At 53.9% G+C, this 115,343-nt stretch carries 103 protein-coding genes, 1 pseudogene and 2 riboswitches (2 of these 106 cut by a window edge); of the genes and pseudogenes, 91 read left to right on the forward strand and 13 right to left on the reverse strand.

The window, feature by feature from the left end:
• The 13 genes and pseudogenes from atpE to rsmI all read left to right on the forward strand — a co-directional run.
• Nucleotides 1–157: the 3' portion of an ATP synthase F0 subunit C gene (gene atpE, locus CXIVA_RS05820; protein WP_013977068.1), read on the forward strand. 62 nt of this gene lie to the left of the window's left edge; 157 of the gene's 219 nt are visible here — the last part of the coding sequence; its start codon lies beyond the left edge, outside the window; it ends in the stop codon at nucleotides 155–157.
• 18 nt (nucleotides 158–175) lie between these two features.
• Complete coding sequence (gene atpF / locus CXIVA_RS05825; protein WP_013977069.1) at nucleotides 176–679, forward strand: F0F1 ATP synthase subunit B; 504 nt, start codon at nucleotides 176–178, stop codon at nucleotides 677–679.
• Nucleotides 660–1,163: an ATP synthase F1 subunit delta gene (atpH, locus tag CXIVA_RS05830; RefSeq protein WP_041727663.1), complete on the forward strand. Its 504-nt coding sequence runs from the start codon at nucleotides 660–662 to the stop codon at nucleotides 1,161–1,163. The genes atpF and atpH overlap by 20 nt, the downstream gene beginning before the upstream one ends.
• Nucleotides 1,164–1,168: 5 nt before the next feature.
• Nucleotides 1,169–2,677, forward strand: coding sequence for a F0F1 ATP synthase subunit alpha (gene atpA / locus CXIVA_RS05835; protein WP_013977071.1), 1,509 nt, complete (start codon nucleotides 1,169–1,171; stop codon nucleotides 2,675–2,677).
• A complete protein-coding gene (gene atpG / locus CXIVA_RS05840; protein ID WP_013977072.1) occupies nucleotides 2,677–3,567 on the forward strand; it encodes an ATP synthase F1 subunit gamma in 891 nt (296 codons plus the stop codon). Before atpA ends, atpG begins: the two co-directional genes overlap by 1 nt.
• Before the next feature lie 19 nt (nucleotides 3,568–3,586).
• A complete protein-coding gene (atpD, locus tag CXIVA_RS05845; protein WP_013977073.1) occupies nucleotides 3,587–4,975 on the forward strand; it encodes a F0F1 ATP synthase subunit beta in 1,389 nt (462 codons plus the stop codon).
• 17 nt (nucleotides 4,976–4,992) lie between these two features.
• Complete coding sequence (locus tag CXIVA_RS05850; RefSeq protein WP_013977074.1) at nucleotides 4,993–5,409, forward strand: F0F1 ATP synthase subunit epsilon; 417 nt, start codon at nucleotides 4,993–4,995, stop codon at nucleotides 5,407–5,409.
• Nucleotides 5,410–5,635: 226 nt separating this feature from the next.
• Nucleotides 5,636–7,207 carry an aminotransferase class I/II-fold pyridoxal phosphate-dependent enzyme gene (locus tag CXIVA_RS05855; protein WP_013977075.1) on the forward strand — a complete coding sequence of 524 codons (1,572 nt, stop codon included), beginning with the start codon at nucleotides 5,636–5,638 and terminating at the stop codon, nucleotides 7,205–7,207.
• Nucleotides 7,208–7,818: 611 nt separating this feature from the next.
• Complete coding sequence (locus CXIVA_RS05860) at nucleotides 7,819–8,424, forward strand: guanylate kinase (protein WP_013977077.1); 606 nt, start codon at nucleotides 7,819–7,821, stop codon at nucleotides 8,422–8,424.
• A 2-nt stretch (nucleotides 8,425–8,426) separates the two neighbouring features.
• Nucleotides 8,427–9,422: a DNA polymerase III subunit delta' C-terminal domain-containing protein gene (locus CXIVA_RS05865; protein WP_013977078.1), complete on the forward strand. Its 996-nt coding sequence runs from the start codon at nucleotides 8,427–8,429 to the stop codon at nucleotides 9,420–9,422.
• Nucleotides 9,419–10,216, forward strand: a pseudogene (locus CXIVA_RS14305) (stage 0 sporulation family protein); the annotation flags it as partial. The gene CXIVA_RS05865 and the pseudogene CXIVA_RS14305, both read left to right, overlap by 4 nt.
• Nucleotides 10,217–10,866: 650 nt before the next feature.
• A complete protein-coding gene (locus CXIVA_RS05875) occupies nucleotides 10,867–11,613 on the forward strand; it encodes a tRNA1(Val) (adenine(37)-N6)-methyltransferase (protein WP_013977080.1) in 747 nt (248 codons plus the stop codon).
• Nucleotides 11,614–11,680: 67 nt separating this feature from the next.
• Nucleotides 11,681–12,547, forward strand: a complete 867-nt coding sequence (gene rsmI / locus CXIVA_RS05880; RefSeq protein WP_013977081.1) for a 16S rRNA (cytidine(1402)-2'-O)-methyltransferase — start codon at nucleotides 11,681–11,683, stop codon at nucleotides 12,545–12,547.
• A 180-nt stretch (nucleotides 12,548–12,727) separates the two neighbouring features.
• On the opposite strand, the gene CXIVA_RS05885 is transcribed toward rsmI, so the two are convergent.
• A complete protein-coding gene (locus CXIVA_RS05885) occupies nucleotides 12,728–14,941 on the reverse strand; it encodes an alkaline phosphatase family protein (RefSeq protein WP_013977082.1) in 2,214 nt (737 codons plus the stop codon).
• A gap of 290 nt (nucleotides 14,942–15,231) precedes the next feature.
• On the opposite strand from CXIVA_RS05885, the gene CXIVA_RS05890 reads away from it, so the two are divergent.
• The 11 genes from CXIVA_RS05890 (at nucleotide 15,232) to CXIVA_RS05940 (ending at nucleotide 25,434) form a co-directional block, all read left to right on the forward strand.
• A complete protein-coding gene (locus CXIVA_RS05890; protein WP_013977083.1) occupies nucleotides 15,232–15,987 on the forward strand; it encodes an NAD-dependent protein deacylase in 756 nt (251 codons plus the stop codon).
• A 218-nt stretch (nucleotides 15,988–16,205) separates the two neighbouring features.
• Nucleotides 16,206–16,496 carry a 30S ribosomal protein S6 gene (rpsF, locus tag CXIVA_RS05895; protein WP_013977084.1) on the forward strand — a complete coding sequence of 97 codons (291 nt, stop codon included), beginning with the start codon at nucleotides 16,206–16,208 and terminating at the stop codon, nucleotides 16,494–16,496.
• Nucleotides 16,497–16,518: 22 nt separating this feature from the next.
• Nucleotides 16,519–16,971, forward strand: coding sequence for a single-stranded DNA-binding protein (locus CXIVA_RS05900; protein WP_013977085.1), 453 nt, complete (start codon nucleotides 16,519–16,521; stop codon nucleotides 16,969–16,971).
• A 15-nt stretch (nucleotides 16,972–16,986) separates the two neighbouring features.
• On the forward strand, nucleotides 16,987–17,244 hold the full coding sequence (gene rpsR / locus CXIVA_RS05905; RefSeq protein ID WP_013977086.1) for a 30S ribosomal protein S18: 258 nt from the start codon (nucleotides 16,987–16,989) through the stop codon (nucleotides 17,242–17,244).
• A gap of 124 nt (nucleotides 17,245–17,368) precedes the next feature.
• The gene (locus CXIVA_RS05910) at nucleotides 17,369–18,787 is read left to right on the forward strand and encodes a sodium:alanine symporter family protein (RefSeq protein WP_013977087.1); all 1,419 of its coding nucleotides are present in this window, start codon (nucleotides 17,369–17,371) and stop codon (nucleotides 18,785–18,787) included.
• 50 nt (nucleotides 18,788–18,837) lie between these two features.
• Entirely contained in the window at nucleotides 18,838–20,931 is a 2,094-nt protein-coding gene (locus CXIVA_RS05915) for a DHH family phosphoesterase (protein ID WP_013977088.1), read from the forward strand.
• Nucleotides 20,928–21,374 carry a 50S ribosomal protein L9 gene (rplI, locus tag CXIVA_RS05920; RefSeq protein WP_013977089.1) on the forward strand — a complete coding sequence of 149 codons (447 nt, stop codon included), beginning with the start codon at nucleotides 20,928–20,930 and terminating at the stop codon, nucleotides 21,372–21,374. Before CXIVA_RS05915 ends, rplI begins: the two co-directional genes overlap by 4 nt.
• Nucleotides 21,375–21,394: 20 nt before the next feature.
• Nucleotides 21,395–22,738, forward strand: coding sequence for a replicative DNA helicase (gene dnaB / locus CXIVA_RS05925; RefSeq protein WP_013977090.1), 1,344 nt, complete (start codon nucleotides 21,395–21,397; stop codon nucleotides 22,736–22,738).
• 230 nt (nucleotides 22,739–22,968) lie between these two features.
• The gene (locus tag CXIVA_RS05930) at nucleotides 22,969–23,460 is read left to right on the forward strand and encodes a hypothetical protein (protein ID WP_013977091.1); all 492 of its coding nucleotides are present in this window, start codon (nucleotides 22,969–22,971) and stop codon (nucleotides 23,458–23,460) included.
• Between the two features lie 144 nt (nucleotides 23,461–23,604).
• Nucleotides 23,605–24,939: an NADP-specific glutamate dehydrogenase gene (gdhA, locus tag CXIVA_RS05935; RefSeq protein WP_013977092.1), complete on the forward strand. Its 1,335-nt coding sequence runs from the start codon at nucleotides 23,605–23,607 to the stop codon at nucleotides 24,937–24,939.
• 240 nt (nucleotides 24,940–25,179) lie between these two features.
• Nucleotides 25,180–25,434, forward strand: coding sequence for an HPr family phosphocarrier protein (locus CXIVA_RS05940; protein ID WP_013977093.1), 255 nt, complete (start codon nucleotides 25,180–25,182; stop codon nucleotides 25,432–25,434).
• A 185-nt stretch (nucleotides 25,435–25,619) separates the two neighbouring features.
• On the opposite strand, the gene CXIVA_RS05945 is transcribed toward CXIVA_RS05940, so the two are convergent.
• The 4 genes from CXIVA_RS05945 to murC form a co-directional block, all read right to left on the reverse strand.
• Complete coding sequence (locus tag CXIVA_RS05945; RefSeq protein ID WP_013977094.1) at nucleotides 25,620–26,804, reverse strand: ribose-phosphate pyrophosphokinase; 1,185 nt, start codon at nucleotides 26,802–26,804, stop codon at nucleotides 25,620–25,622.
• 74 nt (nucleotides 26,805–26,878) lie between these two features.
• Complete coding sequence (locus tag CXIVA_RS05950) at nucleotides 26,879–27,865, reverse strand: ATP-binding protein (RefSeq protein WP_013977095.1); 987 nt, start codon at nucleotides 27,863–27,865, stop codon at nucleotides 26,879–26,881.
• A gap of 133 nt (nucleotides 27,866–27,998) precedes the next feature.
• On the reverse strand, nucleotides 27,999–29,066 hold the full coding sequence (locus CXIVA_RS05955) for a DnaD domain protein (protein WP_013977096.1): 1,068 nt from the start codon (nucleotides 29,064–29,066) through the stop codon (nucleotides 27,999–28,001).
• A 197-nt stretch (nucleotides 29,067–29,263) separates the two neighbouring features.
• Nucleotides 29,264–30,643: a UDP-N-acetylmuramate--L-alanine ligase gene (gene murC / locus CXIVA_RS05960; protein ID WP_013977097.1), complete on the reverse strand. Its 1,380-nt coding sequence runs from the start codon at nucleotides 30,641–30,643 to the stop codon at nucleotides 29,264–29,266.
• 312 nt (nucleotides 30,644–30,955) lie between these two features.
• On the opposite strand from murC, the gene CXIVA_RS05965 reads away from it, so the two are divergent.
• The 24 genes from CXIVA_RS05965 (at nucleotide 30,956) to CXIVA_RS13380 (ending at nucleotide 62,671) form a co-directional block, all read left to right on the forward strand.
• Complete coding sequence (locus CXIVA_RS05965; RefSeq protein ID WP_041728548.1) at nucleotides 30,956–32,230, forward strand: glucose-1-phosphate adenylyltransferase; 1,275 nt, start codon at nucleotides 30,956–30,958, stop codon at nucleotides 32,228–32,230.
• On the forward strand, nucleotides 32,227–33,345 hold the full coding sequence (gene glgD, locus CXIVA_RS05970; RefSeq protein ID WP_013977099.1) for a glucose-1-phosphate adenylyltransferase subunit GlgD: 1,119 nt from the start codon (nucleotides 32,227–32,229) through the stop codon (nucleotides 33,343–33,345). Before CXIVA_RS05965 ends, glgD begins: the two co-directional genes overlap by 4 nt.
• 42 nt (nucleotides 33,346–33,387) lie before the next feature.
• Nucleotides 33,388–33,660, forward strand: coding sequence for a septation regulator SpoVG (gene spoVG / locus CXIVA_RS05975; protein ID WP_013977100.1), 273 nt, complete (start codon nucleotides 33,388–33,390; stop codon nucleotides 33,658–33,660).
• A gap of 283 nt (nucleotides 33,661–33,943) precedes the next feature.
• Nucleotides 33,944–34,564 carry an aminoacyl-tRNA hydrolase gene (pth, locus tag CXIVA_RS05980; protein WP_013977101.1) on the forward strand — a complete coding sequence of 207 codons (621 nt, stop codon included), beginning with the start codon at nucleotides 33,944–33,946 and terminating at the stop codon, nucleotides 34,562–34,564.
• Entirely contained in the window at nucleotides 34,561–38,136 is a 3,576-nt protein-coding gene (mfd, locus tag CXIVA_RS05985; RefSeq protein WP_013977102.1) for a transcription-repair coupling factor, read from the forward strand. Before pth ends, mfd begins: the two co-directional genes overlap by 4 nt.
• Complete coding sequence (locus CXIVA_RS05990) at nucleotides 38,133–38,660, forward strand: shikimate kinase (protein WP_013977103.1); 528 nt, start codon at nucleotides 38,133–38,135, stop codon at nucleotides 38,658–38,660. Before mfd ends, CXIVA_RS05990 begins: the two co-directional genes overlap by 4 nt.
• A gap of 256 nt (nucleotides 38,661–38,916) precedes the next feature.
• Nucleotides 38,917–40,209 (forward strand): UDP-N-acetylglucosamine 1-carboxyvinyltransferase, encoded by a 1,293-nt coding sequence (locus CXIVA_RS05995; RefSeq protein WP_013977104.1) that lies wholly within the window; start codon nucleotides 38,917–38,919, stop codon nucleotides 40,207–40,209.
• 233 nt (nucleotides 40,210–40,442) lie between these two features.
• Nucleotides 40,443–41,630, forward strand: a complete 1,188-nt coding sequence (gene metK, locus CXIVA_RS06000; protein WP_013977105.1) for a methionine adenosyltransferase — start codon at nucleotides 40,443–40,445, stop codon at nucleotides 41,628–41,630.
• 123 nt (nucleotides 41,631–41,753) lie between these two features.
• Nucleotides 41,754–43,256: a HAMP domain-containing sensor histidine kinase gene (locus tag CXIVA_RS06005; RefSeq protein ID WP_013977106.1), complete on the forward strand. Its 1,503-nt coding sequence runs from the start codon at nucleotides 41,754–41,756 to the stop codon at nucleotides 43,254–43,256.
• A complete protein-coding gene (locus CXIVA_RS06010; RefSeq protein ID WP_013977107.1) occupies nucleotides 43,249–43,938 on the forward strand; it encodes a response regulator transcription factor in 690 nt (229 codons plus the stop codon). The genes CXIVA_RS06005 and CXIVA_RS06010 overlap by 8 nt, the downstream gene beginning before the upstream one ends.
• A gap of 16 nt (nucleotides 43,939–43,954) precedes the next feature.
• Complete coding sequence (locus CXIVA_RS06015; protein WP_013977108.1) at nucleotides 43,955–44,677, forward strand: RNA pseudouridine synthase; 723 nt, start codon at nucleotides 43,955–43,957, stop codon at nucleotides 44,675–44,677.
• 79 nt (nucleotides 44,678–44,756) lie between these two features.
• Nucleotides 44,757–46,196, forward strand: a complete 1,440-nt coding sequence (gene proS, locus CXIVA_RS06020; protein ID WP_041727665.1) for a proline--tRNA ligase — start codon at nucleotides 44,757–44,759, stop codon at nucleotides 46,194–46,196.
• 128 nt (nucleotides 46,197–46,324) lie between these two features.
• Nucleotides 46,325–47,668, forward strand: a complete 1,344-nt coding sequence (locus tag CXIVA_RS06030) for an HDIG domain-containing metalloprotein (RefSeq protein WP_013977111.1) — start codon at nucleotides 46,325–46,327, stop codon at nucleotides 47,666–47,668.
• Nucleotides 47,669–47,734: 66 nt separating this feature from the next.
• Nucleotides 47,735–49,471 carry a phospho-sugar mutase gene (locus CXIVA_RS06035; RefSeq protein ID WP_013977112.1) on the forward strand — a complete coding sequence of 579 codons (1,737 nt, stop codon included), beginning with the start codon at nucleotides 47,735–47,737 and terminating at the stop codon, nucleotides 49,469–49,471.
• Between the two features lie 261 nt (nucleotides 49,472–49,732).
• Entirely contained in the window at nucleotides 49,733–50,011 is a 279-nt protein-coding gene (locus tag CXIVA_RS06040; RefSeq protein WP_013977113.1) for an HU family DNA-binding protein, read from the forward strand.
• Nucleotides 50,012–50,166: 155 nt separating this feature from the next.
• A complete protein-coding gene (locus CXIVA_RS06045; protein ID WP_013977114.1) occupies nucleotides 50,167–50,406 on the forward strand; it encodes an RNA-binding S4 domain-containing protein in 240 nt (79 codons plus the stop codon).
• 44 nt (nucleotides 50,407–50,450) lie between these two features.
• Complete coding sequence (locus CXIVA_RS06050) at nucleotides 50,451–50,849, forward strand: septum formation initiator family protein (protein ID WP_013977115.1); 399 nt, start codon at nucleotides 50,451–50,453, stop codon at nucleotides 50,847–50,849.
• 131 nt (nucleotides 50,850–50,980) lie between these two features.
• The gene (gene tilS, locus CXIVA_RS06055; protein WP_013977116.1) at nucleotides 50,981–52,366 is read left to right on the forward strand and encodes a tRNA lysidine(34) synthetase TilS; all 1,386 of its coding nucleotides are present in this window, start codon (nucleotides 50,981–50,983) and stop codon (nucleotides 52,364–52,366) included.
• Between the two features lie 14 nt (nucleotides 52,367–52,380).
• Nucleotides 52,381–52,905: a hypoxanthine phosphoribosyltransferase gene (gene hpt / locus CXIVA_RS06060; RefSeq protein ID WP_013977117.1), complete on the forward strand. Its 525-nt coding sequence runs from the start codon at nucleotides 52,381–52,383 to the stop codon at nucleotides 52,903–52,905.
• A gap of 32 nt (nucleotides 52,906–52,937) precedes the next feature.
• On the forward strand, nucleotides 52,938–54,791 hold the full coding sequence (gene ftsH / locus CXIVA_RS06065) for an ATP-dependent zinc metalloprotease FtsH (protein WP_013977118.1): 1,854 nt from the start codon (nucleotides 52,938–52,940) through the stop codon (nucleotides 54,789–54,791).
• 329 nt (nucleotides 54,792–55,120) lie between these two features.
• Nucleotides 55,121–57,166 carry an alpha-glycosidase gene (locus CXIVA_RS06070; RefSeq protein ID WP_013977119.1) on the forward strand — a complete coding sequence of 682 codons (2,046 nt, stop codon included), beginning with the start codon at nucleotides 55,121–55,123 and terminating at the stop codon, nucleotides 57,164–57,166.
• A 14-nt stretch (nucleotides 57,167–57,180) separates the two neighbouring features.
• Entirely contained in the window at nucleotides 57,181–57,768 is a 588-nt protein-coding gene (locus tag CXIVA_RS06075) for a TetR/AcrR family transcriptional regulator C-terminal domain-containing protein (RefSeq protein WP_013977120.1), read from the forward strand.
• A 222-nt stretch (nucleotides 57,769–57,990) separates the two neighbouring features.
• Nucleotides 57,991–60,111 carry an MMPL family transporter gene (locus CXIVA_RS06080; protein ID WP_013977121.1) on the forward strand — a complete coding sequence of 707 codons (2,121 nt, stop codon included), beginning with the start codon at nucleotides 57,991–57,993 and terminating at the stop codon, nucleotides 60,109–60,111.
• A 19-nt stretch (nucleotides 60,112–60,130) separates the two neighbouring features.
• Nucleotides 60,131–62,671, forward strand: coding sequence for a hypothetical protein (locus CXIVA_RS13380; protein ID WP_158309833.1), 2,541 nt, complete (start codon nucleotides 60,131–60,133; stop codon nucleotides 62,669–62,671).
• A gap of 127 nt (nucleotides 62,672–62,798) precedes the next feature.
• On the opposite strand, the gene CXIVA_RS06090 is transcribed toward CXIVA_RS13380, so the two are convergent.
• Together CXIVA_RS06090 and CXIVA_RS06095 are read right to left on the reverse strand one after the other, a co-directional pair.
• Entirely contained in the window at nucleotides 62,799–63,482 is a 684-nt protein-coding gene (locus CXIVA_RS06090; protein ID WP_013977123.1) for a YoaK family protein, read from the reverse strand.
• Nucleotides 63,483–63,505: 23 nt separating this feature from the next.
• Nucleotides 63,506–63,877, reverse strand: coding sequence for a hypothetical protein (locus CXIVA_RS06095; RefSeq protein ID WP_013977124.1), 372 nt, complete (start codon nucleotides 63,875–63,877; stop codon nucleotides 63,506–63,508).
• Between the two features lie 118 nt (nucleotides 63,878–63,995).
• Here CXIVA_RS06095 and CXIVA_RS06100 point away from each other — a divergent pair, with 118 nt between their 5' ends.
• The 10 genes from CXIVA_RS06100 to CXIVA_RS06145 all read left to right on the forward strand — a co-directional run bounded on the left by CXIVA_RS06100 (nucleotide 63,996) and on the right by CXIVA_RS06145 (nucleotide 73,868).
• Nucleotides 63,996–66,008 (forward strand): B12-binding domain-containing radical SAM protein, encoded by a 2,013-nt coding sequence (locus CXIVA_RS06100; protein ID WP_013977125.1) that lies wholly within the window; start codon nucleotides 63,996–63,998, stop codon nucleotides 66,006–66,008.
• A complete protein-coding gene (gene nth, locus CXIVA_RS06105; RefSeq protein WP_041728575.1) occupies nucleotides 65,981–66,619 on the forward strand; it encodes an endonuclease III in 639 nt (212 codons plus the stop codon). Before CXIVA_RS06100 ends, nth begins: the two co-directional genes overlap by 28 nt.
• A gap of 89 nt (nucleotides 66,620–66,708) precedes the next feature.
• Nucleotides 66,709–67,470, forward strand: a complete 762-nt coding sequence (locus tag CXIVA_RS14480) for a DUF6056 family protein (protein WP_013977127.1) — start codon at nucleotides 66,709–66,711, stop codon at nucleotides 67,468–67,470.
• Nucleotides 67,389–68,531: a DUF6056 family protein gene (locus CXIVA_RS06115; protein WP_148267790.1), complete on the forward strand. Its 1,143-nt coding sequence runs from the start codon at nucleotides 67,389–67,391 to the stop codon at nucleotides 68,529–68,531. Before CXIVA_RS14480 ends, CXIVA_RS06115 begins: the two co-directional genes overlap by 82 nt.
• Before the next feature lie 11 nt (nucleotides 68,532–68,542).
• Entirely contained in the window at nucleotides 68,543–69,535 is a 993-nt protein-coding gene (locus CXIVA_RS06120; RefSeq protein ID WP_013977129.1) for a glycosyltransferase family 2 protein, read from the forward strand.
• The gene (locus CXIVA_RS06125) at nucleotides 69,507–69,917 is read left to right on the forward strand and encodes a GtrA family protein (protein WP_013977130.1); all 411 of its coding nucleotides are present in this window, start codon (nucleotides 69,507–69,509) and stop codon (nucleotides 69,915–69,917) included. Before CXIVA_RS06120 ends, CXIVA_RS06125 begins: the two co-directional genes overlap by 29 nt.
• Nucleotides 69,918–70,297: 380 nt before the next feature.
• Nucleotides 70,298–70,609 carry a thioredoxin gene (gene trxA / locus CXIVA_RS06130; protein WP_013977131.1) on the forward strand — a complete coding sequence of 104 codons (312 nt, stop codon included), beginning with the start codon at nucleotides 70,298–70,300 and terminating at the stop codon, nucleotides 70,607–70,609.
• 137 nt (nucleotides 70,610–70,746) lie between these two features.
• Complete coding sequence (trxB, locus tag CXIVA_RS06135) at nucleotides 70,747–71,649, forward strand: thioredoxin-disulfide reductase (RefSeq protein ID WP_013977132.1); 903 nt, start codon at nucleotides 70,747–70,749, stop codon at nucleotides 71,647–71,649.
• 18 nt (nucleotides 71,650–71,667) lie between these two features.
• Nucleotides 71,668–72,114 carry a MarR family transcriptional regulator gene (locus CXIVA_RS06140; protein ID WP_041727668.1) on the forward strand — a complete coding sequence of 149 codons (447 nt, stop codon included), beginning with the start codon at nucleotides 71,668–71,670 and terminating at the stop codon, nucleotides 72,112–72,114.
• A 752-nt stretch (nucleotides 72,115–72,866) separates the two neighbouring features.
• Nucleotides 72,867–73,868, forward strand: a complete 1,002-nt coding sequence (locus tag CXIVA_RS06145) for a calcium/sodium antiporter (protein ID WP_013977134.1) — start codon at nucleotides 72,867–72,869, stop codon at nucleotides 73,866–73,868.
• Nucleotides 73,869–73,980: 112 nt separating this feature from the next.
• Here CXIVA_RS06145 and CXIVA_RS06150 read toward each other — a convergent pair whose 3' ends face one another.
• Nucleotides 73,981–74,889 carry an RluA family pseudouridine synthase gene (locus CXIVA_RS06150; RefSeq protein ID WP_013977135.1) on the reverse strand — a complete coding sequence of 303 codons (909 nt, stop codon included), beginning with the start codon at nucleotides 74,887–74,889 and terminating at the stop codon, nucleotides 73,981–73,983.
• A gap of 234 nt (nucleotides 74,890–75,123) precedes the next feature.
• Between CXIVA_RS06150 and CXIVA_RS06155 the strand changes: the two genes are divergently transcribed.
• From CXIVA_RS06155 to CXIVA_RS06270, 23 genes are all read left to right on the forward strand, one after another.
• Nucleotides 75,124–76,020, forward strand: coding sequence for a leucine-rich repeat protein (locus CXIVA_RS06155; RefSeq protein ID WP_013977136.1), 897 nt, complete (start codon nucleotides 75,124–75,126; stop codon nucleotides 76,018–76,020).
• A 24-nt stretch (nucleotides 76,021–76,044) separates the two neighbouring features.
• The gene (locus CXIVA_RS06160; RefSeq protein ID WP_013977137.1) at nucleotides 76,045–77,679 is read left to right on the forward strand and encodes a VWA-like domain-containing protein; all 1,635 of its coding nucleotides are present in this window, start codon (nucleotides 76,045–76,047) and stop codon (nucleotides 77,677–77,679) included.
• A gap of 27 nt (nucleotides 77,680–77,706) precedes the next feature.
• Entirely contained in the window at nucleotides 77,707–79,206 is a 1,500-nt protein-coding gene (locus CXIVA_RS06165; protein ID WP_013977138.1) for an AAA family ATPase, read from the forward strand.
• A 106-nt stretch (nucleotides 79,207–79,312) separates the two neighbouring features.
• A complete protein-coding gene (gene truA, locus CXIVA_RS06170) occupies nucleotides 79,313–80,083 on the forward strand; it encodes a tRNA pseudouridine(38-40) synthase TruA (RefSeq protein WP_013977139.1) in 771 nt (256 codons plus the stop codon).
• 76 nt (nucleotides 80,084–80,159) lie between these two features.
• The gene (locus tag CXIVA_RS06175; protein ID WP_013977140.1) at nucleotides 80,160–81,074 is read left to right on the forward strand and encodes a LysR family transcriptional regulator; all 915 of its coding nucleotides are present in this window, start codon (nucleotides 80,160–80,162) and stop codon (nucleotides 81,072–81,074) included.
• Nucleotides 81,075–81,184: 110 nt separating this feature from the next.
• Nucleotides 81,185–82,174, forward strand: a complete 990-nt coding sequence (locus CXIVA_RS06180; RefSeq protein ID WP_013977141.1) for a uroporphyrinogen decarboxylase family protein — start codon at nucleotides 81,185–81,187, stop codon at nucleotides 82,172–82,174.
• 70 nt (nucleotides 82,175–82,244) lie between these two features.
• Nucleotides 82,245–82,346: riboswitch (TPP riboswitch) on the forward strand.
• Between the two features lie 112 nt (nucleotides 82,347–82,458).
• The gene (locus tag CXIVA_RS06185; RefSeq protein ID WP_013977142.1) at nucleotides 82,459–82,755 is read left to right on the forward strand and encodes a thiamine-binding protein; all 297 of its coding nucleotides are present in this window, start codon (nucleotides 82,459–82,461) and stop codon (nucleotides 82,753–82,755) included.
• On the forward strand, nucleotides 82,724–83,503 hold the full coding sequence (locus tag CXIVA_RS06190) for an ABC transporter permease (RefSeq protein WP_013977143.1): 780 nt from the start codon (nucleotides 82,724–82,726) through the stop codon (nucleotides 83,501–83,503). The genes CXIVA_RS06185 and CXIVA_RS06190 overlap by 32 nt, the downstream gene beginning before the upstream one ends.
• Nucleotides 83,500–84,567, forward strand: coding sequence for an ABC transporter substrate-binding protein (locus tag CXIVA_RS06195; RefSeq protein WP_013977144.1), 1,068 nt, complete (start codon nucleotides 83,500–83,502; stop codon nucleotides 84,565–84,567). Before CXIVA_RS06190 ends, CXIVA_RS06195 begins: the two co-directional genes overlap by 4 nt.
• Before the next feature lie 137 nt (nucleotides 84,568–84,704).
• The gene (locus tag CXIVA_RS06200) at nucleotides 84,705–85,445 is read left to right on the forward strand and encodes an ABC transporter ATP-binding protein (RefSeq protein ID WP_013977145.1); all 741 of its coding nucleotides are present in this window, start codon (nucleotides 84,705–84,707) and stop codon (nucleotides 85,443–85,445) included.
• A 221-nt stretch (nucleotides 85,446–85,666) separates the two neighbouring features.
• A complete protein-coding gene (locus CXIVA_RS06210; protein ID WP_013977146.1) occupies nucleotides 85,667–86,728 on the forward strand; it encodes a PTS sugar transporter subunit IIC in 1,062 nt (353 codons plus the stop codon).
• Nucleotides 86,729–86,907: 179 nt separating this feature from the next.
• Nucleotides 86,908–87,831, forward strand: coding sequence for a TIGR01212 family radical SAM protein (locus CXIVA_RS06215; protein ID WP_013977147.1), 924 nt, complete (start codon nucleotides 86,908–86,910; stop codon nucleotides 87,829–87,831).
• 210 nt (nucleotides 87,832–88,041) lie between these two features.
• A complete protein-coding gene (gene cbiD, locus CXIVA_RS06220; RefSeq protein WP_013977148.1) occupies nucleotides 88,042–89,229 on the forward strand; it encodes a cobalt-precorrin-5B (C(1))-methyltransferase CbiD in 1,188 nt (395 codons plus the stop codon).
• A 73-nt stretch (nucleotides 89,230–89,302) separates the two neighbouring features.
• Nucleotides 89,303–90,082: a precorrin-4 C(11)-methyltransferase gene (gene cobM / locus CXIVA_RS06225; protein WP_013977149.1), complete on the forward strand. Its 780-nt coding sequence runs from the start codon at nucleotides 89,303–89,305 to the stop codon at nucleotides 90,080–90,082.
• A gap of 24 nt (nucleotides 90,083–90,106) precedes the next feature.
• Nucleotides 90,107–91,207, forward strand: a complete 1,101-nt coding sequence (locus tag CXIVA_RS06230; protein WP_013977150.1) for a cobalamin biosynthesis protein — start codon at nucleotides 90,107–90,109, stop codon at nucleotides 91,205–91,207.
• Nucleotides 91,208–91,286: 79 nt separating this feature from the next.
• Nucleotides 91,287–92,054 carry a precorrin-3B C(17)-methyltransferase gene (gene cobJ / locus CXIVA_RS06235; protein ID WP_013977151.1) on the forward strand — a complete coding sequence of 256 codons (768 nt, stop codon included), beginning with the start codon at nucleotides 91,287–91,289 and terminating at the stop codon, nucleotides 92,052–92,054.
• Complete coding sequence (gene cobK, locus CXIVA_RS06240; RefSeq protein WP_013977152.1) at nucleotides 92,051–92,809, forward strand: precorrin-6A reductase; 759 nt, start codon at nucleotides 92,051–92,053, stop codon at nucleotides 92,807–92,809. Before cobJ ends, cobK begins: the two co-directional genes overlap by 4 nt.
• Nucleotides 92,810–92,917: 108 nt before the next feature.
• A complete protein-coding gene (gene cbiE / locus CXIVA_RS06245; RefSeq protein WP_013977153.1) occupies nucleotides 92,918–94,117 on the forward strand; it encodes a precorrin-6y C5,15-methyltransferase (decarboxylating) subunit CbiE in 1,200 nt (399 codons plus the stop codon).
• Nucleotides 94,114–95,712 (forward strand): cobyrinate a,c-diamide synthase, encoded by a 1,599-nt coding sequence (locus CXIVA_RS13385; RefSeq protein WP_013977154.1) that lies wholly within the window; start codon nucleotides 94,114–94,116, stop codon nucleotides 95,710–95,712. The genes cbiE and CXIVA_RS13385 overlap by 4 nt, the downstream gene beginning before the upstream one ends.
• Nucleotides 95,703–96,683: an adenosylcobinamide-phosphate synthase CbiB gene (gene cbiB, locus CXIVA_RS06255; RefSeq protein ID WP_013977155.1), complete on the forward strand. Its 981-nt coding sequence runs from the start codon at nucleotides 95,703–95,705 to the stop codon at nucleotides 96,681–96,683. Before CXIVA_RS13385 ends, cbiB begins: the two co-directional genes overlap by 10 nt.
• 39 nt (nucleotides 96,684–96,722) lie before the next feature.
• Nucleotides 96,723–97,394 (forward strand): precorrin-8X methylmutase, encoded by a 672-nt coding sequence (locus CXIVA_RS06260; protein WP_013977156.1) that lies wholly within the window; start codon nucleotides 96,723–96,725, stop codon nucleotides 97,392–97,394.
• 84 nt (nucleotides 97,395–97,478) lie between these two features.
• A complete protein-coding gene (locus CXIVA_RS06265) occupies nucleotides 97,479–98,594 on the forward strand; it encodes a threonine-phosphate decarboxylase (RefSeq protein WP_013977157.1) in 1,116 nt (371 codons plus the stop codon).
• Nucleotides 98,591–100,075 (forward strand): cobyric acid synthase, encoded by a 1,485-nt coding sequence (locus CXIVA_RS06270; protein WP_013977158.1) that lies wholly within the window; start codon nucleotides 98,591–98,593, stop codon nucleotides 100,073–100,075. Before CXIVA_RS06265 ends, CXIVA_RS06270 begins: the two co-directional genes overlap by 4 nt.
• 14 nt (nucleotides 100,076–100,089) lie before the next feature.
• Here CXIVA_RS06270 and CXIVA_RS06275 read toward each other — a convergent pair whose 3' ends face one another.
• Nucleotides 100,090–101,337 (reverse strand): PocR ligand-binding domain-containing protein, encoded by a 1,248-nt coding sequence (locus CXIVA_RS06275; protein WP_013977159.1) that lies wholly within the window; start codon nucleotides 101,335–101,337, stop codon nucleotides 100,090–100,092.
• Nucleotides 101,338–101,747: 410 nt separating this feature from the next.
• Here CXIVA_RS06275 and CXIVA_RS06280 point away from each other — a divergent pair, with 410 nt between their 5' ends.
• The 5 genes from CXIVA_RS06280 to CXIVA_RS06300 all read left to right on the forward strand — a co-directional run bounded on the left by CXIVA_RS06280 (nucleotide 101,748) and on the right by CXIVA_RS06300 (nucleotide 107,249).
• On the forward strand, nucleotides 101,748–102,377 hold the full coding sequence (locus CXIVA_RS06280) for a corrinoid protein (protein ID WP_013977160.1): 630 nt from the start codon (nucleotides 101,748–101,750) through the stop codon (nucleotides 102,375–102,377).
• 73 nt (nucleotides 102,378–102,450) lie between these two features.
• The gene (locus CXIVA_RS06285; protein WP_013977161.1) at nucleotides 102,451–103,980 is read left to right on the forward strand and encodes an ASKHA domain-containing protein; all 1,530 of its coding nucleotides are present in this window, start codon (nucleotides 102,451–102,453) and stop codon (nucleotides 103,978–103,980) included.
• 2 nt (nucleotides 103,981–103,982) lie between these two features.
• Nucleotides 103,983–104,513 carry a DUF2284 domain-containing protein gene (locus tag CXIVA_RS06290; RefSeq protein ID WP_013977162.1) on the forward strand — a complete coding sequence of 177 codons (531 nt, stop codon included), beginning with the start codon at nucleotides 103,983–103,985 and terminating at the stop codon, nucleotides 104,511–104,513.
• A 117-nt stretch (nucleotides 104,514–104,630) separates the two neighbouring features.
• Nucleotides 104,631–104,816, forward strand: a riboswitch (cobalamin riboswitch).
• Nucleotides 104,817–105,169: 353 nt separating this feature from the next.
• Nucleotides 105,170–106,225 (forward strand): nicotinate-nucleotide--dimethylbenzimidazole phosphoribosyltransferase, encoded by a 1,056-nt coding sequence (gene cobT, locus CXIVA_RS06295; RefSeq protein ID WP_013977164.1) that lies wholly within the window; start codon nucleotides 105,170–105,172, stop codon nucleotides 106,223–106,225.
• 106 nt (nucleotides 106,226–106,331) lie between these two features.
• Complete coding sequence (locus CXIVA_RS06300; RefSeq protein WP_013977165.1) at nucleotides 106,332–107,249, forward strand: LysR family transcriptional regulator; 918 nt, start codon at nucleotides 106,332–106,334, stop codon at nucleotides 107,247–107,249.
• 123 nt (nucleotides 107,250–107,372) lie between these two features.
• Here CXIVA_RS06300 and CXIVA_RS14105 read toward each other — a convergent pair whose 3' ends face one another.
• Genes CXIVA_RS14105 through CXIVA_RS06305 form a run of 3 tightly spaced genes read right to left on the reverse strand, consistent with a single transcriptional unit; the run spans nucleotide 107,373 to nucleotide 109,139 of the window.
• Nucleotides 107,373–107,528: a hypothetical protein gene (locus CXIVA_RS14105; RefSeq protein WP_013977166.1), complete on the reverse strand. Its 156-nt coding sequence runs from the start codon at nucleotides 107,526–107,528 to the stop codon at nucleotides 107,373–107,375.
• Nucleotide 107,529: 1 nt separating this feature from the next.
• Nucleotides 107,530–107,661, reverse strand: coding sequence for a hypothetical protein (locus tag CXIVA_RS14485; RefSeq protein WP_013977167.1), 132 nt, complete (start codon nucleotides 107,659–107,661; stop codon nucleotides 107,530–107,532).
• A 14-nt stretch (nucleotides 107,662–107,675) separates the two neighbouring features.
• Nucleotides 107,676–109,139, reverse strand: a complete 1,464-nt coding sequence (locus CXIVA_RS06305; protein WP_013977168.1) for a sodium:solute symporter family protein — start codon at nucleotides 109,137–109,139, stop codon at nucleotides 107,676–107,678.
• Nucleotides 109,140–109,418: 279 nt separating this feature from the next.
• Here CXIVA_RS06305 and CXIVA_RS13390 point away from each other — a divergent pair, with 279 nt between their 5' ends.
• Both CXIVA_RS13390 and aroF read left to right on the forward strand, forming a co-directional pair.
• The gene (locus CXIVA_RS13390; protein ID WP_013977169.1) at nucleotides 109,419–110,420 is read left to right on the forward strand and encodes a uroporphyrinogen decarboxylase family protein; all 1,002 of its coding nucleotides are present in this window, start codon (nucleotides 109,419–109,421) and stop codon (nucleotides 110,418–110,420) included.
• A gap of 155 nt (nucleotides 110,421–110,575) precedes the next feature.
• Nucleotides 110,576–111,592 carry a 3-deoxy-7-phosphoheptulonate synthase gene (aroF, locus tag CXIVA_RS06315; RefSeq protein ID WP_013977170.1) on the forward strand — a complete coding sequence of 339 codons (1,017 nt, stop codon included), beginning with the start codon at nucleotides 110,576–110,578 and terminating at the stop codon, nucleotides 111,590–111,592.
• A 149-nt stretch (nucleotides 111,593–111,741) separates the two neighbouring features.
• Here the strand turns inward: aroF and nadA are convergent, their stop codons facing one another.
• Nucleotides 111,742–112,560: a quinolinate synthase NadA gene (gene nadA, locus CXIVA_RS06320; RefSeq protein WP_013977171.1), complete on the reverse strand. Its 819-nt coding sequence runs from the start codon at nucleotides 112,558–112,560 to the stop codon at nucleotides 111,742–111,744.
• A 324-nt stretch (nucleotides 112,561–112,884) separates the two neighbouring features.
• Here nadA and CXIVA_RS06325 point away from each other — a divergent pair, with 324 nt between their 5' ends.
• The 3 genes from CXIVA_RS06325 to CXIVA_RS06335 form a co-directional block, all read left to right on the forward strand.
• The gene (locus CXIVA_RS06325) at nucleotides 112,885–114,303 is read left to right on the forward strand and encodes an L-aspartate oxidase (RefSeq protein ID WP_013977172.1); all 1,419 of its coding nucleotides are present in this window, start codon (nucleotides 112,885–112,887) and stop codon (nucleotides 114,301–114,303) included.
• Nucleotides 114,304–114,418: 115 nt separating this feature from the next.
• Nucleotides 114,419–115,279: a carboxylating nicotinate-nucleotide diphosphorylase gene (gene nadC, locus CXIVA_RS06330; protein ID WP_013977173.1), complete on the forward strand. Its 861-nt coding sequence runs from the start codon at nucleotides 114,419–114,421 to the stop codon at nucleotides 115,277–115,279.
• A 46-nt stretch (nucleotides 115,280–115,325) separates the two neighbouring features.
• Nucleotides 115,326–115,343: the 5' end (the start) of a transcription repressor NadR gene (locus CXIVA_RS06335; RefSeq protein WP_013977174.1), read on the forward strand. The gene runs 537 nt beyond the window's last position; only the first 18 of its 555 coding nucleotides appear in the window; the start codon lies at nucleotides 115,326–115,328; its stop codon lies off the right edge, out of view.

Raw genomic sequence — 115,343 nt, forward strand, 5'->3', positions numbered from 1 at the left:
TATCGGCAACGCAACAGGATCCGCAGTGGATGCCATCGCGAGACAGCCGGAAGTAGCAAGCAAGATTCAGTCCACCCTGATCCTGGGATGCGCGCTGGCAGAGTCCACCGCGATCTACGGTCTGGTTGTAGCGCTTCTGATCCTGTTTACTGCATAATCGAAAGGACGCGATCAAATGTTATCCATTAATGTTGTAAGCATTATCTGGGTTATCGTCAATCTGATCGTCCTGTACGTCTTTTTCCGGAAACTCTTCTACAAACGGGTCAAAGCAGTTATGGACAAACGCAAACAGCTGCTGAACAGCCAGTTTGAAGATGCGAAAAAGAAAAATCTGGAAGCTGACAAACGGAAGGAACAGTATGAAGCCTCCCTGCAGGGTGCCCATGATGAGAGCATGCGGATCATCGAAGACGCCAAGGTACGCGGCGAGAATCTTTACCAGAAAAAGATCCGCGAGGCAGAGGCCGCTTCCGGTGATATCCTGCGCAAGGCAAACGAGACGATTGCGGCGGAACGGGAGAAAGCCAGGAGAGACGCCCAGGCTGAGATTACCGGCCTGGCCATGGCTGCGGCTGCCAAAATTATCAGCAGCGCATCCAATCAGGAGACAGATTCCGATCTGTACAACCAGTTTCTGACAAAGGCAGGAGACACACATGACGCTAACAGCAAGTAAGTACGCCCGCGTCCTGTGGGAGGTTCAGATGCCCATGGAAGCGCTGCGGGAAGCAGCGGAGCTGGTGCATACCGAACCGAAACTGATGCAGGCGCTGGCTGACCCGGAGATATATATTGAAGAAAAATACGCCGTTATTGACCGGCTGTTTCCGGAACAGACGAGAAACTTTATCAAGCTTCTCTGCCGTCAGTCGGAAATCCAGGAGCTGGATGGCATCACGGAGGCGTATCAGCAGTATCTGGATGCACACAGAAGGGTGCTGAAAGCCACGATTTATTATGTGACGCCGCCGGACGAAAAACAGCTGGCAGGAATCGAGGCATTCCTGAAGCGTCAGTATCAGGCGGAACAGGTGGAACTCAGACAGGTGCAGAACCGGGATCTGATCGGCGGATTTGTACTGGAAGCCGAAGGCCAGGAGTATGACTGGAGTCTGCGCGGACGTCTGAACAATCTGACAAACGAATTAAGCAGGAGGTAAACCGGATGGGTGCGATCAGTTCGCAGGATATTATCTCCATCCTGAAAGAAGAGATAGAAAATTTTGACTTCAGCGTGGAAAACCGCGAAGTCGGACGGGTCATTTCCGTCGGCGACGGGATTGCCACAGTCTACGGCATGGATCAGGTGATGTATGGCGAGATTGTAGTGTTCGAAAACGGAGTCAAAGGAATGGTACAGGACATTCGCCGCAATGAAACCGGCGTTATCCTGTTTGACCATGACACAGGTGTACGGGAAGGTACCAAAGTGACCCGTACCAGAAAGAAAGCAGGCATTCCGGTAGGCGAGAAATTTATCGGAAGAGTCATCAATGCGTTAGGCGCGCCGATTGACGGAGCCGGCGCGATCCCGGAGGAGGACTATCGCATGATAGAAAATCCCGCACCGGGAATTATTGAAAGAAAATCCGTCAGTGAACCGCTGGAGACCGGTATCCTGGCAATTGACTCCATGTTCCCCATCGGCCGCGGCCAGAGGGAGCTGATTATCGGAGACCGCCAGACCGGAAAAACATCCATAGCCACAGATACCATCATTAACCAGAAGGGAAAGGACTGTATCTGTATTTATGTGGCTATCGGCCAGAAAGCATCCACGATTGCCAAAGTGGTATCCCTGCTGAAAAAGCACGATGCCATGGATTATACAACGATCGTAGCGGCTACTGCCAGTGATGTGGCGCCGCTGCAGTACATTGCGCCATATGCGGGAACCGCGCTGGCGGAATACTTTATGTATCAGGGCAAAGATGTACTGATTGTATACGATGACCTGTCCAAGCACGCGGTGGCTTACCGTGCCCTGTCCCTGCTGCTGGAGCGTTCCCCGGGCCGTGAGGCATATCCGGGCGACGTCTTCTATCTGCATTCCAGACTGCTGGAGCGGTCCAGCCGTCTGTCTGATGAACTGGGCGGCGGATCCATTACCGCGCTGCCGATTATCGAGACCCAGGCGGGCGATGTATCTGCGTATATCCCCACAAACGTCATCTCCATCACCGACGGACAGATTTTCCTGGAGAGCAATCTGTTTAACGCAGGCCAGCGCCCGGCGGTAAACGTGGGTCTGTCCGTGTCCCGTGTAGGCGGTGACGCGCAGACCAGGGCAATGAAGAAGGCTGCCGGCAGCATCCGTATCGATCTGGCGCAGTACCGGGAGATGGAAGTGTTTACCCAGTTCGCGTCGGATCTGGACGACAGCACCAAAGAGCAGCTGAAATACGGCAAAGGACTGATGGAAATGCTCAAGCAGCCGCTGGGAAGCCCGCTGTCTATGGCAGACCAGGTAATTACCCTGGTAACAGCTACCCATAAGGCATTCCTGGATGTGGAGGAAAAAGATATTAAAAAGACACAGACGGCCATGCTTCAGTATTTTGCAGACGCGCATCCGGAGATCGCGATTGAGCTGTCACAGACAAAAGCGCTGACCAACGAGCTTACCGAGCGGATCCTGGAAGTGGCGAAAGAATTTAAAGCCAGGAGTAAATAATGCCAAACGCAAAAGCAATACAGAACCGGATCAGCAGCATCCAGGACACGATGAAGATCACCAACGCCATGTACATGATCTCTTCGTCCAAAATGCAGAAAGCCAGGAAAACACTGGAGGAAGCCCTGCCGTTTTTTGAAGAGCAGCAGATGGCTGTGGCGAAAATGGTGGAAACCCTGGATGATCTGACCAGCCGGTTTTTCGGCAAGGAAGAAATACCGGAAGAAGAGAAAAAACGGGGATTTTTCGTTGTTACAGCGGATAAAGGCATGGCAGGCGCCTATACCCACAACGTGCTGAAACTGGCAGAAGAAGCCATGGCAGAGTCGGAGAACAACCGGCTGTTTGTCATGGGCGAACTGGGACGGCAGTATTTTACCCAGCGGGGAATCCCGATCGAAGAGAATTTTCACTATACAGTAGACAGTCCGACCCTGCACAGAGCCAGACAGATTCAGGAATACCTGGTGGATCTTTATCTGCAGGACGAACTGGATGAAATCTATATTATCTATACCTATATGAAGAATTCCTTTTCCATGGAACCCAGGAAGTTCTGCCTGCTTCCGCTGGAAAAAGAGAGTTTTCTGGAAAAGAACGTGAACCATGAGACCTATCACGATATTGTGACATTTACCCCGTCGCTGCGGGAGCTGCTGGATCACATGGTTCCGAGCGTTGTGTCCGGCTACATCTACGGCGCGCTGGTGGAGTCTTTTGCCAGTGAACAGAATTCCCGTATGATGTCCATGCAGAACGCGACAGACAATGCCAAGCAGATGATGCATGATCTGGGCATTGAATACAACCGTGTGCGCCAGGCCGCCATCACCCAGGAGATTACCGAGGTGATCGCCGGAGCCAAGGCGCAGAAAGGCAAGAAACGATAGCAAGAAAGGTCGAAATCGAATGAATACAGGAAAAATCGTACAGGTCATGGGACCTGTAGTAGACGTAGAATTTTCCGACCATAACCTGCCTGACATGAAAGACGCCCTTGAAGTGGACAACAACGGAGTCCGCTGCGTTATGGAAGTAGCGGAACACATCGGCAACGATACCGTGCGCTGCATTCTGCTGGCGGCCAGCGAGGGCCTTCACAGAGGCATGGAAGTCCGGGCTACAGGCGCGGGCATTACCGTACCGGTGGGAGAGGCTACCCTGGGACGTTTGTTTAATGTGCTGGGCGAAGCCATTGACAAAAAAGGTCCGGTGGAATCCGAAGAACACTGGGTGATTCACAGAAATCCGCCCACATTTGAAGATCAGAGCCCGGTGGTGGAAGTACTGGAGACTGGAATCAAAGTCATCGATCTGCTGGCGCCTTATGCAAAGGGCGGAAAGATCGGTCTGTTCGGCGGCGCCGGTGTCGGCAAAACGGTACTGATTCAGGAGCTGATCCAGAATATCGCCACAGAGCATGGCGGATATTCCATTTTTACCGGTGTCGGTGAGCGTTCCAGAGAGGGAAATGATCTGTGGAATGAGATGACGGAATCCGGAGTTATTAAAAAGACCGCCCTGGTCTTCGGTCAGATGAATGAGCCGCCGGGAGCGCGTATGCGTGTGGCGGAAACCGGGCTGACCATGGCGGAGTACTTCCGTGACAAGGAGCATCAGGATGTGCTTCTGTTTATCGACAATATTTTCCGATTCGTGCAGGCAGGTTCCGAGGTGTCCGCGCTGCTGGGTCGTATGCCTTCCGCCGTGGGGTATCAGCCTACGCTGGCCAATGAGCTGGGTGAACTGCAGGAGCGGATCGCTTCCACGAAGGAAGGATCGGTTACTTCTGTGCAGGCCATCTATGTGCCTGCCGATGACCTGACAGACCCGGCGCCGGCCACTACATTTGCCCATCTGGACGCGACTACGGTATTATCCCGTAAGATCGTGGAACAGGGTATTTATCCGGCCGTGGATCCGCTGGATTCCAGTTCCCGGATTCTGGAGCCGGATGTGGTCGGAGAAAAACATTACAGCATCGCGCGGAAAGTGCAGGAAATCCTTCAGAGCTATACGGAACTGCAGGATATTATCGCGATCCTGGGTATGGATGAGCTGTCAGAAGAAGATAAGACCACGGTATACCGTGCGCGTAAGATCCAGCGATTCCTGTCCCAGCCGTTCCATGTGGCAGAGCAGTTCACCGGAATCCCCGGTGTCTATGTGCCTCTGTCTGAGACGATCCGCGGATTTGAGATGATCGTAAACGGCGAGATGGATGAGTATCCGGAGCAGGCCTTCTTCAATGTGGGAACGATTGATGATGTCGTAGAGAAAGCAAAAACGATTCGCTAGTGAAGGAGAGCTGAGAGATGAGCACATTTCATTTGCGTGTGGTGGCCTATAATAAAGTGTTTTTTGACGATGAGGCCCAGTCAGTAAATGTGCCGGCATCGGACGGAGGATATCAGATTCTGGCATCCCACGAGGAGTGCCTGGTGGCAGTCTCCCCCGGCAATGTGGAAATCACAGATGCTGCAGGCAAGAAGATCGATGCGGTATGCGGCAACGGGATGATGGCATTTCACCGCGGTGAGAACCGGGGGGAACTGCTGGTGGACACCATTGAGCTGCCGGAAGAGATTGATATCCGACGGGCACAGGAAGCCAAGGAACGGGCACAGGAGCGGATGCGGTTAAAACAGAGCATCATCGAGCATGAGCAGTCCAAGGCGGCGCTGTCACGGGCGATGGCTCGTCTGAAAGAGGCCAGCAAATATAAAAAATAAGATACAGACGGAAGCCGGAGGTTTTGACAGATGACAGAAACAGAACCGTGCGCTTCTGAAAACACAGGTGTCCCGGGACACCTGTGTTTTTTGTGCGCCTGATTTTCCGGGAGTTGAAGTGGAAAGAACTCTTCCTTATAATAATCAGTATACGATCCGCGAAACAAAAAACGACAAACCTGCAGAGGAAGATACGCGCGGAAAAGATAGAAAGACGGGGAACAGTATGACAGATTATCTGGATGAAAAACTGCTGGCTTATGGCAATACGGACATTTATCCGTTCCATATGCCGGGACACAAGCGGCAGCTATTGGGCGACTGGCCGCCGGAAGCAGTGGATATTACGGAAATAGACGGATTTGACGACCTGCATCATGCGGAGGGAGTACTGAAAGAGGCACAGCAGCGCATGGCGGAGCAAATGGGAGCCTTCCGCAGTTATTTTCTGGTAAACGGCAGTACGGCAGGGCTTCTGGCTGCTGTCAGTACGGTCTGTGAAAAGGGCGGACGCCTTCTGATCGGCAGGAACTGCCACAAAGCGGTATATCATGGGGCCTATCTGCGGGAACTGCGGCTGTCCTATCTGTATCCGGAAGTCACGGACTGGGGCATACAGGGAAGCATTGCGCCGGAAGAGCTGGAACGGGCACTGACAGAAGCGGAGCAGAATGATGGGGAGGAGCCCTTTCAGGCAGTACTGATCACGTCGCCGACTTATGACGGTGTGGTGTCGGATATCGCTGCTTTGGCAAAGATCTGCCACAGTCACGGCGTTCCGCTGGTGGTGGATGAAGCCCATGGGGCACATTTCGGCCTGGACGGAGGCAGTGGATTTTTTCCGGAAAAGGCAATTGCACTGGGTGCGGATTATGTGGTGGAAAGTCTGCATAAGACATTGCCGTCTTTGACACAGACCGCCGTGCTGCATACGGCGGACGCGCCTCTGGTAAATGACACAAAGCTCCGGCAGTATCTGGGAATCTATCAGACCAGTTCTCCTTCCTATGTGTTTATGGCGGGAATGGACCGCTGCACGCGGATTCTGCGTAAACAGGGGCAGGAGCGGTTCTGCGTGTATGAGCAGCGGCTGCGTCAGTTTTACCGGAATACCCGGAACCTGCAGAAAGTGGAAGTCTTCTGTCCGGAATATGACCGGATACAGAAATCGAGTGCAGATATCCCAAACCGGGGAAATGCCTCACAGACATCTGCCGGGCGGAAAAGCTCCAACGGGGAGCCTGCGGCGGGACTGGCAGCTGGAATCTTTGACCGGGACCCTTCCAAAATCCTGATTTCAGCCAGAGCGGGCGGCATGGCCGGGCAGGAGCTGCATCAGTGGCTGCTGCGGGAAAAACACCTGCAGATGGAAATGGCCTCCGGCCATTATGTTACGGCTCTGACCAGTCTGATGGATACGGAAGAAGGGTTTTGCCGGCTGGAAGCGGCGCTGCGGGAACTGGACCAGATGCTTTTATCCGGGAAAATGGGCAAAACCAGTGCGGGCAGGGAGGAGCTGCCGATTCTGACAGATCGGGAGATTTACCTGCGGAACCGGAAAGTACGGGAACTGGCGGAGGCCCTGGATGCGCCGCAGACGGAAGCGCCGCTGGAAGAAGCGGCGGGAAAGATATGCGGGGAGTTCGTATATCTGTATCCGCCGGGGATTCCGCTGCTGGTGCCGGGGGAGGAAATCAGTGAGGAAATGGCGCGTGTGATACGGTTTTGCAGGCATGGGGGACTGTCGGTAGAGGTGTTAGGGGGAGAGAAAAAAGTTTTCAAGATACGGGTTTTGTAATATACTGTTTACAGCGTCATGTTATCGGTATGCCACATCATGCTTGCATGAATGCGGCATACCGATGACATGACGCGCCCCTCCAATGAGGAAGGAGCGGGGCAGGGGCCCCGCGGAATCCGAATAGGAGGTCAGATTGCGGGAATGCGAAGCATGGAGCAATCTGAGTAAACAGTATAGGAACGGAGCGAAGACGCGCCCCTCCAATGAGGAAGGAGCGGGGCAGGGGCCCCGCGGAATCCGAATAGGAGGTCAGATTGCGGGAATGCGAAGCATGGAGCAATCTGAGTAAACAGTATAGGAACGGAGCGAAGACGCGCCCCTCCAATGAGGAAGGAGCGGGGCAGGGGCCCCGCGGAATCCGAATAGGAGGTCAGATTGCGGGAATGCGAAGCATGGAGCAATCTGAGTAAACAGTATAGGAACGGAGCGAAGACGCGCCCCTCCAATGAGGAAGGAGCGGGGCAGGGGCCCCGCGGAATCCGAATAGGAGGTCAGATTGCGGGAATGCGAAGCATGGAGCAATCTGAGTAAACAGTATAGGAACGGAACGAAGACGCGCCCCTCCTATGAGGAGGGAGCGAAGAAAAAAACAAGGAAGCGGAGCAGCCATGGGAAAGCTTTTCGTTTTGATGGGCAAAAGTGCCTCAGGAAAAGACACAATTTATGAACAGCTTCTGAAAAGAAACTGTCTGGGACTGCAGGCCGTTGTCCCATATACCACCCGTCCGATCCGCTCCGGCGAAATACCGGGAGAGACATACCATTTCTGCTCCGCGGAGGAAGCGGAAGCCATGCGGCAGGCCGGCCGGATTATTGAACTGCGCACCTACCAGACGGTGCACGGCCCATGGAGTTATTTTACGGCAGATGACGGCCAGATCAATCTGAAGAACAACAGCTACCTGCTGATCGGAACTCTGGAATCCTACCTGCGGTTCCGGGAGTATTTCGGCGCCCGGGCAGTGATTCCGCTGTATATTTTCGTGGAGGACGGGGCGCGCCTGCAGCGGGCCCTGGACCGGGAACGCAGGCAGCGGGAACCGAAGTATGAGGAGATGTGCAGAAGATTTCTGGCGGATCAGGAAGATTTTTCCGAAGAAAAACTGGCAGAGGCCGGAATCCGGAAAACCTTTGAAAATCTTGAGCTGGAACGTACGGCCGCGTCGCTTCAGGAATATATGGAACGTGTGCTGGCACAGACAGAGGAGTCATAGAGATGGCGGGATTTGCTGAAATTACCGGACATGAAAAAATCATCGCCCATTTACAGAAAGCCGTGACCACCGGTCAGGTGTCCCATGCCTATATCTTTGACGGACCGGACCGGTCAGGAAAAAAGATGCTGGCAGAGGCCTTTGCCATGGCGCTTCAGTGCGAAGCAGGCACCGGGGAAGCGTGTATGACATGCCGCTCCTGTCATCAGGCACTGGGACACAACCAGCCGGATATCATCTATGTGACCCACGAAAAGCCGAATACAATTTCCGTCAATGATGTGCGGGAACAGTTAAACGGAGATATTTCCATCCGCCCGTACAGCAGCAGATACAAGATTTATATCGTGGATGAAGCGGAGAAGATGAATGTGCAGGCACAGAATGCCCTCCTGAAAACGCTGGAAGAACCGCCGGCCTATGCGGTGATTCTGCTGCTGACCAACAACAGCGCCGGTTTTCTGCAGACCATCCGTTCCCGCTGTGTGACGCTGAGTTTAAAAGCGGTACCCTCCGAACAGATCCGTCAGCTGCTGATGCGCAGGTATCAGATTCCGGATTATGAAGCGGAGATCTGCGCGGGATTTGCCCAGGGAAATGTGGGAAAAGCCATCGCTCTGGCCGGCTCGGAGCGGTTTCGGGAACTGAAGGACCTGACCCTTCGGCAGGTCCGCCGCCTGGCGGATACACCGGACTATGAACTGGCGGAACTGGTGGAGGAACTGTGCGGACTGACCGAGGAGGTCGGTGAGTACCTGGATCTGCTGCAGATGTGGTATCGGGACGTCCTGTATGATAAGGCGTCGGGGGATACCGAAAATCTGATTTTCCGGGATCAGCAGGCAGAAATCATCCGTCAGTCCGGGCGGGTTTCCTACCGGGGGCTGGAGATCATACTGGAGGCAGTGGACACTGCACGGCGCCGGATCCACGCAAATGTGAAAAAAGAGCTGGTGCTGGAATTAATGTTAATGACGATTAAGGAGAATATAAAATGACGCAAATCGTAGGAGTTCGGTTCCGGATGGCCGGAAAGATTTACTATTTCAGCCCGAAGGATTTGGAGATGTCCCGGGGAACCCATGTGATTGTGGAGACCGCACGGGGCGTGGAATACGGAACGGTAATTATCGGACCGAAGGAAATTCCGGAGGAAGAAGTGGTTCAGCCGCTGAAAGATGTGATCCGGGTAGCCACGCCGGCGGATGAAGACCACGAAAAAGACAATCGGTTCCGGGAGCGGGAGGCTTATCTGATCTGCAAGGAAAAGATCCGGGCCCATAATCTGGAAATGAAACTGATCAAATCAGAGTATACATTCGACAACAATAAGCTGCTGTTTTATTTTACTGCAGACGGCCGAGTGGATTTCCGCAATCTGGTCAAGGATCTGGCCAGTGTATTTCACACCAGAATCGAACTGCGCCAGGTAGGCGTACGGGATGAGACCAAGATTCTCGGCGGTCTGGGAATCTGCGGCAGGGAGCTGTGCTGCCATACGTTCCTGTCGGATTTTGCCCCGGTATCCATTAAAATGGCCAAAGAGCAGAATCTGTCGCTGAATCCGGCCAAAATCAGCGGAGTCTGCGGAAGACTGATGTGCTGCCTGAACAATGAGGCAGACACCTACAAGCACCTGAACAGGGATCTGCCGAAAAATGGATCCAGCGTGCGTACACCGGAAGGGCTGACAGGAACCGTCCACAATGTCAATGTACTGCGTCAGACAGTAAAAGTGCTGATTGAACAGGGCGACGAGCGTGAAATCCGCGAGTACGCGGTGGAAGACCTGCGGAAAGCACAGAATGGAAATACGGAAGAAGACAGCAGATCCGGCGGCAGAGAGCTGATTCATACAGACGGAAAGGCATCCGGCCGGAGCGGCCGGGCAGACAGACAGGAAAACCCGCAGGAAGCAGGAAGATCCAGAAGCCACAGCGGCGGACACGGCCACAGCGGAAAAGGAGCTGCTTACGGCAAAGAATCCGGCAGAGATCGGAAAAACGGATCCGGGGAAGGCAGAGAACAGGGGCACCGGGGAGGCAAAGGGCGCCGGCCGGCTTCCTCCGGCGGAAGAGACCGGAATTATGAAAAAGAGCGGAATACCGCAGGACCCGGCGGAAGAGACCGGAATTATGAAAAAGAGCAAAATGCCGCAGGACCCGGCAGCAAAGACCGAAACCGTGAAAAAGACCGGAATTTCAGGGAAACCCGGGACAGAGACAGAAATAAAGAGCGCAGGGAGCACAGTAGCCGGGGAAATTCCGGTGAAAGAGAACGATCCGGCGGAAAGAACGGAAAGAACGGTTCCGGCGGGCCGCAGCGTCCCAAAAACAGGACACGCAGGCCAGGCAATCGGAGCACCGGCCATACCGGTGGCAGAGAGCAGAATAGAGATGGGGAAAAAACCCAGCAGAAAGAAAGCAATCGGGAATCGGAATAATGGATGAGAAGAAGGTGGCACTCAAGCCCGGAGAACGCATCGATGACCTGCAGAGAAACGGCTATCAGATCATACAGGATCCCAGCCGTTTCTGCTTTGGCATGGATGCCGTACTGCTTTCCGGTTACGCACAGGTAAAAGAAGGGGAGCGGGCCATTGATCTGGGCACCGGTACAGGGATTATTCCCATTCTTCTGGAAGCAAAGACAGAAGGAGAGGATTTTACCGGCCTGGAGATTCAGCCGGAGAGCGCGGATATGGCCCGCCGCAGTGTAGAACTGAATCACCTGCAGGACAGAATCCATATTGTGACAGGAGATATCAGGGATGCTTCGAACCGTTTCGGAGCATCCTCTTTTGACGTGGTTACTTCCAATCCGCCCTATATGATCGCGCAGCACGGACTGCAGAACGCGGAAAGCGCCAAAAGTATCGCCCGGCATGAGGTGCTCTGCACACTGGAGGACCTGATCCGGGAGAGCGCCCGGCTGCTGCGCCCCCAGGGCCGTTTTTATCTGGTGCACCGCCCGTTCCGGCTGGTCGATATCTTTGCGCTGATGCGGCAGTATGGCATAGAACCGAAGCGTATGAAGATGGTGCATCCCTTTGCGGACAAGGAGCCCAATATGGTACTGCTGGAGGGGTTCCGGGGCGGACGGCCCCGGCTGACGGTGGAAAAACCGCTGGTGATTTACCGGGAACCGGGAAAATATACGGAAGAACTGCTGACCGTCTATGGCTATTAGGCATTCGCCGGAATCCGCCGGATCTCCGGCACAGGAACACGCGGCAGACGCAAAAAGGAGCGGAATTATGGCAGAAAATAAAAATAAAGGAAAACTGTATCTTTGCGCGACGCCCATCGGCAATCTGGAGGACATTACGCTGCGCGTGCTGCGCACGCTGAAGGAAGTGGATCTGATCGCGGCGGAAGATACCCGCAATTCCATCCATCTGCTGAATCATTTTGACATTCATACGCCGATGACCAGCTATCATGAATACAACCGGATCGAAAAGGCCTATGATCTGGCCCGGCGTATGGAAAACGGGCAGAATGTGGCATTGATCACAGACGCGGGAACGCCTGGAATTTCCGATCCCGGAGAAGATCTGGTGCGGATCTGCATGGAACGGGGCATAGAAGTAACCTCCCTGCCGGGAGCCGCCGCCTGTGTGACCGCACTCTCCGAATCGGGTCTGCCGACCCGAAGATTTGCCTTTGAGGCTTTTCTGCCCTCTGACAAAAGGCAGCGGGCCAGAATCCTGGAAGAACTGAAGACAGAGACCCGGACGACGATTCTCTATGAGGCGCCTCATCATCTGAAAAAAACGCTGGCCCTGCTGCGGGATACGCTGGGAGACCGGCGTCTGACCATCTGCCGGGAACTGACGAAGCGCTATGAGACCATTCTGCCCATGACACTGGAAGCTGCCTGCCGGTACTATGAACAGGAAGAACCCCGGGGAGAATATGTCCTGGTGCTGGAGGGGCGCAGCCGGGAGGAGCTGGACCGGGAACAGCAGGCCTCCTGGGAGCAGATGTCCCTGACGGAACATATGGCCCGCTATACGGCCCGGGGGATCGACCGGAAAGAAGCCATGAAGCAGGTCGCCCGGGACCGGGGGATCGGCAAGCGGGACGTGTACCGCATGCTTCTGGAAGAAGAAAAGGATTAAGGGAAAAAAGAGGAACCGCCGGTTCCGGCAGATGCCGGAGTCGGCGGTTCCTCTTTTGGCAGGCGATGGGTTCTGCGGCCGGCGGGTTATGTCAGGGAATGCTTTTCATTCGGCCTCTGGGAGGTGCCCGGCGACGCTTTCACCCGGTCGCCGGGGCAATGGCCGGTGATGTTTACCCGGTCAGTTTCCGGAAGTGCCCGCGGTGCTGTCCGTCAGCGTAAACAGGGAAGTCTGCCGGTTCTTGCGGTCGATCAGGTGGTTGTATTCCAGACAGCGGTAATCGGCAATAAGGCCGGAGTAATTCGTTTTGTCGTTGTAGCTGTAATACCGGCCGCTGCGGTCCATATAGCCTACGGAATCCAGGACCGGAAGCTCCTGATACATGGCCGCCAGGAATTTCTGATAAGGGGTCTGGGGCAGACCGGCCAGTTGGGAAACCAGCGTGGAAAGATAGTTGGCGCTGATTTTGTCCAGGGTTTCCTCCGGAATGTCATAATTGGCCCAGATGACAAAGGGCGTGGTGTAGCGCTGCTGGGTCTGTTCCGTGCTTAAGGAATCCAGATCCGTACCGTACAGCGATTCATAGAAACTGTCTTCCACCGCGGGCTGATGATCACCGAACATGCAGATGATGGTGGGTTCTTTCACTTTCTGGAAGTACTGCACCAGCTGCTTGAAGGCACTGTCTGAATATTTGATCAGTGACAGATAGCGGGTGGCTTTTTCATAATTTCCGGCAGGCCTGCGGATAGAGATGCCTTTCTTGAAATTGTCGTAATCCATCGCGTATCCGCCGTGATTCTGCATGGTTACGTTGAACAGGAAAAAGGGTTTGGAAGTGTCCCGCTTGCGGTACATGCTCTCCACCATCCGGAAATCATAGGAATCGCTGACAAAGCGGCGCAGCAGCATGTTCCGGTTTGGATAGCGTTCCTTTAACAGCTGTTCGTATTCGTAGGAATCGTTATTTTTCTTATAGGTATTCAGAATATCCGCGTCTACGAAATCTTCGATGCTGACATAGCGGGGGAATCCGAAATTCTTGTATACATTAATCCGGTTCCAGCCGGAAGCGTAGTAGGGGTGGAAGGCCGTGGCGGAGTATCCCAGCTGTTTCATATTTGATACCAGGGTGGGCATGTGGTCGTCTTCTTTTATATAAGACTGGTATACATTGCTTCCGGCCGGCAGATAGGAGATGGAATCTCCGCTCAGGAATTCATATTCCGTATTGCTGGTGCCGGCGCCGAAGACGGGAACCTGCAGGGTGCCTTTGATGGTATTCCTGGTCAGGCTGTGGATAAACGGCATGTAGTCTTTGTTGGTTTTCAGATCCCCCAGGGTGCCCAGGTCTGCCAGGGATTCGTTCATGATGCAGATCACATTGGGCGTGGCCGTTCCGGCTTTATAAGTATCCTTTCCCGTCAGCAGACTGACGGAGGTGGAGGAATCGCCGTCGGTTTCGTATTTGGAGACTTCCCGGTCGATGAGGTCGGAAAGCTTGGTGACATCATATCCTTCCGGCTTGCTGATATGCAGGTATTTTAAATTCAGGCAGAAATTAAACAGGGTGCCGGTGTTGTGGTAGCCGCGGCTCTGATCCCAGAAATCCGGCTTGTAGCCCCGATTGGCCAGAAAACTGGTGCAGAACAGGATGAAAAGGACCACAAGGACATAAATGGCGGAAAGAACCCGGGCCAGGACCCGGGAAGCCCGGAAAAAGGGACGGACATTTTTCATTTCCTTATTCAGCAGATAGATCAGAAACATGAGAATGGAGGCGGTGATCAGCTGCCAGGTCAGTTCGTAGGTATAGCCGTCCGCCACTTCCATGCCGGTGCCGAAGGTGGAGATGTCCGTGGGAAGAAAGGGGGTGCCCCGGAACAGATCAACCCAGTAGTTCAGCATGGCCAGTACATACAGGGCAATATTCACCACCAGACCGCTTAAGTGATATCTGCCGGAAAACAGATAGACCAGCAGATAAAAGAACAGATAGACCGCATAGTTCAGCAGAAAGGTGGGTACGGAGAAATTGTAGATAAATTTCCCGTTGAAGGTCTCCACCATCTGCATGGAGGCGATGGGCATCAGGAAGAAAATGACAGTATAATAAGGTAAGGTCATTTTGTCACTGGTTGTGACACGCACGCCGATGAAAAAGCCGGCCAGAGGCGCGGCCAGCAGGGAAAAAGCCAGCACTGCGGCTCCGTAGGCGTTTCCCTCCTGCAAATAGAGATTCCGGTACCGAAGCACGAAAAGCAGCATAAATACAGTAACTGCCAGCGCCAGCAGGCGGATCCATTTGCGGGGGGCCAGCCGGAAGGAGATGTTTTCCTTGAAAAAAGCGCGTGGGGAGCGGCGGTTGGGGGAGTTGTTGGTCTGATTCATCATATGTCCATCCTGAATAAAAAAACGTCAGATGGAGGGTCCATGTGACGTACAGTAGCTGCTGAAGTCATAAAATGACAGGGGCAGTAAGCCGCCCCTCTGTGCCGGATCTTCCGGCACTGTAATCATTAAATAGCAGAACCGCGGTTCTGTCAATATCTGCGGCTTGCGGAAATTCTGAAATTTCTGTGAGGGAATCTTAAGAAATAAAGGGAAATGTGGTAAAATCAAGTAGAATACCGCGGGCGGCAGGATCCGCGGGAACAGGAAGCAGACAGGGAGGAGAGCAGCCTATGGATGAGATCAGACAGTTAAAGGAATGGATAGACGCATCTGAAGATATTGTATTTTTCGGCGGAGCAGGCGTGTCGACAGAGAGCGGCGTCCCGGATTTCCGCAGCAAGGACGGTCTGTACAACCAGCACGACGTCCGGTTCGATCAGTACCGGCCGGAATATCTGCTCAGCCACAGCTGTCTGATGAATGAACCGAAGGTGTATTTTGAATACCACCGGCAGAAGATGGACACCCGGAAGATCGAGCCCAACAATGCCCACCGGTATCTGGCGGCGCTGGAGCGCACCGGCAAATTAGACGCCATTGTGACTCAGAATATTGACGGACTGCATCAGAAGGCAGGCAGCAGAAACGTCTGTGAAATCCACGGCAGCGCCCTGCGCAACTACTGCGTACGCTGCGGAAAGACCTATCCGGCGGATTATATATTTGAATCCGAAGAACCGGTGCCCCACTGCGCCTGCGGCGGAATGATCCGGCCGGATATCACACTGTATGAAGAAGGACTTCCGGAAAAAGCGGTGCGCCATGCGGTGGAAGCCATTGCCGGCGCGGACATGCTGATCATCGGAGGCACCTCCCTGACCGTGTATCCGGCAGCGTCCTATATTGATTATTTCCGGGGAAAATATCTGGTGATTATTAACCGGGATGAACTGAATATCCGGAAAAACGCGGATACGCTGGTGATCCATGAAAAGATCGGCGAGGTATTCACCCGGGTGGCGGCGCTGCAGGGGATTCAGCTGTAAAATTTCCGGGAATCAGGAAGAATTCCGCAGAGAATTCGGTAATTTTGCCGGAAAAGAAAATGGAAAAAATACTTGCTGCAGATATGCGTTTCTGATATAATATCACTCTGTGATATATTTTTTACGTTAATTAAGTAAGCAGCACCGCTGTTTGTCGTTAGCGTTCCTTGCTCCGGACGAAGATCCGGGGCCACAAGACCAGAAGGAGGTAAGAAAGCATGAGCAAATATGAATTAGCACTGATTGTGAATGCCAGAATCGAAGACGACGCCAGAGCTGCAGTTGTCGACAAAGCGAAAGGTTACATCGAGCGTTTCGGTGGAACTGTGACAGAAGTTGAGGACTGGGGAAAGAAGAAACTGGCTTATGAGATTCAGAAGATGAGCGAAGGATATTATTACTTCATCCAGTTCGATGCTGACGAGACTGTTCCGGCTCAGTTAGAACAGAATGTTCGTATTATGGACAACGTGCTCAGATTTTTATGCGTTAAGAAAGACGAGGCATAAAAGCTAGTTAAGGAGTGATCCTATGAACAAAGTCATTTTAATGGGACGTTTGACCAGAGACCCTGAAGTGAGATATTCACAGGGTGAGAACGCCACACAGATTGCAAGATATACACTGGCTGTAGACCGCAGATTCAAGCGTCAGGGAGATTCCCAGACCGCGGATTTCATCGGCTGCGTGGCTTTCGGCCGCCAGGCGGAGTTTGCGGAGAAGTATCTGCGCAAAGGGATCAAGATCGCCATTACAGGCAGAATCCAGACCGGCAGTTATACCAACCGTGACGGCAATAAAGTGTATACCACAGATGTGATCGTGGAAGAACAGGAATTTGCTGAGAGCAAGGCAGCAAGTGCGGAACACGCGGCATCCTATCGGCAGAATGCAGGCGCGGAAGCACCGGCTCCGGGCGAGGCAGTAGGAGACGGCTTCATGAATATTCCGGACGGAATCGATGAGGAGCTGCCGTTTAATTAAGGAGGAAGTACAATCATGGCTTACAATAAAGAAGGCAAAAGCGGCTCTTACAGAAGAGGCGGCAATCGCAGAAGAAGAAAAGTATGTGTATTCTGCGGCAAAGATAATGTAATCGATTACAAGGATACAGCCAAGCTGAAGAGATACATCTCTGAGCGTGGCAAGATCCTGCCGAGAAGAGTAACCGGCAACTGTGCAAAACATCAGCGTGCTATCACGGTAGCAATTAAACGTGCCCGTCACATCGCCCTGATGCCATACGTACAGGACTAATTTACACGGTATTTTAGCAGTATGCGTGAGGTCGCCGCTGATGGTTCAGCGGCGGCCTTTTCTGTTTTTCGGAGATTGGAAATGGCGGCTGTGGGGGCCGCTGGCGTAAGGAAAGAGAAAAGTTATGTGGAAAATGATTAATGATGTGATCACTGCCGTGGACGGATACGTGTGGGGAGTCCCCCTGATGGTCCTGATTCTGGCGGGCGGTGTGCTTTTGACCGTGCGCATGGGTGTGATGCAGTTTCGGCGCCTGCCGCTGGCGCTGAAATGGATGGTGCGGAATGAAGAGGGCGGAAGCGGAGAAATCAGCAGCTTTGCGGCATTGTGTACTGCCCTGTCGGCGACCATCGGAACCGGCAACATTGTCGGCGTGGCTACCGCCGTATGTACCGGCGGCCCGGGGGCACTGTTCTGGATGCTGGTGGCGGCCTGTTTTGGTATGGCCACAAAATACGCAGAGGGCCTTCTGGCCGTCAAATACCGTACCGTTGATGAAAACGGGCACAGCCTTGGCGGACCGTTTTATTATATTGAACGGGGTATGGGGCCCCGGTGGAAATGGCTGGCAAAGATCTTTGCCTTCTTTGGCTGCTGTGTCGGTCTGTTTGGTATCGGTACCTTCAGCCAGGTAAACGGAATCTCCAGCGCGATTAAGAATTTCTTCGATCCGAAGGCACTGCACACGGTACAGATCCCGGCTCTGGGAACCTACTCCTGGGCGGTGGTGATCTCCTCCCTGGTGCTTACCTTTTTTGTTGCCCTGGTGCTGATCGGAGGCATCAAGCGGATCTCCAATGTCAGCCAGATTGTGGTACCGTTTATGGCGATTATCTATGTGGTATTTGCGGTGACCCTGATTATTCTGAATATTCAGCATATTCCAACAGCCGTGGCAGTAGTGGTCAAAGGAGCTTTCAGCCCGCGGGCGGTGACCGGCGGCGTGGTCGGTTCGATGTTTGTTGCCATGCAGAAAGGTATTGCCCGCGGTATCTTCTCTAACGAGGCAGGCCTGGGCAGCGCGCCGATCGCGGCGGCTGCGGCACAGACCAAGGAGCCGGTGCGTCAGGGTCTGGTCAGCATGACCGGTACCTTTATTGATACGATTGTCATCTGTACCATGACCGGACTTTCCATTGTTATGACCGGTGCATGGCAGGTCAAAGGCATCGAGGGCGTGGAGGTGACCACCTATGCCTTCCAGCACGGGCTTCCGTTCCCGTCCCGGGTATCCGCCTTTATTCTGATGCTGTGTCTGGTGTTTTTCGCCTTTACCACCATCTTAGGCTGGGATTATTACAGCGAACGCTGTTTGGAGTATATCACCGGCGGGAAGACAAAGGCCATCCGGATCTTTCGCTGGTTCTACATTCTGGCCGTGTTTATCGGACCCTACATGACGGTCAGCGCAGTCTGGACCATCGCGGATATTTTCAACGGACTGATGGCGATCCCGAATATGATCGCGATCCTGACCTTAAGCGGAGTTGTGGTGAAGGAGACCAGGGACTTCTTCCGGGCCGGCAAGCATAAATCCAAGTAGGAAAGCCTGAGCGGATATGTTATAATCATATACACTCGGAGGTTTATACCATGCCAGATGATATCAAAATCTATGACAATCTTAAGAAATACTCCAAAGTTCCGCTGCTTCTGACGATTGCCTTCGCGGTGCTGAATGTACTGATATATCTGATTGATATCCGCGCGGGAGCGCTGGGTACAGTGATTATCGCGCTGTATCTGGCTGTGCTTGGGATTTTCCTGAAGTCCGGCGAACCGCGGATCCTGGATGAGATGGTGGATTTTGCCGCGCAGTATAATTCGATTCTGAAGCAGATGATGGAGCATTTTTCCATCCCCATTGCGCTGACAGACGGCGCAGGCAAGCTTCTGTGGGTGAATGAGCAGTTTACGGCACTGACCGATGTGGGCAAAGACTACCGCAAATCCATCACCTCCGTGTTCAGCGGGATTACCATCGAACGCCTGAAAAAAGAAGAAGAACAGGACCTTATTGTGGATTATGAGGAGCGCAGCCTGCGGGCCCATATCCACAGGATCCGTCTGGAAATCGGGGATCCGGACGCGGAGAATGCAGCCGGCAGTGCGCCGGAGCAGTCCAGGAAAGAAAAGAAAAAGTCCTGCGCGGCGGATGGCGGAAACGCCATTTATATGATCCAGCTCTTTGATGAAACCCGTCTGATGCGGGCCGAACGGGAAAATGAAGACCTGAAGATGATCCCGGGGCTGATCTATATTGACAACTACGAAGAGATCGCCGATACCGTGGAAGAGGTCAAGCAGTCCCTGCTGCTGGCGCTGGCAGACCGCAAGGTGAACCGTTACTTTGCCTCGGTGGACGGCTTAGTGAAAAAAATCGAAAAAGACAAATATTTCGTCGTCTTCCGGAAGCAGTATCTGGAAGAACTGGAAGAAAATAAGTTCAGCCTGCTGGAAGATATCAAGACCATCCGTCTGGGAAATGAAAGCTCCATGACCTTGAGTATGGGACTGGGATTTGCGGGTGGAAGCTACGCGAAAAACTATGAGTACGCCAGAGCCGCCATCGAACTGGCCATCGGCCGTGGCGGGGATCAGGCGGTATTAAAGACCGGAGACCGGGTGGCCTATTTCGGCGGCAACAGCGAACCGGTAGCCAAATCCACCCGTGTCAAGGCCCGTGTCAAGGCGCTGGCTCTGCGGGAGATCATTATCGAGCGGGATAATTTCTACATCATGGGACACTCCATTGCGGATGTGGACTCTTTTGGCGCGGCCATCGGCGTTTACTGCGCGGCCAGACAGCTGGGCAAACATGCCCAGATTGTCCTGGATGAAGTGAATACTTCTCTGCGGCCGATCTGTGACTGCTTTTCGCCGGAGCACGGATATCCGGAGGATCTGCTGATTACTTCGGAAAAAGCGCTGGAACAGCTGCAGCCCCAGACGGCGCTCATTGTGGTGGATACCAACCGGCCCAGCTATACGGAGAGTCCGCAGCTTCTGGCCAGGGCAAAGATGGTGGTTGTCTTCGACCACCACAGAATCGGGGAGGAGACTATCCGGGGAGCGGTGCTTTCCTATATTGAGCCATATGCTTCTTCCACCTGCGAGATGATCGCGGAGGTGCTGCAGTATTTTGATGATGACATCCAGTTAAACGACGCGGAAGCGGATGCGCTGTACGCAGGAATACTGATTGACACCAACAACTTCATGACCAAGACAGGGGTCCGCACGTTTGAGGCGGCGGCCTATCTGCGGCGCTGCGGCGCGGAGACCACCAGGGTCCGGAAGCTGCTGCGGAATGATATGGGCGCCTACAAGGCCCGGGCAGAAGCCATCCGCCACGCGGAGGTATACCGCAATTCCTTTGCCATCAGCGTATGTCCGGCGGATGAGATCGAAAGTCCGACGGTGGCCAGCGCGCAGGCGGCGAATGAACTGCTGAATATTGTGGGAATCCGCGCCAGCTTTGTGCTGACAGACTATCACGGAAAGATCTACATCAGCTCACGTTCCATCGATGAGATCAACGTGCAGCGGATTATGGAGCGTCTGGGCGGCGGCGGACATATGAGCACCGCGGGAGCCCAGCTGGCAAACTGCTCCATCGAGGAAGCTGTCAGCATCATCAAGAACACCATAGATGAAATGATCAAAGAAGGAGATATCAGGGAATGAAAGTAATTTTACTTGAAGACGTAAAGTCTCTCGGCAAAAAAGGTGAAATCGTATCCGTCAGCGACGGCTACGCAAAAAATATGCTTTTTCCGAAAAAACTGGCGCAGGAAGCCAACGGAAAGAATTTAAACGACCTGAAACTGCAGAAAAAGCACAATGATAAAGTGGCGGCAGAGCACCTGGCAGCGGCGAAACAGCTGGCAGCAGATCTGGAAGGGAAAAAAGTCGTGATTCCGATCCGTTCCGGTGAGGGCGGCAGGATTTTCGGCTCCGTATCCACGAAGGAGATCGCAGAAGCGGCCAAAGAGCAGCTTTCTCTGACGCTTGACAAGAAAAAAATGGTTCTGTCTGATCCGATTAAGGCTCTGGGAACTTATGAAGTACCTATCAAACTGCATCCGCAGGTAACGGGAACCCTGCGGGTACAGGTGGTTGAGGCGTAGATTCCGGTCGGAGAGAGATTATGGCGATAGAAGACGGAGCTCCGATGAAGCGGACTATGCCCTTCAGCCTGGAGGCGGAGCAGTCTGTGATCGGCGCGATGCTGATGGACCGCGACGCGATCATGGAAGCATCCGAATTACTTACAAAAGAAGACTTTTATTACGCGCAGTACGGGCTGGTGTTTGAAGCCATTGTGGAGCTGTTTAACGAAGGCAAACCGGCCGATCTGGTTACCCTGCAGGAACGTCTCCGCGAAAAAAACGCGCCGCCGGAGATCAGCAGTCTGGAATACGCGGGCGAATTGCTGGCCGGTGTGCCTACTTCGGCAAACATCCGTTACTACGCGGAAATTGTCCAGGAGAAATCCATGCTCCGGGCGCTGATCCGCACCAACGAGTCCCTGGCAGAAGAATGCTATCAGGGGAAAAAACCCCTGGACGAGATTCTGGAAGATACGGAACGCAGTATTTTTTCCCTGCTGCAGGACCGGAATACCGGAGACTATGTGCCGATCAAACAGGTGGTCTTGAACAGCCTGAACAATATCGAAAAGGCGTCCATGACCCAGGGGACGGTAACGGGGATTGCCACCGGATTCATTGATCTTGACTATAAGCTGTCCGGCCTGCAGCCCTCGGACCTGGTGCTGGTAGCCGCCCGCCCTTCCATGGGAAAAACCGCGTTTGTCTTAAATATCGCGCATCATGTAACGGTGATCGATCACCTGGCGGCCGCGATTTTCAGCCTGGAGATGTCCAAGGAACAGCTGGTAAACCGTATGCTGGCGCTGGAAGGCAAGATTGACGCCCAGCTGCTGCGCAACGGCAACCTGTCCGATTCGGACTGGGAGAAGCTGATCGAAAGCGCCAGCACCATCGGCAAGTCCAAGCTGATTATTGATGATACGCCGGGAATCTCCATGAGCGAACTGCGCAGCAAGTGCAGAAAATACAAGCTGGAGCATGATATCCAGATCGTTATTATCGACTACCTTCAGCTGATGGTGGGATCCGGAGAATCCAGACAGCAGGAGATCTCGAATATTTCCCGTTCCCTGAAGGCGCTGGCCCGGGAGCTGAATGTTCCGGTGGTGGCGCTGTCCCAGCTGAGCCGCGCGGTGGAAAAAAGGGACAACAAGCGCCCGATTCTGTCGGATCTGCGGGAATCCGGCGCCATCGAGCAGGATGCCGATGTGGTCATGTTCATTTACCGGGATGACTACTATAATAAAGATTCCGAAAAAAAGGGCATTGCCGAGATCAATATCGCCAAGCAGCGAAACGGTCCCATTGGTACCGTAGATCTGGTGTGGATGCCGGAGTATACCAGATTCGGCAATCTGGAGATGGATCGGAAGTCCTGACAGATACAAGATCTGGATTTCGCGGCAGAAGGGGAAAACGTCGGCAGAATACTATATTTTGTGGTGCTGGCGTCCCGTATCGCCGACAGGTGGTATTTTCACAAAAAAACTGAAGTTTCAGCTGTACAGGGGTTCTGTTCTGCGCTATACTAAATCTGGTATCGGTCGGATTTGTCCGGGACAGGATGACAGCAGTTTGATGGAAAGCAACGGGGATCAGGAGGAGATCTGTGAGCGCAGAACCAAAGGGTGATTACGAACCAAAAGGGCACTATTACGAGATTGCGACGACTTTCGGCGGCAACCTGACGGTAAAGCCGGTGGCGGTTCCTTCCCATGTCCGCGAGCAGCGCCGCAGGGAAGCCAGACGCCGACAGATTGAGCACTGTGTGGCCAGGAACAGAGAGCGGGAATCCCGCATGAGCGTCCGGTCCATTCTGTTTTACTCCATGATTCTGGTAGCCGTCTGTCTGGTATGTTATCTGTATCTTACCCTGCAGAGCCGGGTAACCGCCCATGCGGCGGAAGTCAGCAAACTGCAGAGCCAGGTCAGCGCGAAGATCAGCGCCAATGACATTCTGCAGAAGCGGATCGAAACCAGGTCCGATCTGTTCAAGATCAAAACGGCAGCCGCGAAGGATCTGGGCATGAAACAGATTACGAAAAAACAGATTGTTTACTATTCGGTGCAGAATCAGGATTATGTGCTGAGTTATAAGTAGATTTTTCAGGGAATGCCATGGCATACCGGTATACCGGTATGCCTGTTTTTTTTAATACAAATCCCTGAATATTCTTGTGTGTCCTTCGGAATTGTAATAAAATACCACTGTTAGAGACAAACAGCAGTAAAGGAGAACACACAAATGGGATATGTAGATGAAGTGCTCGAAAGAGTAAAAACCAAAAACGCTTCCGAACCCGAATTTCTGCAGGCAGTCGAGGAATTCATGGAGTCGGTGCGCCCGGTAATTGACGCCAATGAAGAGCTTTACCGGAAAGAGGCTATTTTAGAGCGTATTACCGAGCCGGACAGACAGTTCAAGTTCCGTGTGGCATGGGTGGATGACCAGGGACAGACACAGGTTAATACCGGCTATCGTGTACAGTTCAACAATGCCATCGGACCGTACAAAGGCGGCCTTCGCCTTCACCCGTCTGTATATATCGGAATCATCAAATTCCTGGGATTTGAGCAGATTTTCAAAAACTCCCTCACCGGCCTTCCCATCGGCGGCGGCAAGGGCGGTTCTGATTTTGACCCGAAGGGAAAATCTGACCGTGAAGTGATGGCATTCTGCCAGGCTTTCATGACGGAACTGTGCAAGTACATCGGCGCGGACGTGGATGTACCGGCAGGCGATATCGGAACCGGCGCCAGAGAGATCGGTTATATGTTCGGCCAGTACAAACGGATCAAAAATCTGTATGAAGGTGTTCTGACCGGCAAGGGACTGTCATACGGCGGTTCTCTGGCACGTACCGAAGCAACCGGCTACGGGGTATTATACCTGACCGAAGAGCTGTTAAAGAACCATAACAACGACATCAAAGGCAAGACCATCTGCGTATCCGGTGCCGGCAATGTAGCTATTTACGCGATCCAGAAGGCACAGCAGCTGGGCGCGAAACCGGTGACCTGCTCAGATTCCACAGGCTGGATCTACGATCCGGATGGAATTGATGTGGAGCTGTTAAAAGAGATCAAAGAAGTGAAACGTGCCCGTCTGACAGAGTATGCGGCAGCAAGACCGCAGGCGGAGTATCATGAAGGCCGCGGCGTATGGAGCGTGAAATGTGATATTGCACTGCCCTGCGCGACACAGAACGAGCTGCTGATCGACGACGCCAAAGCACTGGTTGCCAATGGTGTCACTGCAGTTGTGGAAGGCGCGAATATGCCGACTTCCCTGGACGCAACCAAATATCTGCAGGAGAACGGCGTTCTCTTTGTTCCGGGCAAGGCTTCCAATGCAGGCGGTGTAGCTACTTCCGCTCTGGAGATGTCCCAGAACAGCGAGCGTCTCAGCTGGACTTTCGAAGAAGTAGATGCCAGACTGAAGGATATTATGGTAAATATCTACCACAATATCGACCAGGCAGCAAAACGCTATGGCAAAGAAGGCGACTATGTAGCCGGCGCCAATATCGCGGGCTTTGAGAAAGTCGCAGACGCTATGCTGGCACAGGGTGTGCTGTAAGAAGCAGCTTTCTGCGCACAGGCAATAAATGGCTGAAAAACTGGAAAACCGGCCGATTTCCGACTGTTTCAGTGGGGAATCGGCCGGAAATCAGGCATGTTTTCATCGGAAACATGCCTAAATTTTTTACCTGTTTTTGCAAGTTATCGTTCATATTGCCCTTTCGTCCGGAAGAGGCTTGTCAAACAAAATCATTCGGCTTATATTTATAAACAAGCAGATATTTATGGAGGTAAGGGTATGAGTAACAAGGAAATTGTAATTGCTGACGTTGCTGATAAGTATGAGAATCCAATTGCAGAACTGGTACAGGTAGCCTGTCAGTTCTCCAGTAATCTTTTTCTTGTAGACAAAGGACATCGCATCAACGCTAAGAGCATCATGGGTATCATGGCCTTCAACCCATCCAAGGGAATGAAGATTCAGGTGGAAGCGGACGGTGCGGATGAAGCCAACGCGATCCATGCTATGGAACAGTTCCTGCTCTGCCAGTAAAAGGCGCGGATCTGCGTCAGCCCGTAAGAAGGCACAGATCAGAACACACAGGTGACAAATGAAACAGTAAAAACAAGCCGCAGACCGCCGACGGGAATTCCCACCGGCGGTCTGCGGCTTTTCTGTCCGTTCCGGAACCCGCGCAGCGCCGGGAGTTCCGGCGCATACACGAGGGTCAGCAACGGTTAGTCCTGATTGTGTTCTGCCTTATATTTCGCAACGAATTTTTTGATGCGGTTGTACGGGTTTAACAGATCGCTGATGGAAGCGTCATGGTTGACGGTGTCGATGATATAAGCGATATATTTGGCCATACGGCAGTTGATGTAATACGGACGGCTCAGAAGTTCTTCGGTCTGATAGGTCAGGTCGGTGGTCACGACACGGTAGATCAGGCCTTCCTCTACGGCCTTGTCAAATTTCTCCAGGCCATTGGTGAAAAGACCGAAGGTGGCAATGACGAAGATTCTGCCTGCGTTCCGTTTTTTCAGTTCTCTTGCGACATCAATCATGCTTCCGCCGGAGGAGATCATGTCATCGACGATCCACACATCTTTGCCCTTGCAGTCGGATCCCAGGAATTCATGGGCGACGATGGGATTGGTGCCGTCTACGATGCGGCTGTAATCCCGGCGTTTGTAGAACATACCCATATCTACGCCCAGGACATTGGCCAGGAATACGGCACGGTCGGTGCCGCCCTCGTCCGGACTGATGATCATCAGATGGTCAGAGTCAATGATGATGTCTTTTTCCACGCTCAGGATGCCTTTGACAAACTGGTAAGCCGGGCGGACGGTTTCGAAGCCGTGCAGCGGGATCGCGTTCTGGATCCGCGGATCATGGGCGTCGAAGGTGATGATATTGTCGACTCCCATAGCCACCAGTTCCTGCAGGGCCAGCGCGGAATCCAGGGATTCTCTGGCAGTACGTCTGTGCTGGCGTCCTTCGTAGAGAAACGGCATAATGACGCTGATGCGGCGGGCTTTGCCGGCTGCGGCAGCGATGATGCGCTTCAGATCCTGATAGTGGTCATCCGGAGACATGTGGTTGGTCTGCCCGCACAGTTTGTAGGTCAGGCTGTGGTTGGTGATGTCTACCAGGATAAACAGATCATAGCCGCGGATGGACTGGTTGATCATACCCTTGCCTTCGCCGCTGCCAAAACGCGCGCATTCCGCGTCTACGATATAGCTTTTGCTGGTATAGCCTTTGAAGGCGATATCGTTTTCGTGCTCATGCTGGCGGTCAACTCTCCATTTTACAAGGTATTTGTCGACTTCCGCGCCGATTTTGGAACAGCTCTTGAGCGGAATGATCCCCAGGGCGCCCTTGGGAATTGTCTCAAGATTTCTTTCGTCTGATGACATGTGAGAATCCTCCATAAAACATAGATTTAGATGGTGTTGTATAAATATTACAGCGTGAACTGTAAAAAGCAAAGTCAGCGGCCGCGCAGCTTCTTCAGGATACGGATATCTCTGCCGTGAAGGTTGAGCAGCCGGAAGTTGTCTGTGATCCGCGAAGAGATGCGCTCGGAGTAGATCTGGTCAATCTCTTTTAAGGTGAGATTGGTGGAGATCATGGTGGAGCGCCGGTGCATGATCCGGTCATTGAGGCACGCAAAGAACTGGGATACCGTGAGCGCGTTGGGCAGCTCGGTCCCCAGGTCGTCAATGATCAGCAGATCGCAGTCGAAGATATTGTCATAATCTGTCATATTCCCGGAATCGTGGTGAAATGCGTGATCAGCCAGTATGTCGAAAAACTGCTGCGCACTGAAGTATATCACAGAATGCCCGTGGTCGAGAAGTTCTTTTGCGATACAATGAGAAAGAAATGTCTTTCCCAGGCCGGTGTTCCCGAATAAAAGCAGGTTTCCGCCCTGCTCCTCGAAAGAATCGGCAAACTGCCGGCAGGCCTGTTCGGCTTTTCGGGCGCAGTCCCGGGCGCTGAGGCCGGAGATGGGGTCAATATCCTCTTCGGAATAGTACTCCAGGGAGAATTTGCTGAAATTCTCCTCCGGAAGGATCTCTTTTAAGTTGGACTGGGTATAGATCAGATCAATGGCCGCCTGCCGGAAACAGTGGCAGCGGGTGCGGCCGATGTAGCCCGTGTCTTTGCAGTCCGGACATTCGTAGGGCGGCTCCAGATAATCCGGCGGATATCCGGCGGCCTGAACGGCGCTGTCCCGCCGGCTGCGGAGTTCTGCCGCCCGGAGCCTGAGGGAATCGGTCTCTGCCGTGTCATCATTCAGCAGATGCCGTGCCAGGGAGACGTTGGTATGCGCCAGCTCCCGGTCGATGGCAGCCAGTTCCGGAATGGCCCGGTTCAGCTCTTCTTTCCGGCGGATCCGTTCGTGCTGCCGGCGGATCTGTTTTTCGTCATACGCGCGCATCAGAGTATCGTATTGTGTGTTGGTCAGAGACATACGGTTAAGAATTCCTTCCTGATATTCCTTGTCCTGTGATTTCCCGTATCGGTTCGGCCTGTAATTTCCCGTATCGGTTCGGATAGATTTATTGTAGCAGAAAAAAGGAGTTCTGTGCAGAAAATCCGCAGGATCAGTTTTTCAGCAGCTGTTTCTGCAGGTCGTCGTAGTCGTTTTCCCGCTGTTTGAAGTTGGAAAAGTGGGTGCTTTTGATCTTCGCAGACTCCCTGGGCGCGGCGGCATCCTTTTTCTGCCGGCGGCTCCGGTACTCCGCATCCGCTTTTTCCACATCCGCCAGTGTGCGCAGCTGCCGGGATTCCCAGTTGGACAGGATACGGTCGGCATATTCGAAGCTGGGTTCGTGGATGGCCTGAATCGTGCGCCGGCATGCTTCGGCGATCATTTCGCTGCTGAAGTTCATCTGCCGGTTCCAGCGGTTAATATAATCCACCTCCGAGGGGATCAGGTTGCGTCCCCGGACACCGAAGGATTTCATTACCGTGCGGTAGGCTTCGGAAGAACGGTCAAAGAGCCGGCGGGCCTGTTCCACGGTCTGTATCTGGTTGGCAGCCAGGTCTTCCGCGATTTTTTCCATATAGCGGACACTGGTGTGGCCCTTTGAGACACAGATTTCGATCAGAAACTCGATCAGCTCCGCGGAAAAGTGCATCTGATCGTACCAGGAAAAGATAACGTTCAGGTCTGAGGCGCTCAGGCTGCGGCCGATGTAGCGCTCCGCCACAAAAACCATTTCCGCCACATCCTCCTGCTCGCAGAAGCGGGACAGTTCTTCCGGGGAATAGACGACCGGTTTCGGAACGGAAGCCTGAATGAAGGCGTTGGTCACAGAGCCGGAAGTGGTCTGGCCATGGGGCGCCGGCGGGGTCTGTTCCTCGGAATTGAGGGCTTCGCTCCGCAGGCAGATCCCGGAAAGGCTGCCGTCAGCGGTGTATTCCAGGCGGAGCAGATGGCTGCGCTCCCAGTATTTCAGCGCCCGCATGACATCGCTTTCCGTCAGGTCAAAGTGGTCCGCGATCTGCGGAATGGTGCAGTCGCAGCCCGGCTGGCTGAGACAGTACAGAAGGTGAAGAAAAATCTTCACATAGTCACCGTTGGCATGCACCATGTAATGGCTGATAAAACTGTTCGGCACAGAAGTGGAATTGTTCTTCTGTTCGTGATAGACATTGATGATTTCCATAGCAGACTCACTCTCTTTCCGCCTGGTATTATAACACAGGCAATCCGGACTGAAAAGGGCGCAAACCCGGTCTGTAAGCGGGTTTGCGCTTCTGTGGACAATGTGGATAAGGCCCTGAAAACCGCAGAATCAGGCAGAAAAATATCCACAGTGCCGGAACAGAAAACAGCTGGGACACTGTGGACAGTGTGGATAACTTATTTTGCCAGCAGGTCTTCGCCGATCTGGCAGACGTTTCCGGCTCCCATAGTTATCAACAGGTCATTGTTCATACAATTTTCGGATAAATATTTCTCGATTTCCGCGAAGGAAGGGAAATACAGGCTCTCCGTACCGCGCTTCCGGACTTCGGCAGCCAGGTCTTCGCTGCGGATGCCCAGGGTGTCGGTCTCCCGGGCGGCATAGACGTCCGCGAGAATGACAAGGTCAGCCATGGTCAGAGCGTCGGCAAAGTCGTTCCAGAAAGCCTTGGTCCTGGTGTAGGTGTGCGGCTGGAAGACACAGATGATCCGGTTGTGGGGATAGTTCTGCGCAGCCGTCAGGGTAGCCCGGATCTCAGTGGGATGATGGGCGTAATCATCAATGACAGCAGCGCCCCGGAACTGCCCTTTGTATTCAAAGCGGCGTTCCGTACCGCCGAAAGCGGACAGTCCCCGGAGAATGGTGTCAACGGCAATCCCCGCGTAGGAGGTGCAGGCGATGGCTGCCAGTGCGTTCACCACATTATGGGCGCCGGGAACCTTCAGCTGCAGACGGCCGGCTTCTTCTCCGTAGGCGATGACCGTGAAGGCCGCACAGCCCCGGTCATCATAGGAAATGTCTGCGGCAGTGAAGTCTTCACTGCCGGTGACGCCGAAGGTGGTCACCGCGCAGGACAGATCCGCGGTGATTTCTTCCGGGTGGGGGATGGCGCTGTTTAGGAACAGGCAGCCTTCCGGATCGGTGTTGGCCGCAAACAGATGGAAGGAATGGCGGATATCGTCAATATCCTTAAAGAAATCCAGATGGTCCTCTTCAATATTAAGGATGATCGTGTAGGTGGGACGGAAGTGAAGGAAGCTGTTGGTGTATTCACAGGCTTCGGTCAGGAAAACTTCCGGTCCGCCGACGCGGATATTGCCGCCGATAGCATCCAGAATGCCGCCGACGGAAATGGTGGGATCTGTATCGGCAGCCAGCAGGATATGGGAAATCATGGAAGTGGTTGTGGTTTTTCCATGGGTGCCGCTGACACCGATGGATTTTCTGTAGTTGTCCATGATCTGTCCCAGTAGTTCGGCCCGGGACAGCATGGGGATGCCGGCTTTTTTCGCGGCGGCGTATTCCGGGTTGTCTTCGTGGATGGCTGCGGTATAGACCACCAGATCAATATCAGGGGTGATATTTTCGGCGCGCTGTCCGATGGCAATGCGGGCGCCGTCTTTTTCCAGATGGTCCGTCAGTTCGGAGCGGCGGCTGTCCGATCCGCTGATGGTAAAATGTTCCTTTAAAAGAATCTCCGCGAGGCCGCTCATGCTGATGCCTCCGATTCCGATAAAATGAATGTGAACGGGGTGCTGATAACTGATTTTATACATTTTGTTCTCCATAGGGCCCGAAAGGGCAGATGCTTTCTATTAATTAAGTCATTTGACGTGTTTACCGGATTTCCAAGGATTAAGTATATCAAATCCTGTTTATTTGTAAAGCGTACAGAACCGGGTGTATTTTCAGAAAAAAGTTTAATTTCAGGATGGAAAGCATTGTGTGAAGTATTATGCGTATGATATAGTATATATGTATCATCAGCAGCAGGATTTCTGCTCCTTTTTCGTCATTTTAGACAAATGACAGAAGCGGAAATTAGTCGGTTTTTCATTAGCAAAATATTTGAGACTGGGGTGAAGAAAATGATTCACAAAGAGATGATAGCAATGCTGCTCGCCGGAGGACAGGGCAGCCGTCTGGGGGTTCTGACATCGCGGGTGGCGAAGCCGGCGGTGGCATTTGGCGGAAAGTACCGCATCATTGATTTCCCACTGAGCAACTGCATCAATTCCGGCGTTGACACCGTCGGTGTGCTGACACAGTATCAGCCGCTGCAGCTGAACGCCCATATCGGAATCGGCATTCCGTGGGACCTGGACCGGGCCAACGGAGGAGTCACCATACTCCCGCCGTATGAGAAGAGCGGGGGCAGCGAGTGGTACAGCGGCACAGCCAATGCGATTTACCAGAATATCCGCTATATTGACAATTATAATCCGGAATATGTGCTGATTCTGTCCGGGGATCATATTTATAAAATGGATTATGAGGTGATGCTGGATTTCCACAAGCAGAACAACGCGGACGTCAGCATTGCCGTGATGCCGGTTCCTATGGAAGAGGCCAGCCGCTTCGGCATCGTCGTGGCGGACGAGACACACAGAATCAATGAATTTCAGGAAAAGCCCCCGGAGCCCAAGAGCAACCTGGCATCCATGGGTATCTATATCTTTACTTGGAAGGTGCTGCGGGAAGCGCTGCTTGCCAATAAAGACGTGGAAAACTGCGACTTCGGCATGCATGTGATTCCGTACTGTTTCGACCGGGGAGACCGGATTTTTGCCTATGAGTACAACGGCTACTGGAAAGATGTGGGTACACTGAAGTCCTACTGGGAAGCCAATATGGAGCTGATTGAGCTGATCCCGGAGTTTAATCTGTATGAAGATTACTGGAAGATTTATACCCAGAGCGACGTGATCGCGCCCCAGTATATTTCTCCGGAGGCCGATATCCAACGGGCCATTGTGGGAGACGGATGCGAGATTGCAGGCACTGTCTGCGGCTCTGTGATCGGATCCGGTGTGCGGATCGGCAGGGGGGCGGTAATCCGGGATTCCATCATTATGCAGGATGTGATCATCGGAGATAACGTCCGCATCGAAAAGGGAATCATCGCCGAGGGTACCGTCATTGGAGAGAACGCGCAGCTGGGCATCGGCGAGGAAGTGCCGAATAAATTAAACGAAAAAATATACAATTTCGGTCTGGTGACCGTGGGTGAGCATACCATTATTCCGCCGGATGTACAGATCGGAAAGAATACTGCCGTCTATGGCGCGACAACCAAAGGGGACTATCCGGACGGAGTCCTCGCATCAGGGGAATACATCGTGAAGGCAGGTGGAAGAGAATGAAAGCAATAGGAATTATTTTAGCCGGAGGAAACAATTTCCGCATGCGGGAACTGTCCGCAAAGCGCGCCATTGCGGCGATGCCTGTGGGAGGCAGCTACCGCTGCGTGGATTTCGCGCTGAGCAACATGACGAATTCCCACATCCAGAGAGTGGCTGTGCTGACACAGTACAATGCCCGGTCTCTGAATGAGCATCTGAGTTCTTCCAAATGGTGGAATTTCGGACGGAAACAGGGCGGTCTGTATGTATTTACGCCTACCATCACCAGGGAGAACAGCCTCTGGTATCAGGGCACGGCGGACGCGATCGCGCAGAATATCGATTTCCTGAAAAACAGTCATGAGCCGTATGTGGTAATCACCGGCGGAGACTGCGTATACAAGATGGATTACAACAAAGTCCTGAATTACCATATTGACAAGCATGCCGATATTACGGTGGTCTGCAAGACGCTGCCGGAAGGTTCGGATGTCAGCCGGTTTGGTGTCGTGAAGATGGATGAGGACGCCCGGATCGTTGATTTTGAAGAAAAACCGATGATGACGGATTCTCATACGATTTCCACCGGAATCTATGTCATCCGCAGACGTCTGCTGATTTCTCTGCTGGAACGCTGCATGGAAGAGAACCGGTATGATTTTGTCAGCGATATCCTGATCCGCTACAAAAGCATCAAGAAGATCTACGGATATAAGATGGAAGACTACTGGAGCAATATCGCTTCTGTGGATTCTTATTATCAGACAAATATGGATTTCCTGAAACCGGAGATCCGTCAGTACTTCCTGCGCCAGGATCCCATGATCTATTCCAAGGTATACGATCTGGCACCGGCAAAATATAACGAAGGCGCCGCAGTGCGCAATTCGCTGATTGCCAGCGGATGCATCATCAATGGCAGCGTGGAGAATTCCGTGATCTACAAGCGCGTGTTTATCGGCAAGAACTGTGTGATCAAGAATTCCATCGTATTGAATGATGTATATATCGGAGACAACACACACATAGAGAACTGCATCGTGGAGAGCCGGGATACCATACGGGCCAATTCTTATCTTTGCGGGGAAGATCAGATTAAAATCGTAATGGAACACAACGAAAGATATGTAATGTAGGTGTAACTGCCGCAGGCGAATCATTTGGAGAGTGGGGGAAAAATGAATATCACAGACATTAGAATTCGTAAAATCGACAAAGAAGGCAAAATGAAAGCAGTCGTTTCGATTACCATTGATGACGTGTTTGTCGTGCACGACATCAAGGTAATTGAAGGCGAAAAAGGGCTTTTTATCGCGATGCCCAGCCGGAGGAACGCCGAAGGCGAATATCGCGACGTAGCGCATCCGATCAATTCTGAGACAAGAAAGTACATCCAGGATCTGGTTATGGACAAATATGAGGAAATGCTGACAGCGGGAGCAGGCGCATAACAGATCTGCAGACTGGTGGGAACCGGCATTTCCGGGAAACCGTCTTTCACTTGTGTTTCACTATATTATTTCCAGAAGACAGCCGTTTTTGAGACCGGCTGTCTTTCTTTCTGCTGTCTTTCTCTGTGATACTTGACACAGCCGGCGGTTTCGGTGTAAATTTTACAGAATCATGAGCGTGAGGAGACGGCTGTCTTTTCGCGCCTGAAGCTGTGTCCGCAGGTTCTGCGGACCGAAGAAGAAAAAGAGCCTGTTTGGCAGACGAAAGCAAGGGAGCGAGCATATGTATCTGATTGCGGGACTGGGCAATCCTACTGCACAATATGAGAAAACGAGACACAATATAGGCTTTGATGCCGTCGATGTGCTGGCGCGCAAATGCGGCATTACGATGAACCGCCGGCAGTGCCAGGCGCTCACCGGCACCGGCTACTGCGAAGGACAGAAAGTCCTGCTGGCGAAACCGCTGACCTATATGAACTTAAGCGGGCACAGCATCCGGGACCTGATGCGCTACTACCGGCTGGACCCGGAGCAGGACCTGATTGTGCTGTATGATGATATCAGTCTGGATCCCGGCAGCATCCGGGTCCGCAAAAAGGGAAGCGCCGGCGGACACAACGGAATCAAAGATATTATTGCCATGACGGGAACCAGCGATTTTTCCCGGGTCAGAATCGGCGTGGGAGCCAAGCCCAGGGACTGGGACCTGGCGGACTATGTCCTGGGCAGAATGCAGGGAGAAGACAGGAAACAGGCAGATCAGGCGCTGGAAGAGGCCGCCCAGGCGGTGGGCCTGATGATTACCGGGCGGACCGATGAGGCGATGAACCGGTTTAACCGGAAAAAGAAGCCTGCCCCGAAAGAAACGGAATCGGCAGATAAAGAGAGCAGATCATCATGAAGACATTTACGGAACCACTGACACACCTGCAGGTGTATGAGGAGATTACAGACCGATATAAAACCGCAAAGAAACCGCTGGCCATATCCGGGTGCACGGATCCCCAGAAGTGCCATTTCATGTACGGCATCGGCGGGGATGCCGTCAGAAAACTGATCATCACAAGCACGGAGCAGCGTGCCCGGCAGATCGCGGAAGCCTACGGATTCTATTCGGATACGGACGCAGTGTATTTTCCGGCCAAGGATCTGCTGTTTTACCAGTCGGATATCCGGGGAAACGCGCTGACCAAGGAGCGGATGGCCGCCTATGAGGCTTTGCTGACGTCGGACCATGGAGTCATCGTGACCACATTTGATGCCCTGCTGGGCAAAATCACCGCGCCCCGGATTATGCGGGATGCGGTGCTGCGCCTGGAAGAAGGCGGAATCGCGGAACTGGCGGCTGTGCGGATCCGGCTGACGCAGATGGGGTATGAAAGCTGCTATCAGGTGGAACAGCCGGGGCAGTTCGCGGTCCGGGGCGGAATCCTGGATATTTTCCCGCTGACCGCGGAGCAGCCGGTGCGTATTGAATTCTGGGATGATGAATTGGATACCATACGGAATTTTCAGGTGGATACGCAGCGGTCCTATGAGGAACGGCTGCCCCGGGTGACTGTTTTTCCGGCCGGAGAAGTGATTCTGCCGGATCGGATCCGCAAAGCAGGCACAGAGGCGATTCGCAGAGACGGGGAACAGGGGGTCCGCCGGCTCCGGGAGGAAAGAAAAACAGAAGAGGCCTTTCATCTGAAAGAACTGACGGAACTGACGGTGACACAGCTGCAGGATCTGGACAACCCGGACAGCGCGGAAAGCATGCTTCCCTATTTTGAAGACGCAGGCTTTGAAACGGCGGGACTGCTGGATTTTTTTGCGGATGGGGACAGCCGGATCTTTGTGGATGAACCGGCCCGGTGTCTGGAGGCCGCCCGGCAGGTGGAGCAGGAGTTCTTCACCGGCATGCAGGCCCGGCTGGAGCAGGGGCTGGTGCTGCCGGGACAGATGCGTCTGCTGCAGAGCGTGGAGGAAACCGTCCGGCAGCTGAGAGAGAAAAAACCGCTGCTTCTGACTGTGATTGACGGGCATACGCCGGGGCTGGAGCCGGAGGCGGTATTTCATGTGCCGGTAAAGCCGGTGAACTCCTACAACAGCAATTTTGAACTGCTGGTCAGCGACCTGAAGCGTTACGCAAAGGAAAAATACAGCGTGGTATTCCTGTGCGCCTCTTCCACCAGGGGAAGGCATATGGCAGGGGAACTGCTGGACCGCGGCCTGACGGCCTTTTATACAGAGGACCGGGACCGGGTTGTGCAAAACGGCGAAATCCTGGTGACCCGGGGCAGCCTCACAGGAGGCTATGAGTATCCGGACATTCGGTTTGTGCTGCTGACGGAGCGGGATATCTTCGGCGCCCGCCGGAAGAAGCGCCGCCACAGAAAAATCTATGACGGACAGAATATCCAGAGTTTTTCCGAACTGCATCCCGGAGATTATGTGGTGCATGTCAACCATGGCCTGGGTCTTTACCGGGGAATTGAAAAAGTAGAAGTCGATCATACCATCAAGGATTATATGAAGATTGAATATGCCGACGGGGGCTTTCTGTACGTGGCGGCATCGCAGATGGATATGATTCAGAAATACGCCGGCGCGGACGCCCGGCGGCCGAAACTGAACCGCCTGGGCAGCACGGAGTGGCACAGAACCAGAAGCCGGGTACAGAAGGCGGTGGAAGAAGTTGCCGAAGAACTGGTGGAACTGTATGCCGTCCGGCAGGAAAAGAACGGTTACTGCTATCCGGAGGATACGATCTGGCAGCGGGAATTTGAAGAACAGTTTCCTTATGAAGAGACGGAGGATCAGCTGACGGCCATCGCAGAAACCAAGGCAGATATGGAAAGCAGCAAGATTATGGACCGTCTGATCTGCGGGGACGTGGGATTCGGCAAGACGGAAGTGGCGATCCGGGCCGCGTTCAAGGCGGTGCAGGAGGAAAAACAGGTGGTGGTGCTGGTGCCGACGACGATTCTGGCCCAGCAGCACTACAATACCTTCCTGCAGCGGATGAAGGACTATCCGGTGACCATCGGCATGCTGAGCAGATTCCGCACACCGGCGCAGATCCGGGAGACCATTGCGGGCCTGAAAAAAGGGACGGTGGACATCGTCGTGGGAACCCACCGGGTACTGTCTAAAGATGTGGAGTTTAAAGACCTGGGGCTCCTGGTGATCGATGAAGAGCAGCGGTTTGGCGTAACGCACAAAGAGCGGATCAAACAGCTGAAAAAGAATGTGGATGTACTGACCCTGTCCGCCACGCCGATTCCGCGGACGCTTCACATGAGCCTGGCCGGGATCCGGGATATGAGCGTGCTCACGGAGCCGCCCCAGGACCGCTGCCCGGTGCAGACCTATATTATGGAGTATAATGAGGAAATGATCCGGGAGGCGGTCAACCGGGAGCTGGCCAGGGACGGACAGGTTTATTATGTATACAACCGTGTCAAGGACATTGCGGAGATGGCGGCCAGAATTCAGCAGCTGGTGCCGGACGCGGAAGTGGAGTACGCCCACGGGCAGATGCCGGAACGAAAACTGGAAGAGATCATGTATCAGTATATCAATCATGAGATTGACGTGCTGGTGTCCACCACGATCATTGAGACCGGCCTGGATATCGCCAACGTAAACACCATGATTATCCATGACGCGGATACCATGGGACTGTCCCAGCTGTATCAGCTGCGGGGCAGGATCGGCCGCTCCAACCGGACCGCCTATGCTTTTCTGATGTACCGCCGCAACAAGATCCTCCGGGAGACAGCGGAAAAACGGCTGTCGGCCATCCGGGATTTCTCGGAACTGGGCAGCGGTTTCCGGATCGCCATGAAAGACCTGGAAATCCGGGGAGCCGGCAATGTGCTGGGAGAGGCCCAGTCCGGCCATATGGAGGCGGTGGGCTACGACCTGTACTGCAAGATGCTGAACGAGGCCGTGCGGGAGATCAAAGGCGAGCAGCCCCGGGAGAAGTTTGAGACATCCATTGACATTGACCTGGATGCCTACATTCCGCCTTCCTATATCCCGGATGAAGTGCAGAAACTGGAGATTTACCGCAGGATTTCCATGCTGACCGGTGAGGAAGACAGAGACGAGATGCTGGACGAACTGATCGACCGGTTCGGCGATCCGCCCCGGGTGGTGCAGGATCTGCTGACCATCGCGCAGCTCAGGGTGGAGGCGCACAGCTGTTATTTCACGGAAATCGCAGAGAAAGGCAGCGAAATCCGGTTTGTCTTTTATGAAAAGGCGGCGATTGATCCGGCGAAATTCCAGACCTTTGTGGATTCCCACAGGCATCATTTTACGTTTCAGGCCGGAGGGACACCGAGTTTTCACTATCACAAGCAGAAGAACAGTCCGGATTCCGTGACGCTGATCCGCCAGTTTCTGGCAGACTGCAGAGCGGGGCTCCTGCTGCAGGAACTGACGGCGGCATCTGCCGGCGCAGATAAAGGAAAGAAGAAATGACAGAGAAAAAGAATAATATTATACTGATCGGAATGCCCGGTGTAGGTAAGAGTACCGTAGGGGTCATTCTGGCGAAGATCCTGGGCTACCAGTTTGTGGACAGCGACCTGGTGATCCAGCAGGAGACCGGGAAAAAACTCCGGGAAATCATTGCGGAGCAGGGAACGGACGGCTTTATCCAGACGGAAAACCGGATCAATGCCGCGCTTCGGGCGGAGCGGTCTGTGATTGCCACCGGAGGCAGCGTGGTCTATGGAAAAGAAGCCATGGAACATTTGAAGGACATCGGCGTGGTGGTATACATCAAGCAGAACCTCTGGCACCTGAAAAAGCGTCTGCGGAATATCAAAGGCAGGGGAGTTGTGCTGAAAAAGGGACAGACGCTGGACAGCCTGTACGAGGAGCGCGCCGTATTGTATGAAAAGTATGCGGACGTGATCGTGGATGAGCACGGACTGGATGTGGAGCAGACCATCGAAGCGGTGCAGCAGGCGGTGCAGCCGTACCTGCAGGCAGAGAAATAGCTTCCGGGCCTGCCGGCAGGGCAGATCCGGACAGAGATTTTGTGCGTGTTTGATGGGAAACCGGCAGGGAAAGAGGCAAAATTCAGCATCTTTCATAGAATCCGGGAAATGGTGTTTTTCGGCCTGCGGTTTTGTGCTACAATGGATACTACTCGTATACTGTGCAAAACTTGACAAACACAGGAAGCAGTTTTTATAATATTGGGATATTGGATATTCATGTGGGATGGATCCCACTTCAGGACAGAGGACAGAAATGGATCAGTACGTAATCAAAGGCGGGAATCCCCTGAGAGGCGAGGTTGAGATCGGCGGAGCGAAGAATGCGGCTCTGGCGATTCTTGCTGCGGCTGTCATGGCGGACGAGACCGTAACAATAGAGAATATACCGAATGTGCGGGACATTAACGTGATGCTGGAGGCAATTGCGGGAATCGGTGCCCATGTGGACCGGGTGGATGTGCATACCGTCCGCATCAACGGGAGCTATATCAGCAATGTGAACGTAGATGACGAGGCAATCAAGCGTATCCGTGCCTCCTATTATCTGCTGGGCGCGCTGCTGGGCAAATATAAGGAAGCCCGTGTGGCGCTGCCGGGCGGATGCGCCATCGGAAGCAGGCCCATTGACCTGCATCTGAAGGGGTTCCGTGCCCTGGGGTGTCAGGTGGACATCCAGCAGGGGCAGGTGGTGGCCCGGGCAGACAGCCTGACCGGGACCCATATCTACCTGGATAAGGTGTCTGTAGGCGCCACGATTAATATTATGATGGCGGCCTCCATGGCAGAAGGCAAGACAATTATCGAAAATGCCGCCAAAGAGCCCCATGTGGTGGACGTGGCCAATTTCCTCAACTGTATGGGTGCCAGCATCCGCGGCGCCGGCACGGATGTGATCCGTATTTCCGGTGTGGAGAAGTTCCACAGCACCGAATACGCGTGCATTTCGGATCAGATTGAAGCGGGCACATTCATGATGGCAGCGGCCGCCACCGGCGGAGACGTTACCGTACGCAACGTCATTCCCAAGCATCTGGAAGCCACTTCCGCCAAACTGATCGAAGTGGGCTGCCGCATCGAGGAGTTTGACGACGCTGTCCGGGTTACCGCGCCGGAGACCCTGCATCATACCCAGGTGACGACACTGGCATATCCGGGATTCCCCACAGATATGCAGCCGCAGATGGGCGTGGTCCTTGCGCTGTCGGAAGGCACCAGCACGATTACGGAGAGTATTTTCGAGAATCGCTTTAAATATGTGGACGAACTGGTCTGTATGGGAGCCAGGATTAAAGTAGAGGGCAACATCGCCATTATCAACGGCGTGGAGGGCTTTACCGGCGCCCGGGTCAGCGCGCCGGATCTTCGGGCCGGAGCGGCTTTGGTCATCGCCGGCCTGGCAGCGGAAGGCATTACCACCGTAGATGATATCTACTATATTGAACGGGGGTACGAAACCTTTGACGCGAAGCTCCGTTCCCTGGGCGGACAGATCGAGAAGGTCAGCTCAGAAAAAGAAATCCAGAAATTCAAATTAAAGATCTCATGAGTACAGCCGTCTGCAGAAGAAATTTTCTACTGCAGGCGGTTTTTCCGACAGATAAAACAACATGTGTTGGAAAACCGTCAAAAAGTACACAAATCAACCGGCTGTTGCCATTGACTTTTCCAGGGGCAGGGTGTAAAGTCATTCAAAGAATGCAGAGAGTCTCATAAGCAGGAGACAAAGGGCGGGCATCCGAGCACCGCTGTCGACCCATCAGATCTTTATGGAGGAATACAATGGAAAAGTTATTATTTACTTCTGAATCTGTTACAGAAGGGCATCCGGACAAAGTCTGCGACGCGATTTCTGACGCAATTCTGGACGCATGTATGGCACAGGATCCCATGAGCCGTGTGGCATGCGAATCTATGGCCTGCACCGGATATGTCCTGGTGACCGGGGAGATTACTACAACAGCAAATCTGGATATCCCGTCAATTGTCCGCGAGACCGTAAACGGAATCGGATACAATGACGCAAAGACCGGATTTGACGGCAACACCTGCGCGGTATTCGTGGCACTGGACAAACAGTCCCCTGACATCGCCATGGGCGTGGACCGGGCACTGGAAGCCAGAGAGAACCAGATGACCGACGAGGAGCTGGAGGCCATCGGTGCCGGCGACCAGGGCATGATGTTCGGTTACGCGACCAATGAGACCAAAGAATATATGCCTTATCCGATCCAGCTGGCACACACACTGTCCCTGCAGCTGACAAAAGTCCGCAAAGACGGCACACTGCCGTATCTGAGACCGGACGGCAAGACACAGGTATCGGTGGAATACGATGAAAACGGCTGCCCGAAGCGTCTGGAGGCTGTGGTACTTTCCACACAGCATGACGAAGATGTGACACAGGAACAGATCCACGCAGATATCAAAAGATATGTATTTGATCCGATCCTTCCGGCTGAGATGGTAGATGCGGACACCAAATTCTTCATCAACCCCACCGGCCGTTTTGTAATCGGCGGACCGCACGGAGACGCAGGCCTGACCGGCCGTAAGATTATCGTAGACACCTACGGCGGATACGCGCGTCACGGCGGCGGCGCATTCTCCGGCAAGGACTGCACAAAAGTAGACCGTTCCGCAGCATATGCTGCACGTTACGCAGCCAAGAACCTGGTGGCAGCAGGCCTGGCAGACCGCTGTGAGATTCAGCTGTCCTATGCCATCGGCGTGGCACAGCCTACCTCTATCATGGTAGACACCTTCGGAACCGGCAAGCTTTCGGATGCGAAGCTCAGCGAAATCGTCCGCGAGAACTTTGACCTGCGTCCGGCAGGCATCATCAAGATGCTGGATTTAAGAAGACCGATCTACCGTCCGACCGCTGCATACGGACATTTCGGCCGTACTGACGTCGAACTGCCCTGGGAGGCCCTGGACAAGGTTGAGGATCTGAAGAAATATCTGTAGTATCAGGATACGATATGATATAATCAAGCCATAGCGCGGGTTACGCGCTATGGCTTGTTTTTTCATGTTCTGAATTGTTCCACGAGGGGATTTTCCGGACATCCGCAGACACCAGGAGACAGTATGAAACTAAAGACCCGTATCGCGATATCGTATTTTATTATTATTGTTCTGCCCATCGCGCTGATGTGCGCGGTGTTTTTCGCCATGTATCATCTGCACGTCCGGCAGGTCAGACAGAATTACGGGATTACCAGCCAGTCCCTGGACGGCATGTTCTCCAATTCCATGATGCAGATCAACCAGTATACCAGAACGGATTACGAGGAACTGAGCCATCTGGCGGATGCGGATCCCGCCAAACTGACCGACACATCCTTCCTGAAAGAAAAAAACAGCGCCCTGCGGGAAAAACGCTCCTTTTTGCTGGTGCGCACCGGGGACACCCTGTATTATCAGGGGGATACCGGCACCTACCGGCGCGCCGCGGGATTCTGGATAAAAATCCTGCCGGCCTACGGCACGTCCTATGGAGAAAATGAAGGCTATCTGTACAGCGAAAAAGCGGAAGCCCTGATCAAACAGGTGGATTTCACCGGCAGGGACGGCAGCAAAGACAGTATTTTCATTGTCACCTCTTCTTCCAGCGTACTGCCGGAGGTAAAGAGCAACCTGATCCTGGTGATTGTTTCCGTCATTGTGATTCTTGCGGCCACGGCCTCCCTGCTGATGTTCTGGCTGTACCAGAGCATTATGAAGCCGCTGAAGGAACTGCAGGTAGCCACCAAAAATATAAAAGAAGGCAACCTTGACTTTACGCTGGATTCCGACAGCCGGGATGAAATCGGCGATCTGTTCCGCAATTTTGACGAAATGCGGCAGCGCCTGAAGGAATCCACAGAAGAGAAGATCGAAGCGGAAAAAGAGAACCGGGCGCTGATCAGCAACATCGCTCATGATATCAAGACGCCGATTACCGCGGTGAAGGGGTACGCGGAAGGCCTGATTGACGGTGTGGCAGCGACGCCGGAGAAGCGGGAGCGCTACATCCGGACGATTTACAACAAGGCATCGGAGATGGACGCGCTGATCAATGAGCTGACTCTGTATTCCAAGATCGATACCAACCGGATCCCATATAATTTCCAGAAGCTCAGCGTATCCGCCTATTTCAACGACTGCATCGAGGAGATCGGGCTGGATCTGGAGACAAAGGACATCCGTCTGAATTTCTTGAATTATGTGGATGACACCGTCCAGATCATCGCGGATCCGGAGCAGCTGATGCGGGTGGTGAATAACATTGTCAGCAATGCCGTGAAATATATGGATAAGGAGAAGGGGATGATATTCATCCGGATCCGGGATGTGGGAGATTTTATCCAGGTAGAGATTGAGGACAACGGCAAGGGCATCGCCCTGAAGGATCTGCCCTACATCTTTGACCGGTTCTACCGCACCGATTCCTCCAGGAATTCATCCACCGGCGGCAGCGGCATCGGCCTGTCCATCGTAAAGAAGATCATCGAAGACCATGGCGGCAAGATCTGGGCCACCAGTAAAGAACACATCGGAACAACCATGTACTTTGTTCTGCGCAAATATCAGGAGGTACCTAATGAGTAAGATTTTAATCGTAGAAGATGAAGAAGCCATCGCTGAACTGGAAGAGGATTATCTGGAGCTCAGCGGATTTGAAGTAGAAGTGGAAAATGACGGAACGAAAGGACTGGAACGCGCCCTGGCGGAGAATTTCGACATGTACATTCTGGACCTGATGCTTCCGGGCACTGACGGATTTGAGATCTGCAAGCGGATCCGTGAGGTGAAAAACACGCCGATCCTCATGGTGTCCGCCAAAAAGGATGATATCGACAAGATCCGCGGCCTGGGGCTGGGAGCGGATGACTATATTACCAAACCGTTTTCCCCCAGCGAGCTGGTGGCCCGGGTGAAAGCCCACCTGGCCCGCTACGAGCGCCTGATCGGCAGCAACACGGAGGTTAATGATGTGATCGAAATCCGGGGAATCCGGATTGACAAAACAGCCCGCCGCGTATGGGTCAATGATGAGGAGAAGCAGTTTACCACCAAAGAGTTTGACCTGCTGACTTTTCTGGCCCAGCATCCGAACCATGTGTTTACCAAAGATGAGCTGTTCCGGGAGATCTGGGATATGGAATCCATCGGTGATGTGGCTACCGTGACGGTGCATATTAAGAAAATCCGGGAAAAAATCGAATTAAACACCGCCAAACCCCAGTATATCGAAACAATCTGGGGCGTGGGCTATCGGTTCAAACTGTAACAGGCGGGCAGGGGCAATGAGAGACAGAGGAAAACTTCCGGAAATCCTGCAGGAAGACAAGGATATCATTGTATGCCGCAAGCCGGCGGGGCTGGCGGTGCAGACGGCCAGGCCGGGGCAGCCGGACCTGGTCAGTATTCTGAAAAATTACAGAGCAGACAAACAGGAGCCCCCGTACATCGGCGTGATCACCCGCCTGGATCAGCCGGTGGAGGGGCTGCTTGTCTTTGCGAAAAACCGGCAGGCAGCGGCGCAGCTGTCCCGGCAGCAGCAGAGCGGGCAGTGGATCAAGGAATATCTGGCGGTGGTCTGCGGGATACCGGAGAAAAAAGAGGGGCGTCTGACCGACTGGCTGCGCAGAGACGGGCGGCAGAACTGCTCCGCCGTGGTACCGGAACAGACAGAAGGGGCAAAACGGGCCGTGCTGTCCTACCGTGTCCTGGGTGTCTGCCGGGAGCCTTCCGGCGGGCTGGCGCTGGTCCGGATCCGCCTGGAAACCGGCCGGCATCACCAGATCCGGGTGCAGATGGCCCATGCGGGCTGGCCGCTGTACGGAGACCGGAAATACGGACCGTCCGGGGATTCGCCTTCCGGCGCGGCGCTGGCCCTGTGCGCTGCCCGGCTCACTTTCCGCCATCCGGGGACCGGCCGTGAGACAGAGTACCGGATTACACCGAAAGGCCCGGGGTTTGCAGTGTTTTCCGAAGACCTGCAATCTTGTAAAATCACGGGAATATGATAGAATAAACGAAAGTCACTCCCTGCGCGGAAGCGGGAGAAGAGGACTGGATAAAATGATGAGGAGATAATTGGAAAACATGGCAAAAGATAAGAAACTTGTGGAAGCGATTACCCCTATGGAAGAGGATTTCGCCCAGTGGTATACCGATGTGGTGAAGAAAGCGGACCTGATGGCGTATTCCAGCGTCAGAGGCTTTATGATCTTCAAACCTGCCGGCTATGCCATCTGGGAGAACATTCAGAAGGAGCTGGACCGCAGATTTAAGGAAACCGGCGTGGAAAATGTATACATGCCCCTGCTGATGCCGGAGAGTCTGCTGAAGAAGGAAGGGGAGCTGGTCAACGGATTCGCGCCGGAAGTGGCGTGGGTGACTGAAGGCGGAGAATCCCCGCTGCAGGAGCGCCTCTGTGTCCGCCCGACTTCCGAGACTCTGTTCTGCGATTTCTACAAGGATGACATACAGTCTTACCGGGACCTGCCGAAACTGTACAACCAGTGGTGTTCCGTGGTTCGCTGGGAGAAGGAGACCCGTCCGTTCCTCCGCTCCAGGGAATTTCTGTGGCAGGAAGGACATACCGCCCATGCCACAGCGGAAGAGGCGGAAGCCCGCACCGAACAGATGCTGAATGTATACGCGGACTTTCTGGAGGAAGTGCTGGCGATTCCGGTGATCCGGGGACAGAAGACAGAAAAAGAGAAATTCGCCGGTGCCCAGGCCACCTATACGGTAGAAGCGCTGATGCATGACGGCAAGGCGCTGCAGTCCGGCACCAGCCATAATTTCGGCGACAAATTCGCCCGGGCGTACGGCGTGCAGTACACGGACAAGGACAACCAGCTCAAATATGTCTACCAGACATCCTGGGGAATGACGACCCGCACCATCGGCGCGCTGATCATGGTCCATGGAGACGATTCCGGCCTGGTGCTCCCGCCGCGGATCGCGCCGACGCAGGTAATGGTGATTCCGATCCAGCAGAAGAAGGAGGGTGTGCTGGAGCGCGCCCGGGAACTGTGCGAACGCCTGTCCGGGGTATGCTCCGCCCGTCTGGATGACAGCGACAAGAGCCCGGGATGGAAGTTCTCCGAACAGGAGATGCGCGGAATCCCGATCCGTGTGGAGCTGGGACCGAAGGATATCGAGAAGAACCAGTGCGTACTGGTGCGCCGGGACACCAGGGAAAAGACCTTTGTCTCCCTGGATCAGCTGGAAACAGCAGTCACCGAACTGCTGGATACGATTCAGAAGGATATGTTTGCCCGGGCAAAAGCGCATCGGGATGCCCACATCTGGGATGCCCGCAGCTATGCCGAGTTTAAGGACACCGTAGAAAACAAGACCGGGTTTATCCGCGGCATGTGGTGCGGAGACAGAGCCTGTGAAGATAAGATCAAAGAAGAAACCGGCGCGACATCGCGCTGTATGCCGTTTCATGATCAGGAAGGGATCTCCGATGTATGCGTCTGCTGCGGAAAACCGGCGAAAAAGCTGGTTTACTGGGGACGGGCATATTAAATATCACGACACGGAAGCAGGCCGGAGACACAGCGTCTTCTGCGCGGAAGCAGTGACTGCTTCGCGGCGGGGCGGACAGCAGGGTCTGCCGGCCGCGGCCGTTTCAGAAGGAGAGACGAAAGACGTGTATGAACATACAGCTGCCTGAACATGTAAAATACATTATCCATACCCTGGAAGCCGCGGGATATCCCGCATACGCCGTGGGCGGATGCGTCCGGGACAGTGTGCTGGGCAGGACGCCGGAGGACTGGGATATTACCACCGCAGCCCATCCGCGGCAGGTGAAGGCGCTTTTTTCCAGGACGGTGGATACCGGGATCCGGCATGGAACGGTTACCGTTCTGCTGGAAAAGGAGCAGTACGAGGTGACCACATTCCGCATTGACGGGACCTATGAGGATGCCAGACATCCCAGCAGCGTCACTTATACGCCGGACCTGAAAGAAGACCTGAAGCGCAGGGATTTTACCATCAACGCCATGGCATACAATGAACGGGACGGATTTGTGGATGCCTTCGGAGGCCTCACGGACCTGGCAGAAAAACGGATCCGCTGCGTGGGAGATCCGCGGGAGCGGTTTTCCGAAGACGCGCTCCGTATGCTGCGGGCTGTGCGTTTTGCCGCGCAGCTGGACTTTTCCATTGACAGAGACACCCGGGAGGCGATCGTTCTGCTGGCGCCTGCGATTGCCCAGGTCAGCGCGGAGCGGATTCAGACGGAACTGGTAAAACTCCTGGTATCGGACCATCCGGAACGCCTCCGGGATGTCTGGGAGACCGGAATCGCGGATGTGGTATTTCCGGAATTTTCCCGGATGATGGTGACGGAACAGAACACGATCCATCACTGCTATACGGTGGGGGAGCATACGATTCACGCGGTGATGAATATGGAACCGGACCGCCTGCTGCGGCTGGCGATGCTTTTTCACGACATCGGCAAGCCGGCCTGCCGCACGACGGACGCCGACGGCGTCGATCACTTCAAGGGGCATCCGGCTGTGGGGGCGCAGATGACCAGAGAGATTCTGCGCCGTATGAAATTTGACAACCATACCATCCGCCGGGTATCCCGGTTTGTGGAAATCCACGAAGACCGGCCGGCGCTGACGGAGACAGCGGTCCGTAGGAGCCTAAGCCGCACCGGACCGGAGAATTATCCGGATTTTTTCCGGATCAAACGGGCGGACATCCTGGCCCAGAGCGATTATATGCGTCAGGACAAATTAAGCAAACTGGAAGAGCATATCCGTCTGTACCACGAGATCCTTTCCGCGCATCAGTGCCTGACCAAGAAAGAGCTGGCGGTAACCGGCAACGACCTGATCGCTGCCGGCGTGCCCCGGGGCAGACAGATCGGCGAGATACTGAATGGTCTGCTGGAACATGTACTGGAAGTCCCGGAAGACAATCAGAAGGAGATCCTTCTGGCGCTGGTTCAGGACGGAACGGTCCGAAGCCAGTCATAGAAAACGCAGCAAAAGTATATACTCGAAACGCCGGAACTGGCGGACAGAAAATGAAGGAGGAAGACTATGGGCTATCGTGAAGCATATGAACAGTGGCTGTCAGATCCGTATTTTGATGAGGCAACCAAAGCGGAACTCCGATCCATCGCGGATGATGAGAAAGAGATCGAAGACCGGTTTTACATGGAACTGGAATTCGGCACAGCCGGTCTGCGGGGCGTCATCGGCGCAGGCACCAACCGGATGAATATTTATACCGTCCGCAAGGCCACACAGGGACTGGCCAACTACATCATGCAGGTGGGCGCCCAGTCCAAGGGGGTGGCGATTGCCTATGATTCCCGTCATATGTCGCCGGAATTTGCCCAGGAAGCGGCCCTTTGCCTGGCAGCCAACGGGATACGTGCCTATATTTTTGAGTCTCTGCGGCCGACGCCGGAGCTGTCCTACGCGGTGCGGAGACTCGGATGCACTGCGGGAATCAACATCACAGCCAGCCACAATCCTTCGGAGTACAACGGATACAAAGTATACTGGGAAGACGGCGCCCAGATTACGCCGCCCCACGATACCGGAATCATGGCGCAGGTGCGGGCCATCACAGATTACAGCGCCGTACGGACGATGACGCGGGAAGACGCGGTGCAGCAGGGAATGTATCAGGTGATCGGCAGCGATATTGATGATCCCTACGACGCGGAGCTGAAGCGTCTGGTACTGAACCCGGATGTGATTAAAGAGCAGGCAGACAACATCCATATCATATACACGCCGCTGCACGGCACAGGAAATCTGCCGGTGCGCCGGATCCTGAAGGAACTTGGCTTTACCCATGTGCATGTGGTGCCGGAGCAGGAGCTTCCGGACGGGGATTTCCCCACGGTTTCCTATCCGAATCCGGAGTCTGAGGAAGCCTTTGCCCTGGGGCTGAAGATGGCCAGGGAGCAGAAGGCAGATCTGGTACTGGCGACGGATCCGGATGCCGACCGCCTGGGCGTGTATGTCAGAGACGGACAGACCGGAGAATACCATCCGCTGACCGGAAATATGTCCGGCTGCCTGATCGGCGCCTATGAAATCAGCCAGCGCAAGGTAAAATCCGGTCTGCCGGCGGACGGGGCGTATATCAAGTCCATTGTTACCACCAATCTGGCAGATGCCATCGCGAAACACTACGGCATCCGTCTGGTGGAGGTGCTGACCGGCTTCAAATACATCGGCCGCCAGATGCTGGAGTTTGAAACCAAGGGAACCGGCACCTATCTGTTCGGTATGGAAGAAAGTTACGGCTGTCTGCCGGGCACCTATGCCAGAGATAAGGACGCGGTAGCCGCTTCCATGGTTCTGTGCGAGGCAGCGGCTTATTACAAAGCCCAGGGAAAGACCCTGTGGGACGCCATGCTGGAGCTGTATGAGACCTACGGGTATTACAGCGACCATGTAGAGTCGATTACCCTGAAAGGCAAGGAAGGCATCGAAAAGATCCGGAATATCATGGAAACCATCCGGAAGAATCCGCCGACAAAGATCGGTTCTCACCCGGTGGAGGTGTTCAGGGATTACCAGACCGGCATCCTTCGGGATCTGCGTACCGGAAAAGAAGGAAAAACCGGACTTCCAGCCTCCAATGTGCTTTACTTTGAACTTCCGGAAGACGCCTGGGTCTGCTTCCGGCCCTCCGGTACAGAACCAAAATTAAAGTACTATTTCGGCGTCCGGGGCACATCCATGGAGGATGCCGCGGCCAGAGCCGAAGAGCTGCGCCGGGATGTGGCTGCAGTGGTGGCGCCCTTCCTGCAGTAAACCGATGCCGGAGGGGAAGTGTGCTTTTCCTGCAGGCACCGATGCCGGAAAGCGCGTGGGTTTCCCGGCAGGATACGCATACAGGTATTACAGAAAAGTAAAAAAATTCTCAGTTTTGTAGGAAATGTAATGAATCCGTAACAGTTTTCTTGACAGGGCAGAGAAAATAAAGTATAAATGATTTATAGCGATTTTACGCAGAAAGTGGGAATTTACACGGGTTTGCCCGCTCCCGCCAATCATAATTTAGGAGGACATAACATGAATAAATCTGAATTAGTAGCAGCAGTAGCTGAGAGAGCCGGACTGCAGAAGAAGGATGCGGAAAAGGCAGTGACTGCTTTCACAGATGTTATCGCGGATGCCTTAAAGGCAGGAGATAAAGTTCAGTTAGTTGGTTTTGGTTCTTTTGAAGTAACCGAGAGAGCCGCAAGAACAGGCAGAAACCCGCAGACAAAGCAGACCATCGAGATTCCGGCTTCCAAAGCTCCTAAATTCAAAGCAGGAAAGGCATTAAAGGATCTCGTGAACGAGAAATAATCGTTCCATACAGAGCGCGCGTCCTGCAGGACGCGTCAGGAAGACAGATAAAACGGGGGAACAGCTTTGCAGAAAGCCGTTCCCTCTCTTATCATCACAGCGCGGCGGAAGGACTGCCGCCGGCAGTACAGGATACAGACAGTACAGGATACGATATGAGACTGGATAAATATCTGAAAGTGTCACGCCTGGTGAAACGCAGGACCGTGGCCAATGAGGCCTGTGACGCCGGACGCGTCACGGTGAACGGCAAAACAGCCAAAGCATCCCAGAATGTAAAAGTCGGAGATATTATCGAGATTGCCTACGGCAACCGGGCGGTGAAGGCAGAGATCCTTCAGATCGCGGATACCTCCCGCAAAGAAGAAGCCAAGGAAATGTTCCGCTATCTGTAGCAGGATGCGCAGGCGGGGCGGTATGCAAGCAGAAGGAAGTGTATATGGCATCTATGTCATCCCCAGACAAATCATCCAAAAGCAGAACACAGAAAAACAGAAAACGCGCCGCCGCCCAGAAACGGCATGCCCAGAGCAGGGTACATCGTCTGAACGCGCTCAAAGATAAAAAACGCAACCGGATCGCGAAGCTGTGCGTATCCGGGATGGCAGTCGCGCTGGTGGCGATCCTCTCGGTGCAGATCCTGCAGCTGGATGCCAGAAACAAATCCTACCAGGAGCAGAAAGCGCAGCTGGAGACCCAGCTGACAAGCGAGAAGAACCGCACGAAAAAGCTGGAAGAAGAGAAAAAATACGTAAACTCCGATCAGTATGTGGAAAATGAAGCCAAATCCAAACTGGGCATGGCTGGTGATGACGAGATCGTATTTAAGGAAAAATAACAGGCAGAAGCAGGAAGCACAGGCATGGTACGCCTGCGGCTTCCGAAAAAACCGCAGCACAGCAGAAAGGCCCGGACGACGGGCCTTTTCTCTTTTTCTGCCGGTCAAACAAAGAGGAATGGAAGTCAGATATGGAAAAACAGGTGCTGAATTATATGAGACTGCATCAGATGACCCGTCCGGGACAGCTGGTGCTGGCCGGGGTGTCCGGCGGCGCGGACTCGGTCTGCCTGCTTCTGGTGCTGCATGCCTTAAGCGGGCAGCTTAAGATCCGGCTGACGGCGGTGTACGTGGAACACGGCATCCGCGGCGCGGACAGCATAGCGGACGGTCGGTTCGTGCAGCAGCTCTGCAAAGAACTGGGAATCCCGTTTCTCATGAAGCAGGTGGATGCCCGGGCCGCGGCTGAGGCCGCCCATGAGACGCTGGAGGAGGCGGCCAGAAGACTGCGGTACCAGGTTTTTCACCAGACGGCGGATGCCCTGGGGGCGGCGAGGATTGCGGTGGCCCATCATGGCGAGGACTGCGCGGAGACCATGCTCTTCCATTTGGTACGGGGAACCGGACTCACCGGACTTACCGGCATCCGGCCGGTGCGGGAACAGATTATCCGACCGCTGCTGTGCGTCAGCAGAGAAGAAATCGAAGACTATCTGGCGGCGCGGCAGCAGACCTATGTTACCGATGTCACCAACAGTGACCTGAACTACGCCAGAAACCGGATCCGCCACCGGGTGCTGCCCCAGCTGGAACAGATCAACAGCCGGGCGGTGGACCATATGCGCCGGACCGCGGAGCACCTGATCGCAGTGGAGGACTATCTGGCCGGGCAGATCCGGGAGGCCCGCCGGGCAGCAGTGCGGAAAACCGAAAACGGCGCGGAAATTTCCTGCCGGGCGCTTGAGACCCTTCATCCGGTGATACGCCAGGAGATGATTCATCAGCTTCTGGGAGAAACGGCGGGAAGCCGGAAGGATCTAACCCAGCGGCACATCGACGGAGTGCTGGAACTGGCGGCAGGACAGACCGGCAGGCAGATCATCCTTCCCTATGGGATGACGGCCCGCCGGAGCTATGATACACTGCTGCTGGAAAGGAAGGCAAAACCCGCGGAATGCGGAAAACCCGCGGCAGCAGTTTCACTGGGCGGACCGGGGGACTATCTGCTGCCGGACGGCACCTCCTGCCGGGTGCAGCGCAGTCCTTATGCCGGAGATGCAAAAAAAATAGAAGAAAAAGCATATACGAAATGGTTTGACTGTGATAAAATTAAAAATAGTCTGCAGATACGTTATCGTCGGCCGGGGGACTACCTGTGTGTGACGGAATCCGGCGGCAGAAAAAAGCTCAAAGATTACTTTATCGATGAGAAAATTCCGCGGGAAGCGCGGGATCAGATCCTGCTTTTAGCGGACGGTTCCCACATCCTGTGGGTGTTGGGACACCGGATCAGCGCCGCATATAAAGTCACCGAACAGACAAAGACTGTACTGCAGGTTCAGGTTAATCAGAAATAAGAGGTATTTATTCAATGAGTGAAACAATCAAAGTCATGATCAGCGAGGAGGAAGTAGAGGCCAAGATCAGCGAACTGGGCAGACAGATCACGGAAGAACTGAAGGGAGAGCCGGTCAAGCTGATCTGCATTCTTCGTGGAGCAGCTTTTTTTGCGTGTGAGCTGGCCAAACGGATTGAGGCACCGGTATATATTGATTTTATGTCCGCTTCCAGTTACGGCAACAGCACGGAGTCATCCGGACAGGTTACCATCAAGAAGGACCTGGATGATCCGGTGGAAGGAGAAAACGTACTGGTAGTGGAAGATATCATTGACTCCGGCCGTACACTGAGCTTTCTGCTGAAGGAACTGAAAGCCAGGGGCGCGAAGAAAGTCATGCTGTGCACCCTGCTGGACAAACCGGAACGCCGTGTGGTGGAGGTGCCGATTGATTACTGCGGATTCCGTATTCCGGATCAGTTTGTTGTCGGCTACGGACTGGATTACGCACAGAAATACAGGAACCTTCCCTATATAGGAATTGTGGAATTTGATTAGAGACACCGTTGAAAAACAGGAGGAACAGACCATTGCGTAGATCGAGGGGGTTATGGATTTATATCTGCCTCATTCTGATCGTTCTGGCGATTATCCCGTCGCTGAGCGGAAGATGGGGCTCATCCAACAGTACGTATTCCTACAGCCAGTTTCAGGAAGATGTACAGGATAAAAAAGTAAGCAGTGTGGAGGTGGACCAGAACGAAGAAGTTCCCACCGGTTCACTGAAGGTCACACTGACCGACGGTCAGGAGATGACACTGTATGTATCGAATGTCAATGACGCGCAGAAATATTTGGACCGGGAAGGCGTGACCTATGCGGTGAAGGATGTGCCCGGTGAGAACATATGGGCAGACATTCTTCCGTCCATTATCCTGATCGTCATTATGATTGTCTTTTTCGCAATGATGAGCAATTCCGCCAACGCGGGCGGCGGAGCCAACAGCAAGATGATGAACTTCGGCAAAAGCCGGGCATCTATGACAAACGGCGAAAATGTCAACGTAAGCTTTGAAAATGTAGCCGGCCTGGAAGAGGAAAAAGAAGAACTGCAGGAAATCGTGGATTTCCTGCGGGATCCGTTCAAATATACGAAAGTCGGCGCCAGAATTCCGAAAGGCGTACTGCTGGAGGGCCCTCCGGGTACCGGTAAGACATTGCTGGCCAAGGCAGTGGCCGGAGAAGCGAAAGTACCGTTTTTCTCCATTTCTGGTTCGGACTTTGTGGAGATGTTCGTGGGTGTCGGCGCGTCCCGTGTCCGTGATCTGTTTGAAAATGCCAAGAAAAATGCGCCCTGCATCGTCTTTATTGATGAGATCGACGCTGTGGCCAGACGCAGGGGCACAGGCCTGGGCGGCGGTCATGACGAGCGGGAGCAGACACTGAACCAGATGCTGGTGGAGATGGACGGTTTCGGAGCCAACGAGGGAATCATCGTGATGGCCGCCACGAACCGTGTGGATATTCTGGATCCGGCGATCCTGCGTCCGGGCCGTTTTGACCGGAAGGTCGTAGTCGGCCGTCCGGATGTCAAGGGCCGGGAAGAGATCCTGAAGGTTCACTGCAAAAACAAACCCATCGGCGATGATGTGGATCTGAAGCAGATTGCCCAGACCACGGCAGGATTTACCGGCGCGGATCTGGAGAATCTCATGAACGAGGCGGCAATCGGGGCAGCGAAGGAAAAACGCAGCTTTATCCGTCAGGATGATATCCGCAAGGCCTTCGTGAAGGTTGGAATCGGAACCGAAAAGAAGAGCCGCGTGATTTCCGATAAGGAGAAACGGATCACTGCCTTCCATGAGGCAGGCCATGCGATCCTGTTCCATGTGCTTCCGGATGTGGGACCGGTCTATACCGTATCCATCATTCCCACCGGACAGGGTGCGGCAGGCTATACCATGCCGCTGCCGGACCGGGATGAGATGTTCTACACCAAAGGACACATGCTGCAGGATATTGAGGTGGCACTGGGCGGCCGCATTGCGGAGGAGATGATTTTTGACGATATCACCACCGGCGCCTCCCAGGACATCAAGCAGGCGACACAGGTAGCCCGGGGAATGGTCACCCGGTACGGCATGTCGGATAATATCGGCCTCATCAGTTATACCAGTGACGATGATGAAGTGTTTATCGGACGGGATCTGGCCCATCAGCGCAGCTACGGGGAAAATATTCAGACAGAGATTGACGCGGAAGTGAAGCGGATCATTGATGACTGCTACAGGGAAGCACGCCGGATCATTGAGGAGCATGAAGATGTGCTCCACCGCTGTGCGGAACTGCTGCTGGAAAAAGAGAAGATTCACAGAGAAGAATTCGAAGCGCTTTTCGAGAAGAAACCGGATCCGGCGGAGCCGATTGCTTTTGAGGAAGTTTAGCATTTAGTTAAAATTGTGACAATATGTACAACAGGCAGCAAACTACAACTTTCAATGATTGTAGCATTTTTAACAAAAAACAATTGAAAATAATGCGAAGTTTATGCACACTTCGGGAGCAGGTTTTGTTATTATAATAACCGTAAAAACCCCCAATACATTATTTTAGTTTTTTGCTAACCCCAATAGTAAAAAATACCTTCTCCTGAAGAGGCAGCGTTCGATAGCTGCCTCTTCCTTTTTTATATCCGGAGAAATATAGGAACAAATATTCCTTCGTCTGCCGGAGAACATGTCGGCAGCGGGGGCAGAATCCGAGGGAAGTATTTATGGATGAAATGAAATTTATGAACAGTTTTTTCAGTGACGGCACAGAAGATTACTGCTGTCCCACAGAACCGGGGAAGTATGACGCGGTAACCATCCGCTTCCGGCTGATGGAGAATACGGCGGATGCCGTATGTCTCTATACGGGGAAAAGCCGGATCCCCATGCGAAAAGACTGTAATCTGTGCGGGTTTGATTATTATGTGACGGAAGTACCGCTTACCGGGGAAGAATTCCGGTATCGATTTCAGATTGAGCGGGGCGCGGACATTTATCATTATGACCGGTATGGCGCCTGCAAGGAAGACCGGCGGGAGTATGAGTTTGTGCTGGAACCGGGCTTTTCCGTGCCGAAGTGGGCCCGGGGCGCAGTGATGTATCAGATTTTTGTGGACCGTTTCTGCTGCGGCAATCCGGATATTACAGTGCGGAACGGGGAATACTACTATATTAACCGCCATGTGTCGGCAGTGGACAACTGGTATAAGTATCCCGAAGACTTTGACGTGTCGGAATTTTACGGCGGGGATCTGGACGGTGTGATTCAGAAGCTGGATTATCTGGAGGATCTGGGGATCGAAGTCATCTATTTCAATCCCCTGTTCGTATCCCCCTCCAGCCATAAGTATGATACCCAGGACTATGATTATATTGATCCCCATATCGGCGCGATCCCCGTGGACGGCGGCGATCTGCTGGCAGACGGCGAAACAGACAACCGGAGAGCCGGCTGCTACCGGCGCCGGGTAACCGATCCCCGCAATCTGGAAGCATCCAACCGGAAGTTTATCGAACTGGTGGAAAAGGCCCATGCCCGCGGCATACGGGTGATTATCGACGGGGTATTCAATCACTGCGGCTCCTTCCACAAATGGCTGGACCGGGAAGGCATCTATGAAAACGCGGTAGGCTACCGGGAGGGGGCGTACCACAGCAAATCCAGCCCTTACCATGATTTCTTCCATTTTGAGGATGAGAACGCGTTTCCGGAAAATTCCACTTATGAGGGATGGTGGGGACACGATACGCTGCCGAAGCTGAATTATGAGGGGTCCCGTGTGCTGGAGCAGTATATTTTAGACATCGGCGCCAAGTGGGTATCCCCGCCGTATAACGCGGATGGCTGGCGTCTGGATGTGGCAGCGGACCTGGGACACAGCCAGGACTACAACCACCGCTTCTGGAAAGAATTCCGCAAGCGGGTCAAAGAGGCCAACCCGGAGGCGCTGATTCTGGCAGAACATTACGGCGATCCTTCCCCCTGGCTCAGGGGCGGCCAATGGGATTCCGTCATGAACTACGACGCATTTATGGAACCGATCTCATGGTTCCTGACCGGCATGGAAAAACACAGCGAGGAATTCCGGGAAGACATGCTGGGCAACTCCGAGGCCGCGCTGCATGCGCTGCGGCATAATATGTCCCGGATGCTGACGCCGTCGCTGCAGTGTGCCATGAACCAGCTGTCCAATCACGATCATTCCCGTTTCCTGACGCGGACCAATCATATGGTGGGACGCGCGTTCCATCTGGGCAAGAAGGCGGCTTCCCAGGGCGTAAACAAGGGAGTAATGAAAGAAGCGGTGGTCTTCCAGATGACATTCCCGGGAGCGCCGACCCTGTATTACGGGGATGAGGCCGGTGTCTGCGGATTTACGGATCCGGACAACCGCAGAACGTATCCCTGGGGACGGGAAGATCAGGAATTGCTGAACTTCCACAAAGAGATCATCCGGATTCACAAAGAAAACGAAGCCTTCCGTACCGGCTCGGTCCGGGAACTGGCCATGGAGCGGAACATGATCTGCTTTGCCCGGTTTAACCGGCAGCAGCAGTTTGTGATTGTATGCAATAACAGTGACTATTCCAAGAGCCTTCATATCGATGTGTGGATCGCGGGAATACCGAAAGACGCGGTACTGGAGCAGATCATGTATACCCAGCCGGAAAGTTTTTCCACACGGCCGGTGCAGTATCAGCTGGAAGACGGGGTACTGACCATAACCCTGCCGAAATATTCCGCCGTGATCCTGAAAAAGCAGCAGTAGGAGGAGCGTAAGCCATGCGACAGCAGTCCGAAGACAAGACCACAGACCAGAAGCTTGCCGACAGCTTCAAACGGCTGGCCTGCCAGCATCCCATCGACAAAATCACCATTCAGATGATTACGGACGGCGCCGGCGTGATCCGCCCGACCTTCTACAATCATTTCCAGGATAAGTACAACCTGCTGGAATGGATTCTGGTGCATGACATCCTGGTGCCGGTGCAGCCGATGCTGGCCAGCGGAATGATGAATGAGAGCCTGTGGCTGATTTTCCATAATATTCTGAAGGAAAAGGAATTTTACATGCATGTGGCCCGGCTGGAAGGGCAGAATTCCTTTGAAAGTATGGTGGAAAAGGCAATTTCACTGATCTTAAGCGGCATGCTGGAAGACCAGATGAAAGGGTACAAATTAAAGAACCGGTGGCTGACACCGGAGCATATTTCGGTGTATTATGCCAAATCCATGACATATGTGCTGCTGTCCTGGATTCGCAGCGGCATGGAGCTGACGCCGGAGGAGCTGACGGATGTCTATGGCTTTATCATTTCCCGTTCGCTGATGGATCTGATGCGGGATCTGGAGCAGTTCGAACCAAAATGATAAACATAGCGTCGATTATCCGACGCAATATAGCATAAAATAGATACAATGCATAGAAAATGTATTTTTGATCAATACATTTGATATAAAATGCATGGAAAAAAGAGACAGAAAACAATCATTGGATATTCACCAATGATTGTTTTTTTTTACCATAGAGCCACGGAAGAAAGGTGCTTCCGTTGGTTGATACTTATTGATTTGAATTTGGGAGCGTGAAAAATGAAGAAGCTGAGTAAGGGGATTGTAAAATCCAGGTTTGTGATCCTCATTTTGGGTATCGTTCTTCTGGTTCCGTCATTGTTCGGTTATATTCACACCAAGGTGAATTATGACATCCTGTCTTATCTTCCGAAATCGATCGATTCGATGAAGGGGCAGGACATCATGCTGGATGAGTTCGGAACCGGTGCTTTTTCCACCTTTGTCGTGGATGGAATGAGCAATAAGGATGTCGTGAAACTGAAATCCAAAATTGAAAAAGTAAACCATGTAAAAAAAGTACTCTGGTACGATGATGTGGCAGACATCAGTGTTCCCACGGAGATTCTTCCGGACAAGGCGCGGAAGATTTTCATGAGCGACAAGGGCACGCTGATGTTTATTATTTATGACAGTTCCATGTCTTCCACGGAAACGATGCAGGCGGTGGAAGACATCCGGGCCATTTCCAATAAACAGTGCTTTTTAAGCGGAATGTCTGCTGTGGTGCTGGATATCAAAAACCTGACGGACAAAGAGGCGCCGGTGTATGTGGTGATCGCCGTGATCCTGTCCTTTATCGTGCTGGCGCTGACCATGGATTCTTTCCTGGTTCCGGTGTTTTTCCTGCTGAGCATCGGCATGGCAATCATGTACAACCTGGGCACCAATGCGTTTCTGGGGGATGTATCCTATATTACAAAGGCGATCTGTGCGGTGCTGCAGCTGGGCGTTACCATGGATTACTCCATTTTCCTGTGGCACAGCTATGAGGAAGAACGGGATCATTACGAAGATCACAAGGAAGCCATGGCGGTGGCGATTCAGAAGACCTTTGTCTCTGTCATCGGCAGTTCCATCACGACCATTGCCGGGTTTATCGCCCTGTGCTTTATGACATTTGCCCTGGGACTGAACCTGGGCGTTGTCATGGCCAAGGGTGTGGTATTCGGCGTCATCGGATGTGTGACGATCCTGCCGTCTTTCATCCTGATCTTTGACAAGGCGCTGATTCGGACCAAGCACAAAGTACTGCTGCCGGATGTGGGCAAGGTGTCACGGTTCAGCGTAAAGAAATTCCCGGTTTTTATCATTCTGTTCTGTGTGCTGATTTTCCCGGCATTTTACGGACAGAATCATACCAACGTCTATTACAATCTGGTGAAGTCCGTGCCGAAGACTCTGCAGAGTGTGGTGGCCAGCGATAAACTGAAGGATGAATTCAATCAGCAGAACAGCCAGGTGATTCTGTTTGATAAGAACATGTCCGCCAAAAATGAGGACAATATGGTCGAGCAGATGGAACATGTGAAAGGGATTAACAATGCCTTCAGCCTGGAATCCATCCTGGGCAACACGGTGCCGGAGAATCTGATACCGAAGGAATATCTTTCCGATGTGGAAAGCGGAAAGTACAAGATCGCACTGGTCACCTCGGAATATGAGGTGGGCAGCAATCAGGCCAATCGGCAGTGCAGACAGCTGCAGAAAATCGTTCATTCCTATGACAGCAAGGCGATGGTCGTGGGAGAGGCTTCCGCGACGAATGACCTGATCCGGATTACCAACCATGACTTCAATGTGGTCAATGCGGTGTCCATCGTGCTGATTTTTGTGATCGTGGCTTTTGTGTTCCGGTCCATATCCCTGCCGATTATCCTGGTATCCACGATCGAATTTGCCATATTTGTCAACATGGGCATCCCGTTCTTTACGGGAGCGTCCCTGCCGTTTATCGCATCCATTGTCATCGGAACCATTCAGCTGGGGTCCACGGTAGACTATGCGATCCTGCTGACTAACCGGTACAAGATGGAGCGGTTTTCCGGCAAAGACAAGCGAACGTCCATAGAAATCGCTGTCCGGATGTCGGCCCAGTCCATTCTGGTCAGCGCGCTGAGCTTTTTCGTCGCTACTTTCGGTGTCAGCGTATATTCCAATGTGGATATCATCAGTTCCCTCTGTACACTGATGGCACGGGGGGCAATCATCAGTATGCTTACAGTTATCTTTATCCTGCCAGCCTGGTTTATGGTGTTTGACCGGGTCATCTGCGCCACAAGCGTGGGATTTCGAATGAAAAAATCGGATAAAGAAGAAACGGAAAGAAAGGAAGGCGGTAAAGTTGAAGCGCATCAGTAATAAAAAGAATAAAAAGAAAATGACAGTCAAAGCGGGAACGACAGCGCTGGCAGTGGTAATGGCGGCAGCCGGAGGCGCGGTATACTGCCTGAGTCCGGCAGCCACAGCGGTAACCGGCGGTACGATTGAACAGAACAACGCCGCCGGCGCGAAAAGCCCGGAGAAAGTATTAAAAGATATCATCAAGGACGCGGCGGACACCTCTTCAAAAAGCAGCGATATGACCAACGGGAAGGAAGAGACCGTATACCTGATCGCGAATGCTTCCGGCAAAACGACCCAGACCATTGTCAGCGACTGGCTGAAAAACGGATCCGGCAAGTCAGAAATTTCCGACACTTCCAACCTGACGGATATTGAGAATGTCAAAGGAAATGAGAAATTTACCCGGAACGGGGATCAGCTGACCTGGCAGGCGGAGGGCAATGACATTTACTACCAGGGCAAGACGGAGGAAGAGTCCCCCATTCAGGTGAAAGTGACCTACTACCTGGACGGGAAGGAAATCAGTCCGGAGCAGCTGGCGGGAAAAAGCGGCAAAGTGAAGATCCGTCTGGACTATACCAACAAGGCGAAAAAGACGGTGAAAGAGAAGGGAAAGGACTATGACGTCTACGTACCCTTTACCGTGATCAGCGGTCTGCTGCTGGACAATGACAAATTCAGCAATATTGAAGTGGAAAACGGAAAAGCGATCAGCAACGGCAGCCGGAGCGCGGTCATCGGCTACGCTTTCCCGGGACTGGAAAAGAGCCTGGATGTAACCGATGAGGATTTCAAAAAAGACATTGACATTCCGGATTACGTGGAAGTGACGGCCGATGTGAAAGACTTTTCCTTGGATATGACCATGACCTGTGCGATGCCGGATATCATGAGTGACCTGAACTTTGACAAGACACTGGACACTTCCGAATTGGATGATGTGGTGGATGATCTGTCTGACGCTTCCGGCAAACTGGCGGACGGTGCTTCCGCGCTGTACAAAGGAGCCGGAAAAGTATCGGATGGAGCCGAAAAACTCTCCGCCGGCACCGGAACCCTGGCAAATGGTACCTCTGCGCTGCAGTCCGGCGCGGGCACACTGCGGAATGGAACTAAATCACTGGATTCCGGCGCTTCCAAACTGGCGTCCGGCACAGCGGAACTGTCTTCCGGCGCCGGGAAGTTCAGCAAGGGGACACAGTCCCTGCGCTCCGGGATCAGCGCGTATACCAGCGGCGTGACAAAATTGAAAAAGGGAATTGAAACCCTGAAGAGCAAAACCAGCAGTCTGCCGAAGGGTGTGAAAGAGCTGGCGGAAGGCGCCACGAAAGTGCAGGGATATTTTGAAGGGGAGGACGGCCTGGTCAAAGGCGCCGGCAAACTGGATTCCGGTGTGAACATCCTGTATAAAAACCTGAGCGGCGGCGCGACAGAGGCAGAGCAGAAGGAAGCCTATCAGGCAGCGGCTAAGCAGGTCAAGACCGACGAAAACAAAAAAGCGGTAAAGAATCAGGTAGACAGTTCGGTATCCAAGGCCATGGCTTCGGCTGTTTCCGAACTTACTTCGGATCAGACAAGCAGCGAGATTGCCGCCGGTGTGAAACAGGGTTGCAGCCAGGCATTTTCCTCTTCGGAATACAAACAGACAGTGGCAGCAGTGAAAAAGTCCCTGATGAGCAATGCGGGTCTGACAGAAGCCCAGGCAGACGCGGCAGTGGCTGCAATGCAGAAGGTGGATCAGGGAACCGTCGACAAGGCATCGGACCAGGTGGCCGCAGGCATTACCGCGTCCATTAAGAAAAAAGCATCTTCCGCGTCGATCGATACGGACCCGATTGCAGAGAAACTCATGAGCACGCTGGCAGATACGGCCGGCAAGAGCGCGGCAGGCGCTGTGGACAGCACCAAGAAATCTGTGGCAGATAAGATCAACAAGTCCGACGGGAAGTCCGACGGGCTGGTAGAGAGTACCGCAAAATTAAGCAAAGGAATCGATCAGCTGTATCAGGAGGGAATCAAACCTCTGTCCGGTGGACTTGATCAGTTAAATCAGTCCGCGCCGGCGCTGATGAGCGGAATCAATCAGCTGAACAGCGGCGCAGGTGAGCTGACGGGAAATAACCGGAAGCTGAACAGCGGCGCAGATACCTTAGCCGGCAGCGCAAAACAGCTGGCAGGCGGCGCCGAAAAAGTCAACACAGGCGTCATTACCTTAAAGAACGGCACAGGAAAGCTGGATACCGGCGCGCTGTCGCTCTTTAAAGGCGCATCCAAACTGAATCAGGGCACCGTGACTCTGAAGAAGGGGGCCGCTTCCCTGGCCAGCGGATCCAGACAGGTGACAGATGGAGCCGGAAAGCTCAGCAAAAACCTGACCAAACTGGATCAGGAAGGCATCAAGAAACTGGTGGATTCCTACAACGGGGATGTGAAAGAACTGGTGAACCACATGGAAGCCGTGCGGGACGCAGGAGAGGCATACAAGACCTTTACCAGACTGTCCAATCATATGGACGGCAAGGTGAAATTCATTATCCGTACCGATTCCGTTACGACGGATTCAGACAATAACTGAGCAATTATCTATTGATTTCCGGTTTCAGACCGGCACAATCCCATATCAACCAATGCGGGAGCTGCTCCCGCGCGAAAAGAGCCGAAAGAGAATGTTTGCGCGTTCTCTTCCGGCTCTTTTTCGCTCTTCAGCCGAGATCGGCCCAGAGATGAATGATAAAGCAGACCGTCAGCGGAATCAGGGCCAGCCAGATGGCCCGTTCCTGCAGTGGTCCGGTAGCCAGGGACAGCACGGCGGCGCCGGCGAAAAACATCAGCAGCATACGGAGATGCTTGAAGAGCCGCTTGCGGTACTGAAGATCCCTGGTGCGCCGGTAGTCCACGATGGCGATGCCGATCTGGCGCAGATGATTGGTGGCAAATGTGGTGGCCATGGGATAGCCTTCGGATTTGCGGAAGTTGGTAAACTGCATGGAAGCAATAAAATTTACCGCCACCTGCGCGATCTGGTCCGGCGCGCTGAGGGGAACAAACCCGATCAGGGCAAGCACCGCCATTTCCAGCGCGATAATATAGACGCCGCTGTGGATGGCGTACTTATTTCGGGTGCGCTCCGGCAGAAATTCCGCCACAATGGCGCCGGCCAGATAGGCGCCGATGGGGATCAGATAGTAGGCGGATTGTTCATAGTGCCGCTGCCCCAGTTCGATGGCCATCATGACCACATTCAGGGTCTGGGCGTTGCAGAAGACCTGGCCCCGCATCATATAGGTATAGGCGCCCATCATTCCCGCTGAGAAAATCAGCAGTTCAAACAGATAAAAATGATCGCAGCGCCGAAAAAGTTCATTGTCGCTTCGGTAAGTTCGCATATGCCCTGCTCCGTTTCCGTCAGTTAATCTTCATAATATGCCGCGTGTTCCGCATTCAGATAATCGGCAATCTCTGTCAAGGCATCATTGGAAAAGGGAAACTCTTTTGTCTTTTTCTTTTCCTCCGGCGTGTGGGCAAAATTATACGGGCCGGGCCAGGTGATCAGCCGGAAGACGGTGCGGGTGCCAGGCGCCTCTTCTGGCGCCTGCGCGTTGGAGGAGGCGTCGGAGTCCGCTTCCGGCGCGGCGCTGCCGTCTTTTGCAGCGGCAGGGGAACCCGCCGGCGCCGCGGAAACTTCTTCCCGGGACAGGCGGTAATGCATGCCGCGGTCGCTGCCGTAAAAGACTTCTTTTTTGTAAAAATTCACATTAAACAGATCAGATGGATGTACCATCGGGAAAAGACTCCTTTCCGAAAGATCCGGGAGCTCTGGATGCAATCCGGGTCAAATCATGCTATGATAAATAGAATTCTTATCTATTATGAAACCCACAGGAGAAAAATGCAAATCCATGAAGCTGTTACTGACTGCAATTAACGCAAAATATATCCACAGCAATCTGGCTGTCAGCAGCCTGCGGGCCTATGCGGAGAAGCGCGGGATCCGCACAGAGGCCCTGATTGCCACCATTAATCAGCAGAGAGAGGATATTTTTCGCGCGATTTATGAAAAGCGGCCGGATGTCCTGTTTTTCTCTGTCTATATCTGGAACGCGGAACTGGTGGCATGGCTGGCGCAGGAATACCACAGACTCTGTCCCCGGGTGCCGATCTGGGTCGGCGGACCGGAAGTGTCCTATGAATCCGAACAGTATCTGCGGGATCATCCGGCAGTTACCGGGATTCTGACGGGAGAAGGAGAAGAGACTTTCCTGGAACTGGCCCGCTGGTATCTCGGGCAGATGCCCGAAGCATGCAGAAAGGCGGCCTTTGCGTGTGGGAAAGCGCCGCTGCCGGAACATCCGGAAGACGGCAGAAGAAGCATCCGGGGGCTGGTGCTGCGCAATGCGTTCGGCGATCCGGTGTATACCGGATCCCGGCCGCCCATACGGATGGATGACCTGCCGTTTTGCTATGAATCCATGGCGGCCTCCCCGGGCGATTTTGCCCATCGGATCATCTATTACGAGTCCAGCCGGGGATGTCCCTATTCCTGCAGTTACTGTCTTTCTTCCGCGGACCAGAACCTCAGGGAACGGAGCCTGCCCCTGGTCTTTCAGGAGCTGCAGTTTTTTCTGGACCGCAGGGTGCAGCAGGTAAAATTCGTAGACCGCACCTTCAACTGCCGGGCAGAGCGGGCCACAGCCATCTGGAGCTACCTGGCGGAGCATGACAACGGTGTGACCAATTTTCACTTTGAAATCGGCGCGGATCTGCTGCGTCCGGAACAGGTGGAGCTGGTGGCTCGGATGCGTCCGGGACTGGTGCAGTTTGAAATCGGGGTGCAGACCACCAATCCGGAGACCATCCGGGAAGTCAGCCGCAGCATGGATCTGCAGCGGCTCAAGCAGGCAGTGCGGGCGATACAGAAGACCGGCAAAGCCCATCAGCATCTGGATCTGATCGCGGGCCTGCCTTATGAAGGAAAAGAGCGGTTTGCCCGTTCCTTTGATGAAATCTACGCCCTGAAGCCGGAGCAGCTGCAGCTGGGGTTTCTGAAAGTGCTGAAAGGCTCCCGGATGTATGCGGAAGCGGAAAAATACGGCATTCTGTTCCATGCCTCGCCGCCCTATGAAGTGATGCGGACCCGATGGATCCGTTATGAGGAACTGCTGGAAATCAAGGACGTGGAGGCGATGCTGGAGATTTATTATAACAGCGGACAGTATCCGGCATCCATTCGTCTGCTGGAAACCTTTTTCTCCAGTGCCTACCAGATGTTTCTGGCCCTGGCCCGCTATGAACGGCGGTGCTGCCCGGAAGGCGGATCCGTCAGCCGGCCGAAGCGCAGCCGGATGCTTCTGGAGTTTTTTCCGCTCTGTGAGCAGGGGGCATCCGGAGATGCGGCAGGCGATGCGAAAAGTGGTCCGGCTGCTGCAGATGATGAGAAGAGCACCCCGGACACGGCAGAGATGGAAAGCATGGCATCAGAAGCAGTGCTCTACGATCTGTACAGCAGGGAAAATCTGAAAAAACGCCCGGAATGGGCACGGGAAATACGGAGCCTGCGGGGTGCCTTCCGGACCTACAGCAGAAAACACGGACTGGATGGAAAGTATATCCATATGGAACCATTCTCAGCGGCATTCATCCGCTGGCTGGAAGGGCAGCAGCTTCTTCCGGAAGCGGAACCATCGGCAGAAAGAACATCGACAGAGGGAAAACTTGCAGAAGGAAAAACAGCAGCGGGAAAACCGACAGCAGGAACTGGCGCGGCAGACCGCGGCGGCAGGCCGGGGCCGGACGACGGGGCCGGAGAAATCTGCCTGTTATTTGATTATGAACATCGCAGCCCGCTGACCGGGATGGCGGAAATCAGGAGGATAAAAAATTGGCAATCGCAAAACGAACCAGAGAAATCTTAAGACGCCTGGACGAGGCATATGGAACGGAGCAGATCTGCTATCTGAATCATGAAAATGCCTGGCAGCTGCTGATCGCGGTAATCCTGAGCGCGCAGTGTACCGATGCCAGAGTCAATCTTGTGACGAAAGATCTCTATCAGAAATACGATACTCTTCAGAAGTTCGCGGAGGCGGATGTGGAAGAGATGGAACAGGATATCCGTTCCATCGGATTTTACCGGAACAAGGCCAGAAATATCATTAACTGCGCCCGGAAGCTGATCAGCGATTTCGGCGGGGAGGTGCCGTCTGCCCTGGAAGATCTGATCTCTCTGCCCGGTGTGGGCAGAAAAACAGCCAACGTCATCCGGGGAAACATTTACAAAGACCCGAGCATCGTGGTGGATACCCATGTGAAACGGATCTCCAACCGGCTGGGATTTACGAAGGAACAGGATCCGGAAAAGATTGAGTACGATCTGATGAAAAAGCTGCCGAAGGACCACTGGATCAGCTATAACATGCAGATCATTACCCTGGGGCGCACGATCTGCACGGCCCGGTCGCCGAAATGCGGGGAATGTTTTCTGAGCGACCTGTGCAAGGCGGAGGATAAGAGAGTGGAAAAGTAACTAACATAATAGAAATAGCAGATATTTTATGCTAAAATTAACCATTGTTCTGAATATGTGTGTGAGTAATGGCGGAGGAGAAAAGAGTAATGAAAAATAGTATAAAAAGTATATTTACTTTAAATATAAAAATTCACATTATTATTTTATTGATAATCATGCTAGTTGCAAATTTCTTTACACCAAGGATTGTTGATGACCTGGGACAGAAAGTGACGGATGGTATTGATTTTACAATATTATTTTCTTACATTAAAAGACGATATTTTTCCTGGTCAGGTAGGGCGATTGCGGATTTTAACAATTCGTTTTTCTTAGGACTCCCTAAGGGAGTGTTTAATATAGTTAATGCAGGGATGTATGTGTTGTTTATTTATCTGCTCTGCAGACATTCTTTTGGCGCACAGAAACCGAAAAAGGAAAAAGTAGTTTTATCTTTTCTAATTGCACAGATATTAGTATTTTTTAATATTCCAAATTTTGGCCAGGTGATTCTTTGGGAATCAGGAGCAGCTAATTATTTATGGAATGGTGTATTTATTCTAGCGTTTCTCCTTCCCTATAGATGCTATTCAGATGGAGCCTGCAGAACTCAGAACGAGGATGTTATAGGTTATTATAAAAAACACAAAGTATTGTTTTTTTTCCTGTCCTTTTTGGGAATTATTGCAGGTTGGACGAATGAGAATACGGCAGGCGGATTAATCTTTTTAGAAGTAATATTTGTGATACAGTTGCTTATTCATAAAAAGAGAGTGCCACTATTTTTATGGACAGGGTTAGGGACATCCATTCTTGGATTTGCAGCTATGATATTAGCCCCAATTATATTCGCCAAGCCAAAGATATAGCTCATACACCAATGGCACATACTTCTAATACGATCGAAAATATTGCAAAGGACATTGTTGGAATTATAAAAGTTTATATTGGTTATCCGGGGTTAAGGTATGTTCTGATTTGTTTTATCGCACTGTTTGCTGTATTGATTGTAATAAAACAAACAGAAGGTCTTAAGGCAGCAATGCTCTATGGAGTGGTTTCATTGTTGGTAACCGTAGCATATTCAGCTACAGGTCAGTCTCCGTTTTTTCATCGTGGATTATTTGGATCCTCCTTCTTTTTTATCATAGCAGTTTTAATTTTAGTAAAGGAGTTAATAGAAAATAGAACGGGGTTTCAAATTTCTGCTGTTATATCATCTGTAGTGGTCTTTTTTATGATATTGCAAGGGATTCTTTCCGGTATCGGAGTAGTTTCTCTTTATCAACAGGAGACTATTCGGCAGAGATATACGATTGAGCAAAGTGCTAAAGGAAATAAAAATCCGACTATTCCATTAATTGAACGTACACAGGATTCTGTCTGGAATCCTTTCAATGGGTTACTGGATATTTCAGCAGATCCAACGTATTGGACCAATTCATGTTTCAACAATTATTTTCATACAGAATCAGTTGTTGCTACAGACAGAGAAAGATGGAGACATTTTTATCAAAATGGAAATCCATCACTTATGAATATTACAAATAGGTCTGACTACATAAAAAAAGGATTAAAACAAACAGGATTAACGAATATGATTGTTTTAGGAGAACATTTGCCACAGGATCTAAAAACATTTTTAAAAGAAAACGGAATCAATAATCCATCAAATTTTGCAGTGCTTTTAGTTGAAAATAAGAAAGTTATATCTATACCGAAAACAACACTTATTAAAAATCCGTCATTGAAAATAGGTAAAACTGTTGTAAAAGTAATATTTTCGGGTAAAAAGGTATCCTTCACGTCTGCAGATTTTACATGGAGTGATAATTACATAAATAACTCTGCGGTAATATCATTTGATGAAAATAATGCAGTATGTGATTATGTCTTACTTAATGTAGCAAAAGACCGTGTGATTAGATAGGGAAGCTGAGTATGACGAAACTATTAAGTGCAATTATTCCATGTTTTAATGAACAGGATAATGTGGAATATTTTTATGAAGAATTTATGAAAAACAGATCTTTCTTTGAGAAAAATGAGTTAGAATATGAGCTTATTTATGTAGATGATGGATCAAAGGATGAAACAATTCGAAAGATAAAGGAAATTAATGAGAAGGACAGTAGAGTTGGATTAATTTCTTTTTCACGAAACTTTGGAAAAGAGGCTGCGATGTACGCCGGATTGCAGGAAGCAAATGGAGATTATGTTGCCATTATGGATGCAGATTTACAAGATCCTCCATCTCTTTTACCGAAAATGTTCTCTTACATTATGGAAGGCTACGATCAAGTTGCAACAAGGCGAACCACAAGGGAGGGAGAACCACCAATTCGTAGTTGGTTTGCAAAAAGGTTTTATCATTTGATTAATCGTTTTTCAAAAACAGAGATTGTTGATGGATCTCGCGATTTTCGTTTAATGACTCGACAAGTAGTAGACTCTATACTGGAGGTAACAGAATATAATAGATTTTCTAAAGGACTATTCTCGTGGGTTGGGTATAAGACTAAGTGGATTGACTTTGAAAATGTGGAGCGAAAATATGGACAAACCAAGTGGTCATTTTGGTCACTTTTTCGGTATGCATTAGATGGAATCGTTGCGTATTCCACGGTGCCCCTTGCGCTTGCAAGCTTTTTTGGAATTATTTTTTGTATCATTGCATTATTGATGATTATTTTTATAATTATCCGAAAAATTATTTTTGGTGATCCGACACCAGGATGGCCAAGTATGGTTTGTATTATACTTATTATTGGTGGAATACAACTTCTGTGTGTAGGAATTATAGGGCAGTATCTTGCCAAAACGTACCTTGAAGTAAAAAATAGACCGATTTTTTTGGTGAGTGAAAAAGTTAAGCCGGAGAAAAAATGGGTAGAAACGAAAAAAGATGTTAAAAAAGCTGATCGAAAAATATAAGGATATTATTCCATACGGAGTTTTTGGTGTTTTAACAACACTTGTAAATATTTCGTCGTATTGGCTGATGGCACATCCGATCAAAATGCCGGTTATGCCGGCGACAGTGATTGCATGGATATTGTCAGTGCTGTTTGCTTATTTTACCAATCGAAAATGGGTATTCCACAGCGAAGCGACTGGAACGACAGCAATTGCTAAAGAAATGGTAATGTTTTTTGGTGCGAGGCTTGCTACAGGAGTCATAGATTGGGCATGTATGTTTATATTTGTAGATATCATTGGATTCAATGATGTGATGATAAAGACTCTTGCAAATGTTGTTGTTATTATACTGAATTATGTAGCAAGTAAGTTTTTAATTTTTAAGAAAACTACCTAAGGTATTATGCTGAAGGAACACTGATCCGGAATTGGTGGATCTGCTGGCAGTTTTACTGACAATAGGCTGCTGTTATTTTATTGGTTTACATCTTCTCGGAAAATAAAAATATTGTATTTATCTTATGCGCATTAACCTTTAGAGCCTGAAAACAAATAGGTAAAACTATAAGTAGTGCACAAGCTGAAAAATAATATTGACAAACTATATTGAGTAAAATATAATTGAACCATAGAAAAAAGAAACGCAAATGCAGCCACCGAAAGTTCCTCAGGAAACATCGGCAGAAAACAATCGCTCACAGATCGGAGGTACTGCATTTTTTCACCGGACGGCGGCTGCCGGGCAGTCCGACAGACAGATGAAAGGAGATCATCACTATGGCAAAGATTGAATTAACAAAAGAGAATTTCGCACAGGAAGTATTACAGTCAGACAAACCGGTTCTCATTGATTTCTGGGCAAGCTGGTGCGGCCCCTGCAAGATGCTGTCGCCGGTCATTGATCAGCTGGCAGAGGAAGCGGTTGATTTCAAGGTGGCAAGTGTGGATACAGAGGACCAGATGGATCTGGCAGTGTCCCACAACATCACATCCATTCCCTGCCTGGTTGTATACAAGGACGGCAAGGAAGTGAACCGGAGCGTCGGATTTATTCCGAAAGAAAAGATTCTGGAACTGGTGAACGCATAAATATCAGAAGGAACGTACCGTATGGGAGAGATCCCGGCGCTTCCCGGGAAAAACGGGACAGGGCGCCGGGATTTTTCAGAACAGAGCGGCAGTTCCGGCGGACAGTTTTGGAATGCAGAAAGGAATGGTGCAGCAGAATGAAAGATATTATTATCATCGGCGGCGGTCCGGCAGGACTGAGCGCGGCAATTTACGGAGTACGGGCCGGCAAGAGTGTGCTGGTTCTGGAAGGAAATATGATCGGCGGACAGATTCTGAATACGCCGGAAATAGAGAACTATCCGGGAATCCCTCATATCAGCGGATTTGAATTTGTGACAGGTCTGCAGCAGCAGGCGACAGATCTGGGCGCGGAACTGGCCTATGAGGCAGTGACTTCTGTGGAGGACCTGGGGGATCACAAAGTGGTGCATACCGCGCAGAATGCGTACCCTTGCAAAGCAGTGATCCTGGCCACCGGAGCAAAGAACCGGCCCATGGGACTGGAGAAGGAGAAAGAGCTGATCGGGAAAGGCATTTCCTACTGCGCGACCTGCGACGGAATGTTTTACCGCGGCAAAGTGACCGCGGTCTACGGCGGCGGCAATACGGCACTGGAAGACGCGGCTTATCTGTCCAATGTCTGCGAGAAAGTCTACCTGATTCATCGGAGAGATCAGTTCCGCGGGGATGAGCAGGATGTGGAGCGTCTGAGAAAACGGGACAATGTAGTCTTTCTACTGGATTCTGTCATTGATTCCCTGAAGGCGGAGGATCGGCTGACAGGGCTGGTGCTGCGCAATGTAAAAACCGGGGAACTGACGGAGCTGGCAGTGGACGGACTGTTCGTGGCCATCGGTCAGATGCCGGTGAATGATGTCTTCTCCAATATTACCGATCTGGACGGCAAAGGATATATCCAGGCCGGAGAAGACTGCCGGACCAATACCCCGGGTGTATTTACCGCGGGTGACTGCCGGACCAAGGATGTGCGCCAGCTGACCACCGCGGCGGCGGACGGAGCAGTGGCGGCCCTGGCAGCGGCCGCATATATCGGATAGAGAAAGAGGCAGATAGTGATGACACAGGAATACAATCCCGATGAAGCATTAAAACTGGAAAACCAGCTGTGCTTTCCGCTGTATGCGGCAGCCCGGCTGGTTACCGGCAGATATACACCCTACTTAAAACCACTGGGACTGACTTATACCCAGTATATTGTGTTTCTGGTGCTGTGGGAGCAGGACGGCATTTCCATGGGCGAGCTCGGCAGCAAGCTGTTCCTGGACAACGGAACCCTGACGCCGTTAGTGAAAAAAATGGAAAAAGCCGGGTATGTGACCCGAAGCCGGAGCGAAGAGGATGAACGGGTGGTACTTATCTCCCTGACGGACCAGGGACGGGCCATGAAAGAAAAGGTGAAAAATATTCCCCTGGAGCTGGCAGGCTGTCTCCATATGAGACGGGAAGACATGGTGCGTCTCCATGATCAGCTGTACCGCATTTTGAAACTGGAGGAATCCTGAACAAGAGATTCGAATAGAAGGATTCGGAAAGAAGAATCTGAAACGAGGGATTCGCACAGAAGGATTCGGAAAGCGGAATCCAGATAATGAGGGATTCGCACAGAAGGATTCGGAAAAAGGAATCCAGATAACGAGGGATCCGGAAAAGAAAGGATCAGCCGGAGCGGAGCAGATCTGAGACGGTGGATGCGAAATATAACTGATAAAACAAAGATAATAATATAATAAACACACAACTTAAAAATAAAATAAAAAATAATAGAAAACTATTTGACATCTTGTTTTTATGGTGATACAATAAAGTCACAAAAGAAACAGAGATAACTTTTTTCAAAAAGACGTCTACTATATCTTTTGTACTACTTGACAGGAGGACCGGACCAATGGGATGAATTGTTTGACAAGAGAATGACAAGAGTTCTGATGATGAATCGGGATGTTGACAATGATCTTGTATCAAGGAGAGGAATCCGTTATGAAAGGAAGAAGTCCATAGCTGTTAAGTAAAAATCCATAGAAAGAGAGGTTATATAGTGAAGCTTCTAGAATTTCATTCATAGAGCTGTCTGGTGACGAGAAAACCGGGCAGCTCTTTTTTTGATTGTTTCATTGTCCCAAAATTGAATTCCGTGGTATGATATCTCTCATAAGATTTTCCGGCGGGATTCTGCGCAGAAAGCGAAAGAGCCGGAAGATCCGCTTTCTGTCCGGATCCGGGCAGAATTAAGATCTGAAAAGAGGAGAGAACGTATATGGATTTTTCGAATCATCTGCTGCTGGCAGTGGTATTTCTGGTGATCGGTTTTGTCTTACTGATCAAAGGCGCCGATCTGTTTGTCGAGGGAAGTTCCAGCATTGCGAAAAAGCTGAATGTACCGGCCATGATCATCGGCCTGACCATTGTGGCAATGGGCACCAGCCTGCCGGAACTGGCCGTCAGCCTGACCGCTTCCATGGCAGGCAACAATGAACTGGCGGTCAGCAATGTGCTGGGTTCCAACCTGTTTAATCTGACGGTGGTGATCGGTGTCTGCGCGCTGATTGTACCGGTAACGGTACAGAAAAATACGCTGCAGAGAGATTTCCCGGTGTCTGTTATCAGCACCATCCTTCTGTTTGCGCTGGGGATCGGCGGAATGACCATCGGACATGCGGATGGTGTGATCTTAAGCGCGCTGTTTGTGATTTTTCTGATCCTGATGGTGCGCTCTGCGTTAAAGGCCAGAAAAGCGGCATTGACGGAGTTTTCGCCGGAAGCAGCGGAACTGGAGCTGGAAGAAGAGGAAGTCAGCGAGGATATCCGGGTGATTCCGGTATGGCGCTGCATTCTGTATATTGGTCTGGGAATCGCGGGAATCATTCTGGGCTCAGACTGGGTGGTAGGCGCGGCCAGTGCCATTGCGGCGCAGTTCGGACTGAGTCAGAACCTTATCGGCCTGACGATTGTGGCCATCGGTACCAGTCTGCCGGAACTGGTGACTTCTGTGACCGCCGCCCGGAAGAACGAGGTGGACCTGGCGCTGGGCAATGCGCTGGGTTCCAATATTTTTAATGTTTTTCTGATTCTGGGCGTATCCGGAGCCATCAGCCCCATGGGATACGGCACGGAGAACATGATCGATACGATTATTCTGCTTGGGGCCAGCCTGCTGGTATGGATGTTTGCTGCCAGCTCCAGAAAAATTGTGCGCAAAGAGGGAATTGTGATGCTTCTGGTCTATGCGGCGGATATGGTCTATATCTGTCTCCGGTAGCTGACACAGGACTGATACAGGCCGCGCAGCCCGGAACTGTGCGGCCGCAGAGAGCCGACGTGCATTCTGGAACCGTGCGGCCGCAGACCGTGTGGCTGCGGACCGTGCCGCTTCAGCGGCCGGAGAACGGAGCGGGAACTGCGGCAAGACAGCCGCGCATATCTTCGGGCAGCGGGGAAGAAAGGTGCAGTTTTTGACGGGTGATCGGATGGACAAAGTCCAGGCCGAAGCAGTGGAGCGCCTGGCGGCCCAGGGCGGTATTTCCCGGATTGTAGAGAAAATCGCCGATCAGCGGATGCCCGATATGGCGCATGTGGACGCGGATCTGGTGGGTTCTGCCGGTGTCCGGGATCAGGTGTGCCAGGGACAGGTCCTTTTCCGGATCATAGAAGAGCCGGGAGTAGCGGGTCAGCGCCCGGTCTCCCCGGGCAAAGTCAACACAGCGGGCAATCACAGACCCCTGTACCCGGGCGATGGGAGCATCTATGACACCGGCGCAGGGGATCCGTCCCTGACAGATCGCCAGATAGGTTTTTTGTATAGTTGCGTGGGCACGGTTCAGGATGGAAGCGGCCAGCCTGTTTTTGGCAAGGAGCACCAGTCCGGTGGTATCCCGGTCCAGCCGGGTGATGCAGCGGAAGGTAAAGGGAATGCCGGCCTGCTGATAGTGCCAAGCCAACGCGTTGGCCAGGGTGTTGTCATGGTTGTTGACAGAAGGGTGAACCGGCATATCGGCGGGCTTGTCTGCCAGCAGCAGATCCTCGTCTTCATAGAGGATGCGGCAGGGAAGAGACACCGGACGGACGCCCGGAGAGGCTTCTTCCGAAAATACCGTCTGCAGCACATCTCCGGTATGCAGAATCCTCCGGACACCGGCGTGGGCGCCGTTGACGGTAATGCCCCGCTCATCTTTCTTGAGTCCGATGAGAATCTGCCGGGTATAGCTGCGGGACAGCAGGAAGGCAGCAGTGTCCATTCCGTCTGCTTCCGCGGGGATCGTGTAAGTAAAGATGCGTTCCATGGGAGATCCTTTCTGGAATGAGTTCTGTTCGTTGGGCTAATAACAGTTATAGCAGATTTTTCAGGAAATAGACAGAGCGCGGGAACCGGTTCTGCAGCCGGCAAATCAGTTCCGCAGTCAGGGAATCAGCGCTGCGGCCAGGGAATCAGCGCTGCGGCCAGGGAGTCAGCGCTGCGGTCAGAGAATCAGTTCTGGGGCGGAATACAGGCGGAAAATTACCGCCGGGAGGAAAAAGTGGCAGTTACAGCGGAAAAAAGACAGGGAAAAGACGGGGAATATATGGAGATTACCGGGGCGGATCCGGGAACGGAAGTGCTGGTGATTCCGGAGACAGTCGACGGAATCCCTGTGCGGAGCGTGGGATCCAATGCCTTTTCCCGCCGGGAGGATCTCCGGGAAATCCGCATTCCCGGGTCTGTCAGACAGCTGAAAGGGTTTGCTTTTTATCACTGTCCCCGTCTGGAACGGCTGAGCATGACGGACAGTGTGGAGGATTACTATGACGGCGTGATCCGGCAGTGCCGGAACCTGTCGGAAATATCGGTTACGATGCAGCGGGAAAACTACCGGATTCTGCATGAGCTTCTGGGAGACAATGACCGCCAGGTGACGTTTCAGCTGGAAATAGAGGATGGAAAGTCCCGGGAAACGGTGCGTCTGACGTTTCCGGAATATGTATACAACTTTCAGGAAGATACCATGGCCCGGGCGATTCATCACAAAATCGAGGGAGCCGGATATCCCTTCCGTGAATGTGTCTCCCGGGACGGAATTGATTTCCGCGGGTATGACCGGCTGTTTTTTCGGATTTCCAGCTATGATACGGACACTGCGGTGGAGATCGCGCTCAACCGCCTGATGTATCCAAAAGAACTGCTGGAAGAAGCAAAAGAGCAGTACCGGGATTTTCTCCGGGAACACGGGATAGACGCCCTGCGGATCCTGATTGGGGCAGGAGACAGCGAGCGGACGGGCGTGCTGACGCGGATGGAGCTGCTGGCCGAAGAGGCCGTGCAGTATGGGATCCGGGAGGCTTCCCGGGAAAGACAGACAGAGATCTGCGGTCTGCTGATGGAATATGACCGCAGGAAAGGAGCCGGAGGCAGGAAGCGGGAGACTTTTTCCCTGTAAGACGGCAGCCGGTAAGGAGGAAGCATGAACACCAGAGAGCAGCTGGAGGCAATCGGAAAAAAGATATGGAACGCGTCCCGGACAGAGCTGTATCTGTCCATGCGTTTCTTCGGCATGGCGCTGGACAGTCTGGGCTATGAGGCGGATCTGTCCACCCGGACCGTGGGAACCGACGGAGAAACCATCCGTTTTAATCCCCGCTGGGTGATGGAAGTCTATCTGGAGCATCCGTATATGTTGAACCGGGCGTATGTGCATATGATTCTGCACTGCCTGTTCCGGCATATGAGCGCTGCCGGCACACAGAAACGGGAAGATCTGTGGAACCTGGCCTGTGACATCGCGGCAGAATCGGTGCTGGATACGATGGAAAGTCCGGCGGTCCGCAGGACGCCGTCGGATTTTCGGGAAGAGTGGTATGCCCGGCTGAAGGCGGAGGTACGGGTCCTGACCGCGGAGAAAATCTATCAGTATTTTCTGGGCTGCCGTGAGGATTATCCGCTGTATCTTAAGCTGCAGCAGGAATTTCAGACCGATGACCATTCCTTCTGGGAGCGTCTGGAGGAGCAGAAGGCCGGAGAGGGACAGCCAGGTGGAGGCCCCCGGCCGGAACAGAAAGAGGCAGGCGGGGATGATCCGCAGAAGACCGGAGATCATGGAGGTCCGGGGGAACCGAAAACGGCAGGAGAGAATTCCCGGCCGGGGTCTGGAGCGGACAGATCATCGGAAGAACAGAATTCTTCACAGAGGTCTGGAACAGAGGAAGATTCGGAAAAACAGCCGTCAGGAGAGGGGGACTCTCCACAGAAGTCCGGAGCCGACCGGGATCCGGTGGGAAAACCGGCAGACGGGCGGAAGCAGAATGCCTCCGCAGACCGGAATCACCGGGCCCCGGCAGACGGAGGGACTGTCCCGCCGGGGCTGCGCCGGACAGAACTGGAAGAACGGTGGAAGGAGCATGCCAGAAGGATTGCATCCGAGCTGGAGATGCAGGGAAGTGAAGCGTCCGCCGACACCGGGAGCCTGTCCCGGATGCTGGCGGTCACCACACGGAAACGGCGGGATTACCGGGAGTTTCTGCGAAGATTTTCCGTTGTCCGGGAGGAGGCTTCTGTGGATCCGGATTCCTTTGATTACGGATTTTACAACTATGGCATGGAACTGTATGGAAATGTCCCGCTGATTGAGGAAAATGAATTCCGGGAAGTCCGCCGGGTGGATGAACTGGTGATTGCCATTGATACGTCCGCTTCCTGCCAGGACCGCCTGGTGCAGAAATTTCTGAATGATACGGCGGACCTGCTGGCCCGGCAGGAAAATTTTTTCCACAAAGTGGAGATCCGGATTCTGGAATGTGACGATCAGGTGCAGAAGGATGTGAAAATTACGGATGTCCGGCAGATGGAGACCTACGCGAAGGGGTTTCATATGAAGGGGGGCTACGGGACAGATTTCCGGCCGGTATTTTCCTATGTTGCCCGGCTGCGCAGACAGGGGCAGCTGCCGCATCTGAAGGGACTGCTGTATTTTACGGACGGATTCGGCATTTATCCGACTCATCCCACCGACTATGCCACCGCCTTTGTCTTTCATCCGGAAGAGGAAATGAATGACGGGGATGTGCCGGACTGGGCCATGCGGCTGTATCTGGAAGAATAACCGGGAGACAGAATGGAGAGAGCATGTATGAACATTAAAGAAGCAAAAGAAGAGATCATCAATACGATACAGGCATACCTGAAAAAGGATGAAACCGGTGCTTACGAAATTCCCGTGGAGCGCCAGCGGCCGGTGCTTTTAATGGGACCGCCCGGCATCGGAAAAACCGCGATTATGGAGCAGGTGGCCAGAGAGTGCGGCATCAATCTGGTGTCCTATACCATCACCCATCACACCCGGCAGAGCGCCATCGGTCTGCCGTATATTTCCCAGCGGGAATACGGCGGGAAGACCTATTCCGTAACCGAATATACCATGAGTGAAATCATCGCTTCGGTCTACGAGCAGATCGAGCGTTCCGGCATCCGGGAGGGGATTCTCTTCCTGGATGAGATCAACTGTGTATCGGAAACCCTTACCCCTACCATGCTGCAGTTCCTGCAGTACAAGACCTTCGGCAGCCACAAGGTGCCGGACGGATTTATCGTGGTGACCGCGGGCAATCCGCCGCAGTACAACCGGTCGGTGCGGGATTTTGACCTGGTGACCCTGGACCGTGTCAAACGGATCAATGTGGAGGCGGATTACGGAGCCTGGAAGGCTTATGCCCGTCAGGCCGGGATACACGGTTCGATCCTGACCTATCTGGAGATCAAAAATAAGAACTTTTATTCGATCCGCACAGATGTGGAAGAAAAATATTTTGTCACAGCCAGAGGCTGGGAGGATCTGTCCCGAATTCTGACTGTTTACGAAGAAATGGGGCGGCCGGTGGATGAAAAACTCTGCGTGCAGTATCTGCAGGATCCGGAGATTGCCCGGGATTACGCCACATATTACGAACTGTACAACCGTTACAAAACGGTCTATCAGGTGCAGGAGATCCTGGCGGGACGGCTGGAAGAGGGAGAAAGCAGCTTAAAAACCGCGCCCTTTGATGAGAAACTGAGTCTCCTGGGCCTGCTTTTGGACAGCCTGGATCAGGAGTTCCGCGGTTACGCGGAGGCACTGGAAGTGCAGCGGGCACTTTTCGGACGGCTGAAACGTCTGGGCGAAGAGGAGAAAAGTCAGCCGGCTGACGCGCTGGAGACACAGATCCGGGAAGCAGAGCGCAGCTATGCAGGCAAGAAAGAAGCCGGGCTGCTGTCGCCGGAGCAGGAACGTGAGCAGCGTCTGGTGATCCGGGCGCTGCAGGAGCTGAAGCGGAAGCTGGCCCTGGACCAGGCCTCCGGCGCCGGGGCGGAGGAAGAGATCCGTCAGTGGTTTAACACCAGGGAGCAGCAGCGTAACGAGGCAGTGGACCGGGCAGGAGAACATCTGACCAACTGTTTTGCCTTTCTGGAGCGGACATTCGGGGAAGAACAGGAACTGGTGATCTTTCTCTCCGAACTGTCCGCAGGCTACTACAGCCTGAAATATGTCAGCGAGTGCGGCAATGACGCCTACTACCGCTATAACAGACTGCTGCTTTTAAAAGACCAGCAGCAGGAGCTGAAAGATCAGATCCGTCAGGTGATGCAGCTGTAAACGGCGGGGGCGCACACGAAGTTGAAACGTCCAAGCCGCCCGCTTTAGCGTCAGCTGTAAACGGTGGGGCGCGCAGCAGAAGAAAAAAGGAAAAGGAAAGCGTCTGATGGCAGCAGAAAAGAAAAATTATCGCATGACCATAAGCTATGACGGCACACGGTATGCCGGCTGGCAGAGACAGAAGAAAAATGAACAGACCATACAGGGCAAGCTGGAGCATGTGCTGTCCGTGATGGAGAAAGAGGAGCAGCGGGCAGAGGCCGCCGTGCAGGTCATCGGCGCCGGACGTACCGACGCGGGTGTCCATGCCCGGGCAATGACGGCAAATGTATTTCTGCGGACGGAGCGGACAGCGGAGGAGGTCGGACAGTATCTGAATCAGTATCTTCCGGAGGATATCAGCGTGGATCAGGTAAAAATCGCGTCCGACCGGTTCCACAGCAGATACAATGCCATCGGCAAGACCTACCGCTACACCTGCTGGTACGGAACCGGCAAGCCGGTCTTTGACCGGCGGTATGTCTGGGCCCTGGAAGAACGGCCGGATGTGGAACAGATGCGCCGGGCGGCAGAGTTCCTTACCGGGCGCCATGATTTTAAGGCATTCTGCGGCAATCCCAGATATAAGAAATCCACAGTGCGGGAAGTGGACCGGATCGAAATCCGGGAGGAATGGCCGTATCTACGGCTGTATTTCCACGGAACCGGATTTCTCCAGAATATGGTGCGGATCCTGACCGGAACACTGCTGGAAGTGGGCGCCGGGCGGATGCAGGCAGAAGACATGCTGCGGATTCTCGCGGCGGGCGTACGGGCCCAGGCGGGACCCACGGCACCGGCCCGGGGGCTGTGTCTGCTGGAAGTGGACTATGACTGAGCGAATCCAGTCTGTGGCCGGTCAGATACCGGCAGGATGACAGGAAAATTACGACGGAGCGAGTCGGAGGTGCGGAATGAATCAGAAGATACGTTATTTTCTCCGGGCGGCAGAAGAAAAAAGCTTTTCCAGGGCGGCACAGCAGATCTATGTATCCCCCCAGGCGCTGACGAAGCAGATTACCGCGCTGGAGCAGGAAATCGGCGGCGAACTGTTTACCCGTTCCTCCCGGGGAATTGAGCTGACCCGGCTGGGCGTATACGCCCGGGAACAGCTTGGCAAGGTGGAGCGGGAGTACACCGAGGTGCTGGAAACGCTGAAACAGCGGGCGCATGACGGCAAAGAGCAGATCCGAATCGGCATCTTTTCCGCATTGCCGCGGGATGAGATGGTTACGCCGCTGGTATCTTTCCTCATGGCGTCCTATCCCTGCTATCAGATCAGCCTGGAGATGCTGGAACTGGAGGAAGGGCGGAAAAAGCTGATGAGCGGCAGGCTGGACATTCTGCTGACGAATGTGCATGAGCAGGATAACCTGTTCGGATACGAGGGGCTTTCCTTTGGGGAGCATGACGTAGAGGTGATTGTGTCCCTGCTTCATCCCTGGGCGATCCGGGATTCCATCACCTTGGAAGATATGCGCCGGGAGACGTTTCTGAAACTGAAGGTGGACCGGGATCATTACAATGTGCCGCTGTCGGAGAATTTTTATGAAAATATCCCCTGCAGAGAAGTCAGGGAAGTCGGCAATTTTGAGACCCTGATGGTGCTGATGCGGCAGGCGGAGGGGTTTGCGGTGTTTCCCATGATGTTCTACGGAGTGGAAAACGGGCAGGTCCGCGGATTTCCCTATCCCGGCAGGGCACTGCGCTATCACACGGCGCTGCTGTATCACCGGGACAGCAGGCTGAAGGGCCTCAGCGGGATTGTGGATGACCTGCGGGAGGAATTTGACCTGGAACCGATTCCGCAGGGACAGAATGGGATGTAACTTCTGGTTACAGCACAGGAGACAGAAACTGATTCCTTCTGCCGCAGGAAACTGTTAGGATAGAGACAGAAACAAAGCAGTATGACAGGCAGGACAAGGAGGCAGGGGTTATGCAGACACCAAAAGAAGCATTGCTGGCCGCATTGAAGGGAGAACCGATCGATTTTATTCCGGAAGTTTATTCCGTCATGAAGGATGTGGTATTCCCGGGAGAACGGTATTTCGGAAAAGACAATCAGCCGGACCCGTACGGAACCGGGCCGGATGCCTGGGGTGTGCAGTGGACCAATCTGGGTCCCAATCCACTGGTCAACGGCAATATGGTGGCCAAAGGCTTTATGCTGTTTGACGACATTGAGGACTGGCAGGAAAAGGTGAAGTTTCCGCCGCTGGACTTTATGCCGCTGGAGCAGATTTTTCAGGGCATGAGCGCAGGCATGGGCGTCAATCGGGAGACAGACGTGGTCTCCTGCCTGCTTCTGTCCGGCCAGTTTGAACGGATGAATCAGATGATCGGGATGGAAAACGCCCTGTGCGCCTTCTATGAATCTCCGGAGGCGGTCCATGCCTTTTTTGACGCGATGTGCAGCTACAAATTAAAATGCATCGACCTGGCCTTTCAGTATCTGCAGCCCCAGGTGATCCACATGCATGATGACTGGGGCACCAATAACAATATGTTCTTTGACCCGGAGCTGTGGCGGGAGTTTATCCGGCCGAATGAGGAGAAATACGCCCGTCGGATTCATGAGCTGGGCGGCCTTTACATCCATCATTCCTGCGGCTATATCATGCAGATCGTGCCGGATCTGGCCGAGATCGGCGTGGACGCCATTGAGCCGATGATGGTATCCAATGATCTGGACGCACTGCTGGAACAGTATGGAGACCGGATTACCTTTATGGGTGGCATCGACAACCAGAAGCTGGATCTGGATGCCACATCGGAAGCGGAGGCCCGGGCGATGATCCGTGCGGCGATGGACCGTTATGCGGGAAAAGGCCGGTATCTGCCCTATTACATTCCCACGAATGAAGAGAAATGGTTCATCTACATGGACGAAGTGAACCGGTACGGCAGGGAAGTGCTGCGCCGGTAAGCGGACTTTTTTCATATACCTGCGCAAACTGCGTTGACAGTTTCCCGGCAAACAGCCTATAATCTTTTCGGAACAGAGCTAGGGGAGCAAGAGCTGAGAGCGCGGGAAGGCCCGCATACCCTCATTACCTGATCTGGATAATTCCAGCGTAGGGAAGCATAACAGATGCAAATAAAAAAGATCCCCCACAGTTTCTGAAGCGGATTCTGCTGCCGACCTATGGTCCGGCACAGGCGGCCGGTTCGTTCTGCGGGGGATCCTTTTGCGTGAAAGGAGAAGAAAAAATGGAAGCCAGTGTAGCAATCCAGACACTGCCGGAGGCATCGGACGACGAGGAACTGATCCGCATCGTAGATGAAGTAATCGCTTATATCGCCCGGTCCGGTTATAACTATTATGTAGGACCGTTTGAAACTACGATCGAGGGCCCTTATGACGCCCTGATGGATATCGTCAAGGAATGCCAGCATATCGCGGTGCGGGCCGGGGCCCCTTCCGTGGCAGCGTATATCAAAGTAAGTTATAAGCCGGAAGGCGAGGTACTTTCCATTGAGAAAAAAATCGGAAAATATCACGAATAAGCTGTATCCGCTGGCGGCGATTGCCGTGATTCTTATTGCCTGGGAGTGCATCTCGTACTTCGGCGTGGTGCCGAATTTCATGCTGCCCTCCCCGGTGCAGATGATCGCTGCCTTTGTAAAAGATTTTTCTGTGCTGATGCTGAACCTGGCCACTACACTGATCGAGGCAGTGCTGGGGCTGGTCATCGGTGTGGCGGTAGGATTCGCGGCGGCCTGTATTATGGATCGCTGGGAAGGCGCCTACAAAGCGCTGTATCCGCTGATCGTGATTACAGAGACCATTCCCACGGTGGCCATTGCGCCGCTTCTGGTGCTCTGGTTCGGTTATGAGATGACGCCGAAGATTGTGCTGGTTATTATTATCTCATTTTTCCCCATTGCCGTGGGGGTGCTGGACGGATTTCATTCCGCGGACAAAGACGCGGTGCATCTGCTCCAGGCCATGGGAGCCACAAAATGGCAGATTTTCCGGCACATCAAGATACCGGGGGCGCTGCCCCAGTTTTTCTCAGGGTTAAGGATTTCCGTGGCATATGCCATCGTAGGCGCTGTCCTGGCGGAATGGCTGGGAGGCTTCCGGGGACTTGGCGTATACATGACCCGGGTCAAAAAATCATTTGCCTATGACAAGATGTTTGCGGTGATTCTGCTGATTACCGTGATCAGTCTGCTGCTGATCCTGGCGGTAAATATTGCGCAGAAAAAGATGATGCCATGGAATGAAACAAGAAAGGATGAGACGAAATGAAAAAGAAAATTTTCAGCCTGCTTCTGACAGCAGGACTGGCCGTGGGGCTGCTGGCAGGATGCGGCAGTTCCAAGACTGGCGACACTTCCGCGTCCGGAAGCGCGGGCAAAACAGAAAACAGCGCGTCTGCGGAGGGCACTTCCTCGGGGGATCTGAAAGAAGTGACCTTTGTCCTGGATTGGACGCCGAATACCAACCATACCGGTGTCTACGTGGCGGATCAGCTGGGCTATTTCAAGGACGCGGGACTGAAAGTAAAAATCGTCCAGCCGCCGGATGACGGGGCGGAGACGCTGGTAGGAAGCGGAAAAGCCGATTTCGGCGTATCCTTCCAGGACACCATGTCCTCCCTGATGGCAGGCAAAAAGAAAAGCGTGCCGATTACCGCGGTGGCAGCCGTGATTCAGCATAACACATCCGGTATTATGTCCAAGAAGAGCACCGGGATCAAATCCCCGAAGGATATGGCGGGCCACAGCTACGCCACCTGGGACTGGGACATTGAGAAAGCCATTATCCGGAATGTGGTAAAGGCAGACGGCGGCGACTACAGCAAGATCAAGATGATTCCGGAAACCATCGACGATGAAGTATCCGCGCTGAAATCCGGCAGCATCGACTGCCTCTGGGTTTACTACGCATGGGCAGGGATTTCCGCCAAAGTGCAGAATTTTGATATTAACTACTTTGCGTTCCGGGATATTAATCCGGTCTTTGACTACTATTCACCGGTCATCATCGCCAACGACAGTTTCCTGAAAGACCATCCGGACGAGGCGAAAGCGTTCCTGTCCGCGGTTTCCAAGGGATACACCTATGCGATCAAACATCCGGACAAGGCAGCGGATATTCTCTGCAAGGCAGTGCCGGAGCTGAACGGGGACCAGGTAAAGGCCAGCCAGGAATATCTGGCGGATCAGTACCAGGCGGACGCGTCCCGCTGGGGAGAATTTGACGCAAAGCGCTGGAACCGGTTCTATCAGTGGGTCAACAAAAACAAATTTTATGACAGCAGTATTCCGGACAACACCGGATTCACCAATGAGTATCTGCCGGAAAAATAGTGCTCTGCCGGGAAAACAGGGCTCTGCCGGGAAAACAGGACTCTGTCGGCAAAACAGAATAACTGCCGCGGGGAGCGGGGAACACAGGGCTCTGCGCAGGTGAAAAAGACAGGCGCAAGGGCAGCAGGAGTAATTGTATGCATAAGCTTGAGACAAAGAATGTCTCCATGTCATTCGAAGAAGGAAAAATCATCGATCAGATCAGTATCCATGTGGAAAAAGGCGAGCTGGTCAGCCTCCTGGGGCTGTCCGGCAGCGGAAAAACCACGCTGTTTAACTGTATCGCCGGGATCTACCATCCCCAGGAGGGACAGGTCCTTTTAGACGGGCAGGAGGTGACCGGGCAGACCGGCCACCTGAGCTATATGCTGCAGAAAGATCTGATGCTGCCCCATTACACCATCGAGGAGAATGTGGCGCTGCCGCTGCTGATCCGGGGAGAAAAGAAAAAAACAGCTATTGCCCGGGTGCAGCCCTATTTTCCGGATTTCGGCCTGGAAGGAACCCAGAAGAAATATCCGCATCAGCTTTCCGGCGGCATGCGGCAGCGGGCGGCGCTGCTTCGGACCTATATGTTTTCGGACAATGTGGCCCTGCTGGACGAACCGTTTTCCGCCCTGGATACGATTACCAAGGGGGCGATCCACAAATGGTATCTGGATGTAATGAAGCAGATTCAGCTGACCACCGTGTTTATCACCCATGATATCGACGAAGCCATCCTCCTGTCGGACCGGATCTACCTGATGACCGGAAAGCCGGGGGTCATAGAGAATGAAATAAAGATCGCGCCGCCCCGGGAGGAACGGGTGGATTTTAACCTGACAGAAGAGTTTCTGGAGTATAAGCGGCAGATCATAGAGATCCTGCGGCTTTAAGGGACAGGATGCTCTGATTTTTTGAAAAGTACACAGGAAAACCAGGCAGTGAATGCGCAGATCCGGATGGGTCTGCGCATTTTCCGGTATGTTTCCGGCGCGGAAAGAACCTTGTCTATTCCATGGAAAACCAGTATAATTCAGGACATATCACCTGGGGAAGAACCTGAAAAAAGGGGGCAGACAGCAGCGGGAAGAGCTGCGGAAAGAACGAGGTTGAAATGGAAAAGATCCGACAGTTTCTGAAAAAGAAAGATGTTATTATTTCCGGAAAGCGCTACGGAATTGACGCGTTAGGGGCCATGGCCCAGGGGCTTTTCGCCTCTCTGCTGATCGGCACGATTTTAAGCACCATCGGGACCCAGTTCGGCCTGGCCTGGCTGGTGACTGTGGGAGGGTTCGCCAGCAGTGTCAAAGGGCCGGCGATGGCCATTGCCATCGGCTATGCCCTGCATGCGCCGACGCTGGTGCTGTTTTCCCTGGCAGCAGTCGGATACGGCGCGGATACGCTGGGCGGCGCCGGCGGACCGCTGGCGGTCTATGTGATTGCGGTGATTGCCTGTGAAGTCGGCAAACTGATCAGCAAAGAGACGAAAGTGGATATCATTGTAACGCCTGCTGTTACCATTATCTGCGGGGGGCTCCTGTCTATGGCATGCGCGCCCTGGATCGGCGCCGGCGCCAGCGCTGTGGGAAAGGCGATTATGTGGGCCACGGATCTCCAGCCCCTTCTGATGGGGATTGTGGTATCCGTACTGGTGGGCATCTGTCTTACGCTGCCCATCAGCTCGGCGGCGATCTGCGCGGCACTGAGCCTGACCGGGCTGGCCGGCGGCGCGGCAGTGGCAGGCTGCTGTGCCCAGATGATCGGATTTGCGGTGCTCAGTTTCCGGGCCAATGGAATCGGCGGGTTTGTGGCCCAGGGCATCGGCACCAGCATGCTGCAGATGGGCAATATTGTGCGCAAGCCGGTGATCTGGCTGCCGCCCACATTGGCATCGGCGATTACCGGTCCCATTGCGACCTGCGTATTCCATCTGGAAATGAATGGCGCGGCAGTGTCTTCCGGCATGGGCACCTGCGGTCTGGTGGGACAGATCGGTGTATTTACCGGGTGGATGAAGGAGATTTCCAGCGGAGCCAGGCTGGCGATTACACCCATGGACTGGATCGGCCTGATCCTGATTTCCTTCCTTCTGCCGGCAGTGCTTACCTGGGCCATTGGCGCCGTCTGCCAGAAAATGGGGCTGTTTGCGCAGGAAGATCTGAAACTGGATCTGTAGCGGCAGGAGGGAAACCTGCCCAAACAGAATCCGGACGTACACAGCGGAAAAATTTCCGTCTAACGGGAAGCCGGTGGTAGGTCCGGATTTTTTTGTATCATGGCTCCGCGGCGCGGCCGGCCGAAAAATCGGCCAGAGACGGAATCATAGGCATAAGCAAAAGGGAAGGGGCAGAAGCTATGGAAATTCGGCGTATTTCACAGGTTATGAAAGAGACGTACGGAACAAAAGTATACCGGCTGTCCCTGGATGCCGGCTGCGGCTGTCCGAACAGGGACGGAAGAGGCAGAGGGGGCTGTATTTTCTGCTCTGCCGGCGGATCCGGGGATTTTGCCGGCGGCAGTCCGGCAGACCGGGGACGGGACACGGAACCGGCGCCCCTGGAGGAGCAGATCCGGCAGGCGAAGAAGCTGGTCAGCGGAAAAATGAAGTCGGTCCGGGAGGAAGACCGGAAGTATATCGCCTATTTTCAGGCCTACACCAGTACCTACGGGGAACCGGAGCGGCTGCGGGAGATTTTTCTTAAAACCATCCGGCGGGAAGAAATCGTGGTGCTTGCCATCGGAACCAGACCGGATTGCCTGGGGCCGGAGATCCTGGAGATTCTTACCGAGTTAAACCGGATCAAACCGGTGTGGATCGAACTGGGGCTCCAGACCATACACGAAGAAACGGCCCGGCGGATTCACCGGGGCTACGGGCTGCCGGTTTTTGCCGATGCTTACCGGAGACTGAAGGAAGCAGGTCTTACGGTGATCGTCCACGTGATTCTGGGACTGCCAGGGGAATCCGGGGAAGATATGCTGGACACTGTGCGGTATCTGGCGGGGCTTACCCCGACGCTGGACGGGATCAAACTGCAGCTGCTCCATGTGCTGAAGGGAACGGAACTGGGGCGGCAGTATGAGGAACATCCCTTTCCGCTGCTGGATCTGGACACGTATGTGGAACTGGTGGTCAGCTGCCTGAAACTCCTGCCCGCGGAAACCGTGGTTCACCGTCTGACCGGAGACGGCCCGAAGCGCCTGCTGCTGGGGCCGCTGTGGAGCGCAGACAAGAAGCGGGTGCTGAACCGGCTAAACCAGGCCATTGCCCGGGCCTGACCGGACGTTTCCGGTATGCCGCAGGTACCGGCAGAAGCAGCATTGCCCGGATCTGCCCAAACCGAATCGGACAGGAAAGGGTCAGTCAGAACAGGGGGCTTTTTTGGAGTTTTGTTCGGAAACGCCTGCAGATTATTACCAATTATGTAAAAAAATCACAAGAAAGATTGCAATTTTTTTGTATACTTTTTAAGATGGGAGTCAGGAAGCATGGCATTTGAACACTATATCAGAAACGGCGCGAAGCGCCTCCGATGCGGATATACCACCGGTACCTGCGCGGCACTGGCGGCAAAAGGGGCGGTACAGCTTCTGCTGACCGGTGAGGCACCGGACTCCGTGGGGGTTATGACCGGGAAAGGGATTCTGGTGGAAACCGAACCGGTCCGGATCGGCCCGGATCCGGAAGCGCTGTTCCCGGAAGCCCGCGCGTTTGTGCCGGAAGGGTATCAGGCGGCCTGCGCAGTACGGAAAGACGCCGGTGATGACATCGACGCCACGGCAAATCTGCTGATCTGTGCCGCTGTGCGGCGGAGTGCGGAGCCCGGCGTGCAGATAGACGGCGGCCGGGGAATCGGACGGGTGACAAAGCCCGGGCTGGATCAGCCGGTGGGAAACGCGGCCATCAACCGGGTGCCCCGGCAGATGATTGCGGAGGCTGTGGCAGAAGTCTGCGATGCCGCAGGATACGACGGCGGGATACAGGTGATTATTTTCGCGCCGGAGGGCGAAACGGTGGGAGCGAAAACCTTCAATCCGGTGCTGGGCGTCTGCGGCGGAATCTCCATCCTGGGCACTTCGGGAATTGTGGAGCCCATGAGCGAGCAGGCCTGGGTGGACACCATTGAGGTGGAGATGCACCAGCATGCGCTGACGCAGGACCGGGTGATTCTGATTCCGGGCAATTACGGCGAAGAGTTTCTGGAAGAGCGGGGGCTGTCCGCGCTGGGCGTTCCCGTGGTGAAAATTTCCAATTTTCTCGGAGAGGCGCTGGATATCGCGGCGGCGGAAAGTTTCCGGCAGGTGCTGCTGGCAGCCCATGCGGGCAAACTGGTGAAAGCGGCCGGAGGCATCATGAATACCCACTCCCGGTGGGCGGACTGCAGAACGGAGCTTTTCTGCGCCCACGCGGCAGTCTGCGGCGCGGACACAGATACCTGCAGGGCACTGATGGGGGCGGCCACCACAGACGCCTGCATCGGCATTCTGGACCAGGCAGGTCTGCGGGAACCGGTGCTGGCCAGCCTGATGGGCGCGGTCCAGAGCCATCTGGAACGCCGGGCCGCGGGACAGTACCGGATAGGCGCGGTGATGTTTTCAAAGGAATACGGCACACTTGGATGCACAGAACCTGCCAGGGAGCTGCTGGAGGCATGGCGGTCTGCCGCCGGAGACTGACGGGTGACGCTGTATCTGTGCCGGTTCCGACAGACAGAAAGGGGCGGAAGCGCCCGGAAAGAGGAGAAACAGTATGATTCATTTTGTTGGCGCAGGTCCGGGAGCACCGGATCTGATTACCGTACGGGGAGCGGAACTGCTGAAGCAGGCGGATGTGATTATTTACGCGGGGAGTCTGGTGAATCCGGAACTTCTTGCCTATGCGGGGCCGGAGTGCCGGGTTTACAACAGTGCCGAAATGACCCTGGAGGAAGTGCTGGAAGTCATGGAGGATGCGGAGGCAGCCGGAAAAGACCTGGTGCGCCTGCATACCGGAGATATGAGCCTTTACGGCGCCATACGGGAACAGATGGACCGTCTGGAGGAAAAGGGGATCGCCTATGACGACACACCTGGCGTCTCCAGTTTCTGCGGCGCGGCAGCCGCGCTGAAGGCAGAATATACATTGCCTGGAGTAAGCCAGAGCGTGGTGATTACCCGGATGGAAGGGCGCACGCCGGTGCCGGCCCGGGAAGGCGTGGCAAGTTTTGCGCAGCATGGAGCGTCCATGGTGCTGTTTTTGTCCTCCGGTCTGCTGGAGCAGGTACAGACAGAGCTGCTTAAGGGCGCGTATACAGAGGATACGCCGGCGGCGATTGTCTACAAGGCAACCTGGCCCGATGAAAAGACGGTGCGCTGTACGGTAGGCACACTGGCGGAAACCGCGAAAAGGGAGCAGATTCACAAGACGGCGCTGATTCTGGTGGGAGATTTTCTGGGGGATACCTACGACCGCAGTTTACTGTACCATCCGGGATTTACGACGGAATTCCGTCAGGCGAAGACAGATACAGACAAGGATGCGAAGCAGTAACCGCTGAGACGGCAGGAGGAATGTATGGAACCTGTGTTTCTGTCATTTTCAGAGAAAGGACAGCAGCTGGCACAGAAGCTGGCGCAGGCCGCCGGAGGCAGGGCAGACCGCTGCCGGCAGCCGCTGTCCCTGAAGGAATGGACGAAGGAGCAGTTTCAGAAGGCAGATGCGATTGTATATGTAGGCGCCCTGGGGATCGCGGTGCGTGCCATCGCCCCTTTTGTGGCCAGTAAGACAGAGGATCCGGCTGTGGTGGTTGTAGATGAACTGGGACTCCATGTGATTCCCGTGCTGTCCGGACATCTGGGCGGCGCCAATGATCTGGCCAGACAGCTGGCGGCAGTCTGCGGCGGAGAAGCGGTGATTACCACGGCGACGGATATCAACGGGCGGTTTGCCGTGGATGAATGGGCGAAAAGGCAGAACTGCCGCGTGGACAATCCGGCGTGGATCAAGCGGATTTCCGGCAGGATTCTCGCCGGGGGGACGGCTGTCGTATACAGCCCTTTCCCGATCGCGGGAACACCGCCGGCTTATGTGGCCTGTGTCAGACAGGACGCAGACAAAAAGCCGGAAAAAACTGCCGCAGCAGCCGTGTCCCTGTCCGTATTTGGCAGACAGACGCAGGCGCTGCGCCTGGTTCCGCGGATTGCCGTGCTGGGGATCGGCTGCCGGAAGGGGACGCCCCGGGCAGTGTTGGAAGAGCAGTTTGCGCAGTTTGCAGAGGCGCAGGATCTGATTCCCTCCGCGATTGTCCGGGCGGCCAGCATCGACTTAAAGGCCGGGGAGCCGGGACTTCTGGAATTCTGCGGGGCACACGGATGGCCGCTGCAGACCTACACGGCAGAGGAGCTGGCGGGGGCGCCGGGGGAATACACCGCTTCGGAATTTGTCAGCCGAATCACCGGCGTGGACAATGTCTGCGAACGGAGCGCCGTGCTGGCATCTGCGGGCGGACGACTGGTGATCCGCAAGCAGGCCGGCAGCGGGGTGACTTTTGCGCTGGCTCTGCAGGAATATCATCCGGACTGGACCTGGCAGGGGAGCTGCGGGACAGAAGCGCCCGGGAAGCCGCGGAGCGAAACAGCGGATGACAAGGAGCGGACGGAGCCGGATGGCAGATAGAAGACAGGAAAGAAACCGTCGGACGGCAGACCGGGACCAAACTGCCGGACAGACAGAAAAGAATGGGAGAAACAGGCAAATGGCAAAAGTATACGCGGTCGGAATCGGCCCGGGCAGACAGGAATCAATGACGCAGGAAGCACTGGCAGCGATGGAACAGTCAGATGTGATCTGCGGGTATACCGTATATGTGGATCTGGTGAAAGAGATTTTTCCGGAAAAAGAAGTGTATACGACAGCAATGAAAAAAGAAATCGACCGCTGCGCGTGGGCGCTGGAAACTGCCAGTCAGGGCAGAACGGTGGCGATGGTCTGCAGCGGAGACGCCGGTGTGTACGGCATGGCAGGACTGCTGATTCAGCTGCAGAGCAGCTATCCGGATGTGGAGATCGAGGTAGTGCCTGGGGTCACGGCGGCACTGTCCGGCGCGGCGGTACTGGGAGCGCCGATCGGCCATGATTTCTGTGTCATTTCCCTTTCGGATCTCCTGACTCCCTGGGAAGTGATTGAAAACCGCCTGCGCTGTGCCGGTCAGGCGGACTTCAACCTGGCGATCTACAATCCCCGTTCGAAAAAACGGGCGGATAATCTGCGGGAAGCCTGTGATATCCTTCTGGAGCATAAGGCGCCGGACACCGTCTGCGGCTGGGTGCGCAACATCGGCCGTGAAGGTGAGGAGAGCCGCATCATGACTTTGGAGGAGCTGAAAGACGAGCCGGTGGATATGTTTACCACAGTGTTTGTGGGCAGCGCCTCCACCCGTGTATACGGAAGTTACATGGTCACGCCCCGGGGCTATGAAAAGCAGGCCGCCCGCAGCCGGAATCAGGAGCATCCGGCTTTATGAGGCTGCTGATTTTCAGCGGGACAACCGAGGGCCGGGAGCTGTCCCGCCGGCTGGCCGGGTCCGGAGCGGAGATCACTGTCAGTGTGGCGACAGAATACGGACGGGAAGAACAGGGGAACATTCCCGGCGTGCGGGTGCTCTGCGGGAGAAAAACCGAACCGGAAATCATCCGCCTGCTTCAGGAAACGGATGTGTGCATCGATGCCACACATCCTTACGCGGTGGAGATCAGCCGCAATATCCGGGAAGCCTGCCACAGCACAGGAACCGTCTGGCGCAGGCTGCTGCGGCCGCGCAGCGCGTATCCGGCGGACAGTGTTTTTCTGCAGTCGGCACAGGAAGCGGCCCGGTGGCTGGCGGACCGGGAGGGCAATGTGCTGCTGACCACAGGGGCCAAGGAGCTGGGCTGTTACCGGGATTTGAACCCGGAGCGGCTGTATCCGCGGGTGCTCCCGCTGGAACAGAGCCTGGTATCCTGCCGGGAAGCGGGAATCCCGGGCCGGAATATCATTGCGATGCAGGGACCGTTTTCAGAGGCGTTAAACGAAGCCCTGCTGGATCAGTTTCAGATCCGCTATCTGGTAACGAAAGACGGCGGCCGGGCCGGAGGCTTTCAGGAAAAGGCGGAGGCGGCGCGCAGCCGCGGCGTGACCCTTTTGCTGATTGCGCGGCCGGAGGAAGAAGGCTCATCCATGGAGGAGCTGCTGGATGAGGTGACGGCACTTCTGGCACAGGAGCAGAAAACTGCGGAGTAAAAGTCCCGCGGCCGGGAAGCGCAGGAAAGCACAGAGAAACGGTCCCGCGGCCGGGAAACACAGAGAAGCACAGAGGAGAAGTTCCACGGACAGGAGGAAGCAGATAACATGGAGGCAACATTAATCGGACTGGGATGCGGTACCTGGGATACCCTTACCTGCGGCGCGCTGGATGCGCTGAAACAGGCAGAACTGGTCATCGGAGCCAGACGTCTGCTGGAAAGTCTGCCGGAAGGAATTTCTGCGGAATGCTGTCCGGCCGTCCGCGGGACGGAAATCCTGGAGCTGCTCCGAAGATCGGGGGCAGAGCGGGCAGCTGTGGTATACAGCGGAGACACCGGCTTTTATTCCGGGACCCGGACATTGGTGCCCCTGCTGGAAGAAGCGGGCATTTCTTTCCGGATTCTGCCCGGAATCTCCAGTGTACAGTATTTTTCGGCCGTGCTGCACAGGCCCTGGCAAGACTGGAATCTGGTGTCTGCCCATGGCGTGGACTGCGATCCGGTGACAGCTGTCATGCAGGGAAAACCGGCCTTTTTCCTGACGGGCGGCGAGCTGACGCCGAAGGAGCTGTGTATCCGCCTGACCCGGGCGGGCCTTAAGGATCTTCCGGTTACCGTGGGCGAAAATCTCACCTATGACTCGGAACGGCTTGTGGCCGGCACAGCCGAAACTCTAGCGCAGCAGGAGTATGCGCCTCTTTCCGTGATGCTGGCGGAGGCGGCGCCGGAACCGGAAGCATGGACTTCCGGCATCGGAGATGAGGAATTTATCCGGGGCGATGTGCCGATGTCCAAAGAGGAAGTGCGGGCAGCGGCCGTCAGCAGACTCAGGATCCGTCCCGCAGATGTGGTCTGGGATGTGGGCGCCGGGACAGGAAGCGTATCGGTGGCCATGGCCCGGGCTGCCCGGCAGGGGCATGTATACGCAGTGGAGCGCCTGCCGGAGGCCTGTGATCTGATCCGGGCCAACCGGGACAGATTCGGCACCTGGAACCTGACGGTAGTGCAGGGAATGGCGGAAGAAGCCATCCATGAGCTGCCGGCGCCGGACGCAGTGTTTATCGGCGGCAGCCGGGGACAGATGGGCGCTGTGATCCGGAGGGCGCTGCAGGCCAATCCAAAGGCACGGATTCTCATATCCTCCATTCTGGTAGAGACCCTGGGAGAGGCTGTGGCGGAGCTGACCCGGGCGGGACTTTCTGTTTCGGTGGTGCAGATCGCCGCTTCCACCAGCAAAAATGTAGGAAAAAAACACATGATGCTTGCCGGCAATCCGATCTTCCTGATCGGCGGAGAAAAGAAATGACAGAGATGCTGCTGGCAGCGCCGGCGTCCGGAAGCGGGAAAACAGCTGTAACCTGCGGAATGCTGGCGCTGCTGAAACAAAAAGGAAAAGATCCCTGCGCGTTTAAGTGCGGCCCGGATTATATCGATCCCATGTTTCACCGCGCGGTACTGGGGGTGGAAAGCCACAACCTGGATCTGTATCTGGCGGAGGAGGCGCAGGTGCGCAGACTGTATCATGACTGCCGCGGCAGACACGGCTCGGCGGTCTGCGAAGGAGTCATGGGACTGTATGACGGTGTAGGCGGCACCACGGTGCAGGCCAGTGCCTGGCATGTGGCGGATACTCTGGACCTGCCGGTGATCTTGGTGCTGCGTCCCAAGGGGGCCAGCCTTACGCTGGCGGCGCAGATTCGGGGACTGGCGGAATTCCGGCAGCCTTCCCATGTGGCCGGAGTGATTCTGAATGACTGTTCCGACATGCTGTACCGCAGCCTGGCAGACGTGCTGGAGTGGGAAACCGGGGTTCCCCTGCTGGGGTACCTGCCCCATATGGAAGAGGCCCGGTTTGAAAGCCGGCATCTGGGATTGTATACCGCGCAGGAAATCGGGGATCTGGACACCAGAATCCGGGCCATTGCAGCCCGGATGGAACAGACCATTGACATGGAACGCCTGGAAAACTTATGCAGCCGGGAGGCAGGAGTAGTCCGGCAGCATTTTTCGCAAATACAGGAAACACCGTCCATTCCGGCACAAACACAAGAAACGGAGGGTGTTCCGGTACAAACGCAGAAAGTGCCGGATATTCCTGTACAAACGCAGAAAACGGCGCCCATTCCGGCACAAAAACCGGAACAGCCGGTGCGCATAGCAGTGGCCAGGGACGAAGCGTTCTGCTTTTTCTATGAAGAAAGCCTGGAAGCTTTCCGGCAGGAGGGCGCGGAACTGGTGGAATTCAGCCCGGTTCATGACAGCCGTCTGCCGGAGAATATCCACGGACTGTATCTGACCGGCGGATATCCGGAACTGTATCTCCGGGAGCTTTCGGCCAACCACTCCATGCGGGACAGCGTGGCAGCGGCAGTCCGCGGCGGAATGCCGACCGTGGCGGAATGCGGCGGTTTCCTGTACCTGGGGCAGCGTCTGTCCGGCGCGGAAAGAACCGGTACCGTGCATACCGGCATTCTGCAGGAGGAGGGAGGCGCTGGTGCGGAGGGAAGTCCCATGTGCGGCGTGCTGCCCGGCAGCGGCGTATGCCGGGAACGGCTGGTACGGTTTGGGTATTCCTCCCTTACAGCAAAAAAAGACAGCCTGCTGTTCCGGGCAGGGGAAGAAATTCCGGTACATGAGTTCCATTACTGGGATTCCACGGATAACGGGCAGGACCTGCATGCGGTCAAACCGGTATCCGGCAGAAGCTGGGACTGCGGGTTTGCCACGGATACGCTGTATGCCGGATTCCCCCATTTATATTTTGCGGGGCATCCGCAGCTGACCCGGCGGTTTCTGGCAGCCGCAGGGCGTTACCGGGATACCGCGGCTGCCGGTCGGCAGAAAGGACACCGGCAGAAGTCGGAAACACAGGAAGGGAAAGGAGAACAGACATGTGGATAGTGGCAGCCGCGGCCTGCGGCGTTCTTCTGGATCTTATCCTGGGGGATCCGGCATGGCTGGTGCACCCGGTGGTGGTGATCGGCAGATGTATTTCCGCCCTGGAGACCATCCTCAGGGATATGTTTCCCGACAATGAGAAGGGGGCCTTCCGGGCAGGCGTGCTCATGGCTGTCCTGATTCCGGCGGGAACCTTTCTTGTGACCGGTTTTTTCTGCTGGCTGCTGCGGTGGATGCATCCTCTGGCGGGGTTCGCGCTTCAGACTTTCTGGTGCTGGCAGGCGCTGGCCATGCGGGGACTGCGGGTGGAGAGCAGACATGTGTACGCCCATTTGAAATACGGGGACCTGAAAGGCGCCCGCAAGGCAGTGAGCCGGATTGTGGGAAGAGATACCGACCAGCTGACGGAACAGGGGGTAACCCGGGCCACGGTAGAGACCATCGCGGAAAATTCCTCCGACGGTGTGATCGCGCCGCTGTTTTATATGGCAATCGGCGGGGCGCCGCTGGCTCTGACATATAAAGCCATTAATACGATGGACAGTATGCTTGGATATAAAAATGAAAAATACCTGTATTTCGGACGGGCAGCGGCCCGGCTGGATGACGCGGCAAACTATATCCCGGCGCGGATTGCCGCCGTCTTCTGGATCCTTGCGGCGTTTTTTACGGGCAATCATGCGGGACAGGCGGCAAAGATCTGGGTACGGGACCGGAGAAAGCATGCCAGCCCGAATTCCGCCCAGACGGAGTCGGCATGCGCGGGAGCGCTGGGCGTTCGGCTGGCGGGACCGGCCTGGTATTTTGGCACTTATTATGACAAGCCGGCCATCGGGGATCCGGACCGGGAGATCCGGCCGGAAGACATCCTGAAAACCAACCGCATGATGTACTGCGCGGGTCTGCTGGCAGCCGCGGCTTTTCTGGCAGCCCGTTACGGCATTCTGGCGCTGGCGGCACAGGTGCTGCATTGATGCAGATACCCGGTAAAACAGAGAGGAAAGGAACCGATCATGGATACAAAACATGTACTGCCAAGTGATATCGAACGGACCAGCATGGCGATCATTGCGTCGGAGCTGGAAGAACGGGGAATACAGATTCCGCCGGAGCAGCAGGCAGTTGTCCGCAGAGTGATACATACTTCCGCGGATTTTGATTACGCGGAAAATCTGAAATTTACACCAGGAGCCGTAACGCAGGGCGTCGAGGCGCTGCGGAAGGGCGCGCCGATTATTACAGACACCAATATGGCGCTGGCGGGAATCAGCAAGCCTTCCCTGAAAAAAACCGGCGGAGCGGCTTACTGTTATATGGCGGATCCGGCCATGGCGGAGGCGGCAAAACAGCAGGGAACCACCCGGGCGGCAGCCTGCATGCGGTATGGGGCAGAACAGTATCCTGCGGGAATTTTTGCTGTTGGAAACGCGCCCACCGCGCTGATTACCCTGTCGGAACTGATCCGTCAGGGGCTGCGGCCGTCGCTGATCATCGCAGTTCCGGTGGGCTTTGTCAATGTGACGGAAAGCAAAGAAGAGATCTTTCAGATCTGTGAATCCTGCGGCGTGCCGGTGATTGCGGCTATGGGCCGGAAGGGCGGCAGCAACGTGGCGGCAGCCATCTGCAATGCCCTTCTGTATACAGCGGTAGACGCGCTGGATCCGTCCCGGAGAGGGTGGAATTAGGCATAGGGAGCAGAGGCAGATATTGCAGACAGGAACCGGAGACAGGGAGCAGAGGCAGATACTGGAGACAGGGACAGGAAAGAAATGAGAAAGATGGAACACGGCGGGGACTGGGCCGGATTTCAGCAGGAATTCGGCTGGGAGCCCCTTGACTTTTCGGCAAATATCAATCCGCTGGGTGTCCCGGAAGGCGTATGCCGCGCAATTGCCCGGGCGGCAGCGAAGGCGGACCGCTATCCGGATCCTGCCTGCCGGCGCCTTGTGCATGCGCTGGCAGAGACTGAGCAGGTTCAGGAAGACTGGATCCTGTGCGGAAACGGCGCGGCAGATCTGATCTTTCGGGCGGCAGCGGCACTGCGCCCGAAACGGGCGCTGCTGACGGCCCCGGGCTTTTCGGAATACCGCTGTGCTCTCCGAAGCGTGGACTGCCGGGTGGAGTACATCCGGCTGGAGGAAAAGAATGAATTCCGGCTGCAGCCGGATATTCTGGAACGGATCACACCGGAGATCGATGTGCTGTTTTTGTGCGAACCGAACAATCCCACAGGGGTTACCACCGATCCGGATCTTCTGGAGCAGATCCTGCGCAGATGCGGCAGGACCGGTACGCGAGTGATTCTGGATGAGTGCTTCGGCGATTTCCTGGATCAGGGGGAAAGACATTCCGCCAGACGGTATCTGGGGGAAATGGACCATCTGCTGATCCTGAAAGCCTTTACCAAGATCTACGGGATGGCCGGGGTGCGTCTGGGCTACTGCCTGTGCGCGGATTCCGGACTCCTTGCGCGGATGCGGGAAGCCGGCCAGCCCTGGGCGGTGTCGCTGCTGGCGGAAGAGGCCGGGCTGGCTGCGCTGAAGGAAAAAGAATACCGCAGAAAGACGGAGCTGTTGATCCGGGAAGAACGGCCCTGGCTCTACCGCAGACTGGAGCAGCTGGGCCTGCACCCGGTCAGGGGAGAAGCGAATTATCTGCTGTTCCGCGGCAGTGCCGCCCTGGGAGAAGCCATGCGCAGCCGGGGGATCCTGATCCGTGACTGCAGCAATTATCCCGGCCTGGAGGCGCCGGGAGGCGAGAAGTGGTACCGTACAGCTGTGCGCAGCCACGGAGAAAATGAACGACTGGCGGCAGGTCTTGCGGCCTGCCTGGAGACAGAGAACAAAGCGGCGCAGATGCTTTGTTCCGGGGGACAAACCACATGAAAAAAAGAACTGCCTGCATTATGGTGCAGGGAACAATGTCCGGCGCTGGAAAAAGTCTTCTGGCTGCCGCTTTGTGCAGAATTTTCCGGCAGGACGGCTACCGGACGGCACCGTTTAAAAGCCAGAATATGGCGCTGAACAGCTATGTGACCCGGGATGGCCTGGAAATGGGGCGGGCCCAGGTGATGCAGGCGGAAGCAGCCGGCCTGGAGCCGGACGTGCGCATGAATCCCATCCTGCTGAAGCCGTCCAGCGATACCGGGAGCCAGGTGATCGTCAACGGGGAGATCCGCGGCCAGATGTCCGCGGTGGAATATTTCCGTTACAAAAAGCAGCTGATCCCGGAGATTATGAAAGCATACCGGGAACTGGAGCAGCAGTATGACGTCATTGTGCTGGAAGGCGCCGGCAGCCCGGCGGAGATCAATCTCAGGGAGGATGATATCGTCAATATGGGCATGGCGGAACTGGCAGATGCGCCGGTGCTCCTTGCGGGGGATATCGACCGGGGCGGTGTCTTCGCGCAGCTGTACGGCACCTGTGAGCTGCTGCGGCCGGAGGAAAAGGCGCGGATCAAAGGGCTGATTGTCAACAAATTCCGAGGCGACCGGGAGATTCTGGAGCCGGGGCTTCAGATGCTGGAGGAGCGGGTGCATATTCCGGTGGTCGGTGTGGTGCCCTATGTCTATGTGGATGTGGATGATGAAGACTCGCTGGCGCCGCGGCTGAACCGGAAAAAGGCGGAAAAAGTCATCGATATCGCTGTGATCCGTCTGCCCCGTCTGTCGAATTTTACGGATTTTTCCCCGCTGGAATCCCATCCTGCCCTGGGGGTGCGGTATGTGAAAACGCCGGAAGAACTGGGACAGCCGGATCTGATCATCCTGCCGGGCACCAAAAACACCATGGACGACCTGGTCTGGCTCCGGGAGTCCGGGCTGGAAGCGCTGGTGCGGAAGGCAAACGCGGCAGGGACACCGGTGCTGGGCGTCTGCGGGGGCTACCAGATGCTGGGGGAAGAACTGAAGAATCCGAATCATACGGAGGGAGACCTGGATCAGCTCAAGGGAATGGGGCTGCTGCCGATCCGCACCGTATTTTCGGAACAGAAGACAAGAACCCGCTGTCAGGCGGAGGTGCAGGCAGCGCCCTTTGCCGGCGCGCGGCTGGACGGCTATGAGATTCACATGGGAGAGACGGAGGTAAACGGCAGCCCGTTCTGCCGGCTGTCCAGCGGTCAGCCGGACGGCTGCATCCGCGGAAACGTGTGCGGCACCTATCTGCACGGGCTTTTTGACACCGGCGAGCTTACCGAGCGTCTGGCCCAGTATCTGGCAGAGCGGAAGGGGATTTCCATAGCGGATCTGACCCCTCTGTCCCACAGCGCCTATGTGCAGAAGCAGTATGATATCCTGGCAGACACGGTGCGCGATTCCCTGGATATGGATGCGGTGTACCGGATGATGGGAATCAGGGGATAGCTGGAACCGCCCAGTCAGCGGTACTGCTTCGGTGTCAGCCCGGTGTGCTTCTTGAACACTTTTGTAAAGTAGCTCTGATCGCTGAATCCGCAGGCGATGGCGATTTCCATAATGGGATAATCCGTATTGGCCAGCAGGCGCTGCGCTTCTTCGATGCGGATATTGTTCAGATATTCCTTGAAGGAAAAGCCCGTGACCTGTTTAAACAGGGTGGACAGGTAGGAGGCGTTTAAGTGGATGTTTTCCGCCACATCCGTCAGGGTAACCGGCTCGGAAAAATGGTTGGTGATATACTCCGCGGCCCGTTTGATGACCTTGTTGTTTTTGTCGGAAGAATAAAACAGGCTTTCGGTGAAAATCTCCATATTATCCTGGAAGGTATAGCAGATATCGTAGATATCGTCCGAATTGATGATGGAGGCAATCAGCCGGTCGGTCATGTGCAGGACCATATTAGTCTCGCTGCCCCGGTCAATGGCAGCCCGGGAAAGCAGGGTGCACAGTTCGATAATGCGGATTTTCAGCCGTTCCAGGTCGTGGTTTTCATAGAGGATCAAGGCGCCCAGCAGCTCATTGAGAATCTTGCGCGCTTCCTCCAGGTCGCCGGTCTTGATCTTTGAGATCAGCAGGTTCTCCTGATCCAGCGGGTAGAGGTTTTCGTTGCGGAAGCCGCTGTTTTTGTACATCTGGATGGATTCGCTGATTCTGGACTGCTGGAGCAGTTTGCCCTGTTTGGACAGCAGGACTTCCCGGCTGCCCTGGTTTAAGTTGTTCATCAGATAGTAGAGCAGTTTGCTGTACTGGTTCGCCAGGTCCGGGCTGATGACTTTCAGCTGGTAGGAATCTTCGGAAAGGTTCAGGAGGGTCTCGGTGCTGAGATGATATCTGCGCTCCACATCGATGATGAGGGAGGCGTCCGGTTCCTCCATCAGAAAAGGGCCGGTGACGACCGAGCCGAACATGGTATCTTTGCTGATGATGGGAAAGACGATGTGATACAGTCCCGCATGGCAGCAGAACAGATAGCTTTCTCCCAGGTCCATGGCCTGGCGGCTGGCGTTGGCGTGTTCGGTTTCGCAGTTTTCCTGGGCGGGCAGATGGCGGATAAATTCCTTGCAGAAGGCGGCATTTTCACCTACGGATACGATAATTTTGCCCCGGTCATCGATCAGCTGGGTATGCAGTCCCGTGCATGCGTTGAATGCAGTGAGCATGGCAGTAATGTCTTTTTTTGACAGATATTTGAAGATAAAAGATTCCATGGAACAAATTCCTTCAAAATAGCAGTTTTCCTGTAAAAAAATACGGAAAACACTGAAAAAAACAGCGGGTAACAAATTTGTAATTAGTATATCATTCTTAAAAATCTAATACAATTACTAAATGGAATGGCAAAATAACAAATCGGAATACAGAAACCAGAGAAATTCCAGAAGAATTGTACAGGGGTACAAAATGGAAGGACTGAAAAAAATCCAAATACTGCAAAAAAAATACAAAGGAAAGAACTGGGTATTTGCTATACTTGCAGGCATAAGCAGGGCGTGTCCGGACAGCACGCTTCTGTGTCACGAAAGGCAGGGTGCGGCCTGATACAGCACCGGAAACCGGTCAGACTGAGGACACAGTCTGAGGAACAAACGCATGAGGATAAGATCAGGAGGAAAGTATCATGGCAGTTTTAGACGAAATTTCTGAAATGCTTCAGAAGGGAAAAAGAAAAGACGTAGTTAAATTATGTCAGCAGGCACTGGATGAAGGCATTCCCGCAAGCGAAATCTTAAGCGGCGGACTGCTGGCCGGCATGGACATCATCGGCCGTAAATTCAAGGCAAACGAAATCTTCGTACCCCAGGTACTGGTAGCTGCCCGCGCGATGAACGCAGGCGCTGAGACCTTAAAGCCCTATCTGGCAGACGGAGACAGCACATCCAGAGGCAAGATCGTTCTGGGAACGGTAAAAGGCGATCTTCATGACATCGGAAAGAATCTGGTAAAGATGATGTTTGAGGGTAAAGGCTTCGAAGTTATTGATCTGGGCGTAGATGTGCCGGCAGAGAAATTTATCCAGACAGCCATTGACAATGACAGCCACATCGTGGCATGTTCCGCCCTTCTGACCACCACCATGCCGATGCTGGGCGAAGTGGTGAAGACAGCAGAAGAGATGGGTGTGCGCGACAAGTTAAAGATCATGGTAGGCGGAGCTCCTGTGACCCAGGAATTTGCTGACAGTGTCGGCGCGGACGCATATACAGAAGATGCTACAAGCGCGGCAGACAAGGCACTGGAATACGTATAAGAATCAGATTTTTGCAGAGTCCTCGCATTGTTTTGTGAGGACTCTTTTTTCAACGGAAAGAGAAGACAACGAAATGAGAAGACTGAGATCCCGATCGGAAGGCATGGAAAAATCCATACTGGAGCAGCTGCAGCAGCAGGAAATCTTTCTTCCGGCGGACTGCGGCGGGCGGGGAGCCTGCGGCAAATGCCGGATCCGTTTCCTGTCAGAACCGCCGGCTGTTACAGAACAGGAAGAAAAGGCGCTGACACCGGAGCAGCTGGCAGAAGGCTGGCGCCTGGCCTGTGAAAGCTATGTGACGGGAACGTATGAAATTCTTCTGGATCAGTCCGAAGATGAGATCATTGCTGCCGCTGACTTCCATGGGACCGAACAGAAACCGGCGGATCCGCAGGCGGGACAGACGGCAGGGACCAGTGCCGGAGCAGGGCAGAACTGCGCGGAAATTGCGAAAAAAGGAGCGGTGGATATCGGTACCACCACCATCGCCATGTCGCTGGTGGACTGCACCAATGGAAGGGTCCTGGATACCCGGACATCCGTCAATCACCAGCGCAGCTACGGCGCGGACGTGATCTCACGGATCAAGGCGTCTACAGACGGGAAAAGCGAAGAACTGCAGAAAACTATCCGGACGGACCTTCAGCAGCTGGTCCGGCAGCTGGGCGAAGACCCGGACACCCTGGAACTGGTGGTGGCAGGCAACACGACCATGGAGCACCTGCTTCTGGGGCTGCCCTGTGACACGCTGGGGGTGGCGCCCTATACGCCGGTGGATATTTCCCTGCATCAGGAGGGAAACCTTCTGATTATGCCGGGCATCAGTACCTATGTGGGCGCGGATATTGTCAGCGGAATTGTGGCCTGCGGCATGGATCAGAGCGAGGAAATCTGTATACTGGTAGATCTGGGCACCAACGGGGAAATGGCCATCGGCAACCGGGATCAGATCCTGGTGGCTTCCACGGCCGCCGGCCCGGCTTTTGAGGGCGGAAACATCCAGTGCGGCGTAGCCGGGATCCCGGGAGCTGTCAGCGCAGTGGAGATCCGGGATGGAAAAACTTCCATCCGGACCATTGGAGACCGGCCGCCGGTGGGACTGTGCGGAACCGGAGTCCTGGAGACGGTATACGAGCTTCTGAAAGAGGAAATCGTGGACGAAACGGGACTCCTGGATGACGCGTATGAAGAACAGGGATTTCCCCTGGCGGAAGGAATTGTGCTGACGGCGAAGGATATCCGGGAAGTGCAGCTGGCCAAATCCGCCATCCGCGCGGGCATTGAGACGCTGGTCAGAACCTGGGATATCAGCTATGACCGGATCGGCAGACTGTATCTGGCCGGGGGATTCGGCCAGAAGATCAATCTGCGGAAAGCGGCCGGCATCGGCATGCTGCCGAAGGAGCTGCTGGATCGGACCACGGCGGTGGGCAACAGTTCCCTGGCCGGCGCCGTCATGCTGGCAGAGGATGACAGTCTGCGGGAGCGCTTTGCCCGGACCGCTTCCGGAGCGAAGGAAGTGGCGCTGAGCGAAAGCCCGTATTTCGGCGATCTGTATATGGAATATATGTTTTTTGACCCGGAATGCCGGGAGGAGGAGTAAGGATGACGAAAGAACAGGCAGCGGAACTCGCGGAAAAATGCGGATTTTCCCACTGGGGATTTTTTCAGGCATCGGATCTGAGATTTTTACAGGAAGTCAGAGACATGTGTGCCGCGGACAAATGTCACAAATATGATAACTGCTGGAGCTGCCCGCCGGCCTGCGGCACCCTGGAGGAGAGCCGGGCAAAGGCATCGGGATACGACTGGGGCATTCTGCTGCAGTCCACCGGCGCCATGGAAGATGACTTTGACGTGGAGACCATGATGGGCACCGAGGAAGAGCAGAAATCCCGGCTGGCGGCCTTCGTGGAGGCACTGGATGCGGAGGAGCGATATCTGCCGATGTCTTCCGGCGCCTGCTGCATCTGCAAGACCTGTACCTATCCGGATGCGCCCTGCCGTTTTCCGGACCGGATGATCACTTCCATGGAAGCCTATGGGCTGGTGGTGTCAGAAGTCTGTGAATCGGCGGATACGCCCTATTATTACGGGCCGGGGACGATCACCTATACCAGCTGTGTGCTTTTTTAAGCTGCGGCAGGCATACAAAAAATAAGTGTCGGATACTTTTCGGATACATCCGAATACCCTCCTTCGAAAAGTTCGGGAATCCCTGGACTTTTCGGGGGAATTCAGCTATACTGGAAAAGAAGTGAATATCACTCAGGTGCCGGGATATGCAGCGCATAGACCGGTGAAAAGGGAAACAGGTGCGAATCCTGTACGAACTCGTCACTGTAAGCAGGGAGCGAAGCCGGAGCCACTGGGAGACCGGGAAGGAGGCGGAGCGCAGATCTGCGAGTCAGGAGACCTGCCTGAGGCAGACACGACGGATCACAGAGGGTTTATCCCGTGATTCGAAGCCACGAGTAATTGGCTGTGTATGACAGATGCGGAAGCACGTACGCCTTTACTCGTAGTATTATGCGGTAAGGGCTTTTTTCTTGCCCGCGGCAGCTGATGGGAACCGGAGCAGACTCCGGAGCACAGGGCTGCGGCAGACAGAACGTCCGGCGGGGCTGTCCACCCCGGCGGAAGGATCAGCCGTTACAGCCGCTGCATTTACTTATGTTGCGCGAAATCGCTGTTACTTTGTCCATAACATACAGATGCGGTTTCACCTGACAACCCTCATGCTGACCGGTGTGCGTCCACACACCGGTCTGTTTTTTTAAGGAGAAGATCGTATGGGACAGCTGGAAGAAACCATCCGGGCGATCCGGCCCGCGGACCGGGCGGCAGCCCGGGAATGCCAGAGCCGCTGGGACGGCATAGCCAAGCCGCTGCACAGCCTGGGGAAAATGGAGGATCTGCTGGTGCAGATCGCGGGGATTCAGAGGGATCCGCGGATAAGCATCCGGAAAAAGGGGCTGGTGATCATGTGTGCCGATAACGGCGTCGTGGAGGAAGGCGTCACCCAGACCGGACAGGAAGTAACCGCCATCGTGGCGGAAAATTTTCTGGACGCGAACTCCTGCGCGGCAATTATGTGCCGGGAGAGCGGAACGGATATTTTCCCCATTGATATCGGCATGGCCGTGGATACGCCCCGTGTGGAAAAACATAAGATTGCCTATGGAACAGCCAATTTCACCAAAGGACCGGCCATGAGCCGGGAAGAGGCCGTGGCTGCCATCGAAGTGGGCATTGCCAAAGTAAGGGAACTGAAGGAACAGGGCTATGAGATTCTGGCCACCGGCGAGATGGGCATCGGCAACACCACCACCAGCAGCGCGGTGACCAGCGTGCTTCTGGATGTGGACCCGGAGCAGGTGACCGGCAGAGGCGCCGGCCTGACCACAGAAGGACTGCGCCGCAAAGTGGCCGCCATCCGCCAGGGGATTCGGAAAAACAGTCCCGATCCCCGGGATCCGGTGGATGTGCTGGCGAAGGTGGGCGGTTTTGATATCGCCGGACTTACCGGCGTCTGTCTGGGAGGCGCGGCCTGGGGAATCCCGGTGGTGGCAGACGGGTTCATTTCTGCCGTGGCGGCACTCTGTGCCATCCGCCTGGCGCCGGCCTGCGCGGATGCCATACTGGTCTCCCATCTGTCGGAAGAGCCGGCGACCCGGATGGTAATGGAGGCTCTGGGCCGGGATCCCATGATCCACGGCCGGATGCATCTGGGAGAGGGAACCGGCGCGGTGGCCCTGTTCCCGCTGCTGGATCTGTCGGCGGCAGTGTATCATACAATGAGCACCTTTGAGCAGATTCGTGTGGAAGCGTATGAAGAACTGGAATAACCCTATGCATATCTGGTATGACCTGAAAATTTCTCCAATGGTACAATATTTGTAATGAGTGAACACAGGTAAAGGAGGAACCCTCGGGCAGACAGGGACAGCAGACATGACGATTGCACAGATCAAATATTTTATCGCTGTGGCGAAGTGCCTCAGTTTTACAAAAGCGGCGGAACAGCTGTTTATTACCCAGCCGGCGCTGAGCCGCCATATCCGTAATATGGAGGAAGAGCTGAATATCCAGCTTTTTGTCCGCACCGGAAGCGGAATTCATCTGACTCCGGCGGGAATATCACTGTTTGAGGGATTTTCGTCAATCTATGAGTCCTATACCGGTCAGGTGGCCCGGGCGGAAAAGATTCAGGCCGGACTCAGCGGCCGGCTGAAAATCGGTGTGCTTTCACAGACGAATATCGCGGATTTTATGCCCCTGATCTATCATGATTTTCAGAAAAATCATCCGAATGTGGATCTTTGGTTTACCCAGGGGTCATTTTCTTCGCTTCTGGACGGGCTGTATGCCGGGGACCTGGACCTGGTATTTACGCTGCAGTTTGAAATCGAACGGAAAAAAAGCATCGTCTATCAGTATGTGGATCATTCCAGAGACCATATTGTGCTCAGCCGCTATCATCCGCTGGCAGCCCGGGAAGATCTGGTTCTGGAGGATCTGAAAGATGAGAAATTCGTCATGATTTCCCCGGAGGACAATCCGGAGTCTTCCGGACTGATTTTTGATCTGTGCAAGAGGCATGGGTTTGTGCCCCAGGCCGTTTATGCCACTTCCCTGGAGGAGCAGATCCTCTGGATCGAGGCAGGAATCGGCGTAACGATTCTGGATTCCCGCTGCGAACTGAAAAACAACCGGGAAGTGAAATTTTATGAAATGGACAGCAACTGGGATCCGTCCCTGGTTCTGTGCTGGAACCAGCACAATTACAATCCCTTAATCGCGGTCTTTCTTCAGAAGATGAACGAAGTTCTGGGACTGGAGGATGAGGAGATCCACGGAATTGAGGAATAAAAACATTCAGTTTGGGATACAGACAGGGAAGCCCCCGGCGTTTGGCAGTTTTTGCTGACGCCGGGGGCTTTGTAAGCTGCAATGCAGTACTGTTATTTCCGACATGGTTTCAGCCGGAGACGGTCAGGTTCCGGAAGGGTTCTGTGTATCGTTTCCGGAGCCTTCTGCTGTTTCTTTTTCCGCGGCCTTTTGGCCGGCTTTATGGAAGGAAAAGGTAAGAATCATAAAGAATACCATGGCAAGAATAATGCACAGCATCCAGATCTGTGTGGTAGACATATCAGCGCTCCTCCTCTCTGATAATGGCATCGGAGTCTCCGAATTTGTTTAATTTGCCGATAGCAAATCCCACGGCGGTAATGGCAAATACCAGAACGACCACTTCTATAATTGCTGTAATACACATATGCATAAGACATACCTCCTTTAATCGGCTGCAGGGCCGGCGTTTTTTGCTTTGACAAACAGTCCGGGTCTGCCTTCACAGGCTGCCGTGGAGATAATCCCGACAATCACTGAGAAAATCAGGGACATGTAGGATACGTGGAAGTTCGCCCATCCCAGATGATCCTGCAGGCCGAAGGTAGACCAGATGCACACTACAATCCAGGTGATGATGAAGGTAATGATGGAGGCTTTCTGCGAGCGTTTCCACCACAGACCGATGATGGTCATGACGAATACCGGAATACCAAAAGCGAAACTCCAGTTTACCATATTGACCACTGCAGGCTGGAAGTTGCAGATCAGCACCGATACCACACCGATGATCACAATAATGATGCGGGTCAGACGGGTTTTCTGCGCTTCGGTAGCCTTTGGATTTTTCAGGGTATAGATGTCATGGGAAATAATGGTGGCAGGCGCCAGGGACATTACTGCAAAGGAAGACAGGTCCACGCCCAGGAAGCCAGCCAGCAGAAGCGCCAGTACCGGTTTCGGCAGCAGTGCGGCCAGCATGGCCGGTGTCATCATCATATCGCCTGCGGAACGGAAGGCTGCGATGGAGAAGGCAGCGACACCGATCAGCGCGGGCAGCACACAGAAGCATCCGTTGATAGGACCCGCAAACCAGAGGGATTTTTTGACTTCTTTATTGTTTCGGGCGGTAGCTACCGGCTGGTATCCGGTCTGTGCCACACCGTGGAACAGAGAGGCGCCCAGAGCGGTAGGAATCGCGAAACCGACGATCAGGGCCGGATTGCCAAAGAGGCTGGTCATCCAGGAGGTGTCCGGGGAAGCCTTCATGGTGGACTCCACGGCATCCCACCCGCCGGGCAGACGGAAGCACAGGGCGATAAACACGACGATTAAGGCTACATACATTAAAATGGCGTTGATTAAGTTCAGCCAGGCGATCTCTTTCATACCGGCCAGGAGTACGTAAAGTACGGCGATAATGCCTCCAATAATGGCACAGACGGTGAAGGACCAGCCGGTCATCAGCTGAAAAGTGACAGCGATGGTTTCAAGCTCCAGGCAGCACATGCCGATAATGATGGCTGCGTTCATGCAGGAAATTAAGTGGCCGGAAGTAAAACCGAAGATCTTGCCGAGAAATTCACCTGCTGTTTTTGCTCCGGTTCTGCGCATCCAGGGTCCGGTGATCTGCGTAATGACTACCATCATCACTGCGCAGGCGATGCCGAACCAGGCAGCGATTACACCCATGCCCGCAGCGTTCTGACAGGTGCCCCAGTTGTGGGCGGATCCCAGGAGAGTCAGCGCCAGGGTGATACCCACCAGAGAGGCGGGCAGTCCGCCGCCGGCAAAGGCAAAACCACCTTCTCCGGCTCCGTGCTTTTTGTTGTGACGTGCTACGGCGGCGCCGATCCCTACGATGGAGATCACTTCATAGAGAAGCACCGCAACAAGAATACCAGCTTTCATAAAAACAGCTCCCTTCTGTTTTGCCCGCTGAACCAGAAGATTCAGCTTCCGTTGGACAAGTGTCTGAAAACATGATTTTTTTCTGTGGTTCGAACAACTTTATAAAATCTTTAGAATTATTGTATGACAGAAAAAAGGCATATGCCAAATAACAAATCTGCATACGGGTATCGCAAGTCTTTATTCACAGACAGGAAAAAAGCCGATATAATCAGCTTAGAGAGATTTAAAACCGCATATCCCGCGAAAAATAAGTGAACAAGAAACGGAGTGAGTCACATGAAAGAAATGACACCAAAAGAACGGGCACTGGCCTTTTTCAGAAATGAACCGGTGGATGAACTGCCTACCGATGAAGGACTCTTCGTATTATTCAATCCGGAAGCGTACAAAGAGCGTCCGGACCATACGAAAGGGGGAACCGACTGGTTTGGCGTAAAATGGAAATATGAACCCGGCGTGGATGCCATTGCGCCGGATCATACGGAGGATCCTGTGCTGGAAGACATCTGTGACTGGCGGGAAGTGGTGCAGTTCCCGGACCTGGATGCCTGGGACTGGAGCAAAGTAGAGGAAATCGACCATATCAGCGAGATTGACCGGGAAAACAAAGCCTTTGAAATCATGTTTGTCAACGGCCCCTTTGAACGGCTGCATATGCTGATGGGATTTGAAAATGCCCTCTGCGCGCTGATTACCGACGAAGAGGAAGTGGCGGCCTTCTTTGACGCGTTTATGGACTGGAAGATCCGCCTGATGGAGAAAGTCATCGAGTACTACAAGCCGGACATCCTGATGTTCCACGATGACTGGGGCACCCAGAAAGATATGTTCTTTGATCCGGATCTCTGGCGGCGTCTGATCAAACCGCAGATCAAACGGGCAGTGGACCGCTGCCATGAGCTGGGTGTGCTGTTTGACATGCATTCCTGCGGAAAAATCGAGCGCGTGGTTCCGGAATTCCCGGAAATCGGCATTGACGCATGGCAGGGCATGGAGATTAATGACATTCCGAAGCTGAAGGAAGCCACCGGCTATCGGCTCGGCATGCATGTAACGCCGGATTATCAGAAATATGTGGCAGAGAATCTGAGCGGCCACGGACTGACGGAAGACGATGTCCGCAGCCAGGTCCGGGAAGAATTCTACAAAAACGCGAAAGGCTACTGTTATTTCCCCATGTTCCTTCCCTTTGGCGGATGGACGACGGAAGTGATGATTGACGAAATCTTAAAATGCGGAAAAACCGTATACAAAGATCCGGAAAACTGCCGGCAGTAAGAGACTGCAGCAGATTACCCGCGGTACCGGGGAGCGAATGGAAGGCTCCCCGGTGCCGCGGGTTTTATTTTTCTTGAAGTTTTACATTTTCCGGGGAACATAGTAAAATACTGGGTAATTCCAAGTGTATCGGCAAAAGGGAGGAAACAGAAGCAATGATATTTGTCATGAAAAAAGATGCGTCCCGGCAGGCAGTGGAAGCCTTTGCGCGGGAGTTTAAAGAAAAAGGGTTTGAGCCTTTTATCCGTCCGGGAACCGAACGGACCAGCGTATGCCTGATCGGCAATACGGCCTCCGTAGACCTGGACGCGGTGGTGGAAACCAGCGAATGTGTGGAATATGGCCGGCGGGTGACCGAACCTTACAAACGGGCCAGCCGGGCCACCCATCCGGAGGACAGCCTGATTCCGGTGGGGAATCAGGTAGTGGGCGAGGGGCACTTTGCCGTGATCGCGGGCCCCTGTTCCATCGAGAGCGAGGAACAGATGCAGACGATTGCGGCCCGGGTCAAAGCGGCCGGCGCCACCATGCTGCGGGGCGGCGCCTTTAAGCCCCGTTCTTCACCGTATTCCTTCCAGGGAATGGGCGTAGATGGGCTGAAACTGCTGAAAAAGGCCGGATCCGGCTGCCAGCTGCCGATTGTGACGGAGCTGATGGAGATCTCGGATCTGCAGGATTTCGACCAGGTGGATGTGGTGCAGATCGGCGCCCGCAATATGCAGAATTTCAAGCTTCTGATGGAGCTGGGCCATACGGATCATACCATTTTGCTGAAACGGGGGCTGTCCAGCACCATTGAGGAGCTGCTTCTGGCAGCAGAATATATCCTTGCCGGCGGCAACGAGCGGGTGATTCTCTGCGAACGGGGAATCCGCACCTTTGAGACAGAGACCCGCAACACCCTGGATCTGTCGGCTATCCCCGTATTAAAGAAAAAGACCCATCTGCCGGTAATCGTAGATCCCAGTCACGGCACAGGCCGGCGGGATCTGGTGCCGGTGATGGCCCGGGCGGCCATCGCGGCAGGGGCAGACGGGCTGCTGATTGAAGTGCACAACGATCCGGCCCACGCGCTGTGCGACGGGGCCCAGTCCCTGGACTGTGATCAGTTTGATGTGCTGATGCAGGATCTGAAGCGCAGAATTGCCTTTGAAGGAAAGGTGCTGGGATAGGCCGCAGGCTGCGGCCGCTCCCGGCACCGGAAGAATCTCCTTCGGAAGTATCTCGTCCGGAAACATTTCATCCGGAAGTATTTCTTTTGGAAGTATCTCATCCGGAAGTGTCTCCCGGAGAGAAAAATTGAAGAAACACCGGGCGCCGATCAGCCGCCCAGCTCGATCATCCGGTCGATGCAGCGGCGGGATTCCCGGATGGTATCCGCATCCAGAAGGATCTCCTCGCCGGCGGCGCCGGCCACTGCCTGATAGACATCCATCAGGGTGGTCATCTTCATATTGTGGCAGACACATTCCCGGGACAGCAGATAGAACTGCTTGTCCGGGCAGTCAAACTGCAGATGCTGGACGATGCTGCTTTCGGTGCCGATGATAAATTCCCGGGCGCCGCTGTTTTTGGCATAGTTCATGATGCCTGTCGTGCTGCCGATATAGTCCGCCTGTTCCAGCACTTCTTTTAAGCATTCCGGATGGGCCAGCACAAGGGCTTCCGGATGGGCCGCCTTGGCGGCCTTTACATCTGCGGCGCGCATCCGCATATGGGTGGGGCAGCCGCCTTTGACCAGTTTGATATTTTTCTCCGGCAGCTGTTCCGCAACCCAGCCGCCCAGATTGCAGTCCGGAAGGAAGAGGATATCTTTTTCCGGCATATTTTTCAGGATTTTCACCGCGGATGAGGACGTAACGATGACGTCAGTTACGGTTTTTAAAGAAGCGGTGGTATTGATATAGGCCACCAGGGTATAACCCGGATTTTCTTCTTTCAGACGAAGGGCCGCCTCACGGTCATACTGCTGCGCCATAGGACATCCGGCCATGGGATTGGCCAGCAGCACTTTTTTCTGCGGAGACAGAATCTTTACGGTTTCCGCCATAAAACGGACCCCGCACATAAGCACCGTCTGCTGATCCGCCTTGCCGGCCTGCAGGCTGAGGCCGTAGGAATCGCCTACGTAGTCCGCCACTTCCCAGATATCGTGGCTCTGATAGGCGTGAGCCAGGATACATACATCATTTTTTTCTTCAGTTCCAGGATCTGATCCTGTAATTCTCTTGTTGTCATTGTCATATCCTCTTGCTTGTTTTGTAAAGTTTTCCCCATTATAAAAAACAGCCCGTCATGTGTCAAGACATATGCAAACAATAAGTATTAACAGGTGTCTTGTCATATGTGAAACATAATGGTATAATAACCGTCAATATCAAGGAAAAAGGCGGTCCGCCGGTACGGACCAGCCCCGCAGAGATGCCCGCACCGCCGTCTGACGGCCGGGTACGGAGAGAAGATCATGACACAGACAGAACAATATTTTCAGAACAACAGGACAACAGCAGATATTCTGATTGCCGGCAGCGGCTGTTCGGCGCTCTATTTCGCCCTTCAGGCGCCACGGGACCGAAAGATTATCCTGATTACCAAGTCCGATTTTGAGAGCAGCGACTCCTTCCTGGCCCAGGGAGGCATCTGCATGCTGCGGGACGACGCGGACTACGACAGCTATTTTGAGGACACCCTGAAGGCCGGACATTATGAAAACGACCGGAAGTCCGTGGACATTATGCTTCGTTCTTCTCAGAAGGTGATCCGGGATCTCATCGGCTATGGCGCGGAATTTGCCAGAGACGCGGAGGGAAATCTGGACTTTACCCGGGAGGGATGCCACTCCGCGAAGCGGATCCTGTATCACAAGGATATTACCGGCAAGGAGATCACCAGCCATTTGCTGGAGCAGGTAAAAAAGCTGCCGAATGTGGAGATGTATGAATACACGACCCTTGTGGACATTGTGGAAAAGGACAACACCTGCTATGGCGCGGTGGTCCGTATGGCAGACGGGTCCCTTAAGCTGATCGCCAGCAGCTATACAGTGCTGGCCACAGGAGGAATCGGCGGCCTGTACCGGTATTCCACCAATTTCCGCCATCTGACCGGAGACGCCCTGGCCATTGCCCTGCGCCATCATATTGCGCTGAAAAATATCAATTATGTACAGATCCATCCCACGACGTTTTACACCGAAAAAGAAGAAGACCGCAGTTTTCTGATCTCGGAATCCGCCAGGGGGGAAGGCGCGAAGCTGTATGACAAGCAGATGCACCGATTTGCCAATGAGCTTCTGCCCCGGGATATCCTGACGGAAGCAATCCGCAGACAGATGAAAAAAGACGGCACCAGCCATGTCTGGGAAGATCTGGGACAGATCGATGCCGGTGAACTGAAGGAACATTTCCCGAATATCGTGGAACACTGCAGAGAACAGGGATACGACGCGGCCAGAGAATGCATTCCGGTTGTGCCGGCCCAGCATTATTTCATGGGCGGGATCCGCGTGGATCACGAAAGCAGAACCACCATGGACCGTCTCTATGCGGTGGGAGAGACTGCCTGCAACGGCGTGCACGGGAAAAACCGCCTGGCCAGCAATTCGCTGCTGGAGTCCCTGGTCTTTGCCGGCCGGGCAGCGGCGGATGTCGCAGAAAAGCCCCGGCACCGGAATACGAATCAGAAGCTTTTTGCCCGGGTAAATCTGGCAGAGTATGCCGATGAGAAAAAACTTGCCGCAGACTATGCCCGTATGGTACAGGAAGAAATCGACCGCGTCAGCGGCGGCAGCAACCGTTCCGGCGTGCCGTACCGCCATCTGGAGGAGGAAGACCCAGAGGATTCTTCCGTTTCGGAGACCCGCACGCTGTGTGTGACCCGCTAGAGAACGAACGGCTGAATGGCAGAGCCGGCATGCGCGTAAGCGTTTTTCTTCCGCCGCAGAGAGACTGTCCGCGGAAAAGCCGGCAGAAAACAACAGGAAAGGATAACCAGAGACCATGTTTGATCCCATTACAATGAAACTGAATGTTGAGCCGCTGATCAAAAGCGCGCTGAAAGAAGATATTACCAGCGAAGATGTTTCCACCAATGCGGTGATGCCCCGCGCCCGGAAAGGGACGGCAGATCTGATCTGCAAGGAGGACGGCGTCATCTGCGGCCTGCAGGTATTTGCCCGGGTGTTTACCCTGCTGGATCCTGCTGCGGAAATCCGGCTGTCTGTGCAGGACGGAGACCAGGTGCAGAAAGGACAGAAAATCGGGGTGCTGACCGGCGATATTCGCGCAATTCTGAGCGGAGAGCGGACGGCGCTGAATTTCCTCCAGCGGATGAGCGGAATCGCCACTTATACCCATCAGGCGGCGGAACTGCTTCAGGGAACCGGAACAAAGCTGCTGGACACCAGAAAAACCACACCAAACAACCGGATTTTTGAAAAATATGCCGTAAAGGTGGGCGGCGGAAACAATCACCGCTACAATCTGACGGACGGCGTAATGCTGAAAGACAATCATATCGGCGCCGCCGGCGGCGTGGCACAGGCGGTTCGCATGGCCCGGGAATACGCGCCCTTTGTCCGCCGGATTGAGGTGGAAGTGGAGACCCTTGCCATGGTGCGGGAAGCAGTGGAGGCCGGCGCGGATATTATCATGCTGGACAATATGGATCACGGCACCATGGAACAGGCGATGGCAGTCATCGGGGACAAAGCGGAAGTGGAAGTTTCCGGCAATGTGACAAAAGAAAATATTGCCCGCCTGGCCGATCTTGGTGTAAATTATATTTCAAGCGGAGCATTGACACATTCCGCTCCGATTCTGGATCTGTCGTTAAAGAATCTCCATCCGGTGGAAGCATGACAGACAGGAGCAGAAGAGCGGAAAAACAGAAATTTCAGGGTGAACCATGAGCGGAGAAGAGAGA

This window comes from Clostridium sp. SY8519, assembly GCF_000270305.1.
GTDB lineage: Bacteria > Bacillota > Clostridia > Lachnospirales > Lachnospiraceae > SY8519.

What these genes read in the sequence shown, in the direction of transcription:
- atpF (WP_013977069.1), top strand. Translation starts at nt 176, where the DNA reads ATGTTATCCATTAATGTTGTAAGCATTATCTGGGTTATCGTCAATCTG.
- atpH (WP_041727663.1), top strand. Translation starts at nt 660, where the DNA reads ATGACGCTAACAGCAAGTAAGTACGCCCGCGTCCTGTGGGAGGTTCAG.
- atpA (WP_013977071.1), top strand. Translation starts at nt 1,169, where the DNA reads ATGGGTGCGATCAGTTCGCAGGATATTATCTCCATCCTGAAAGAAGAG.
- atpG (WP_013977072.1), top strand. Translation starts at nt 2,677, where the DNA reads ATGCCAAACGCAAAAGCAATACAGAACCGGATCAGCAGCATCCAGGAC.
- atpD (WP_013977073.1), top strand. Translation starts at nt 3,587, where the DNA reads ATGAATACAGGAAAAATCGTACAGGTCATGGGACCTGTAGTAGACGTA.
- CXIVA_RS05850 (WP_013977074.1), top strand. Translation starts at nt 4,993, where the DNA reads ATGAGCACATTTCATTTGCGTGTGGTGGCCTATAATAAAGTGTTTTTT.
- CXIVA_RS05855 (WP_013977075.1), top strand. Translation starts at nt 5,636, where the DNA reads ATGACAGATTATCTGGATGAAAAACTGCTGGCTTATGGCAATACGGAC.
- CXIVA_RS05860 (WP_013977077.1), top strand. Translation starts at nt 7,819, where the DNA reads ATGGGAAAGCTTTTCGTTTTGATGGGCAAAAGTGCCTCAGGAAAAGAC.
- CXIVA_RS05865 (WP_013977078.1), top strand. Translation starts at nt 8,427, where the DNA reads ATGGCGGGATTTGCTGAAATTACCGGACATGAAAAAATCATCGCCCAT.
- CXIVA_RS05875 (WP_013977080.1), top strand. Translation starts at nt 10,867, where the DNA reads ATGGATGAGAAGAAGGTGGCACTCAAGCCCGGAGAACGCATCGATGAC.
- rsmI (WP_013977081.1), top strand. Translation starts at nt 11,681, where the DNA reads ATGGCAGAAAATAAAAATAAAGGAAAACTGTATCTTTGCGCGACGCCC.
- CXIVA_RS05885 (WP_013977082.1), bottom strand. Translation starts at nt 14,941, where the DNA reads ATGATGAATCAGACCAACAACTCCCCCAACCGCCGCTCCCCACGCGCT.
- CXIVA_RS05890 (WP_013977083.1), top strand. Translation starts at nt 15,232, where the DNA reads ATGGATGAGATCAGACAGTTAAAGGAATGGATAGACGCATCTGAAGAT.
- rpsF (WP_013977084.1), top strand. Translation starts at nt 16,206, where the DNA reads ATGAGCAAATATGAATTAGCACTGATTGTGAATGCCAGAATCGAAGAC.
- CXIVA_RS05900 (WP_013977085.1), top strand. Translation starts at nt 16,519, where the DNA reads ATGAACAAAGTCATTTTAATGGGACGTTTGACCAGAGACCCTGAAGTG.
- rpsR (WP_013977086.1), top strand. Translation starts at nt 16,987, where the DNA reads ATGGCTTACAATAAAGAAGGCAAAAGCGGCTCTTACAGAAGAGGCGGC.
- CXIVA_RS05910 (WP_013977087.1), top strand. Translation starts at nt 17,369, where the DNA reads ATGTGGAAAATGATTAATGATGTGATCACTGCCGTGGACGGATACGTG.
- CXIVA_RS05915 (WP_013977088.1), top strand. Translation starts at nt 18,838, where the DNA reads ATGCCAGATGATATCAAAATCTATGACAATCTTAAGAAATACTCCAAA.
- rplI (WP_013977089.1), top strand. Translation starts at nt 20,928, where the DNA reads ATGAAAGTAATTTTACTTGAAGACGTAAAGTCTCTCGGCAAAAAAGGT.
- dnaB (WP_013977090.1), top strand. Translation starts at nt 21,395, where the DNA reads ATGGCGATAGAAGACGGAGCTCCGATGAAGCGGACTATGCCCTTCAGC.
- gdhA (WP_013977092.1), top strand. Translation starts at nt 23,605, where the DNA reads ATGGGATATGTAGATGAAGTGCTCGAAAGAGTAAAAACCAAAAACGCT.
- CXIVA_RS05940 (WP_013977093.1), top strand. Translation starts at nt 25,180, where the DNA reads ATGAGTAACAAGGAAATTGTAATTGCTGACGTTGCTGATAAGTATGAG.
- CXIVA_RS05945 (WP_013977094.1), bottom strand. Translation starts at nt 26,804, where the DNA reads ATGTCATCAGACGAAAGAAATCTTGAGACAATTCCCAAGGGCGCCCTG.
- CXIVA_RS05950 (WP_013977095.1), bottom strand. Translation starts at nt 27,865, where the DNA reads ATGTCTCTGACCAACACACAATACGATACTCTGATGCGCGCGTATGAC.
- CXIVA_RS05955 (WP_013977096.1), bottom strand. Translation starts at nt 29,066, where the DNA reads ATGGAAATCATCAATGTCTATCACGAACAGAAGAACAATTCCACTTCT.
- murC (WP_013977097.1), bottom strand. Translation starts at nt 30,643, where the DNA reads ATGTATAAAATCAGTTATCAGCACCCCGTTCACATTCATTTTATCGGA.
- CXIVA_RS05965 (WP_041728548.1), top strand. Translation starts at nt 30,956, where the DNA reads ATGATTCACAAAGAGATGATAGCAATGCTGCTCGCCGGAGGACAGGGC.
- glgD (WP_013977099.1), top strand. Translation starts at nt 32,227, where the DNA reads ATGAAAGCAATAGGAATTATTTTAGCCGGAGGAAACAATTTCCGCATG.
- spoVG (WP_013977100.1), top strand. Translation starts at nt 33,388, where the DNA reads ATGAATATCACAGACATTAGAATTCGTAAAATCGACAAAGAAGGCAAA.
- pth (WP_013977101.1), top strand. Translation starts at nt 33,944, where the DNA reads ATGTATCTGATTGCGGGACTGGGCAATCCTACTGCACAATATGAGAAA.
- mfd (WP_013977102.1), top strand. Translation starts at nt 34,561, where the DNA reads ATGAAGACATTTACGGAACCACTGACACACCTGCAGGTGTATGAGGAG.
- CXIVA_RS05990 (WP_013977103.1), top strand. Translation starts at nt 38,133, where the DNA reads ATGACAGAGAAAAAGAATAATATTATACTGATCGGAATGCCCGGTGTA.
- CXIVA_RS05995 (WP_013977104.1), top strand. Translation starts at nt 38,917, where the DNA reads ATGGATCAGTACGTAATCAAAGGCGGGAATCCCCTGAGAGGCGAGGTT.
- metK (WP_013977105.1), top strand. Translation starts at nt 40,443, where the DNA reads ATGGAAAAGTTATTATTTACTTCTGAATCTGTTACAGAAGGGCATCCG.
- CXIVA_RS06005 (WP_013977106.1), top strand. Translation starts at nt 41,754, where the DNA reads ATGAAACTAAAGACCCGTATCGCGATATCGTATTTTATTATTATTGTT.
- CXIVA_RS06010 (WP_013977107.1), top strand. Translation starts at nt 43,249, where the DNA reads ATGAGTAAGATTTTAATCGTAGAAGATGAAGAAGCCATCGCTGAACTG.
- CXIVA_RS06015 (WP_013977108.1), top strand. Translation starts at nt 43,955, where the DNA reads ATGAGAGACAGAGGAAAACTTCCGGAAATCCTGCAGGAAGACAAGGAT.
- proS (WP_041727665.1), top strand. Translation starts at nt 44,757, where the DNA reads ATGGCAAAAGATAAGAAACTTGTGGAAGCGATTACCCCTATGGAAGAG.
- CXIVA_RS06030 (WP_013977111.1), top strand. Translation starts at nt 46,325, where the DNA reads ATGAACATACAGCTGCCTGAACATGTAAAATACATTATCCATACCCTG.
- CXIVA_RS06035 (WP_013977112.1), top strand. Translation starts at nt 47,735, where the DNA reads ATGGGCTATCGTGAAGCATATGAACAGTGGCTGTCAGATCCGTATTTT.
- CXIVA_RS06040 (WP_013977113.1), top strand. Translation starts at nt 49,733, where the DNA reads ATGAATAAATCTGAATTAGTAGCAGCAGTAGCTGAGAGAGCCGGACTG.
- CXIVA_RS06045 (WP_013977114.1), top strand. Translation starts at nt 50,167, where the DNA reads ATGAGACTGGATAAATATCTGAAAGTGTCACGCCTGGTGAAACGCAGG.
- CXIVA_RS06050 (WP_013977115.1), top strand. Translation starts at nt 50,451, where the DNA reads ATGGCATCTATGTCATCCCCAGACAAATCATCCAAAAGCAGAACACAG.
- tilS (WP_013977116.1), top strand. Translation starts at nt 50,981, where the DNA reads ATGGAAAAACAGGTGCTGAATTATATGAGACTGCATCAGATGACCCGT.
- hpt (WP_013977117.1), top strand. Translation starts at nt 52,381, where the DNA reads ATGAGTGAAACAATCAAAGTCATGATCAGCGAGGAGGAAGTAGAGGCC.
- CXIVA_RS06070 (WP_013977119.1), top strand. Translation starts at nt 55,121, where the DNA reads ATGGATGAAATGAAATTTATGAACAGTTTTTTCAGTGACGGCACAGAA.
- CXIVA_RS06075 (WP_013977120.1), top strand. Translation starts at nt 57,181, where the DNA reads ATGCGACAGCAGTCCGAAGACAAGACCACAGACCAGAAGCTTGCCGAC.
- CXIVA_RS06080 (WP_013977121.1), top strand. Translation starts at nt 57,991, where the DNA reads ATGAAGAAGCTGAGTAAGGGGATTGTAAAATCCAGGTTTGTGATCCTC.
- CXIVA_RS13380 (WP_158309833.1), top strand. Translation starts at nt 60,131, where the DNA reads ATGACAGTCAAAGCGGGAACGACAGCGCTGGCAGTGGTAATGGCGGCA.
- CXIVA_RS06090 (WP_013977123.1), bottom strand. Translation starts at nt 63,482, where the DNA reads ATGCGAACTTACCGAAGCGACAATGAACTTTTTCGGCGCTGCGATCAT.
- CXIVA_RS06095 (WP_013977124.1), bottom strand. Translation starts at nt 63,877, where the DNA reads ATGGTACATCCATCTGATCTGTTTAATGTGAATTTTTACAAAAAAGAA.
- CXIVA_RS06100 (WP_013977125.1), top strand. Translation starts at nt 63,996, where the DNA reads ATGAAGCTGTTACTGACTGCAATTAACGCAAAATATATCCACAGCAAT.
- CXIVA_RS14480 (WP_013977127.1), top strand. Translation starts at nt 66,709, where the DNA reads ATGAAAAATAGTATAAAAAGTATATTTACTTTAAATATAAAAATTCAC.
- CXIVA_RS06115 (WP_148267790.1), top strand. Translation starts at nt 67,389, where the DNA reads ATGGACAGGGTTAGGGACATCCATTCTTGGATTTGCAGCTATGATATT.
- CXIVA_RS06120 (WP_013977129.1), top strand. Translation starts at nt 68,543, where the DNA reads ATGACGAAACTATTAAGTGCAATTATTCCATGTTTTAATGAACAGGAT.
- CXIVA_RS06125 (WP_013977130.1), top strand. Translation starts at nt 69,507, where the DNA reads ATGTTAAAAAAGCTGATCGAAAAATATAAGGATATTATTCCATACGGA.
- trxA (WP_013977131.1), top strand. Translation starts at nt 70,298, where the DNA reads ATGGCAAAGATTGAATTAACAAAAGAGAATTTCGCACAGGAAGTATTA.
- trxB (WP_013977132.1), top strand. Translation starts at nt 70,747, where the DNA reads ATGAAAGATATTATTATCATCGGCGGCGGTCCGGCAGGACTGAGCGCG.
- CXIVA_RS06140 (WP_041727668.1), top strand. Translation starts at nt 71,668, where the DNA reads ATGACACAGGAATACAATCCCGATGAAGCATTAAAACTGGAAAACCAG.
- CXIVA_RS06145 (WP_013977134.1), top strand. Translation starts at nt 72,867, where the DNA reads ATGGATTTTTCGAATCATCTGCTGCTGGCAGTGGTATTTCTGGTGATC.
- CXIVA_RS06150 (WP_013977135.1), bottom strand. Translation starts at nt 74,889, where the DNA reads ATGGAACGCATCTTTACTTACACGATCCCCGCGGAAGCAGACGGAATG.
- CXIVA_RS06160 (WP_013977137.1), top strand. Translation starts at nt 76,045, where the DNA reads ATGAACACCAGAGAGCAGCTGGAGGCAATCGGAAAAAAGATATGGAAC.
- CXIVA_RS06165 (WP_013977138.1), top strand. Translation starts at nt 77,707, where the DNA reads ATGAACATTAAAGAAGCAAAAGAAGAGATCATCAATACGATACAGGCA.
- truA (WP_013977139.1), top strand. Translation starts at nt 79,313, where the DNA reads ATGGCAGCAGAAAAGAAAAATTATCGCATGACCATAAGCTATGACGGC.
- CXIVA_RS06175 (WP_013977140.1), top strand. Translation starts at nt 80,160, where the DNA reads ATGAATCAGAAGATACGTTATTTTCTCCGGGCGGCAGAAGAAAAAAGC.
- CXIVA_RS06180 (WP_013977141.1), top strand. Translation starts at nt 81,185, where the DNA reads ATGCAGACACCAAAAGAAGCATTGCTGGCCGCATTGAAGGGAGAACCG.
- CXIVA_RS06185 (WP_013977142.1), top strand. Translation starts at nt 82,459, where the DNA reads ATGGAAGCCAGTGTAGCAATCCAGACACTGCCGGAGGCATCGGACGAC.
- CXIVA_RS06195 (WP_013977144.1), top strand. Translation starts at nt 83,500, where the DNA reads ATGAAAAAGAAAATTTTCAGCCTGCTTCTGACAGCAGGACTGGCCGTG.
- CXIVA_RS06200 (WP_013977145.1), top strand. Translation starts at nt 84,705, where the DNA reads ATGCATAAGCTTGAGACAAAGAATGTCTCCATGTCATTCGAAGAAGGA.
- CXIVA_RS06210 (WP_013977146.1), top strand. Translation starts at nt 85,667, where the DNA reads ATGGAAAAGATCCGACAGTTTCTGAAAAAGAAAGATGTTATTATTTCC.
- CXIVA_RS06215 (WP_013977147.1), top strand. Translation starts at nt 86,908, where the DNA reads ATGGAAATTCGGCGTATTTCACAGGTTATGAAAGAGACGTACGGAACA.
- cbiD (WP_013977148.1), top strand. Translation starts at nt 88,042, where the DNA reads ATGGCATTTGAACACTATATCAGAAACGGCGCGAAGCGCCTCCGATGC.
- cobM (WP_013977149.1), top strand. Translation starts at nt 89,303, where the DNA reads ATGATTCATTTTGTTGGCGCAGGTCCGGGAGCACCGGATCTGATTACC.
- CXIVA_RS06230 (WP_013977150.1), top strand. Translation starts at nt 90,107, where the DNA reads ATGGAACCTGTGTTTCTGTCATTTTCAGAGAAAGGACAGCAGCTGGCA.
- cobJ (WP_013977151.1), top strand. Translation starts at nt 91,287, where the DNA reads ATGGCAAAAGTATACGCGGTCGGAATCGGCCCGGGCAGACAGGAATCA.
- cobK (WP_013977152.1), top strand. Translation starts at nt 92,051, where the DNA reads ATGAGGCTGCTGATTTTCAGCGGGACAACCGAGGGCCGGGAGCTGTCC.
- cbiE (WP_013977153.1), top strand. Translation starts at nt 92,918, where the DNA reads ATGGAGGCAACATTAATCGGACTGGGATGCGGTACCTGGGATACCCTT.
- CXIVA_RS13385 (WP_013977154.1), top strand. Translation starts at nt 94,114, where the DNA reads ATGACAGAGATGCTGCTGGCAGCGCCGGCGTCCGGAAGCGGGAAAACA.
- cbiB (WP_013977155.1), top strand. Translation starts at nt 95,703, where the DNA reads ATGTGGATAGTGGCAGCCGCGGCCTGCGGCGTTCTTCTGGATCTTATC.
- CXIVA_RS06260 (WP_013977156.1), top strand. Translation starts at nt 96,723, where the DNA reads ATGGATACAAAACATGTACTGCCAAGTGATATCGAACGGACCAGCATG.
- CXIVA_RS06265 (WP_013977157.1), top strand. Translation starts at nt 97,479, where the DNA reads ATGAGAAAGATGGAACACGGCGGGGACTGGGCCGGATTTCAGCAGGAA.
- CXIVA_RS06270 (WP_013977158.1), top strand. Translation starts at nt 98,591, where the DNA reads ATGAAAAAAAGAACTGCCTGCATTATGGTGCAGGGAACAATGTCCGGC.
- CXIVA_RS06275 (WP_013977159.1), bottom strand. Translation starts at nt 101,337, where the DNA reads ATGGAATCTTTTATCTTCAAATATCTGTCAAAAAAAGACATTACTGCC.
- CXIVA_RS06280 (WP_013977160.1), top strand. Translation starts at nt 101,748, where the DNA reads ATGGCAGTTTTAGACGAAATTTCTGAAATGCTTCAGAAGGGAAAAAGA.
- CXIVA_RS06285 (WP_013977161.1), top strand. Translation starts at nt 102,451, where the DNA reads ATGAGAAGACTGAGATCCCGATCGGAAGGCATGGAAAAATCCATACTG.
- CXIVA_RS06290 (WP_013977162.1), top strand. Translation starts at nt 103,983, where the DNA reads ATGACGAAAGAACAGGCAGCGGAACTCGCGGAAAAATGCGGATTTTCC.
- cobT (WP_013977164.1), top strand. Translation starts at nt 105,170, where the DNA reads ATGGGACAGCTGGAAGAAACCATCCGGGCGATCCGGCCCGCGGACCGG.
- CXIVA_RS06300 (WP_013977165.1), top strand. Translation starts at nt 106,332, where the DNA reads ATGACGATTGCACAGATCAAATATTTTATCGCTGTGGCGAAGTGCCTC.
- CXIVA_RS14105 (WP_013977166.1), bottom strand. Translation starts at nt 107,528, where the DNA reads ATGTCTACCACACAGATCTGGATGCTGTGCATTATTCTTGCCATGGTA.
- CXIVA_RS14485 (WP_013977167.1), bottom strand. Translation starts at nt 107,661, where the DNA reads ATGCATATGTGTATTACAGCAATTATAGAAGTGGTCGTTCTGGTATTT.
- CXIVA_RS06305 (WP_013977168.1), bottom strand. Translation starts at nt 109,139, where the DNA reads ATGAAAGCTGGTATTCTTGTTGCGGTGCTTCTCTATGAAGTGATCTCC.
- CXIVA_RS13390 (WP_013977169.1), top strand. Translation starts at nt 109,419, where the DNA reads ATGAAAGAAATGACACCAAAAGAACGGGCACTGGCCTTTTTCAGAAAT.
- aroF (WP_013977170.1), top strand. Translation starts at nt 110,576, where the DNA reads ATGATATTTGTCATGAAAAAAGATGCGTCCCGGCAGGCAGTGGAAGCC.
- CXIVA_RS06325 (WP_013977172.1), top strand. Translation starts at nt 112,885, where the DNA reads ATGACACAGACAGAACAATATTTTCAGAACAACAGGACAACAGCAGAT.
- nadC (WP_013977173.1), top strand. Translation starts at nt 114,419, where the DNA reads ATGTTTGATCCCATTACAATGAAACTGAATGTTGAGCCGCTGATCAAA.